The 112,455-nt window shown below is 69.1% G+C and carries 100 protein-coding genes and 1 pseudogene (2 of these 101 running past the window's edge); 53 read left to right on the top strand and 48 right to left on the bottom strand.

The genetic code is table 11. From position 1 onward, the window contains the following. Nucleotides 1–739 carry the 3' portion of an ABC transporter ATP-binding protein gene (locus tag AVME950_RS16595; RefSeq protein WP_284430653.1) on the top strand. The gene continues 32 nt to the left of window position 1, outside the view, so 739 of the gene's 771 nt are visible here — the last part of the coding sequence; its start codon lies off the left edge, out of view; it ends in the stop codon at nt 737–739. Nucleotides 740–1,213: 474 nt separating this feature from the next. Here AVME950_RS16595 and AVME950_RS16590 read toward each other — a convergent pair whose 3' ends face one another. Continuing rightward, entirely contained in the window at nt 1,214–2,203 is a 990-nt protein-coding gene (locus tag AVME950_RS16590) for a tripartite tricarboxylate transporter substrate-binding protein (protein WP_284430652.1), read from the bottom strand. A 37-nt stretch (nt 2,204–2,240) separates the two neighbouring features. Beyond that, the gene (locus AVME950_RS16585; protein WP_284430651.1) at nt 2,241–3,407 is read right to left on the bottom strand and encodes a mandelate racemase/muconate lactonizing enzyme family protein; all 1,167 of its coding nucleotides are present in this window, start codon (nt 3,405–3,407) and stop codon (nt 2,241–2,243) included. Between the two features lie 108 nt (nt 3,408–3,515). Between AVME950_RS16585 and AVME950_RS16580 the strand changes: the two genes are divergently transcribed. Continuing rightward, the gene (locus tag AVME950_RS16580; RefSeq protein ID WP_284430721.1) at nt 3,516–4,439 is read left to right on the top strand and encodes a LysR family transcriptional regulator; all 924 of its coding nucleotides are present in this window, start codon (nt 3,516–3,518) and stop codon (nt 4,437–4,439) included. Nucleotides 4,440–4,651: 212 nt separating this feature from the next. On the opposite strand, the gene AVME950_RS16575 is transcribed toward AVME950_RS16580, so the two are convergent. Continuing rightward, nucleotides 4,652–5,407 (bottom strand): SDR family oxidoreductase, encoded by a 756-nt coding sequence (locus AVME950_RS16575; RefSeq protein WP_284430650.1) that lies wholly within the window; start codon nt 5,405–5,407, stop codon nt 4,652–4,654. Between the two features lie 106 nt (nt 5,408–5,513). On the opposite strand from AVME950_RS16575, the gene AVME950_RS16570 reads away from it, so the two are divergent. Then, the gene (locus tag AVME950_RS16570) at nt 5,514–6,092 is read left to right on the top strand and encodes a TetR/AcrR family transcriptional regulator (RefSeq protein ID WP_284430649.1); all 579 of its coding nucleotides are present in this window, start codon (nt 5,514–5,516) and stop codon (nt 6,090–6,092) included. A 267-nt stretch (nt 6,093–6,359) separates the two neighbouring features. Continuing rightward, a complete protein-coding gene (locus AVME950_RS16565) occupies nt 6,360–7,115 on the top strand; it encodes an NADPH-dependent F420 reductase (protein WP_284430648.1) in 756 nt (251 codons plus the stop codon). A 62-nt stretch (nt 7,116–7,177) separates the two neighbouring features. Here AVME950_RS16565 and AVME950_RS16560 read toward each other — a convergent pair. Then, a pseudogene (locus AVME950_RS16560) lies at nt 7,178–7,941 on the bottom strand (IS5 family transposase). 317 nt (nt 7,942–8,258) lie between these two features. Here AVME950_RS16560 and AVME950_RS16555 point away from each other — a divergent pair. The 9 genes from AVME950_RS16555 to AVME950_RS16515 all read left to right on the top strand — a co-directional run bounded on the left by AVME950_RS16555 (nt 8,259) and on the right by AVME950_RS16515 (nt 17,470). Further along, nucleotides 8,259–9,500 carry an SfnB family sulfur acquisition oxidoreductase gene (locus AVME950_RS16555; protein ID WP_284430647.1) on the top strand — a complete coding sequence of 414 codons (1,242 nt, stop codon included), beginning with the start codon at nt 8,259–8,261 and terminating at the stop codon, nt 9,498–9,500. A gap of 10 nt (nt 9,501–9,510) precedes the next feature. Continuing rightward, nucleotides 9,511–10,776: an SfnB family sulfur acquisition oxidoreductase gene (locus tag AVME950_RS16550; RefSeq protein ID WP_284430646.1), complete on the top strand. Its 1,266-nt coding sequence runs from the start codon at nt 9,511–9,513 to the stop codon at nt 10,774–10,776. A gap of 31 nt (nt 10,777–10,807) precedes the next feature. Beyond that, a complete protein-coding gene (locus AVME950_RS16545; RefSeq protein ID WP_284430645.1) occupies nt 10,808–11,632 on the top strand; it encodes a MetQ/NlpA family ABC transporter substrate-binding protein in 825 nt (274 codons plus the stop codon). A gap of 20 nt (nt 11,633–11,652) precedes the next feature. Further along, nucleotides 11,653–13,074, top strand: a complete 1,422-nt coding sequence (locus tag AVME950_RS16540) for an LLM class flavin-dependent oxidoreductase (RefSeq protein ID WP_284430644.1) — start codon at nt 11,653–11,655, stop codon at nt 13,072–13,074. Next, entirely contained in the window at nt 13,071–13,901 is an 831-nt protein-coding gene (locus AVME950_RS16535) for a MetQ/NlpA family ABC transporter substrate-binding protein (protein WP_284430643.1), read from the top strand. The genes AVME950_RS16540 and AVME950_RS16535 overlap by 4 nt, the downstream gene beginning before the upstream one ends. Nucleotides 13,902–13,982: 81 nt before the next feature. After that, complete coding sequence (locus tag AVME950_RS16530) at nt 13,983–14,798, top strand: MetQ/NlpA family ABC transporter substrate-binding protein (protein ID WP_284424476.1); 816 nt, start codon at nt 13,983–13,985, stop codon at nt 14,796–14,798. Next, on the top strand, nt 14,795–15,625 hold the full coding sequence (locus tag AVME950_RS16525; protein WP_284430642.1) for a MetQ/NlpA family ABC transporter substrate-binding protein: 831 nt from the start codon (nt 14,795–14,797) through the stop codon (nt 15,623–15,625). Before AVME950_RS16530 ends, AVME950_RS16525 begins: the two co-directional genes overlap by 4 nt. Continuing rightward, nucleotides 15,622–16,836 carry a methionine ABC transporter ATP-binding protein gene (locus AVME950_RS16520; RefSeq protein ID WP_284430641.1) on the top strand — a complete coding sequence of 405 codons (1,215 nt, stop codon included), beginning with the start codon at nt 15,622–15,624 and terminating at the stop codon, nt 16,834–16,836. The genes AVME950_RS16525 and AVME950_RS16520 overlap by 4 nt, the downstream gene beginning before the upstream one ends. Continuing rightward, nucleotides 16,808–17,470, top strand: a complete 663-nt coding sequence (locus AVME950_RS16515; protein ID WP_284430640.1) for a methionine ABC transporter permease — start codon at nt 16,808–16,810, stop codon at nt 17,468–17,470. The genes AVME950_RS16520 and AVME950_RS16515 overlap by 29 nt, the downstream gene beginning before the upstream one ends. Nucleotides 17,471–17,655: 185 nt before the next feature. Here the strand turns inward: AVME950_RS16515 and AVME950_RS16510 are convergent, their stop codons facing one another. The 3 genes from AVME950_RS16510 to AVME950_RS16500 are packed head-to-tail and all read right to left on the bottom strand — an operon-like array spanning nt 17,656 to nt 20,324. Then, a complete protein-coding gene (locus AVME950_RS16510; RefSeq protein WP_284430639.1) occupies nt 17,656–18,468 on the bottom strand; it encodes an ABC transporter ATP-binding protein in 813 nt (270 codons plus the stop codon). A gap of 7 nt (nt 18,469–18,475) precedes the next feature. Continuing rightward, nucleotides 18,476–19,318: an ABC transporter permease gene (locus AVME950_RS16505; RefSeq protein WP_284430638.1), complete on the bottom strand. Its 843-nt coding sequence runs from the start codon at nt 19,316–19,318 to the stop codon at nt 18,476–18,478. A gap of 7 nt (nt 19,319–19,325) precedes the next feature. Continuing rightward, on the bottom strand, nt 19,326–20,324 hold the full coding sequence (locus AVME950_RS16500; RefSeq protein ID WP_284430637.1) for an aliphatic sulfonate ABC transporter substrate-binding protein: 999 nt from the start codon (nt 20,322–20,324) through the stop codon (nt 19,326–19,328). Nucleotides 20,325–20,752: 428 nt separating this feature from the next. On the opposite strand from AVME950_RS16500, the gene AVME950_RS16495 reads away from it, so the two are divergent. Genes AVME950_RS16495 through AVME950_RS16480 form a run of 4 tightly spaced genes read left to right on the top strand, consistent with a single transcriptional unit; the run spans nt 20,753 to nt 25,266 of the window. Then, nucleotides 20,753–21,964: an acyl-CoA dehydrogenase family protein gene (locus AVME950_RS16495; RefSeq protein ID WP_284430636.1), complete on the top strand. Its 1,212-nt coding sequence runs from the start codon at nt 20,753–20,755 to the stop codon at nt 21,962–21,964. Between the two features lie 40 nt (nt 21,965–22,004). After that, nucleotides 22,005–23,177: a sigma-54 interaction domain-containing protein gene (locus AVME950_RS16490; RefSeq protein WP_284430635.1), complete on the top strand. Its 1,173-nt coding sequence runs from the start codon at nt 22,005–22,007 to the stop codon at nt 23,175–23,177. Beyond that, nucleotides 23,174–24,373 carry an FMNH2-dependent alkanesulfonate monooxygenase gene (gene ssuD, locus AVME950_RS16485; RefSeq protein WP_284430634.1) on the top strand — a complete coding sequence of 400 codons (1,200 nt, stop codon included), beginning with the start codon at nt 23,174–23,176 and terminating at the stop codon, nt 24,371–24,373. The genes AVME950_RS16490 and ssuD overlap by 4 nt, the downstream gene beginning before the upstream one ends. Next, nucleotides 24,370–25,266, top strand: coding sequence for an amidohydrolase family protein (locus tag AVME950_RS16480; RefSeq protein ID WP_284430633.1), 897 nt, complete (start codon nt 24,370–24,372; stop codon nt 25,264–25,266). Before ssuD ends, AVME950_RS16480 begins: the two co-directional genes overlap by 4 nt. 46 nt (nt 25,267–25,312) lie before the next feature. On the opposite strand, the gene AVME950_RS16475 is transcribed toward AVME950_RS16480, so the two are convergent. Further along, nucleotides 25,313–27,211, bottom strand: a complete 1,899-nt coding sequence (locus tag AVME950_RS16475) for a methyl-accepting chemotaxis protein (protein ID WP_284430632.1) — start codon at nt 27,209–27,211, stop codon at nt 25,313–25,315. 201 nt (nt 27,212–27,412) lie between these two features. Between AVME950_RS16475 and AVME950_RS16470 the strand changes: the two genes are divergently transcribed. The 7 genes from AVME950_RS16470 (at nt 27,413) to AVME950_RS16440 (ending at nt 41,499) form a co-directional block, all read left to right on the top strand. Further along, nucleotides 27,413–28,096, top strand: a complete 684-nt coding sequence (locus tag AVME950_RS16470; protein ID WP_284430631.1) for a CerR family C-terminal domain-containing protein — start codon at nt 27,413–27,415, stop codon at nt 28,094–28,096. A 24-nt stretch (nt 28,097–28,120) separates the two neighbouring features. After that, nucleotides 28,121–29,596, top strand: a complete 1,476-nt coding sequence (locus AVME950_RS16465) for an efflux transporter outer membrane subunit (RefSeq protein WP_284430630.1) — start codon at nt 28,121–28,123, stop codon at nt 29,594–29,596. A gap of 82 nt (nt 29,597–29,678) precedes the next feature. Next, on the top strand, nt 29,679–30,878 hold the full coding sequence (locus AVME950_RS16460) for an efflux RND transporter periplasmic adaptor subunit (protein ID WP_284430629.1): 1,200 nt from the start codon (nt 29,679–29,681) through the stop codon (nt 30,876–30,878). Nucleotides 30,879–30,968: 90 nt separating this feature from the next. Further along, nucleotides 30,969–34,073, top strand: a complete 3,105-nt coding sequence (locus AVME950_RS16455; RefSeq protein ID WP_284430628.1) for an efflux RND transporter permease subunit — start codon at nt 30,969–30,971, stop codon at nt 34,071–34,073. A gap of 182 nt (nt 34,074–34,255) precedes the next feature. Further along, nucleotides 34,256–39,370, top strand: a complete 5,115-nt coding sequence (locus tag AVME950_RS16450; RefSeq protein WP_284430627.1) for a hypothetical protein — start codon at nt 34,256–34,258, stop codon at nt 39,368–39,370. 170 nt (nt 39,371–39,540) lie between these two features. Continuing rightward, nucleotides 39,541–40,743: an HD-GYP domain-containing protein gene (locus AVME950_RS16445; protein ID WP_284430626.1), complete on the top strand. Its 1,203-nt coding sequence runs from the start codon at nt 39,541–39,543 to the stop codon at nt 40,741–40,743. Between the two features lie 150 nt (nt 40,744–40,893). Beyond that, a complete protein-coding gene (locus tag AVME950_RS16440; RefSeq protein WP_284430625.1) occupies nt 40,894–41,499 on the top strand; it encodes a glutathione peroxidase in 606 nt (201 codons plus the stop codon). A 336-nt stretch (nt 41,500–41,835) separates the two neighbouring features. Here AVME950_RS16440 and AVME950_RS16435 read toward each other — a convergent pair whose 3' ends face one another. Continuing rightward, the gene (locus AVME950_RS16435; RefSeq protein WP_284430624.1) at nt 41,836–42,450 is read right to left on the bottom strand and encodes a glutathione S-transferase family protein; all 615 of its coding nucleotides are present in this window, start codon (nt 42,448–42,450) and stop codon (nt 41,836–41,838) included. A gap of 104 nt (nt 42,451–42,554) precedes the next feature. Between AVME950_RS16435 and purB the strand changes: the two genes are divergently transcribed. Both purB and AVME950_RS16425 read left to right on the top strand, forming a co-directional pair. Further along, on the top strand, nt 42,555–43,934 hold the full coding sequence (gene purB, locus AVME950_RS16430; protein ID WP_272566529.1) for an adenylosuccinate lyase: 1,380 nt from the start codon (nt 42,555–42,557) through the stop codon (nt 43,932–43,934). A gap of 86 nt (nt 43,935–44,020) precedes the next feature. Next, nucleotides 44,021–44,581, top strand: a complete 561-nt coding sequence (locus tag AVME950_RS16425) for a YaeQ family protein (RefSeq protein WP_284400640.1) — start codon at nt 44,021–44,023, stop codon at nt 44,579–44,581. Nucleotides 44,582–44,740: 159 nt separating this feature from the next. On the opposite strand, the gene AVME950_RS16420 is transcribed toward AVME950_RS16425, so the two are convergent. Together AVME950_RS16420 and AVME950_RS16415 are read right to left on the bottom strand one after the other, a co-directional pair. Next, nucleotides 44,741–45,049 carry a putative signal transducing protein gene (locus AVME950_RS16420; protein ID WP_284430623.1) on the bottom strand — a complete coding sequence of 103 codons (309 nt, stop codon included), beginning with the start codon at nt 45,047–45,049 and terminating at the stop codon, nt 44,741–44,743. A gap of 100 nt (nt 45,050–45,149) precedes the next feature. Further along, nucleotides 45,150–45,587, bottom strand: a complete 438-nt coding sequence (locus AVME950_RS16415) for a DUF3717 domain-containing protein (RefSeq protein ID WP_284430622.1) — start codon at nt 45,585–45,587, stop codon at nt 45,150–45,152. A 526-nt stretch (nt 45,588–46,113) separates the two neighbouring features. Between AVME950_RS16415 and AVME950_RS16410 the strand changes: the two genes are divergently transcribed. From AVME950_RS16410 to AVME950_RS16395, 4 genes are all read left to right on the top strand, one after another. After that, a complete protein-coding gene (locus AVME950_RS16410; protein ID WP_284406519.1) occupies nt 46,114–46,872 on the top strand; it encodes a TerC family protein in 759 nt (252 codons plus the stop codon). Between the two features lie 122 nt (nt 46,873–46,994). Further along, the gene (locus AVME950_RS16405; protein ID WP_284430621.1) at nt 46,995–47,471 is read left to right on the top strand and encodes a hypothetical protein; all 477 of its coding nucleotides are present in this window, start codon (nt 46,995–46,997) and stop codon (nt 47,469–47,471) included. 253 nt (nt 47,472–47,724) lie between these two features. Further along, nucleotides 47,725–49,503: a hypothetical protein gene (locus tag AVME950_RS16400; RefSeq protein WP_284430620.1), complete on the top strand. Its 1,779-nt coding sequence runs from the start codon at nt 47,725–47,727 to the stop codon at nt 49,501–49,503. A 161-nt stretch (nt 49,504–49,664) separates the two neighbouring features. Further along, nucleotides 49,665–50,021: a phage holin family protein gene (locus AVME950_RS16395; RefSeq protein WP_272569868.1), complete on the top strand. Its 357-nt coding sequence runs from the start codon at nt 49,665–49,667 to the stop codon at nt 50,019–50,021. Here the strand turns inward: AVME950_RS16395 and AVME950_RS16390 are convergent. Beyond that, on the bottom strand, nt 49,989–51,620 hold the full coding sequence (locus AVME950_RS16390; protein ID WP_502869417.1) for a M48 family metalloprotease: 1,632 nt from the start codon (nt 51,618–51,620) through the stop codon (nt 49,989–49,991). The genes AVME950_RS16395 and AVME950_RS16390 overlap by 33 nt on opposite strands. A gap of 84 nt (nt 51,621–51,704) precedes the next feature. On the opposite strand from AVME950_RS16390, the gene moaC reads away from it, so the two are divergent. Next, a complete protein-coding gene (gene moaC, locus AVME950_RS16385; RefSeq protein ID WP_284430619.1) occupies nt 51,705–52,217 on the top strand; it encodes a cyclic pyranopterin monophosphate synthase MoaC in 513 nt (170 codons plus the stop codon). Here moaC and AVME950_RS16380 read toward each other — a convergent pair. The 7 genes from AVME950_RS16380 to sucC all read right to left on the bottom strand — a co-directional run bounded on the left by AVME950_RS16380 (nt 52,195) and on the right by sucC (nt 59,329). Next, nucleotides 52,195–53,862: a PglL family O-oligosaccharyltransferase gene (locus tag AVME950_RS16380; RefSeq protein WP_284430618.1), complete on the bottom strand. Its 1,668-nt coding sequence runs from the start codon at nt 53,860–53,862 to the stop codon at nt 52,195–52,197. The genes moaC and AVME950_RS16380 overlap by 23 nt on opposite strands. 114 nt (nt 53,863–53,976) lie before the next feature. Then, nucleotides 53,977–54,468 carry a pilin gene (locus AVME950_RS16375; RefSeq protein WP_284430617.1) on the bottom strand — a complete coding sequence of 164 codons (492 nt, stop codon included), beginning with the start codon at nt 54,466–54,468 and terminating at the stop codon, nt 53,977–53,979. 253 nt (nt 54,469–54,721) lie between these two features. Continuing rightward, on the bottom strand, nt 54,722–55,384 hold the full coding sequence (locus AVME950_RS16370) for an FHA domain-containing protein (RefSeq protein ID WP_284430616.1): 663 nt from the start codon (nt 55,382–55,384) through the stop codon (nt 54,722–54,724). A gap of 53 nt (nt 55,385–55,437) precedes the next feature. Next, the gene (locus AVME950_RS16365; RefSeq protein WP_284430615.1) at nt 55,438–56,244 is read right to left on the bottom strand and encodes a Stp1/IreP family PP2C-type Ser/Thr phosphatase; all 807 of its coding nucleotides are present in this window, start codon (nt 56,242–56,244) and stop codon (nt 55,438–55,440) included. Nucleotides 56,245–56,436: 192 nt separating this feature from the next. Next, nucleotides 56,437–57,129: a TerC family protein gene (locus tag AVME950_RS16360; protein WP_284430614.1), complete on the bottom strand. Its 693-nt coding sequence runs from the start codon at nt 57,127–57,129 to the stop codon at nt 56,437–56,439. A gap of 127 nt (nt 57,130–57,256) precedes the next feature. Beyond that, nucleotides 57,257–58,153, bottom strand: coding sequence for a succinate--CoA ligase subunit alpha (gene sucD, locus AVME950_RS16355; protein WP_092742583.1), 897 nt, complete (start codon nt 58,151–58,153; stop codon nt 57,257–57,259). 15 nt (nt 58,154–58,168) lie between these two features. Then, the gene (gene sucC / locus AVME950_RS16350; protein WP_272566514.1) at nt 58,169–59,329 is read right to left on the bottom strand and encodes an ADP-forming succinate--CoA ligase subunit beta; all 1,161 of its coding nucleotides are present in this window, start codon (nt 59,327–59,329) and stop codon (nt 58,169–58,171) included. Nucleotides 59,330–59,499: 170 nt separating this feature from the next. Between sucC and argC the strand changes: the two genes are divergently transcribed. Beyond that, nucleotides 59,500–60,432, top strand: a complete 933-nt coding sequence (gene argC, locus AVME950_RS16345) for an N-acetyl-gamma-glutamyl-phosphate reductase (protein ID WP_284430613.1) — start codon at nt 59,500–59,502, stop codon at nt 60,430–60,432. 55 nt (nt 60,433–60,487) lie between these two features. Here argC and dprA read toward each other — a convergent pair whose 3' ends face one another. After that, a complete protein-coding gene (dprA, locus tag AVME950_RS16340) occupies nt 60,488–61,687 on the bottom strand; it encodes a DNA-processing protein DprA (protein WP_284430719.1) in 1,200 nt (399 codons plus the stop codon). A gap of 69 nt (nt 61,688–61,756) precedes the next feature. Beyond that, nucleotides 61,757–62,965, bottom strand: a complete 1,209-nt coding sequence (locus AVME950_RS16335) for a LysM peptidoglycan-binding domain-containing protein (protein WP_272566511.1) — start codon at nt 62,963–62,965, stop codon at nt 61,757–61,759. Nucleotides 62,966–63,166: 201 nt separating this feature from the next. Between AVME950_RS16335 and def the strand changes: the two genes are divergently transcribed. The 6 genes from def (at nt 63,167) to AVME950_RS16305 (ending at nt 67,729) form a co-directional block, all read left to right on the top strand. After that, nucleotides 63,167–63,676, top strand: coding sequence for a peptide deformylase (def, locus tag AVME950_RS16330; RefSeq protein ID WP_284406528.1), 510 nt, complete (start codon nt 63,167–63,169; stop codon nt 63,674–63,676). Then, nucleotides 63,673–64,188 (top strand): hypothetical protein, encoded by a 516-nt coding sequence (locus AVME950_RS16325; protein WP_284430612.1) that lies wholly within the window; start codon nt 63,673–63,675, stop codon nt 64,186–64,188. The genes def and AVME950_RS16325 overlap by 4 nt, the downstream gene beginning before the upstream one ends. Nucleotides 64,189–64,204: 16 nt before the next feature. Continuing rightward, on the top strand, nt 64,205–65,272 hold the full coding sequence (locus AVME950_RS16320) for a methionyl-tRNA formyltransferase (RefSeq protein WP_284430611.1): 1,068 nt from the start codon (nt 64,205–64,207) through the stop codon (nt 65,270–65,272). Continuing rightward, nucleotides 65,269–66,090 carry an AzlC family ABC transporter permease gene (locus AVME950_RS16315; RefSeq protein ID WP_284430610.1) on the top strand — a complete coding sequence of 274 codons (822 nt, stop codon included), beginning with the start codon at nt 65,269–65,271 and terminating at the stop codon, nt 66,088–66,090. Before AVME950_RS16320 ends, AVME950_RS16315 begins: the two co-directional genes overlap by 4 nt. Then, the gene (locus tag AVME950_RS16310; RefSeq protein ID WP_284406531.1) at nt 66,087–66,422 is read left to right on the top strand and encodes an AzlD domain-containing protein; all 336 of its coding nucleotides are present in this window, start codon (nt 66,087–66,089) and stop codon (nt 66,420–66,422) included. Before AVME950_RS16315 ends, AVME950_RS16310 begins: the two co-directional genes overlap by 4 nt. A gap of 101 nt (nt 66,423–66,523) precedes the next feature. Then, nucleotides 66,524–67,729 (top strand): phosphoglycerate kinase, encoded by a 1,206-nt coding sequence (locus AVME950_RS16305; RefSeq protein ID WP_284430609.1) that lies wholly within the window; start codon nt 66,524–66,526, stop codon nt 67,727–67,729. Between the two features lie 85 nt (nt 67,730–67,814). Here the strand turns inward: AVME950_RS16305 and AVME950_RS16300 are convergent, their stop codons facing one another. Further along, nucleotides 67,815–68,714: a DMT family transporter gene (locus AVME950_RS16300; RefSeq protein WP_284430608.1), complete on the bottom strand. Its 900-nt coding sequence runs from the start codon at nt 68,712–68,714 to the stop codon at nt 67,815–67,817. Between the two features lie 76 nt (nt 68,715–68,790). Between AVME950_RS16300 and pyrF the strand changes: the two genes are divergently transcribed. From pyrF to AVME950_RS16280, 4 genes are all read left to right on the top strand, one after another. Beyond that, nucleotides 68,791–69,615, top strand: a complete 825-nt coding sequence (pyrF, locus tag AVME950_RS16295; RefSeq protein ID WP_272566499.1) for an orotidine-5'-phosphate decarboxylase — start codon at nt 68,791–68,793, stop codon at nt 69,613–69,615. Nucleotides 69,616–69,658: 43 nt separating this feature from the next. After that, nucleotides 69,659–70,552 carry a LysR family transcriptional regulator gene (locus AVME950_RS16290; protein WP_272550340.1) on the top strand — a complete coding sequence of 298 codons (894 nt, stop codon included), beginning with the start codon at nt 69,659–69,661 and terminating at the stop codon, nt 70,550–70,552. Nucleotides 70,553–70,683: 131 nt separating this feature from the next. Beyond that, complete coding sequence (locus tag AVME950_RS16285; RefSeq protein WP_284406536.1) at nt 70,684–71,661, top strand: Bug family tripartite tricarboxylate transporter substrate binding protein; 978 nt, start codon at nt 70,684–70,686, stop codon at nt 71,659–71,661. Nucleotides 71,662–71,666: 5 nt separating this feature from the next. Next, a complete protein-coding gene (locus tag AVME950_RS16280) occupies nt 71,667–72,632 on the top strand; it encodes a M14 family metallopeptidase (protein ID WP_284430607.1) in 966 nt (321 codons plus the stop codon). Between the two features lie 36 nt (nt 72,633–72,668). On the opposite strand, the gene AVME950_RS16275 is transcribed toward AVME950_RS16280, so the two are convergent. From AVME950_RS16275 to AVME950_RS16255, 5 genes are all read right to left on the bottom strand, one after another. Continuing rightward, nucleotides 72,669–73,619, bottom strand: coding sequence for an EamA family transporter (locus AVME950_RS16275; RefSeq protein WP_284430606.1), 951 nt, complete (start codon nt 73,617–73,619; stop codon nt 72,669–72,671). Between the two features lie 250 nt (nt 73,620–73,869). Next, the gene (gene arsH, locus AVME950_RS16270; RefSeq protein WP_284430605.1) at nt 73,870–74,583 is read right to left on the bottom strand and encodes an arsenical resistance protein ArsH; all 714 of its coding nucleotides are present in this window, start codon (nt 74,581–74,583) and stop codon (nt 73,870–73,872) included. Next, nucleotides 74,573–75,604 (bottom strand): ACR3 family arsenite efflux transporter, encoded by a 1,032-nt coding sequence (gene arsB / locus AVME950_RS16265; protein ID WP_284430604.1) that lies wholly within the window; start codon nt 75,602–75,604, stop codon nt 74,573–74,575. Before arsB ends, arsH begins: the two co-directional genes overlap by 11 nt. 7 nt (nt 75,605–75,611) lie before the next feature. Next, on the bottom strand, nt 75,612–76,118 hold the full coding sequence (locus AVME950_RS16260; protein ID WP_284430603.1) for an arsenate reductase ArsC: 507 nt from the start codon (nt 76,116–76,118) through the stop codon (nt 75,612–75,614). Between the two features lie 77 nt (nt 76,119–76,195). Beyond that, on the bottom strand, nt 76,196–76,519 hold the full coding sequence (locus AVME950_RS16255; protein WP_284424526.1) for an ArsR/SmtB family transcription factor: 324 nt from the start codon (nt 76,517–76,519) through the stop codon (nt 76,196–76,198). Nucleotides 76,520–76,625: 106 nt separating this feature from the next. Between AVME950_RS16255 and AVME950_RS16250 the strand changes: the two genes are divergently transcribed. Continuing rightward, on the top strand, nt 76,626–78,596 hold the full coding sequence (locus AVME950_RS16250) for a methyl-accepting chemotaxis protein (RefSeq protein ID WP_284430602.1): 1,971 nt from the start codon (nt 76,626–76,628) through the stop codon (nt 78,594–78,596). Nucleotides 78,597–78,684: 88 nt separating this feature from the next. Here the strand turns inward: AVME950_RS16250 and AVME950_RS16245 are convergent, their stop codons facing one another. From AVME950_RS16245 to ompR, 3 genes are all read right to left on the bottom strand, one after another. Beyond that, entirely contained in the window at nt 78,685–79,791 is a 1,107-nt protein-coding gene (locus AVME950_RS16245; protein WP_284430601.1) for a serine hydrolase domain-containing protein, read from the bottom strand. A 175-nt stretch (nt 79,792–79,966) separates the two neighbouring features. After that, nucleotides 79,967–81,355, bottom strand: coding sequence for an ATP-binding protein (locus AVME950_RS16240; RefSeq protein ID WP_284430600.1), 1,389 nt, complete (start codon nt 81,353–81,355; stop codon nt 79,967–79,969). Beyond that, complete coding sequence (gene ompR, locus AVME950_RS16235; protein ID WP_284400551.1) at nt 81,352–82,107, bottom strand: osmolarity response regulator transcription factor OmpR; 756 nt, start codon at nt 82,105–82,107, stop codon at nt 81,352–81,354. Before ompR ends, AVME950_RS16240 begins: the two co-directional genes overlap by 4 nt. 226 nt (nt 82,108–82,333) lie before the next feature. On the opposite strand from ompR, the gene AVME950_RS16230 reads away from it, so the two are divergent. From AVME950_RS16230 to AVME950_RS16220, 3 genes are all read left to right on the top strand, one after another. Continuing rightward, a complete protein-coding gene (locus AVME950_RS16230) occupies nt 82,334–83,368 on the top strand; it encodes an alpha/beta hydrolase (RefSeq protein ID WP_284430599.1) in 1,035 nt (344 codons plus the stop codon). Nucleotides 83,369–83,611: 243 nt separating this feature from the next. Further along, nucleotides 83,612–85,513, top strand: coding sequence for a DUF1800 domain-containing protein (locus AVME950_RS16225; RefSeq protein WP_284430718.1), 1,902 nt, complete (start codon nt 83,612–83,614; stop codon nt 85,511–85,513). 38 nt (nt 85,514–85,551) lie between these two features. Next, nucleotides 85,552–87,015: a DUF1501 domain-containing protein gene (locus AVME950_RS16220; protein ID WP_284430598.1), complete on the top strand. Its 1,464-nt coding sequence runs from the start codon at nt 85,552–85,554 to the stop codon at nt 87,013–87,015. A gap of 26 nt (nt 87,016–87,041) precedes the next feature. Here the strand turns inward: AVME950_RS16220 and AVME950_RS16215 are convergent, their stop codons facing one another. The 6 genes from AVME950_RS16215 to uvrA form a co-directional block, all read right to left on the bottom strand. After that, on the bottom strand, nt 87,042–87,446 hold the full coding sequence (locus AVME950_RS16215) for a hypothetical protein (RefSeq protein WP_502869416.1): 405 nt from the start codon (nt 87,444–87,446) through the stop codon (nt 87,042–87,044). Between the two features lie 16 nt (nt 87,447–87,462). Further along, a complete protein-coding gene (locus AVME950_RS16210; RefSeq protein WP_284430597.1) occupies nt 87,463–87,861 on the bottom strand; it encodes a hypothetical protein in 399 nt (132 codons plus the stop codon). Then, complete coding sequence (locus tag AVME950_RS16205) at nt 87,861–88,283, bottom strand: hypothetical protein (protein ID WP_284430716.1); 423 nt, start codon at nt 88,281–88,283, stop codon at nt 87,861–87,863. Before AVME950_RS16205 ends, AVME950_RS16210 begins: the two co-directional genes overlap by 1 nt. A gap of 20 nt (nt 88,284–88,303) precedes the next feature. Further along, entirely contained in the window at nt 88,304–88,708 is a 405-nt protein-coding gene (locus tag AVME950_RS16200; RefSeq protein ID WP_284406551.1) for a hypothetical protein, read from the bottom strand. Then, entirely contained in the window at nt 88,708–89,601 is an 894-nt protein-coding gene (locus AVME950_RS16195) for a DUF6402 family protein (RefSeq protein WP_284430596.1), read from the bottom strand. Before AVME950_RS16195 ends, AVME950_RS16200 begins: the two co-directional genes overlap by 1 nt. A gap of 117 nt (nt 89,602–89,718) precedes the next feature. Further along, nucleotides 89,719–92,739 (bottom strand): excinuclease ABC subunit UvrA, encoded by a 3,021-nt coding sequence (gene uvrA / locus AVME950_RS16190; RefSeq protein WP_284430715.1) that lies wholly within the window; start codon nt 92,737–92,739, stop codon nt 89,719–89,721. A gap of 444 nt (nt 92,740–93,183) precedes the next feature. Here uvrA and AVME950_RS16185 point away from each other — a divergent pair, with 444 nt between their 5' ends. After that, complete coding sequence (locus tag AVME950_RS16185) at nt 93,184–94,380, top strand: MFS transporter (protein WP_284430714.1); 1,197 nt, start codon at nt 93,184–93,186, stop codon at nt 94,378–94,380. Between the two features lie 40 nt (nt 94,381–94,420). Here the strand turns inward: AVME950_RS16185 and AVME950_RS16180 are convergent, their stop codons facing one another. The 3 genes from AVME950_RS16180 to AVME950_RS16170 all read right to left on the bottom strand — a co-directional run bounded on the left by AVME950_RS16180 (nt 94,421) and on the right by AVME950_RS16170 (nt 97,439). Beyond that, on the bottom strand, nt 94,421–95,101 hold the full coding sequence (locus AVME950_RS16180) for an aspartate/glutamate racemase family protein (protein WP_284430595.1): 681 nt from the start codon (nt 95,099–95,101) through the stop codon (nt 94,421–94,423). 11 nt (nt 95,102–95,112) lie between these two features. Then, nucleotides 95,113–96,039 carry a transporter substrate-binding domain-containing protein gene (locus AVME950_RS16175; RefSeq protein WP_284430594.1) on the bottom strand — a complete coding sequence of 309 codons (927 nt, stop codon included), beginning with the start codon at nt 96,037–96,039 and terminating at the stop codon, nt 95,113–95,115. 68 nt (nt 96,040–96,107) lie between these two features. Beyond that, entirely contained in the window at nt 96,108–97,439 is a 1,332-nt protein-coding gene (locus AVME950_RS16170; RefSeq protein ID WP_284430593.1) for an aspartate aminotransferase family protein, read from the bottom strand. Nucleotides 97,440–97,695: 256 nt separating this feature from the next. Here AVME950_RS16170 and AVME950_RS16165 point away from each other — a divergent pair, with 256 nt between their 5' ends. Further along, nucleotides 97,696–98,568, top strand: a complete 873-nt coding sequence (locus AVME950_RS16165; RefSeq protein ID WP_272566430.1) for a MurR/RpiR family transcriptional regulator — start codon at nt 97,696–97,698, stop codon at nt 98,566–98,568. Nucleotides 98,569–98,581: 13 nt separating this feature from the next. On the opposite strand, the gene leuA is transcribed toward AVME950_RS16165, so the two are convergent. Beyond that, a complete protein-coding gene (leuA, locus tag AVME950_RS16160; RefSeq protein ID WP_284430592.1) occupies nt 98,582–100,279 on the bottom strand; it encodes a 2-isopropylmalate synthase in 1,698 nt (565 codons plus the stop codon). 434 nt (nt 100,280–100,713) lie between these two features. On the opposite strand from leuA, the gene AVME950_RS16155 reads away from it, so the two are divergent. Beyond that, nucleotides 100,714–101,868 (top strand): ABC transporter substrate-binding protein, encoded by a 1,155-nt coding sequence (locus AVME950_RS16155; RefSeq protein WP_284430591.1) that lies wholly within the window; start codon nt 100,714–100,716, stop codon nt 101,866–101,868. Between the two features lie 57 nt (nt 101,869–101,925). Here the strand turns inward: AVME950_RS16155 and AVME950_RS16150 are convergent, their stop codons facing one another. Beyond that, nucleotides 101,926–102,561 (bottom strand): 3'-5' exonuclease, encoded by a 636-nt coding sequence (locus AVME950_RS16150; protein WP_284409848.1) that lies wholly within the window; start codon nt 102,559–102,561, stop codon nt 101,926–101,928. Between the two features lie 100 nt (nt 102,562–102,661). After that, nucleotides 102,662–103,621, bottom strand: a complete 960-nt coding sequence (locus AVME950_RS16145; protein WP_284430590.1) for a LysR family transcriptional regulator — start codon at nt 103,619–103,621, stop codon at nt 102,662–102,664. A 143-nt stretch (nt 103,622–103,764) separates the two neighbouring features. Here AVME950_RS16145 and AVME950_RS16140 point away from each other — a divergent pair, with 143 nt between their 5' ends. Together AVME950_RS16140 and AVME950_RS16135 are read left to right on the top strand one after the other, a co-directional pair. Then, complete coding sequence (locus AVME950_RS16140) at nt 103,765–104,859, top strand: tartrate dehydrogenase (RefSeq protein WP_284430589.1); 1,095 nt, start codon at nt 103,765–103,767, stop codon at nt 104,857–104,859. A gap of 97 nt (nt 104,860–104,956) precedes the next feature. Next, the gene (locus AVME950_RS16135; protein ID WP_284430588.1) at nt 104,957–105,958 is read left to right on the top strand and encodes a Bug family tripartite tricarboxylate transporter substrate binding protein; all 1,002 of its coding nucleotides are present in this window, start codon (nt 104,957–104,959) and stop codon (nt 105,956–105,958) included. Nucleotides 105,959–105,983: 25 nt separating this feature from the next. On the opposite strand, the gene AVME950_RS16130 is transcribed toward AVME950_RS16135, so the two are convergent. The 5 genes from AVME950_RS16130 to dinG form a co-directional block, all read right to left on the bottom strand. Further along, entirely contained in the window at nt 105,984–107,216 is a 1,233-nt protein-coding gene (locus AVME950_RS16130; RefSeq protein WP_284430587.1) for an extracellular catalytic domain type 1 short-chain-length polyhydroxyalkanoate depolymerase, read from the bottom strand. A gap of 215 nt (nt 107,217–107,431) precedes the next feature. After that, nucleotides 107,432–107,851, bottom strand: a complete 420-nt coding sequence (locus AVME950_RS16125) for a ribbon-helix-helix domain-containing protein (RefSeq protein ID WP_284406565.1) — start codon at nt 107,849–107,851, stop codon at nt 107,432–107,434. A 120-nt stretch (nt 107,852–107,971) separates the two neighbouring features. Next, entirely contained in the window at nt 107,972–108,175 is a 204-nt protein-coding gene (locus tag AVME950_RS16120; RefSeq protein ID WP_284430586.1) for a hypothetical protein, read from the bottom strand. A gap of 64 nt (nt 108,176–108,239) precedes the next feature. After that, nucleotides 108,240–108,749, bottom strand: coding sequence for a pyridoxamine 5'-phosphate oxidase family protein (locus AVME950_RS16115; RefSeq protein ID WP_284400527.1), 510 nt, complete (start codon nt 108,747–108,749; stop codon nt 108,240–108,242). A 159-nt stretch (nt 108,750–108,908) separates the two neighbouring features. Further along, on the bottom strand, nt 108,909–111,107 hold the full coding sequence (gene dinG / locus AVME950_RS16110; RefSeq protein WP_284406568.1) for an ATP-dependent DNA helicase DinG: 2,199 nt from the start codon (nt 111,105–111,107) through the stop codon (nt 108,909–108,911). A 130-nt stretch (nt 111,108–111,237) separates the two neighbouring features. Here dinG and AVME950_RS16105 point away from each other — a divergent pair, with 130 nt between their 5' ends. Together AVME950_RS16105 and AVME950_RS16100 are read left to right on the top strand one after the other, a co-directional pair. Next, nucleotides 111,238–111,720, top strand: a complete 483-nt coding sequence (locus tag AVME950_RS16105) for an OsmC family protein (protein WP_272566414.1) — start codon at nt 111,238–111,240, stop codon at nt 111,718–111,720. A gap of 254 nt (nt 111,721–111,974) precedes the next feature. Then, a complete protein-coding gene (locus AVME950_RS16100; protein WP_284400525.1) occupies nt 111,975–112,253 on the top strand; it encodes a hypothetical protein in 279 nt (92 codons plus the stop codon). 74 nt (nt 112,254–112,327) lie between these two features. Here AVME950_RS16100 and AVME950_RS16095 read toward each other — a convergent pair whose 3' ends face one another. Continuing rightward, nucleotides 112,328–112,455, bottom strand: partial view of a homoserine dehydrogenase gene (locus AVME950_RS16095; protein ID WP_284430585.1) — the end only. Its footprint extends 1,297 nt past the window's final position; the window shows 128 of its 1,425 coding nt (coding positions 1,298–1,425); its start codon lies beyond the right edge, outside the window; the stop codon is at nt 112,328–112,330.

Here is a 112,455-nt window from a genome sequence, read left to right as displayed (position 1 = left end):
CGATGCGGTGCAGGCCGTCTACCAGGGCGCCATCGCCGCGCTGCACGGCGTGGGCTTCGAGGTGCGCGCCGGCGAGATCCACGCGCTGCTGGGCGCCAACGGCGCCGGAAAGTCCACCACGCTCAAGGCCGTGTCGCACCTGCTGCCGGCCGAGCGCGGGCAGGTCACCGCCGGATGCATCACCTACGACGGGCGGGACGTGGCACACGCCAGCCCGGCCACCCTGGTGCGCGCCGGGCTGGTGCCGGTGCTGGAAGGCCGGCACTGCTTTCCCAGCCTGTCGGTGGAGGACAACCTGGTCACCGGCGCGCTGGGCCGCAGCGCCCGGCGCAGCGAGATCGCGCACGACCTGGAGCGGGTGTACGCGCTTTTTCCGCGCCTGCGCGAAAAGCGCCGCACGCCCGCGGGCCTGGCATCGGGCGGCGAGCAGCAGATGACCGCCATCGGCCGCGCGCTGATGTCACGCCCGCGCCTGCTGGTGCTGGACGAGCCCTCGATGGGCCTGGCACCGCGTGTGGTGCAGGAGATCTTCGCGCAGTTGAAGCGGCTCAATCGCGAGGAAGGTTTGACGCTGCTGGTGGCGGAGCAGAACTCTGCAGTGGCGCTGCAGTATGCGGACCGGGCTACGGTGCTGGACGCGGGGCGGGCGGTGCTGTCGGGGCCGGCCGATGCGCTGCGGGAACGGGATGACATTCGGCATTTCTACTTTGGACAGGGCGCGCAGGCGATCACAGCGTGAACCGTGAATCAGTCAGATCTCAGCTGCACAGATGGATCAACGGCTGACCCAAGCGAGGGGGTAGCCGATACCGACCTAGGGCTGCATTGGAGGTACGCGGCCGGCCTTGCTTCGGGAGCTCTATGACCGGCGCCTGATGCCAGTGAAGACACCGTGCCCACGCCTTCTACCGGTATGTAGTTGGCCTTGTTTCGTCCCTATCTAATTTTGTATACAAGTGCTTACTTTGTGATGGGGACACAAGTTTTTCGACTTTGCCCGTACATGATTAAGAAGGGCTGTCCCCCCCTCCATCGACAAGCCCCACTGGACTGGCCGCAAGGGCCTTTTTGGCCTCGTTGACGATCGATGTACCCGGAAACGTACCGCGAGCAGTGCTTCCGTCACAGACGGACACCGGTGAACTTTTTGAATTGCTACGGGAAAGCCTTCTCCGACGCGGCGGAGATCAGAGATGAGGGGCCACGTCCCCTATCAATCAGCCGTTTCACCGGAGTCCTTGATGATCTTGCTCCAGCGGCTCATTTCGCTCTCGACATACTTTTTGTGGTCTGCGGGCTCCATCCGAGCATCCGTCACGATGCGCAAACCTAGGGCCTCTTGGCGCTGAATGAATTCGGGGTCCTTGAGGGCTGCGCGGATGGCAGCATTCAACTTGGCGAGCACAGCGGGCGGCGTGCCCTTGGGTGCATATACCCCATGCCATACCGACATATCGAAGCCGGTCAGGCCCGCTTCTGCCAGTGTGGGTACTTGGGCAAGCGCGGGCAACGCCATGCGCTGCTTGCTGGTCACGCCAAAGACCTTGACCTTCTTCGCTTCGATCTGGGGTACGGCGTTGGTAGCCTGCTCGCACATCAGGTCCACCTGTCCACCAATCAGGTCAGTCATGGCGGGCGCCGTCCCCTTGTAGGGAACGAAGGCCATTTTCGATTGTAGGGTGGCCTGCAGCACCAGTCCGCACAGGTGGGACGCCGAGCCCACGCCGGCATTTGCGAGGTTGACCTTGCCGTTGTTGGAATTAATCCATTTGCGAAGGTCGGCAAAGTTGTCGGCCGCCAAGCTTGGCTTGCCGATCAGGGTGGAAGGTGCTTCGTTGATGAGTCCAAGGTACTCGAAATCTTCCAGCGTCTTGTAGGGCAGCTTCTTGTAGAGCGCTGGTGCCGTGGAGATGCCAATGTGGTGCACCAGCAGGGTGTAGCCATCCGGGGACGCACGTGCGACGCGCGCCGCACCGATCGTGCCTCCCGCGCCGGCAGTGTTGTCGACGATCACTGTCTGGGCCAAAGGCTTGCGCAGGGCTTCTGCCAGATCACGAGCAATTTTGTCGCTGGGACCGCCAGCGGAGAAGGGGACAACCAAGGTGATTGGCTTATCCGGAAATTCCGCCCATGCGGTAGTGCTGCTGCTGACCGCAATCAGTCCGATGGCTGCGGCTGCAGCCCCTTGCTTCAAAATCCCCATGGCTTGTCTCCTTCAGGTTCTGTTTATGAGGGGGTGATCAAGCAGACAGCGCCTGCATCTGGGCATACAGGTCGGCTTTGCCTTCGAAGCCGATGCCCGGCAGATCGGGCAGCGTCACGTGGCCGTCGACTACCTTCACGCCGTCGGGGAAGCCGCCGAACGGCTGGAACAGATCCGGATAGGACTCGTTACCGCCCAGGCCCAGGCCGGCCGCGATGTTCAGCGACATCTGGTGCCCGCCGTGCGGGATGCAACGGCTCGCGGACCAGCCGTGTTCCTTGAGCATGTCCAGGGTGCGCAGGTACTCCACCAGGCCGTAACTCAGAGCGCAATCGAACTGCAGCCAGTCGCGGTCGGGGCGCATGCCGCCATAACGAATCAGGTTGCGCGCGTCCTGCATGGAGAACAAGTCCTCGCCCGTGGCCATGGGGTTCTTGTAATAGTTGCGCAAGGCGGCCTGGAGCTCGAAATCAAGCGGGTCACCGGGCTCTTCGTACCAGAACAAGTCGTACTGCGAAAGCGCCTTGGCGTACTGGATGGCCGTGTCCAAGTCGAACCGGCCATTGGCGTCTACGCACAACTTCTGCCCGTCCTGCAGCACTTCCATGATGGAGTCGATGCGGCGCAGATCTTCGTCCAGCGAGGCGCCGCCGATCTTCTTCTTGACCACGGTGTAGCCGCGGTCGATGTAACTCTTCATCTCGTCCTTGAGCTTGCCGTGGTCCTGGCCGGGGTAGTAGTAGCCGCCTGCGGCGTACACAAAGATCTTGCGGTTGGGCCTGCCATTGCCGTAGCGGTCGGCCAGCAGTTGGAACAGCGGCTTGCCTTCAATCTTGCCCACCGCGTCCCATACAGCCATGTCGATGGTGCCGATAGCGACGGAACGTTCACCGTGCCCCCCTGGCTTTTCGTTGGTGAACATAGCGTTCCAGATCTTGTGCGGATCCAGGTTCTTGCCGTTGTCATCAATCAGGGAATCAGGGTTGGCTTCGAGCACACGCGGGATGAAGCGCTCGCGCATCAGCTTGCCTTGACCATAGCGACCGTTGGAGTTGAAGCCGTAGCCCACCACCGGCTTGCCATCACGGATCACGTCGGTTACTACCGCCACCAGGCTCAGCGTCATCTTGCTGAAGTCGATGTAGGCGTTGCGGATAGGCGAACTGATGGGGATGGTCTTCTCTCTGATCTCAACGATTTTCATGCGGTGCTCCGAGTGTGGAAACTTATGTCGGGATCTGTATGATCCGCAGCCGCTCAGCGTTTGACCAATGCCGTTTTTCTTCTTTTCAATGCTTCCAAGGCACCAGCTATGCACATCTCCTGGCTCGAAGATTTTCTGGTGTTGGCGGCGGTCGGAAACTTCTCGCGCGCAGCTGAAGACCGCCACATGACGCAGCCTGCATTCGGTCGCCGTGTGCGGGCATTGGAGGAGTGGCTGGGGACCGAACTGTTCGACAGAAGCACGCAGCCAGTCAGGCTCACGGAGGCAGGCCAGTGGTTTCAGGGCGTTGCGCCCGAGTTGCTCGCCGAGGTGGCGCGCCTGCCCGGCGCGGCCCGAGCGGTGGCCGAGGCGAATTCAAAGAGCCTGCGCTTTGCTGCAACCCATGCCTTGTCGCTGACCTTCATGCCAGGGTGGCTGCGCAGCTTTGGCGCGCATACCATGGCAGGCACCCTGCAGCTGGAATCCGACATGCTGTACCGGTGCGAAGCGCTTCTCGCACAGAGAAAAGTTCAGTTTGTGCTATGCCATGCACATGAACAGGTGCCGACGCAATTGCAAATGCAAGGCTATCCGTCCATTTGCGTGGGTACTGACGTTTTGCGCCCTATGTGCGCGGCCGGCCTGGATGGGCTTGCGACGCATTCACTGCACCGCCGCGCAAGTCCCGCTTTCTTGCTTAACTACAGCTCCGAATCCGGGTTGGGAACGATTCTGGGTAAGACTATTGAAGGCCCCCTCGCCAAGATACCCACACAAACGGTCTTCACGGCGCATCTGGCTTCCGTTCTGCGCACGATGGCACTTGAAGGGCGTGGTGTCGCATGGCTGCCGCAGAGCCTCATCACGGCTGACCTCAGCGAAGGGAAACTTGTGCCCGCTGGCTCAGAAGAATGGGACGTGAAGCTTGAGATCCGGGTGTACAGATCTCATTCTCCGTTGGGAAATGCTGCCGAATCTCTGTGGGAAGCCGTAGGCCACTCTGTCCAGGACTCACCTGACCAAAAGACTTGAAGGCCCAGCCCGTAGACTTGGCCTCTCTGTGGCCCACGCTGTTGCATCGGCCGCGCGCACGCATTGGTATGCGTCGCGACGACAAACATTCAACGTAAAGCCAGTGCTGTGGCTCCATCCCTGCGGGACATAGCAGCCCAGGCCGCTGTTGCAGGAACTGCTTTCCAACGCGCGACAGTTATCGTGGTGCGATAAGCACCCTTTTCGGGGTCTCAGTCTGGAGCCTTCCAAGCGGCAAGCATTCCCAGGGCATTGTCGTAATTTCCAGTCGCTTGGGCAGTGCGGAAGAATTTGGCGCGTTCCACGATGATTTCCTTAGCCGTGGGATCCCCGTGCAAGAGGGCAAGTGTCTCATCAAGGAAGTCTTCCAAGGGCATGGCGTTGTCGTCACTTTCTTGACCGAACAACGTGGTGCGCACGCCAGGGGGTGCCAATTCAACCACGCGCACGGAGGTCTCGGCGAGTTGAATGCGCAAGGCCTCGGTGAATGCATGAACGGCCGCCTTGGTGGCGCTATAGGTCATGGCGATGGGAAAAGGAACAAACGCCAATGAGGAACTGACATTGATAAGGACGCTATCGTTTTTCCGAGCGAGTTGCGGCAAGAACGCGTAGGTCATACGAATGGTGCCCAAGAGGTTGATCGCCACAGATTCTTCCGCACTCTTCAGCGATGTGGGCTCCAAAACATTTTCGCTCAACATGATGCCGGCGTTGTTGATCACGACATTCAAGTCGGGGTAGCGCGCGGCTGCCAGCTCGCTCGCTTGTACGATGGACTTTGCGTCGGCCACATCAAGTTCGATTGACTCGATACCCGGATGATCGGTCGTGATCCGCTCAAGCAACGCTTTGCGACGGCCAGCGACAATGACCTTGTTGCCCGCTTTATGAAAACGTAGTGCTAAGCCCAGTCCAATGCCGGACGTGGAGCCGGTAATGAGAATCGTGTTGCCAGTTGTCTTCATGATTGCCCTAAATGGATAAGAGTAAAATTTAAACGGACAATGATCCGTTTACACAAAGATTAATGGACAACCGTCCGTTTGTCAATTTATTGAAGAAGGAGAAGGTGTGGATAGCCCCAAGCGTGCCGACGCAGTGCAGAACCGTGAACGTATCCTGAGTGTTGCGCTGGATGAGTTGATCCGTGATGCAGGTGTTCCGCTGAGTGCCATTGCCAAGAAGGCTGGCATTGGACAGGGAACTTTCTATCGTCACTTCCCGACGCGCGAGGCACTGGTCATGGAGGTATATCGCTTCGAAATGCTGCAAGTCGCAGAGTTTGCTGAGCACTTGCTTGAGACTCGCGCTCCCGACCAAGCGTTACGAGAGTGGATGAATCGCCTTGCCGAGTACTCCATGACCAAGGCTGGCTTGGCCAACGCGATCCGCGAGGTGTCGTTCATGCGGGACTGTCAGGCGAAGACGGGCTATGCCCCAGTGGTTGCTGCGGCCCAATTGCTGCTCGATGCAAATCAGAAAGCTGGAAACATTCACGCCGGCGTCACCACGGACGACTTCTTCCTGGCCACTGCTGGTATTTGGCAGATCGATTTCACTGGCAAGTGGCAACCGCGACTTGCCTGGCTCATAGACTTCGTTATGGCTGGGTTACGCGAGGGTGTGCCGGTGAGGCGCGCAACTCTGTAGACGCTGGGCGGATGGGACAGGCCGGTGGCCGCAACCTTGCGTCTCACCATACCCATTATGGGCGATCACTCAGCTACAAAAGCTATTTTCCCGCCCTGGCCGATGCTACGGATTTCGACACGTCAACGACCAGAGGCGCAGAATTTTGGCGGCAACAGCCCTGCTGCACGCCCTGCCTACTGCGGTGAACGACGATGGGACGCGTAGCAATAAGGTGCTGATAGCGAGATTTCCCGCGATGGGCGCACTCCCGCGTCCGAGCGATCTTTGAACACCACCGTGTACGGGCGACCTCAAAACAAATGCCATAGTGAAAGGAACAGCTGTATGAACATAGGAATTATTGGATCCGGCAACATTGGTAGCACGCTAGCCCGGAACTTGCGAGCACTGGGTCACGAAGTACTGATTGCCAATTCGCGAGGGCCTTCGACGCTGTCTGCATTTGCTGCTGAGACCGGTGTAGTGGCAGCGACACCCGAACAGGCGGCCAAGGAAAAAGACTTGGTCATCCTAGCCATTCCGCAGCTAGCAGTCACCGACCTGCCGATTAGTGTGCTCCAGGCGAACTCGGCAGTAGTCGTCGATGCCGGGAACTACTATCCCGCGCGCGACGGCACTGTGACGAAGATTGAGGCAGGAGCTACCGATAGCGAATGGATTGCTTCAGTGCTCGGCAGACCAGTCATCAAAGCCTTCAACAACATCCTCGCCGCAAGTCTCGCGAGGCTAGGGACCGCTGATGAAACTAGAGCCCGCATTGCTCTTTCCGTTGCAGGCGATGATCCTACGGCCAAGCAACTTGTGCAAAGCGTGATTCGAGAGATGGGGTTCGACGCTATCGATGGTGGAACCCTTTCTGATTCGTGGAGACAACAGCCTGGAACCCCAGGCTACTGCAAAGATATGAGCGCTCCACAGCTCAAGGCGGCTTTGGCCAGCGCTGACAGAGCCGAGATCCTGCGCTACAGAATGGAAGCCAACGAGGCTGCTGCTCCATACCTCACACCGTTTAAAGGTTGAGCCGAGCCGGTCGAGGCTCCAGGAAAAACTCTTCTCCGCAGTCTGACTTCAGCTAGGGCCTGTTAACACAACCGCAAGCCATCAGCGATGAGAGCAAAGCTGATGAAGGCGGTGAACATGATGTCGAGCTTCTCGAAGCGGGAGAAGATCCGTCGATAACCCTTGAGCCGACGGAACAGGCGCTCGACTTCGTTGCGGCGTTTGTACATGGCGCGGTCGTATTCCCACGGTACGAGGCGAGTGCGCAGTGGCGGCACGACCGGGATAAAGCCCAGGTCGAGCGCAAGCTGGCGAGTCTCGTTGCCTTCGTAGGCGCGGTCCATGAGCAGATGCAGTGGCCGATTCGGCGCACCCAAGCGCCTGAGCAACTCCCGACCTTCGGGTGCATCGTGTGCCTAGCCCGGCGATAACGAGAACGTTACGGCCGTGCGCGCGTCTGCGGCGAGAAGGTGAATCTTGGTATTCCATCCGCCGCGGGACTTGCCGATAGCTTGCGGACCGTTTTTTTTTCGAGCGCCCGTCCCATCGGAGTGCACCTTGACGCTGGTGCTGTCCAGCGACACTGCTTCAATCTTGATCCGCACCACCTGCGCGAGCTGTAGCTGAGCGAAGGCTTTGTCCAAGACGCCAGACTTGGCCAGCGACTCATGCGCGTGTAGATGGTGTGCCAGTTGCCAAATCGCTTGGGCAGCCCTCGCCACTTGCACCCGTGCTCGGCGACGTACAAGATGGCATTGAGTACCTGCAAGTTCGACAAGCTGACATTGCCTCGCTGAGTCGGAAAGCAGTCCTTGATCTGCTCAAACTGGGCTCGTGTGATCTCCATGCCGTCACTATCACTCAAACACTCGCTACGCGCAATTAGTGTTAACAGGCCCTAACCCAAGTAGGCCACGGAGGGTCGCAGACAAATACCGTCCTTCAGCCAATAGGCATGCATGTGCATGGACAGACCGCCAGATCCAGAAGTGGCGCTGGAGCATCCAGCATCTAACTGGCCCGCCGCTATGAACATGGCCCAAAGCCCATCAGCTGCCGCTCGTCCGACGCGCGCGGCAACTGCGAGCTCCCCCAACGAATCCCGCATATCGATGCGCCGATTCCTTCGCACCACGCAGCCGCCTCTCGGCCTCCAATCGGGGCATGACTGCAAGACCGGCACTGCAACAACAATCACCCGAGATTCCCACCGACGTGGCGCGGATCGCCACCGATGCGCAAGCCATCGCCGCCGCCCACCGGCTGGCGGCTGAATTCGAGCCCGGCGCCTCCGAGCGCGACCGCGATCGCCGCCTGCCATGGGACGAGCTCACACGCTGGTCCGCCAGCGGCCTGGGCGGCATTACCGTGCCGCGCGCCTACGGCGGCCCGCAGGTGTCCTACACCACGCTGGCCGAGGTGTTCGTGATCCTGAACGCGGCCGATCCGTCCATCGGGCAGATTCCGCAGAACCATTTCGGCGTGCTGGGTGTGCTGCGCGAGATCGGCACCGAGGCGCAGAAGCAGCGCTTCTACGGCGAGGTGCTGGCCGGCCGGCGGCTGGGCAATGCCGGGCCCGAGCGCAAGGTGGACGGCGCGGCCACCATCCTGCAAAGCGGCACGCGCCTGCGCGCCACGCCCGAAGGCCTGCGCCTGACGGGCAAGCGCTTTTATTCCACGGGCGCGCTCTTCGCGCACCGCATTCCCGTGCGGGCCCTCGACGACGCGGGCCGCGCCGTGCAGGCCTGGGTGCCGCGCGATGCGCCGGGCGTGGCCGTGGTGGACGATTGGGACGCCTTCGGCCAGCGCACCACCGCCAGCGGCACCGTGGTGTTCGACGACGTGCCGGTCGCTGCCGACGATGTGCTGCCCCTGTGGCAGCTGGCCGACCGGCCGGGCCTCTATGGCCCCTCGTCGCAGCTGCTGCAGGCGGCCATCGACCAGGGCATTGCCGAAGCGGCCGTGGCCGATGCGCAGCGCTTCGTGCGTGAGCGCGCCCGGCCCTGGGTGGATTCGGGCGTGCAGCATGCGCACGACGACCCCTACGTGATCGCCGACGTGGGGCGCCTGCAGATCGACCTGCATGCCGCACGCGAGGTGCTGCGCGAGACCGGCGCGTTGTTCGACGCCCTGGCCGCGCAGGCCACCCTCAGCGCGGAGGACAGCGCCCGCGCCTCGGTGGCCGTGGCCGAGGCCAAGGTGCTGACCACGCGCATCGCGCTGGAGGCGAGCGAAAAGCTGTTCGAACTGGCCGGCTCGGCCGCCACGCGCGCCGCGCCCAACCTGGGCCGCCACTGGCGCAACGCCCGCGTGCACACGCTGCACGACCCCGTGCGCTGGAAGCTGCACCTGATCGGCAACCACCGCCTGAATGGCGCCCTGCCCGCGCGGCATTCCTGGAACTGAGAGCGAACCCATGGCCTTGTTGCAATCCATTGAACCGCTCGCAGCCGCGTCAACGCCGGCCGACCCCGCCCCGGCCTCGCCCGCGGCCAGCCCGCCGCATCGCATCGCCACCGACACCGAGGCCCTTGCCGCCGCGCAGCGCTATGCCGCGCGCATCGCCCCCGGCGCGGCCCAGCGCGACCGCGAGCGCCTGCTGCCCTGGGACGCGCTGGACGATTTCGTCGCCACCGGCCTGTGGGCGATCACCGTGCCGCGCGAGTACGGTGGCCCGGGCGTATCGGCCGGCACGCTGGCCGAGGTCACGGCGCTGGTCAGTGCGGCCGATGGCTCCATCGGCCAGATTCCGCAGAACCATTTCTACGCGCTGGAGGTGCTGCGCGTGGGCGGCACCGACGCGCAAAAGCGCTTCTTCTACGGCCGCGTGCTGGCGGGCGATCGCTTCGGCAATGCGCTGGCGGAGATCGGCCAGCAGGACTTTCAGCGCCGCACCCGCCTGGTGCCGGATGGCGAGGGCTTTCGGGTGCAGGGGCGCAAGTTCTATTGCACCGGGGCGCTCTATGCGCACTGGATTCCCACGCTGGTCGTGGCCAGGGAAGACGGGCGCGACGTGACCTACCTCGCCTTCGTTCCACGCACCGCCGAGGGCGTGCACGTCACCGACGACTGGGACGGCTTCGGCCAGCGCGTGACGGGCAGCGGCTCGGTGCAGTTCGACGACGTGCGGGTCGAGGCCGAATGGGTCGTGCCGTTTCTGGCCTCTTTCGAGCGGCCCACCACCATCGGCCCGTTGGCGCAGATTCTTCACGCGGCCATCGACCTGGGGCTGGCCCGGGGGGCCCTCGCGGCCACGCTGCCCTTCGTGCGCGAGCATGCACGGCCGTGGATCGATGCGCGCGTGGAGCGCGCCGCCGACGACCCGCTGCTCATCCAGCAGGTGGGCGAGACCGCCGTGCGGCTGCGCGCGGCCGAGGCCCTGGTGCGCCGCGCCGGCCGCTTCGTGGATGCGGCCCAGGCCGACGCCACCGAGCAGCGCGTGGCCGAGGCCTCCATCGCCGTGGCCGAGGCGCGTGCGCTCACCACCACGGCGTCGCTGGATGCCGGCACGCGCCTTTTCGAGCTGGGCGGCACCTCGGCCACCACGGGCCAGAAGGGCCTGGACCGCTTCTGGCGCAACGCGCGCACCCACACGCTGCACGACCCGGTGCGCTGGAAGTACCACGCCATCGGCAACTTCCATCTCAACGGCCGCATTCCGCCGCGCCACGGCGCGATCTGATTTTTTCCTTTTCAAAGACCCAGCGACGACCATGAAGCCACGCCGTTTTCTGCACGCTCTTTTCACGTTCTCCACGTTCATCGGCGCGGCCCTGTTCGCCGGCAGCGCCTTGGCCGCACCGCTCAAGATCGGCGTGGTGCCGGGCATCTTTGCCGACTCGGTCGAGGTGGCGGCCAAGGAGGCCAAGGCCCAGGGACTGGACATTCAGGTGGTGGAGTTCACCGACTGGACGACCCCCAACGTGGCGCTGGAGTCGGGCGACATCGACCTGAACTACTACCAGAACAGCAACTACCTGGCGAACGCCGTGCGCAGCAAGGGCTTCAACTTCGTCAGCGTGCAGCCCGGCATCCTGTCGTACCTGGGGCTGTATTCCACCAAGCATAGATCGTTGGCCGACGTGCCCAACGGCGCCAAGGTCGCCATCGCCAGCGACCCCGTCAACATCGGCCGTGCCCTGCGCCTGCTGCAGCACGCGGGGCTGATCACGCTGCGCCCGGACACCGGGCTGCTGGGCACGCAGGCCGACATCCGCTCCAACCCCAAGAACCTGCAGTTCATCGAGATCGAAGGCCCGCAACTGGTGCGCGCCACGCAGGACGTGGACCTGGCGCAGGGCTTTCCTTATTTCATCATTCCGTCGAAGGCGTTCGATGCGACCCGGGGGCTGGCCTACACCAGCTATGAGGACGACTCCTGGGCCATCCAGTTCGTGGCGCGCAAGGACAAGGCGGCGGACCCGCGCATCGCACAGTTCCTGACCATCTACCAAAACTCCGACGCGGTGCGCAAGGCGATCCACGCCTTCTACCTGAACGATTCCAAGCTCTACCGCCTGACCTGGCTGACGCGCTGAGCCCGGCACAAGGACCGACCGTGACACAAGCGAAGCGCCACATCCTGCTCAACGCGTTCAACATGAACTGCGTGGGCCACATCAACCACGGCCTGTGGACGCATCCGCGCGACCGCAGCACCGACTACCGCACGCTGGCCTACTGGACCGATCTGGCCCGCACGCTGGAGCGGGGCCTGTTCGACGGCCTGTTCCTGGCCGACATCGTGGGCACCTACGACGTGTACCAGGGCAACGTGGACGTGCCGCTGCGCGAATCCATCCAGCTGCCGGTGAACGACCCACTGCTGCTGGTGCCGGCCATGGCCGCCGCCACGCAGCACCTGGGCTTCGGCGTGACGGTGAACCTGTCGTACGAGGCGCCCTACCTGCTGGCGCGGCGCTTTTCCACGCTGGACCACCTGACCCAAGGCCGCATCGGCTGGAACGTGGTGACCGGCTACCTCGACAGTGCCGCGCGGGCCATGGGCCAGCCGCAGCAGTTGCCGCACGACGAGCGCTACGAGCGCGCCGACGAGTACCTGGAGGTGCTCTACAAGCTCTGGGAAGGCAGCTGGGAAGACGGCGCGGTGCGCCGCGACAAGGCCGCACGCGTGTTCGCCGACCCGGCGCGTGTGCACCCAGTGCAGCACCACGGCCGCTATTTCGATGTGGAGGGCTACCACCTGAGCGAGCCTTCGCCGCAGCGCACGCCGGTGCTGTTCCAGGCCGGCAGCTCGGGCCGGGGCCAGCAGTTCGCGGCGCGCCATGCCGAGTGCGTGTTCATCTCGCCCCCCAACAAAGAGGCCGCGCGCAAGACCGTGCAGGCCCTGCGCGAGCAACTGGTGCGGGCCGGCCGCCGGCCCGATGACGTGAAGGTCTTCGTGGGCGCGGCGGTGGTGGTGGGCCACACCGAGGCCGAGGCGCGCGAGAAGCACGCGGACTATCTGCGCTACGCCAGCCGCGAGGCGGGCCTGGCGCATTTCGCGGCCAGCACCGGCATCGACTTCGCGCAGTACGACCTGGACGCGCCGGTGGACTACTCGCCCGGCAACGCCATCGAATCGGCCAGCCGAACGGCCCAGCAGCACGGCTGGACGCGCCGCAAGCTGCTCGAACTCTTCTCGCTGGGCGGCCGCTACCCGGCCATCGTGGGCGATGCGCAGCAGGTGGCGGACGAACTGCAGTCGTGGGTGGCCGAGACCGGCGTGGACGGCTTCAACCTGAGCCGCACCGTGGTGCCCGAAAGCTACGAGGACTTCATCGACCTCGTGGTGCCCGAGTTGCAGGGCCGGGGCGTCTACAAGACCGCCTACGCCGAAGGCACGCTGCGCAGCCGCCTCTTCGGCGAAGGCGACCGGCTGCCGGCCCGGCATGCGGCGGATGCGTTCCGGCGCCAGGCCCCCAGCGCCGCCACCCACCGGCCGCCCCAACCCCATCCCGCCCTGGAAGCACAGCCATGAAACGCCTGGTCCAACGCCTTTTTTCCTGGCTCGCGGCCTTCGCTGCCGCGACGGCAACCGCGCAAACACCCGCGCCACCGCTGCGCATCGGCGTCACGCCCGGTTCGCTGGCCGATTCCGTGCAGGTCGCCGCGCAGGAGGCGCGCCAGCAGGGGCTGGACGTGAAGGTCATCGAGTTCACCGACTGGACCGCGCCCAACACCGCGCTGGCCGCGGGCGACATCGACCTCAATTACTTCCAGCACCAGGCCTTTCTGGACAACGCCATCCGCGAGCGCGGCTATGCCTTCGTCAGCGTGGCCACGGGGCTGCTGCCCAACATCGGCCTTTATTCGCTCAAGGTGCAGCGCTTCGCCGACCTGAAGGACGGTGCCCGCGTGGGCGTGGCCAACGACCCGGTGAACCAGGGCCGCGGCCTGCTGCTGCTGGAAAAGGCCGGCCTCATCCAGCTCAAACCCGGCGTGGGCGCGCGCGGCAGCGTGAACGACATCGTGGCCAACCCGAAGAAGCTGCGCTTTGCCGAGATCGAAGGCCCGCAACTGGTGCGCGCCCTCGACGATCTGGACCTGGCGCAGGGCTACCCGGCGCACTACGTCAATGCCGGCAAGCCCCAGGTGGCAGGCAGCGCGTTGCTGTATTCGGGCATCGACGATCTGGCCTACGCCATCCGCTTCGTCGCGCGCCAGGACAACGCGCAGGACCCGCGCATCCAGCGCTTCGTGAAGGTCTATCAAGACTCGCCCGCCGTGCGCGCGCAGATCGGCAAATCCTTCGCCGGCAACGACCGCCTTTACAGCCTGCCGTGGCTCGCCAAGGCCGCGCATTGACGCATTCCTGGACTCGCCCCCCGACGCCTTCCTCACCTTCGATTCCTCCCACCCCAACGACCGCCTTTCGCGGCCCCTGACATGCCACTCCATCGCCTCTTTCTCGCACCCCTCCTCGCCCTCTCCGTGCTGGGCGCCCTGCCCGCCCATGCGGCCGACAAGCTGCGCATCGGCGTGCTGCCGGGCGTGTATGCCGACGCCATCGCGGCCGCCGCCAAGGACGCCAAGGCGCAGGGCATCGACGTCACGGTGACCGAGTTCACCGACTGGACCACGCCCAACGTGGCGGTGGACTCGGGCGACCTGGACATCAACTTCTTCCAGCACCAGCCGTTCCTCGATAACGCGATCCAGAAGAACGGTTTCAAGCTGGCCAGCGCCGGCACGAGCTTCCTGGCCAACATCGGCCTGTATTCGCTCAAGCACAAGACCATCAACGAGGTGCCGGTGGGCGGCAAGGTCGGCCTGGCCAACGACCCGGTGAACCAGGGCCGCGGCCTGTTGCTGCTGCAAAAGGCGGGGCTCATCCAGCTCAAGCCCGGCGTGGGCTTCGTCGGCACGGTGGACGACATCGTGCAGAACCCCAGGAAGCTGAAGTTCGTCGAAGTGGAAGGCCCGCAGCTGGTGCGCATCACCGGCGACGTGGACATCGCCCAGGGCTACCCGCACTTCATCGTGGCCTCCAAGGCGTTCGATCCGTCCAGCGGGCTGGCGTATTCGGGCGTGGAAGACGCGCGCTTCGCCATCCAGTTCGTGGTCAAGGCCAACCGCACGCAGGACCCGGTGATCCAGAAGTTCGTGAAGGTGTTCCAGAACTCCGACGCGGTGAAGGCGGCCATCGACCGCGCCTTCGCGGGCGACAAGCGCCTGTACGTGCTGACCTGGACCCAGCAATGATGCGCGCGCCCCGCTTCTTCCACTTCAAGGCCGCCGCCCTGGGCTGGCTGCTGGCCGCCTCCGCCCTCACCGCGCACGCGGCCGACGTGATCCGCATCGGCTCCACGCCCGGCGTCACCTCCGACGCGGTCGAGGCCGTGGTGGCCGAGGCCAAGGCCCAGGGCCTGGAGGTGAAGCTGGTCGAGTTCACCGACTGGACGCTGCCCAACGAGGCGGTGAACAACGGCGACATCGACCTGAACTTCTTCCAGCACCAGGCGTTTTTGAACAACGCCATCAAGGAACGTGGCTACCAGCTGCAGCTGGTGGGCCTGGGCCTGCTGCAGAACATCGGCATCTACTCCAACCGCATCCAGCGGCTGCAGGACGTGCCCGAGGGCGCCAAGGTGTCGGTGGCGAACGACCCGGTGAACCAGGGGCGCGGGCTGCTCCTGCTGCAGAAGGCCGGCCTCATCAAGCTGCGCCAGGGCAATGCCGTGGGCGCCAGCGTGAACGACGTGGTCGAGAACCCCAAGAAGCTGCGCTTCTATGAGATCGAGGGCCCGCAGCTCATCCATTCGCTGCAGGACGTGGACCTGGCCGTGGTGTGGCCCAGCTACTTCGTGAACGCCGGCAAGAAGGAACAGGCCAGCCGCGCGCTGCTGTATTCGGGCATCGACGACTCGTTCTATGCCATGGGCTTCGTCGCGCGCAAGGACAAGGTGCAGGACCCGAAGATCGCCCGCTTCGTGCAGCTGTTCCAGCAGTCGCCCAAGGTGCGCGAGGTGGTGTCCGCGCGCTTCAACAACGATCCCAAGCTGTACACGCTGCCCTGGAAGACGCCATGAGCCTGACCGCTGCCTCCCCTTCCCCCGTCTGGCGCAGCGCTGCCGGCACGGCACCCTCCCCCGCCACGGCCCCTGCCGGGGCACCGCAGCCCCGCGCCGGGGCGGCACCGCCGCCTGCGCCATCGGCGGAGGCCGGCGCTCCATCAGGCTCCGTGGTCTTCGAGCAGCTCGGCAAGGTGTACGCGTCGTCCGCCGGGCCGGTGGCGGCGCTGGAGGACATCAGCCTCCAGATCCCGGCCGGCAGCATCTTCGGCATCATCGGGCGCAGCGGCGCGGGCAAATCGAGCCTGCTGCGCACCATCAACCGGCTGGAGTCGCCCACCTCGGGCCGCGTGCGGGTGGATGGCACCGACATCGCCACGCTGGACGACGACGGCCTGGTGGCCTTGCGCCGGCGCATCGGCATGATCTTCCAGCACTTCAACCTGCTGGCCGCCAAGACGGTGTACGACAACGTGGCCCTGCCGCTGCGCGTGGCCGGCTGGCGGCCCGCCGCCATCCACCAGCGGGTCGAGGAGCTGCTGGCCCTGGTGGGCCTCTCGGACAAGCACCGCACCTACCCCGCGCGCCTGTCGGGTGGGCAAAAGCAGCGCGTGGGCATTGCCCGGGCGCTGGCCACGGCGCCGGAGATCCTCCTGTGCGACGAGGCCACCTCGGCGCTGGACCCGGAAACCACGCATGCCATCCTGCAGCTGCTGCGCGACATCAACCGGCGGCTGGGCATCACGGTCATCCTCATCACGCACGAGATGAGCGTGATCCGCGAGATCGCCGACCAGGTGCTGGTGCTGGAGCAGGGCCGCATCGCCGAGCAGGGCGAGGTGTGGAAGGTGTTCGGCGCGCCGCAGCACGACGCCACGCGCGCGCTGCTGGCGCCGCTGCAGCACGGCCTGCCCGACGATCTGCAGGGGCGGCTGCAGGCCGAGCCACCGGCACACGGCGGCTACCAGCGCATCCTGCGCCTGGGCTACACCGGCGAGGGCGGGCTGGAGCCCGATTTCGCGCGCATCGCCCAGGCCCTGCACAGCCCCGTCAGGCTGGTGCACGGCGGCGTGGACCGCATTCGCGGCCATGCGCAGGGCCGGCTCATCGTGTCGCTGCCCGGCACGGTGACGCTGCCTGATTTCGTCCATCTGGTGCAAGGCCCTGGCGCCATTGCCCATTCCATCGAGGTGATCGGCCATGTCGCTGACGTTGAGCATTCCCTTTGAGCGCTACACCCAGGCGTTTTTCGACACGCTGACCATGGTGGGCACGTCGGCCGCCATCGCCTTCGTGGCGGGCATTCCGCTGGCGGTGCTGCTGATCGTGACGGCGCCCGGGGGCTTCCTCGCGTCGCCGCGCATCCACCGCGGCGTGGGCAGCGTGGTCAACGGCTTTCGGGCCACGCCCTTCATCGTGCTGCTGGTGGCGCTGATTCCGTTCACGCGGCTGGTCACCGGCACCACCATCGGCGTGTGGGCGGCCATCGTGCCGCTGGCCATCAGTGCCACGCCGTTCTTCGCGCGCATCGCCGAGGTGAGCCTGCGCGAGGTGGACCCGGGCCTGATCGAGGCCGCGCAGGCCATGGGCTGCCGCAAGTGGCACATCGTCTGGCACGTGTACCTGCCCGAGGCGCTGCCCGGCATCGTGGGCGGCTTCACCATCACGCTGGTGGCGCTCATCAGCTCGTCCGCCATGGCGGGCGCGGTGGGCGCGGGCGGCCTGGGCGACCTGGCGATCCGCTACGGCTACCAGCGCTTCGACACGCAGGTGATGCTGATCGTCATCGCCGTGCTGATCGCGCTGGTGTCGCTGGTGCAGTTCAGCGGCGACCGGTGGGTGCGCTGGCTGCGCAGCCGATAGCGCGTGGCGGGTGACCGGTGGAGCCGCCGTGGCGCTGGCTGCACGCCTGGGGAAACGGGATGCGCGTCAGCAGCCCGTCTTCCAGGGGTTTACAAGCCAAATCGGCCTCCAGCGCATGATCCACTAGGGCATATTGCTATCAAAAATATAGTACGAGGATGTGCCGCCGCGCTCCGGCCCGCCCGTCAGAACGCATGGGCGTGCCGCAGCGCGTCCAGCACCCGCACGCGCAGGGCGCCCAGCGATTCGTCTTCGCGCCGGCGCGGGCGGGGCAGCGGGTTGTCGATGACCTGCAGCTCGGCGCCGGCGCGCGCCTCCAGCACCACCACGCGGTCGCTCAGGAGGAGCGCCTCGTCCACGTCGTGCGTGACCAGCAGCAGCGCCAGGCCGTGGCGGCGCGCCACCTCGGCCAGCAGCTGCTGCAGGCGGGCGCGGGTGAAGGCATCGACGGCGGAAAAGGGCTCGTCCAGCAGCAGCAGGCGCGGCCGCGTGAACAGGCCCCGGGCGATGGCCACGCGCTGCGCCTGGCCGCCGGACAGCTGCTTCGGCAAGCGGTCTTCGAAGCCCGCCAACCCCACTTCGGCCAGCAGCTCGCGCACCTGTGGGTGACTGCGCCCGGCGCGGCCCAGATCGAACGCCACGTTCTCGGCCACGGTGAGCCAGGGGAACAGGCGCGGCTCCTGGAAGATGAAGCCGATGCCCTGCGTGATGCCCTGCTGCGGCTCGCCGGCCAGGTGCACCTGGCCGTCGTACTGCGTGTCCAGCCCCGCGACGATGCGCAGCAGCGTGCTCTTGCCGCAGCCGCTGGCGCCCACGAGGCTGACCACCTCGCCGGGGGCGATGTCCAACTGCACGTTCTGCAGCACGGGCTTGTCGCCGTAGGCCTTGCGGCGCACGCGGGCCTGCAGCAGCGGGCCGCCCTGCGCGTCCTGGGCCTGCAGCAGCGGGCCGTCCACAGCGAGAGACGCTGGAGCGATGGCGTCTTGCAATGCAGTCATCGTTGGTTCAGTCCCGCGCAGTGTTGTCATAGGTGTCGCGCCAGGCCAGCAGGCGCTTTTCCAGCCAGGCCATGCCCGTGTCGGTGACCTTGCCCAGCAGCGCCAGCAGCACGATGGCGGCCAGCACGATGTCGGCGCGGCCCATCTCGCGGCCGTCGGTCAGCAAATAGCCCAGGCCGCGCGTGGCGGCGATGAGTTCGGCCGCCACCATGAACATCCACGCCAGGCTCAGGCCGTTGCGCAGCCCGGTCAGCACCGCCGGCAGGGCGGCCGGCAGCAGCACGCGGCGCACCATGGCGACGGCGCCCAGCCGGTACATGCGGGCGGCCTCGACCAGCTTGCGGTCCACGTCGCGAAAGCCCGAGGCCACGCCCATGTAGACCGGGAAGAACGCGCCGATGGCAATCAGCGCGATCTTGGACGCCTCGTCGATGCCCAGCCACAGCAGCAGCAGCGGCACCCAGGCCAGCGACGGGATGGCGCGCAGCGCCTGGAAGGTCGGGTCCAGCAGCCCTTCGGCCCGGCGCGACAGACCCACCAGCGCGCCGATGGCGATCGCCAGCACGGTGCCGATGGCAAAACCCGCCGCCACGCGCGCGCTGCTGGCGAGCACATGGCCGGCCAGGCCCTGTCCGCCGAAACTGATGAGGGTCTGGACGATCTCGGTGGGCGCGGGCAGCAGGTGCGGGCTGACCCAGCCGGCGCGCACGGCGCCTTCCCACACGGCCAACACCGTGGCCGGCAAGATCCAGCCCGTGCCCAGCGCGCTCCAGCCCCGGCGGCGCGGCGCGGTGCGGGCGGGCTCCACGGCCGGGCCGATGCCGGACCATTCCTGCGGGTGGGCGGACATGGCGCGGTCAGGCCGGCGAGGCCGCCGGCGCGTTCGTCACGCTGCGCGCGAACTGCGTGTCCACCAGGTCGGTGACCACCTTGTTCAACGCCGTGCCGGGCCGCACCAGGGCTTCGGACAGGAGCAGCGGGGCGGCGCCCTGCAGCGCGGCGATGTGTTCCTGCGACGGCTGCGGGTTGGACAGATCGGTGCGCAGCTTGAGCTGCAGCAGCGCCACCTCCAGGCTGACCTTGGCCTCCTCCGACAGGATCCTGGCCGCCTCGGTGGTGTGGGCCAGGATCCATTGGCGGGCGCGCTCGTAGCCGGCCAGCACGCGGCGCGTCTCGGCGGCGCGCTGGGCCAGGAACTCTTCGCGCACATTCAAAAAACCGTAGGTGTTGAACGCCACGTTGCGGTAGATGAGGCGCGAGCCCGCATCCAGCTCGCTGGCGGCCATCAGCGGATCCAGCCCCGCCCAGGCGTCCACGCGGCCCTGCTCCAGCGCGGTGCGGCCGTCGGCGTGCTGCAGCGCGACGATCTCCACGTCGTTGCGCTTCAAACCGGCCACCTGCAGCGCACGCAGCAAAAAGAGGTACGGGTCGGTGCCTTTGGTGGCGGCGACCTTCTTGCCCTTGAGTTCCTTTACCGACTGGATGGGCGAATCCTTGCGCACCACCAGCGCCGTCCATTCAGGGCGCGAGAAGATGTACGGTGCCCGGATCGGGTTGCCGTTGGCCTTGGACAGCAGCGCGGCCAGCCCGGCCGACGAGCCGATGTCGATGCTGCCCGCATTCAAATACTCCAGCGCGCGGTTGCTGCCCGCGCTGAACACCCACTTCACGGCCGTGCCGTCCTGCTTGAACGACTCTTCCAGCCAGCCGAAGCGGCGCAGCACCAGGCTGGAGGGCGAATAGGTGGCGTAGTCCAGGCGCAGTTCCTTGAGCGGCTGCGCGGCGTGCGCGGTGTGCGAGGCCAGGGGCCCGGCCAGCGCTGCGGCGCCGGCCGACAGCAGGGTGCGTCGTTGCATGGTGGTGGGTTCCCGGTGAATGCGGTGAGGGTGCGGCGCAGTATCGGGCGCGGCTTGCCGCACGGCCAAGAACGTTATTCGTCTATTTTTATGAGAAACCTGCCGCCCCTGGCGTGCCCCTGGCGCGCCCCTGAAAACCGGCCGGTTGGCCTGCACCAGCCGCCGCAGGCCAGCAGCAAATTGCGCACGAATCACGCAGCAGGCCGCTGCGCGCACGGCGCGGCAGGCCGGTGCAGCCCACGGCGACGCGGGTTGCACCGCGCCCCATGCCCGCCCGGCAGGCCGCGGCGCGCGCATCGGCCAAAAACCGCATAAGCACGCGCGAATTCCGCATGTGGCGAGCCCGCTTGCCTGCGCACACTGGGCCCACTCGCGGCGGCGGGCGCCCCTGGCCCGACCGCCCCCACCCCTTTGCCGGCGCTCCACCCATGTCCTCACGCGACCCCCAACTGCACCCGCCCGAAGCCCCGCCCACGGCACCCGCCTCGCCCCTGCCCACCGCCCAGGCGCTGGCCGACCGGTTCGCCGCCACCGCTGCCGAGCGCGATGCCCGCGGCGGCACGCCGAAGGCCGAGCGCGATGCGCTGCGCGCCAGCGGCCTGCTGTCGCTTTCCATCCCCACCGCGCAGGGCGGCCAGGGCGCCGACTGGGCGACCACGCTGCAGACCGTGCGCACCCTCGCGCAGGCCGACAGCTCGCTGGCCCAGGTCTACGGCTTTCACCACCTGCTGCTGGCCACCGTGCGCCTGTTCGCGCGGCCCGAACAGTGGGTGCCATGGCTGGAGCAGACGGCGCGCAAGCAATGGTTCTGGGGCAACGCGCTCAACCCGCTGGACACGCGCACCGCCGTGCGCCGCATCGGCGACTGGTACGACTTCTCGGGCAAGAAGAGCTTTTGCTCGGGTGCGCTGGATTCCGAGATGCTGGTCGCCTCGGGCATCGACGAACACACCGGCCAGTTGCTGATCGCCGCCATTCCCACGGCCCGCGCAGGCATCACCCTGAACGGCGACTGGAACAGCTTCGGCCAGCGCCAGACCGACAGCGGCAGCGCCCTGTTCGAGAACGTGCGCGTGGAGGGCAGCGAGCTGCTGCGCGACCCCGGCCCGCTGACCACGCCGCGCTCGTCGCTGCGGCCGCTGCTGGCGCAGCTGGTGTTCGTGCACCTGTTCCTGGGCCTGGCCGAGGGCGCGTTCGCGCAGGCGCGGCACTACACGCTGAACGAGTCGCGCCCCTGGTTCCGCTCGCCCGCCGAACGCGCCAGCGAAGACCCGTACATCCAGTCGCACTATGGCGAATTCTTCGTCGGGCTGGAGAGCGTGCGCCTGCTGGCCGCGCAGGCCGCCGCCACGTTCGATGCGGCCTGGGCGCAAGGCGACGCGCTGGACGCCGAAGGCCGGGGCCGCGTGGCGGTGGCCGTGGCGACGGCCAAGGTGGCCTCCACCCGCGTGGGTCTGGACGTGACCAGCCGGCTTTTCGAGACCACCGGCGCGCGCGCCACGCACGGCGCGCTGCGGCTGGACCGCTTCTGGCGCAACCTGCGCACGCAGACGCTGCACGACCCGGTGGACTACAAGCTGCAGGAGCTGGGCGACTGGGCGCTGCACGCCAGGGTGCCGGCACCGTCGTTCTATTCGTGATCGCCCGGCACGATCGCTTTCAAACTCCAGGCTGAAGACCATGGCGACCCTCCCCGCATGGCCCGCCGCACCGGCCCGCGCTGCCACCGCCACGCCCGCCGCCCCCGAGGCCGGCCTGGCGTGGATCTTCGAAGACCCGCGCTCCAAGGCGCTGCTGGCCGAGGTGGAGCAGGTGGCGCCCAGCGACGCCGGCGTGCTCATCACCGGCGAGAGCGGCACCGGCAAGGAACTGATCGCGCGCTACCTGCACAGCCGCAGCCCGCGCAGCGCCGCGCCCTTCGTGGCCGTGGGCTGCGGCGCGTTCTCCGAAGCGCTGGTGGACTCGGAGCTGTTCGGCCATGAAAGCGGCGCCTTCCCCGGCGCCTTCGGGGCGCAGCCCGGCTGGTTCGAGGAAGCCCACGGCGGCACCATCTTCCTGGACGAGGTGAACGACCTGCCGCTGGCCGTGCAGAACAAGCTGCTGCGCGTGCTGCAGCAGCGCGAGGTGGTGCGCGTGGGCGGGCGCCAGCCCATTCCCATCGACGTGCGCATCGTGGCCGCCGCGTCGGTGGACCTGCAGGCGCTGGTGCTGCAGCAGCGCTTTCGCAAGGACCTGTACTACCGCCTGAACGTGGTGAGCCTGGAGGTGCACACGCTGCGCGAGCGCCCGGGCGACATCGTGCCGCTGGCGCGCCATTTCATCGACGCCTACAGCCGGCGCCTGGGCTACCCGCGTCCGCAGCTCACACCCGCCGCCGAACGCGCGCTGCAGCAGGCGCCCTGGCCCGGCAACGTGCGCGAGCTGGAAAACACCATCCACCGCACGCTGCTGCTGGGCGAAGGCCGCACGCTGGACGCCGCCGATCTGCGGCTGTCCGGCACCGCGCGGCCGGGCACCGAGCCCGAAGCCCCGGCGCCAGCGGCGCCGCCGCAGGCGCCGAGCCCCTCGCCCCCCGGCCTGCCGCTGCTGCGCCAGGCCGTGCGCCAGCTGTGCGAAGCGCATGTGCCCGCGCTCTACCAGACGGTCGAAGACGCCGTGCTGCTGGAAGTCTTCCGCTGGTGCCACTACAGCCAGAGCGAGGCCGCGCGCGTGCTGGGCCTGAGCCGCAACGTGGTGCGCGCGCGGCTCATCCGCCTGGGCGAGGTCGGCGCGCCGCGCCGCGCCGGCGCCGATGCGGGCGCGCCACCCGCCGAATTCCCATCCGACACCGATTCCGAAAGCCCTTCCCCATGAGTCCGACCCCCGACCTCTTCTGGTTCCTGCCCACCTCGGGCGACACGCGCTACCTGGGCACCTCCGACTTCGGCCGCGCGCCCACCAACGCCTACCTGCGCCAGATCGCGGTGACCTCCGAGCAGCTGGGCTACGACGGCCTGCTCATTCCCACCGGCAGCTCGTGCCTGGACCCGTGGGTGACCGCCGCCAGCCTGGTGCCCGTCACCCAGCGCATCCAACTGCTGGTGGCCCTGCGCACCTCGCTGGGCAACCCCACCGCGTCGGCGCGGCAGGCCGCCTCGCTCGATCAGGCCCTGGGCCCCGGCCGCCTGCTGCTGAACGTGGTGCCCGGCGGCGATGCGACCGAGCTGGCGGCCGACGGCGTGTTCTACAGCCACGACGAGCGCTACGCCGCCAGCGACGAGTTCCTGACCCTTTGGCGCCGGCTGCTGCAGGGCGAGAAGGTCGACTTCGAAGGCCGGTACCTGAAGGTGCAGGGCGCGCAGAACTTCTTCACGCCGGCCACGCAGCCCTACCCGCCGCTGTACTTCGGCGGCTCGTCGCCTGCCGCGCACGCGCTGGCCGCGCGCCATGTCGATGCCTACCTGACCTGGGGCGAGCCACCCGCCGCCGTGGCCGGGAAGATCGCCGACGTGCGCGCCCGCGCCGCCGCCGCAGGCCGCGACCTCGACCGGCACCCGCTGCGCTTCGGCGTGCGCCTGCATGTCATCGTGCGCGAGACCAGCGAAGAGGCCTGGGCCGATGCCGACCGCCTCATCAGCCGCCTGACCGACGACGACATCGCCCGCGCCCAGCAGAACTACGCGCGCATGGATTCGCACGGCCAGCAGCGCATGGCCGCGCTGCACGGCGGCCGGCGCGACCGGCTGGTGGTGGGCCCCAACCTGTGGGCCGGCGTGGGCCTGGTGCGCGGCGGCGCGGGCACCTCGCTGGTGGGCAATGCGCAGGAGGTGGCCGAGCGGCTGCAGGAATACGTGGACGTGGGCGTGGACCGCTTCGTGCTCTCGGGCTACCCGCACCTGGAAGAAGCCATCCGCTTCGCCGAGCTGGTGTTTCCGCTGCTGCCCGGCCGGCAGGCGGTGACGCTGCGCGACCAGTCGCTGACCGGCGGCGCGTTCGACATCCGGGCGAGCCGGCCGGCGGCGGCCGAGCCCGTGGCGGCCACCGCCCCCGTGCCGGAGGCGGTGCGATGAGCGCCGCCACCACGACCCCGCGCGTGATCGACATGCGCTGCCGGCCCGCCTACCTGCACGACTTCTTCGGCCGGACGCCCGGCTCGCCCGGCGAAGACCTGGCGCGCTGGCTGAACCGGCGCGTGGGCACGCGCGGCGACGACGCGCACTTCACCCGCTCGCGCACGCCCGAAGGCTTTCTGGCCGAGGTGCGCGATGCCGGCCTGTCGCACGCCGTGGTGGTGGGCCGTCACACGCCCGGCCAGCACCTGCCCAACGACACCATCCATGCCATCGTGCAGGGCCAGCCGGAGCTGATCGGCATCGGCGCGGTGGACCCGGCACTCCAGGGCGAGGCAGCCGCACTGGCCGAAGTGGAGCGCGCCGTGAAGGTGCTGGGCCTGGCGGGCATCGACATCGAACCGGGCTTCGGCCAGCCGCCGCGCCACCCGGACGACCCGGTGTACTTTCCCATCTACGAGCGGGCGCAGCAGCTGGGCGTGCCCGTGTTCCTGATGACCGGGCCGACCTCGCCCGACCTGCGCTTCAACGACCCGGCCCCGGTCGCGCGCGTGGCACAGGCCTTTCCGCGCCTGCCGATCGTGGCGTACCACGGCTGGTGGCCCAACGTGCAGCAGGCCATCGGCCTGGCCTTTCGCTACGACAACGTGTTCCTGGTGCCCGACATGTATTTGTTCCAGCCCGGCAGCCCGGCCTATGTGGAGGCGGCCAATGGGTTTCTGGGCGACCAGCTGCTGTTCGGCTCGTCGTACCCGTTCCGGCCGATCGGCCAGTCCATCGAAGACGCCCTGGCGCTGGGCCTGCGCGAGAGCGTGATCGACCGCGTGCTGTACGGCAATGCGGCGCGGCTGCTGGGCATCGGCAGCGTGCCGGTGCAGGCCGGGCCCGCCTGACTCCCGTCGGCCTGCAGCGCCCGCCTGGCAAGAGCCGGGATTTTTCTCAGAAGGTTTCCCAGTCGTCGTCCGACCGCGATGACGGCGCGGGCGCCGTGCGCGGCGCAGCGGCCCGGGGGGCCGCCGGTGCCGGCGCGGCAGGCGCCTTGGGCTTGTTGGCAGCCGGGGCGGACAGCGCGGGCGCGCTCGCGGCGGGTTTGGCGGTGGAGGGAGCCGCGGATTTCGCAGCCGGCTTCGGTGCCGGCGATGCGGCCGCAGCGGGCGAAGGCGTGGCCGAGACGGCCGGGCGCGCCGGCACCGGCTGGGCCGCCACACGGGCGGGTGCCGCGACCGGGGCCGCACTGCGCGAAGGCGCGGCCGCCACCACCGCCAGCGGCACCGCCCCGGCGTCCACACGGAACTGCGACACGGCCTCGCGCAGGCGCTTGGCCTGCTCTTCCAGCGACGAGGCCGCCGCCGCCGACTCTTCCACCAGCGCCGCGTTCTGCTGCGTGGCCTGGTCCATCTGCACCACGGCCTGGTTCACCTGGTCGATGCCCGAGGACTGCTCGGTGGACGCGGCCGAGATCTCGCCCATGATGTCCGTCACGCGCTGCACCGAGGCCACGATCTCCTGCATGGTCGCGCCCGCGCGCTCCACCTGGGCCGAGCCCGCGCCCACCTTGCCCACCGACTCGTCGATCAGGCCCTTGATCTCCTTGGCAGCGGTGGCGCTGCGCTGGGCCAGGGCCCGCACCTCGCTGGCCACCACGGCGAAGCCCCGGCCCTGCTCGCCGGCACGCGCCGCTTCCACGGCCGCGTTCAGCGCGAGGATGTTGGTCTGGAAGGCGATGCCGTCGATCACCGCGACGATGTCCGCGATGCGGCGCGAGCTGCCCGCGATCTCCTGCATCGTCGCCACCACCTCGCCGACCGCCGCGCCGCCGCGCTGGGCCACCGCCATGCTGCTGGCGGCCAGCTGGTTGGCCTGGCGCGCGCTGTCGGCGTTCTGCTTCACGGTGGACGACAGCTGCTCCATGCTGGCGGCGGTTTCCTCCAGCGACGCGGCCTGCTGCTCGGTGCGCCCGCTCAGGTCGCCGTTGCCCAGCGCGATCTCGCGCGAGCCGGTGTGGATCTCCTCCACGCCCTGGCGCACCTGCGTGACCATGCGCGCCAGGCCCTCCTGCATCGTGCGCGCGGCGCCCATCAGGCGGCCGATCTCGTTGGACGAGCGCACCTCGATGCGCGTGGTGAGGTCGCCCTGGGCGACCTTTTCCAGCAGCGCGCCGGCGTCGTCCAGCGGCGCCAGCACGTTGCGGCGGATGAACACCCAGCACAGGACCGCCAGCACCACGCCCACCACCACCAGCACGCCGGCCGCGATCTCGGCGATGTACAGCAGCCGCACCGACTGCGCCTGCAGGGCATTGCCGCGCTGGCCTTCAGCATCGAAGAGCTGCTTCATCAGCCCCTCCATGTCCGCCAGCAGCTTGTTGCGCTGGGCGACGATCTCCTTGCCGCTGTATTCAGCCTCGTTGCCGCCGGCCAGGCCCACGGCGCCGCGCTGCACCAGGGCGGCGTAGGCGTCGAAGGCGGTGACCATCGCCGTGGCGAGCTGGCGCTCCTGCGCCCAGTCGGCGGGCAGGCCCTGCGCCACGGACTGCAGGATGGGGCGCGCCTCCTGCATGGATTTCTCGGCACGCGTGGTCTGCGACCGCACGCTGTCGGGCGGGTCGCCGCGCAGCACGTTGCGGTGGCCCACGGCCAGGGCGACGCGGTTGTCCCACATGCGGATCTCGGCCTGCTTGAGCGCGAGCATGTCGCGGGTCGTGCGGTCCTGCACTTCGCCGGCCATCACGCCGGCGCGGGTGCCCACCCAGCCCACCCCCACCGAGACCAGCAGTGCGCCGGTGAAGAACAGCAGCACCAGCAGCAGCGCCACCCGGATGGAAAGATTCCTGAACATGCCAACCCCTTGATCGAACCGGTCCACGGCGGACCACAACCCCACACCGTTTGCAACAAAAAGTTTGCCAGAAAAAGCCGACAAAAAATGTCGGCTACCCGGTTGATTTCGACCGGTGTGTCGGCTCGGCCACGCCCGCCGCCCACGGCGGCCCCGAGATTTAAAACAAACGTTTGATTTATCGTGGTCTAATCCGCCGCGATGTCTCCCCCCCACCCTCCCGCCGCCCCGGCCGACGCCGCCGCCGGCACCCCCACGGCCCGCCTGCGGCTGCTGCATGCGGCGCTGCGGCTGTTCGCCGAGCACGGCTACGCCAAGACGTCGATCCGCGCCATCGCGCAGGCCGCCCAGGCCAACGTGGCGGCCGTGAGCTACTACTTCGGCGACAAGGCAGCGCTGTATGCCGCGCTGTTTTCCGAACCGTTCGGCGACATGCCCTCGCTGGTGGCGGACTTCACCCGCGACGGGCTCGACCTGCGCGAGGCGATGCAGCGCTACTTCCGCGGCGTGCTGGCCCCGCTGCAGCACGGCGAGATGGCGCGCCAGTTCATGCGGCTGCACATCCGCGAGATGCTGGAGCCCACCAGCCAGTGGGAAAAGGAACTGGAGCAGGACGTGCGCCAGCCCCATGACGCCATGGTGCGGCTGCTGGGCCGGCACCTGGGCGTGGCCGGCCCCGACGACGACCTGCACCGGCTGGTGCTGGCCATCACCGGCCTGGCCTTCCAGATCTGGTGCCAGCAGGAGGTGCTGGCCGCGATGGAGCCGCAACTGCTGGCCACCCCCGAAGCCGTGGACGCCTGGACCGGCCGGCTCACCGAATACGCGCTCGCCATGGTGGCGGCCGAGCAGGCGCTGCGCGCGCCGGCCGCGGCCCCCCGCTAGCGCCATGCCTTTTTCTGGTTGCCCATGAAAACACCCCCAATCCACCGCCCCCCCCGCGCCCTGCTGGCCCTCGCCCTGCCCCTGTGGCTGGCCGCCTGCGCCGTTCCCAGCCCCGCCCCGCGCGTGGAGGCCCCCACGCCCGCCGGCTGGCACGCGCCGCTGCCCCACGAGGGCAGCGTGGCCGACCTGGCCCGCTGGTGGAAGCGCGCCGGCGACCCGCTGCTGGCCGAGCTGATCGCCTCGGCGCAGGACATCAGCCCGAGCGTGGCGCAGGCCCGGGCGCGCCTGGCGCAGGCCCGCGCGGCCCGGGTGAGCGCGCGCGCCGCGCTGCTGCCCTCGCTGGACGGGCAGGCCAGCGCCAGCCGCGGCGTGAACGAGCAGGTGGGCGGCCTGGCCAGCACGGCCCAGGCCGCGCTGCAGGCCAGCTGGGAGGTGGACCTGTTCGGCGGCAACGCCGCCGCCAACCAGGCCGCGCTGCAGCGGCTGGCCGGCGCCCAGGCGCAGTGGCACGAGGCCCGCGTTTCCGTCGCGGCCGAGGTCGCCACGCAGTACAGCAGCTGGCGCCAGTGCCTGGCGCTGGCGGAGGTGGCCGCCTCCGATGCCGCCTCGCGCGGGCAGACCGCGCAGCTGTCGCGCCTGAGCGAGCGGGCCGGCTTCACCGCCCCCGCCACGCTCGCCCTGGCGCAGGCCAGCGAGGCCGAGGGCCGCGTGCGCGCCGAGCAGCAGCGCATGGCCTGCGAGATCGATCTCAAGACCCTGGTGGCCCTCACCGGCCGGGACGAATCCGCGCTGCGCGCCCGCGCCGCCGCCGCGCCGCTGGCACCGGCGCCCGACGCGCTCTTCGCCATCGAGGCCCTGCCGGCGCGCGTGCTGGCCCAGCGGCCCGACGTGTACGCGGCCGAGCGCGAGGTGGCGGCCACCAGCGCCGACGTGGGCAGCGCCCGCGCCCAGCAGTTGCCGCGCCTCACGCTCAGCGGCTCGGTGGGCCGCGGCTGGGTGCGCACGGGGGAGGCCAGCATCACCTCCAACACCTGGTCCATCGGGCCGGTGGGGCTGTCGCTGCCAATCTTCGATGCGGGCCGGCGCGCGGCGCAGGTGGATTCCGCCCAGGCGCAGTACGACGCGGCCGTGCAGCAGTACCGCGGCACGGTGCGCCAGGCCGTGAGCGAGGTCGAGCAGGCGCTGGTGCGCCTGGCCAGCACCGCTGCGCGCAGCACCGATGCGCAGCGCGCCGCGGACGGCTACCGCGCCTCGTTCACCGCCACCGAGGCGCGCTGGCGCGGCGGGCTGGCCAGCCTGGTCGAGCTGGAGGATTCGCGCCGCACGGCGCTGGCCTCCGAGACCGCGCTCATCACCCTGCGGCAGGAGCGCATGGCAGCCTGGATCGGCCTGTACCGCGCGGCGGGCGGCGGCTGGGAGGCCGAGGCCACCCCGCAGGCCGCCGCGGCGGCGCCCCTGCCCGCCTCGACCCTGGCCCCTTCCGCCACGCCCGCCCAGTGAGCCGCCATGCACCCGCGCCCGCTCGCCCCCGTCTTCCACTTTGTCTTCAGTCGTCGTCGTTGACCGCATGAATGGAACCCCCATGCAGCGCATGAAATTCACCCCCTCCTCCCTTCCCGCGGCGCTGGCCGTTCTGGCCGTGTGCGTGCTCGCCGCCGCCGGCGCGCTGATGGCCGCCGGCCCCTCGCGCGCGGCGGACGATGCCAAGAGCGCCAAGGCCGGCGAGCCCCGGCCCGCGCTCACCGTCACCACCACGCAGCCCACGCGCACCTCGCTGGCGCAGCGCCTGCCCGCCAACGGCAACGTCGCCGCGTGGCAGGAGGCCAGCATCGGCACCGAAAGCAGCGGCCTGCGCCTGACCGACGTGCGCGTGAACGTGGGCGACACGGTGCGCGTCGGCCAGGTGCTGGCCACCTTCGCGCCCGAGACGCTGCAGGCCGACGTGGCCCAGGCCCGGGCGAGCCTGCTGGAGGCCCGCGCGAGCGCCGCCGAGGCCGCCGCCAACGCCGAGCGCGCCCGCACGCTGCAGGCCAGCGGCGCCCTGAGCCAGCAGCAGATCCAGCAGTACGCGACCGCCGGCGAGACCGCCCAGGCCCGCGTGGAGGCGGCGCAGGCGGCCCTCAACGCGCAGCAGCTGCGGCTCAAGCATGCCCAGGTGCTGGCACCGGACAGCGGCGTCATCTCCTCGCGCACGGCCACCGTGGGCGCGGTGCTGGGCGCGGGCACCGAACTCTTTCGCATGGTGCGCAAGGGCCGCCTGGAATGGCGCGCCGAGGTCACCTCCAACGACCTGCCGCGCATCCGCCCCGGCAGCCAGGTGATCGTGACGGCCGCCAGCGGCGCGCAGGTGCCGGGCACGGTGCGCATGATCGCCCCCACCGTCGATCCGCAGACGCGCAACGGCCTGGTCTATGTGGACCTGCCCATCCACCCCGATGTGCGCGCGGGCATGTTCGCGCGCGGCGATTTTCTGCTGGGGCAGCGCGATGCGCTCAGCGTGCCGCAGTCGTCGGTGGTGGTGCGCGACGGCTTCAGCAGCGTGTTCGAGATCGGCGAGGGCAGCCGCGTGGTGATGCGCCGCGTGCAGACCGGCCAGCGCACGGGCGACCGGGTGGAGATCGTCTCGGGCCTGCAGCCGGGCGTGACGGTGGTCGAGCGCGGCGGCGCGTTCCTGAACGACGGCGACCTGGTGCGCGTGCAGGCCGCAGCGCCCGCAGCAGCGGCGTCCGCGCCGGCGCCCCGGCCCGCGGCATCCACATCAAAAATGCCTGCAGCACAATAAGCACTAGGGCATCATGCTATTAAATAAGGAGCAAAACATGCTTTTGCCCGGTTGCCACCGCGGCCCCGCTGCCGCCCGCAAGGACCTGCCATGAACCTCTCCGCCTGGTCCATCCGAAACCCGATTCCGGCCGCGATGCTGTTCGTGCTGCTCTCCTTCGCGGGGATGCTGTCGTTCCACGCGATGAAGGTGCAGAACTTTCCCGACATGGACCTGCCCGTGGTCATGGTCACCGCGTCGCTGCCGGGCGCGGCGCCGGGGCAGCTGGAAACCGACGTGGCGCGCAAGATCGAGAACGCCATCGCCACCACGCAGGGCCTCAAGCACATCACCTCGACCCTGGTGGACGGCACGGCCACCATCGCGGCCGAGTTCCAGCTCGAAAAGCCGGTGCAGGAAGCGGTGGACGACGTGCGCTCGGCCGTGAGCCGCGTGCGCGCCGACCTGCCGGCCGACCTGCGCGACCCCATCGTCGCCAAGCTCGAACTGTCGTCCCAGCCCATCCTGGCGTTCGCCATCGCGTCCGACCGCCTGGACGACGAGGCGCTGTCGTGGTTCGTGGACGACACCCTCACCCGCCGCCTGCTGGCCGTGCCGGGCGTGGGCGCGGTGAACCGCGTGGGCGGCGTGTCGCGCGAGGTGCGCGTGTCGCTCGACCCGCTGCGCCTGCAGGCCCTGCGGGCCACGGCGGCCGACGTGTCGCGCCAGCTGCGCCAGGTGCAGATCGAGAGCGCGGGCGGCCGCGCCGACCTCGGCGGCGCGGAGCAGCCCGTGCGCACCATCGCCACCGTGCAGACGGCGCAGGAGATCGGCGCCATGGACATCCCGCTCACCGACGGCCGCCACATCCGGCTCGACCAGGTGGCCACCATCAGCGACACCGTGGCCGAGCAGCGCACCGCCGCGCTGCTGGACGGCAAGCCGGTGATCGGCTTCGAGGTCTCGCGCAGCCGCGGCGCCAGCGAGGTCGAGGTGGGCGCGGGCGTGCAGCGGGCGCTGGACAAGCTCCAGGCCGAGCGGCCCGACCTGCACCTCACGCGCACGGTCGATTTCGTGGACATCGCCAGCGACGAGTACGACAGCTCCATGCGCCTGCTGTACGAGGGCGCCATCCTGGCCGTGGTCGTGGTGTGGCTCTTCCTGCGCGACTGGCGCGCGACCATCGTCTCGGCCGTGGCGCTGCCGCTGTCGGTCATCCCGGCCTTCATCGGCATGCACCTGCTGGGCTTTTCCATCAACATCATCACGCTGCTGGCGCTGTCGCTGGTGGTGGGCATCCTGGTGGACGACGCCATCGTGGAGGTGGAGAACATCGTGCGCCACCTGCGCATGGGCAAGTCGCCCTACCAGGCGGCGATGGAGGCGGCCGACGAGATCGGCCTGGCGGTGATCGCCACCACCTTCACGCTGATCGCCGTGTTCCTGCCCACCGCGTTCATGAGCGGCATCGCCGGGCGCTTTTTCAAGCAGTTCGGCTGGACGGCGGCGCTGGCGGTGTTCGCCTCGCTGGTGGTGGCGCGGCTGCTCACGCCCATGATGGCGGCCTACCTCATGAAACCCATGGTGGCGCAGGAGAAGGAGCCGCGCTGGCTGGGCACCTACATGCGCGCCTCGGCCTGGTGCCTGCGCCACCGCGTGATCACGCTGCTGGGCGCGCTGCTGTTCTTCGCCGGCTCGATCGCGCTGATCCCGCTGCTGCCCTCGGGCTTCATCCCGGCCGACGACAACGCGCAGACCCAGGTCAACCTGGAGCTGCCGCCCGGCAGCCTGCTGGCCGATGCCCGCGTGGCGGTGGCGCAGGCCACCGAGCGCGTGCAGCGCGTGGGCCACGTGGCGAGCATCTACACCACCATCGGCGGCGGCTCGGCCGGCGCCGACCCGTTCGCCGGGGCGGGCGTGGGCGACCCGCGCAAGGCCACGCTCACCCTGCGCATGGACCCGCGCGGCGAGCGCCCGCGCAAGCAGGTCATCGAGCAGCAGCTGCGCGCCGCGCTGGAAGACCTGCCCGGCGTTCGCGTGAAGATCGGCCTGGGCGGCTCCAACGACAAGTACGTGCTGGCCCTGGCCAGCGAAGACCCGCAGGCCCTGGCCACGGCCGCGCAGGCGGTCGAGCGCGGCATCCGCACCATCCCGGGCATCGGCGGCGTGAGTTCCACCGCCAGCCTGGTGCGCCCCGAGATCGCCGTGCGCCCGGACTTCGCGCGCGCCGCCGACCTGGGCGTGACCAGCAGCGCCATCGCCGAGACCCTGCGCGTGGCCACGGTGGGCGATTACGACCAGTACCTGCCGAAGCTGAACCTGGCGCAGCGCCAGGTGCCCATCGTCGTGCGCCTGGACAACGCGGCGCGCGAGGACCTGTCGGTGCTGGAGCGCCTCACGGTGCCCGGCGCCCGCGGGCCGGTGCGCCTGGGCGAGGTCGCCACGCTGGAGGTGGCGGGCGGGCCGGCCGTCATCAGCCGCTACGACCGCTCGCGCAACGTCAACTTCGAGATCGAGCTGGGCGCGCGCGGCCTGGGCGAGGTGACCGAGGCCGTCAAGCAGTTGCCCGCCGTCGCCCAGCTGCCCGCGAGCGTGCGCCTGATCGACGTGGGCGATGCCGAGATGATGGGCGAGCTGTTCGCCAGCTTCGGCCTGGCGATGCTCACGGGCGTGATCTGCATCTACCTCGTGCTGGTGCTGCTGTTCAAGGACTTCCTGCAGCCGGTGACGATCCTGGCGGCGCTGCCGCTGTCGCTGGGCGGGGCGTTCGTGGCGCTGCTGGTGGCGGGCAAGAGCTTTTCGATGCCCTCGCTCATCGGGCTCATCATGCTGATGGGCATCGCCACCAAGAACTCCATCCTGCTGGTGGAGTACGCCATCGTGGCGCGCCGCGACCAGGGCATGAGCCGCTGGGACGCGCTGCTGGATGCCTGCCACAAGCGCGCGCGGCCCATCATCATGACCACGCTCGCCATGGGCGCCGGCATGATGCCCATCGCCCTGGCGCTGGGCAGCGCCGACATGAGCTTTCGCTCGCCCATGGCGGTGGCGGTGATCGGCGGGCTCATCACCTCGACCGTGCTCAGCCTGCTGGTGGTGCCGGCGGTGTTCACCTACGTGGACGACTTCGCGCAGTGGTTCCAGCGCCGGGTGATGCGGCGGCCCGCACCAGCCCCCCAGGCACCCCGCGCGCCCGAAGCGCCGCACCCGCTGTGAGTGGCGGCGCGGCGGCGCCCCGCCATCGGTGCCGCCCGCCCCTCTAGCACAGGGTTTGCGCTGCTGCGCCCAAGGCGCGGCGGCCTTTTCGCGTGCAGATGCACGGCTTCGCATCACCGGGAAGGCTGCCAGGACTTGTATACAACCATGGGATTCCAGAAGAATTCCAGGGAGACAAGACCATGCGTGCCACCAGTTCAGGGGAAATCCAGCCGGCCGGACAGCCTCCGTCCACGCCTGCACGGCCTGCGTCCCCGGTCCCGGATGCCCCGGAGCGCAGCGCCAGCCTGAAGGGGCCGGAGGGGCTCGCTGCGCGCGGCAAGAGCGGATCGGCGGCGGTCTACACCACCGCCAACATGGCGCAGCGCTCGGACCGGACCGTCCTGTCCAAGCTCAAAAGCCTCTGGAAGGGCGGCAAGACCACGGCCAACGCCAGCCTGGGCCCGCTGGCGGTGGGCACGCAGACCCAGCACCCGGTGGTGCGGCACAACCAGGTGCAGGCGCCGCGGTTCGAGGCGGACGGACGGGTGCCACTGCCCAACGCCACCAAGACCGGGCTGGCGCAGGCCGTGCAGGAGGCACTGCACCAGGTGGAGACCGGCCAGTCGCCCGGTACCGAAGGATCGGGCCGGGACGGCGGCATCGCGGGCACGGCGGCGTACTGGGCCCAGCAGGCGCTGTCCGTGCTGTCGCTGGGCAAGGGCCCTGCCAGCGTGCCCAGCGACGCGCTGGAGATGTTCTATGAAGCCGGGGGCCTCAAGGCAGGGGGCCAGAGCAGCCAGGGCAGCGCCACGGCGGAGACGAAGTCCATCGTGCTGGGCCATCTGGAAGGCCTGGTCCATGCCGAGAAGGCCAAGGCCACCATCCACCTGGCCACCCAGGCCGCGTTGCCCGGTGGCGCGCGCGTGAACACGGAAGGCGCATTGCAGCAGCTGACCGACGCCGCCAAGGCCGCCGAGCAGCGCTCCAAGGACGCGGCGACCGCCGCCAACGCCAGGATGGTCGCCGAACTGCTCTCGGGCGTGCCCGAGCCCCTGCAGCCCCGGCTGCAGGCAGCCACCGACACGCTGGTCGCGGCCCTGAACCACGGCACCAAGGTGCCCGACGTGCTGGCCGTCGAGCTGCTGATCAACACCGCTCGCGACACCTTTGCCGGGGATCCCGAGGGGCTGGCGACGGCCATGGAAAACCTGTCGCACAGCTCGCCGGCCCGGCTGGTCGGCCTGGTGCACGACGCCCTGCAGCCTTCCCCACCGGACCGCGAAACCCGCGCCGACCTGCAGCCGCTGTCGCGCCTGGCGTGCGCCATCGCCAGGCCGGCAGGCGGCATGCGCCTGCTGGCCAGGATGACGGACCCTCCCGCCGCCGGGACCCGGCAGGATGCCTTGCAGGTGGCCATGTCGGCGATGCTGCATCTGCAGTCGTCCCGGCAGCAGGAGGGCCCCGGGTCGGCCGAGGCCCCGGCGGACATGGCGTTGCTGCGCGACGCAGTGGCGCATGCGGTCGAGCTGGCCCAGCCACGGCACCACCCGGTGCCCGAATCCGAGCGCACGGTGGCGCAGCGCACCGCGTTCCATTGCCTGCAGAACGGGTTCACGACCAAGGCGCCGGGATCCAGCTACGACCGCGTGCGCCAGCGGCTGCTGCAGTTCAGCGACGGCGCGCTCGACCAGACCAGCCAGCGCAACGCGCGCGCGGCGTCCGGGCGGATGGGGCGGTTCCAGAACTGGCTGACGGGCGGGCTGCCCAAGGCCATCGTCAAGAATTCGGCGGGCATGGAAGGGCTGCTGGCGCCTGCGCTGCCCGCCATCGCGTCCTGGCTGCCTGGCGCGCAGCCGACGATGTGGCGCAAATCGGTCATGCGCAAGATGACCGCCGCCGCCAGCGAGAACGGCATGCTGCCGCGCCGCGACGAGGCCGTGGCATCGCTGCACCGCACCGCCACCGACCTGCGCATCGATCTCCAAGCGCGCGCAGGGGCCGGCGCGCTGCCGGCCGAAACCCTGATGCTCGGGGTGCTGAAGGAGCTGGGGCTGGGCGGGAGCGCGCCGGCCCCTTCGCAGAACACGCTCAAGCACCTGGGCAAGGGCTTTTTCCAGAAAGTGGAGGCCCACCTGGGGGCCGAGGGCCTGGCCGGGCTGCCCCCGGGCCTGGCCGCCGCCTGGCAATCGCTGCGCGGCAGCCGCCCCAATGTCGGGCACATCCTGAGGGTGCTGGGAGAGCACACCGACCTGCGCGCGCTGGCCGATGGCACGCTGTCGCCCACGGTGGGCCCCAGCCAGGTCGCCCGGGGCCTGCGCACCGATGCCATCGCCCACGAAGCCATCGGCGGCTTCCACGAGATTGCCGAAGCGGCCAGGGCCGCGGCCGGCGTGGAAGCGCCGCAGACCCGGGCACTGGCCGACCTCATGGTGGTATCGGCCGACCTGCTGGCCAAGGTGAAGCCCGCGGCCGCCTTGCGGTCCCTGCGCATCGACACCTTCGAGGCCATCGAAAGCAAGCTCACCCAGGACTGGCTCAAGACCCTGCCCGAGGGCGAGCGGCCGTCCCGGGAAGAGGCCCTGGACCAGGTGCAGGACGCCTGGCCCGCTTCGGTGCGCAGCGCCTGGTCCCAGATGAAGGAATCGGGCGACGATGCGGGCCGGCTGATGCGCACCCTGGTCGATGCGGCCCTGGCCGTGCCATGGAGCCCGCCCGCGGCCACCACCGGCGCGGCCTCCGGCAGCACCGCGCCCCGCACGGTGGCCGATGCCGTGAAAACGGCGGCGCCCGCGCTGCAGGCCCTGCAGCGGGACGTGCACGTGAACCGCTTCGAGCTGTGCGTGTCCGACACCATCACGCTGTTCAACGACCTGCGCGGCCCGGCCGACGCGGCCGAAGTGATGAAATCGCTGTCGCAGCGCATCAGCCTGGGCGAGAAGATCAAGAGCAGCGATGCGCGGCTGGCCCGGCTGGAACTGGGCAAGGCCGTGTCGGTGACCACCGCCACGCCGGAACTCGTCACGCCGATCGCGGGCATCGGCCTGGGGCACGAGCGCTCGATGGACCTGAACATGGTCGGTGCGGCCATGCAGATGCAGATCGCCACGGCGGACTCCAAGAACGCCAACGTCGGGCTCAGCGTGGGCCTGCGGCGCGAGCTGGGGAACCAGGACCACGAGTTCAACCTGGGCGATGACGAAGCGGGCATCGCGCTGCGCTTCGACATGCGCCTGGAGGCCGGCGGCGAAACCTCGCGCACCGAGGGCGTGAGCCTGCGCATGCAGCGCACCGCCTCCCATGAGGACACCTTGCGGCGGCACTTCGCCGATGCGCTCATTGCCATGGCCCACGGGGGCGCCACATCGTCGGAGGGCGGCCCGGACATGGATCCTCTGGCCCACCTGCTGGAGCACTTTCCTGCCCTGGCCGTGGCGGAGCTGTCCAACACCAAACGCAGCCGCACGTCCGAGATGGCCATCGGCGCCAACGCCATGGTCCGCGCGCGCGGGCCGCGGGACCGCGACGAGCATGACCGCAAGGCCACGCGGCGCGCCATCGGCGTCGGCGTGCAGGCGGGAGTCGCCAGCAGCAACCAGCGTTCGCGCTCGGTGCAGACGGAAAGCCGTTCGGGGCTGAACGTGGAGGAATACAAGCTGTCGGCGCAGCACCGGGCCGATGTCCGTGCGAGCGCCAACGCCAGCCTGGGGCTGGTGCCGGCATCCAGGCACGATCCGGAAAGGGCCGCCCAGGCGCGCGGGGCCGGACTGGACTTTCGCAAGCAGCTGGCCAACAGCGGCGTCGATACCACGCTGCGCATGACGACCCGCCATGGCGAGACCTGGGCCGACCAGACCCAGATGATCCGCGAGTTCGAAGACCTGGATGATTTTCTGGCCGAGCTCGAACCCCGGATGCACGAGTTCGTTTCGGTCATGGCCGCACGCGACGGCGTGCCGCATGCCTCGGCGGAAGAAAAGACCGGCCGCGCCTGGCTGCGCCTGCAGGACACCCTGGTCCAGGCCGCACAGGCCAGCGCGCCTGGCATGACGTTTTCCGTGGTGACCAAGCTGCGCCCCCAGGCGGCTGAGGCCTACGACAAGCTGCAGGGCCTGGCACAGCAAGCCACCGAGACGGGCCAGAAAGCCGCCGCCGCAGTGCAGCAGGCGACCGAAGCCGCCCGGCGAGCCACCATGGAAAGCCAGCAGGCCCAGGCCGCCATCCGGCGGGCTGCTGCCGCGGGCCAGCCCGCCGAGGCACTGGCCCAGCAAGAGGCCGCGGCACGATTGCGGGACCTGGCGGCCACCCAGCAGGCCGAGGCCGCGCGCCAGCAGGCGATTGCGCAGGGACAGCAGGCCAAGGCCGACGGCTACCGGGCCAAGGTGCGCACCTTGCTGGACAGCCACGACGCCTGGACCGCCAACAACCTGCAATTCAAGACGAAGGCCAAGGACGAGGCATCGCAGAGCGCCGCACTCGGCATGCTGCAGGGCAAGGCGGCATCGGAGTCCACCCGGCTGCACGAATTCCTGCCGGCAGGCTCCCAGCAGGTGGGCCGCACCCCGCAGCAGCACGCCGCGGCCCCGGATGACCACTCGGCCCGATGGGCGCCGAAATTCGCCCCGGTGGCGCAGAACCCCGAGCCCAGGCCCGATCCTGAAACGGAAGTCGAAATCGAACGGGAGCCGGCGGCCGCCGCCGATCCCCAGGCGGTCTGGCGCGCCCGCGCCGAAGCCCAGGCCACCAAGCTCGCGGCCCAGGCACAACAGCAAGCGCAAGGCCTCTTCACCCGGGCCAACGACGGCGTGAACAAGGCGCAGGAGCCCGAGGAGCCGGACCTGCAGACGCCCCAAGCCCCGGACGTCGAACCCCCACCAACGCGGCAACGGCGCCCGACGCTGGGCCAGTTGTTCAAGGAGCCGTTCAACGACCAGCACCCCCTTCACCCGCTCCCCAGGCCGCCGGTCATCGCCAGCCCCTCCTTGCGCGACTGGGTGCCCGAAGACGATGACGTGGACAGCGAGCCGTCCGAGAGCAATCCCCTTCCGCTGCCACCCGAGGGGGCTACTCCGCCCACGAGCGCAGCGGGACGCCGGGCCACGCCTGCGGGCCCCCGGTGGTCCCCCACGACCCCGCAGCCCATGCCCCTGCCCACGCCGGAGTCCGTCGGGGCTACGGGCCGCGCAGTACCGCGACCCGTGCCCCCCAACTTCGACCCACGGCGGCCCCCCGTGACCCCGCAGCCCCTTCCGCTGCCCACGCCGCCGGCCGGCCGCAGCGCCGGATCCGGCGTGGACGCGTCCCGGCCCACGCCCTGACGGCGGGCCGTGCGCGGCGCCGGCGGACCCGCGCGGGCGCTGCTGAATGAACGGGGCGGCCACACGCCACCGCCCTGGGCCACCACCAGGAACCGGCGAACAACGGTGGGTTCCCGCCATTGCGCCGGCTTTCAAGGCGCACCCGTGCGCCCATAATGCGGCGACTCACCATGAACCTCGTTGCGCTGAACATCGAATCGATCCAGCTCGGCTCCCCGCTTCCCTTCATCCTGCGCGGGGCCGATGGCGTGCTGCTGGCGCAAAAAGGCTACGTGATCCGCACGCGCAACGAACTGGATGTTCTCCTGTCGCGCGGCCTGCAGCTGTGCGTGGACACCGACGAATCGGGCGACAGCCACCGCGCCTATCTGGCGCAGCTGCAGCAGATGCTGATGTCCGACACCTCGCTCGGCCAGATCGCCTCCATGAAGATCAGCGCTGGCGCCCAGGCCTCGCGCGACCGCGTCGAAGGCGGCCCGCCCGATTGGCCAGGGCTGCAGCTGCGGGCCACGCAGCTGCTGCGCGCGCCGCAGGCGCATGACTTTCCCGACCGTTTCGATGCGCTGCACCGCGAACTCGCCCTGCACTGCCGCCAGAGCCCCGACGCGGTCCTGCTGGCCCTCATCTACCTGTCCGGCCACGAAACCCGGCAGTACAGCGGCACCCACGCCATGCTCGTGGCCTGCGTGTGCATGCTGGTCGCCGTCGAGCAGCTGCGCTGGCCGGTGGAGCGCGTGATGCAGACCGGGCGCGCGGCGCTGTCCATGAACATCGCCATGACCGCGCTGCAGGACCAGTTGGCCGTGCAGGCCCAGCCGCTCACCTCGGAGCAGATCGCCGCGGTGGAAAGCCATGCCACCCGATCTGAAACCCTGCTGCGCCATCTGGGCGTGCACGACCCGGTATGGCTGGAAGCCGTGCGCTGCCACCACCACCGCTCGCCGGGCCCGCTGGCCGACAAAAGCGAAGGCCAGCAGATCGCCCGGCTGATCCAGCGGGCGGACGTGTTCGGCGCCCGCCTGGCCCCGCGCGCCTCGCGCGCGCCGATGCCCGTCACCGCGGCGATGCAGGCGAGCTACTACGACGAATCGCACCAGGTGGATGAAGCCGGTTCGGCCCTGGTGAAAACCCTGGGCGTGTACCCTCCGGGCGCGTTCGTGCGGCTGGTGAGCCAGGAGATCGCCGTCACCCTGCGCCGCGGCGGCAGCGCCACCACGCCGCGCGTGGCCGTGGTGCTCAACCGCAACGGCATGCCCACCGGAGAGCTCATTCCGCGCGACACCGCCCAGCCCGCCTGGAAGGTGACCGGCGCCATCGCCCAGCGCGATGTGCGCGTGCAACTGCAATTGAACCGCTTGCTCAGCCTCGTCTGAGAACGTTTCCCAGGGCCGCTCCTGTCAGCGGCGGCCTCCTGGCGCGCGCGGGGGCGGGACTTTTCCGCCGATTTGCGCCAAACTCGTTCGTGGGCCGCCCCCCATTGCGTGATCCACTGCCTGTGGCGCCCCATCGACAAGGAGACCTTCATGCTGCGCCGAGTCCTTTGCCTTGCCCTGGCGGCTGCGCCGCTCGCCCTGTCCGGCCTTCCCGCGCGGGCCGCGGGCCCGGCGGCCGCGACGGAAGACGGCACCTGCCCTCCCCTGCTGCGCCACACCCCCCTGCGCCTGCAGGACGAACTGCCTCAGCCACTGTGCCAGTACCGCAACAAGGTGCTGCTGGTCGTCAACACGGCCAGCTACTGCGGCTTCACGGGGCAGTACCAGGGGCTGGAGGCCCTGCACGCGCGCTACAAGGACCGGGGGCTGGTGGTGCTGGGGTTCCCCTCCAACGATTTCTCCCAGGAGGGCGGCAGCAATGCGCAGATCGCCGACTTCTGCGAGAACACCTTCGGCGTCAAGTTTCCGATGTTCGCCAAGAGCCGGGTCGTCGGGGCCGACGCCTCGCCGCTGTACCGGGAATTGAAAGCCCAGGCCGGCGAGGCGCCCCGCTGGAACTTCCACAAGTACCTGGTGGGCCGGGACGGCAAGGTGGTCGGCAGTTTCGCCAGCGTGGTGGAGCCGGGCGACCCCCGGCTGGTGCGCGCGATCGAGCAGCAACTGGACGCGGGGCGCCCGAAGACGTCACCGTTCTGAAGCAGTTCCGTGATATGGAAATAGTTACATTTTCTGATGGTTTTAACCACCTTCCCTCTGGAACTTCCCGGGATCGTCACTACTCTAGTAACCAGTGCAGGCGGCGACGCTTGCCCCCCGATCAACCCTTTACTGTTGCGAAGCCTTTTGAACCCTGGTGGTTCAACTGAAACCCTGAAGCGCTTCTCCTCCCTCCCTCTCTAAATTCGTTTCGGGACGCTTCGCAACTTTTTTATTCCGCCAAAAACAAAGCGCGCAACCTTCGCAGGTTGCGCGCTTTTGGCTTTGTGGGCGCTGCTTTTTGGTCAGTCAGCGCCCCGGGGCCGGGGCGATCGATCAGGCAGGCCGTGTGTCGGCGAAGCTCACGCGCTGCTCCAGCTTGTCCAGCAGCCGGGCGAGGTTGGCATGCTCGGCACGCCATTCGATTTCGGGAAAGCGAAAGCCGATCCAGCCCAGCGCGCAGCCCACGGCGATGTCGGACAGGCTCATGTGGATGCCGCTGCAGTAGGGCTTCTCGCCCAGGCCCTGGGCCATGGCCTTGATGCCCGCCTCGACCTTGCCGAGTTGGCGGTCGATCCACGCCTGGCTGCGTTCGCCCTCCTGGCGGCCGGTCCAGCGCGACTCGAGCCGGGCGAGCACGCCCGCGTCCATCACGCCGTCGGCCAGGGCCTCCCAGGTCTTGACCTCGGCGCGCTCCCTGCCTTGCGTGGGAATCAGCCGGCCCACGGGCGAGAGGGTGTCCAGGTATTCGACGATGACGCGTGAATCGAACACGGCCTCTCCGCCTTCCATCACCAGGCACGGCACCTTGCCCAGCGGGTTGGAGGTGGCGATGGTCGTGTCCTCGGCCCAGACGTCTTCCTCGATGAAGCGGTAGTCCAGCTTCTTCTCGGCCATCACGATACGCACCTTGCGCACATAGGGGCTGGCTGAGGATCCGATCAATTTCATGGTGTTCTTCCGGGCACGGCAGGGGACGGGGACAAGGCCGCTTGATTTTATGGGCAGTCTTGCCTTGGATAGCTTACAGGCAGCGCCACCTACAATCCCCGCCCATGAGCCTGTCCACCATCACCGCCCTCTCGCCCCTCGACGGCCGCTACGCCGCCAAACTCTCCGCCCTGCGCCCGATCATGAGCGAGCACGGCTACATGCACCGCCGGGTGCAGGTGGAAGTGGCCTGGTTCATCGCGCTGTCGGATGCGGGCTTCGCCGAGTTCAAGCCCCTGACCACCGGCGCACGCGCCTACCTGCTGGGGCTGGTGAAGAATTTTTCCGAAACCGATTCGGCCGCCATCAAGGACATCGAGAAGACCACCAACCACGACGTGAAGGCCGTGGAATATTGGCTCAAGGGCAAGTTCGAGGCCCGCCCCGAGCTGGAGAAGGCGGCCGAGTTCGTGCACTTCGCCTGCACCAGCGAGGACATCAACAACACCAGCCATGCCCTGCAGCTGCGCTCCGGCCGCGACCAAGTCGTGCTGCCGGGCCTGGACCGCATCGTGCTCAAGCTGCGCGAGATGGCTCACATGTACGCCGCCGTGCCCATGCTGAGCCGCACGCACGGCCAGACCGCCAGTCCCACCACGGTGGGCAAGGAACTGGCCAACGTGGTCGTGCGGCTGCAGACCGCCTGCGAGCGCGTGGCCTCGGTCAAGATGCTGGGCAAGATGAACGGCGCCGTGGGCAACTACAACGCCCACCTGTCCGCCTGGCCCGACTTCGACTGGGAAGCCTTCAGCAAGCGCGTGGTGGAAACGCCCGAGCCCCTGGGCCTGGGCCTGACCTTCCAGCCCTACAGCATCCAGATCGAGCCGCACGACTACATGGCCGAACTGTTCGACGCTGTGGCGCGCGCCAACACCATCCTCATCGACCTGTCGCGCGACATCTGGGGCTATGTGAGCCTGGGCTACTTCAAGCAAAAGCTCAAGGCCGGCGAGATCGGCTCCTCGACCATGCCGCACAAAGTCAACCCGATCGACTTCGAGAACGCCGAAGGCAACCTGGGCCTGGCCAACGCGCTGCTCAAGCACCTGTCCGAGAAGCTGCCCGTGAGCCGCTGGCAGCGCGACCTGACCGACAGCACCGTGCTGCGCAACATCGGCGTGGCACTGGGCTACGCGGCCCTGGCGTACACCTCGCTCATGACCGGCCTGAACAAGCTGGAACTGAACGAAGAGGCGCTGTCGGACGACCTGAACGCCTCCTGGGAAGTGCTGGCCGAGCCGATCCAGACGGTGATGCGCCGCTTCGGCGTGCCGGGCGCCTACGAAAAGCTCAAGGAAGTCACCCGCGGCAAGACCGTGACGGCCGAGGCCCTGCACGGGCTGATCCGCAGCCTGGAGATTCCCGAGGCCGAAAAAGAGCGCCTGCTCGCCATGACGCCCGGCAGCTACATCGGCAAGGCCGCCGAACTGGCGCGCCGCGTCTGACCGACCACCGCCGGGGTTGAAGCCCTTTTGCCGGTCCGCGCCCCACCATCGGGCGTGGACTGCTATATTTTTGTGAGCACCAGCCCATGGCCATCAAATCCACCATCTTCAAGGCGAACCTGCAGATCGCCGACATCGACAACAGCTACTACGCCGACCATTCGCTCACGCTGGCCCGCCACCCGAGCGAAACCGACGAACGCATGATGGTGCGGCTGGCGGCGCTGGCCCTCCACGCCCACCAGCTGCAGGCCGTGTGCCAGGGCGACGGCACCCTGGCCTTCGGCGCGGGGCTGTCCGACCCGGACGACCCGGACGTCTCCCTGACCGACTTCACCGGCCGCAAGCGCCTGTGGATCGAGGTCGGCCAGCCCGAGGACAAGCCGCTCACCAAGGCCTGCAGCAAGTCGGACGCCGTGATCGTGTATTGCTTCCACCATGCCGCCGAGGTGTGGTGGAAAGGCATCCAGACCAAGCTGTCGCGCCTGGACAAGCTGCAGGTGTGGCGCCTGCCCGCCGAGGCCTCGCAGGCCCTGGCCGCGCTCGCGGAGCGCAGCATGCAGCTGCAGGCCACGGTGCAGGAGGGCGCGCTCACCCTGAGCAGCAACCTGGGCAGCGTGCACGTGGAGCCCCAGCGCTGGAAGTGACGCGGCCACGGGGGCTGCCGGGTCGGCAGGGTTGGAAGCCTGATGGGCCTCCAGGGCATGATCGACTAGGGCATATTGCTATCAATAAGTGAGCATCACAGCGTGCGGCCAGCCACACGCCGCGCCGGCCCGCCCGATGGCATGCGGCGCTCTCTGAGCTCAAACCGGCTGCGGCATCAGCGCGCCGCACTGCCAGCACTGCTCGAACCCGCCCTCCACCATTTCGCCGCACCCGCACAGCCAGCGGCGCTGGGGCAGGTTCTGCAACGCCTGCAGCAGTTGCCGCGCGCGGGCCGCGTGCTCGTCGTGCTCCAGCCAGATCTCGGGCAGGCACTGGTCTGGCGGCAGGTGCCCGGCGGCGGCCCCCAGGTACTGCCGCTGCACCGACGCCGGCATGCCGCCCTCGCGCAGCAGGTCGGCCCACAGGGTGGCGATCGCGATGTTGGGGGCCTGGGTCAGACGGAGCATGAACCCACCATAGCCGCTGTCCCGCAGCCCGTAAAGGGCGGGAAAGCCATGGCGCCGCTCATCCCCCCGCACCGGGGGCCGCAACGCCCACCGACGCCGTTCAGGCAGGCGCCTTGGCCTCGGCCGGGGCGCTGCCTTCCGCCGCGCGTTCGGCGTAGCGGTTGAAACGCCATGCCGAGCTCTCCAGCGTGATGCGCCGCCACACGGTGCGCTTTTCGACCGGCGTCATCGCCAGCCAGTGCTGTACCTCGGCGAAGCTGCGGCCGCAGCCCTTGCATTGCTCGTCGCCCTGGCTGGTGGAGCAGATGGCGATGCACGGGGTGTCGGGCGTGGTCTCGTACCAGGCGCGCCAGGCTGCCATGGCCGCCGGGGGAAAGCCCGCCTCGTCGGCTTCGTCCTCGTGCCAGTACACCATCATCGCGTAGACCTCGGCCAGCGCCACCAGCTCGGGCGCCAGCGTCACGCCGTCGGGCGACGGCGACCGGGCGCGCCAATGGTTGATGGCGGCTTCGATGTCGGTGATGTGCAGGACGGCCATGGGTGTGCGAAAGGGGGCCGCGATCATACCGCTGCCCGGGTGCGCTCCCGCGGCGCCCGACGGCCTCTGAGCCGCCCCGCAGAACACTCACGAATTGATAGCAGCAAAGGCAATCAAAACGCCGGCGTGGGGCCTGTTTGGCTCAAAACCGTCCCGGCGCGCGGGACACGTTCGCTTGCACGGCCGCTCGCCCCTGTGTTCCAATGCCGGCTTCGAAGGGGAGTAGCTCCCAACCCAGCAGACATCCGGCAGGCACACCGCCCGGGGCGGCTGGGCTTGTCGGTCCTGTCGTCAGTACGAAGCGCAAGCTTCCGGCAGGCCGGGTCCATCCATGCACGGCATGGCGGACCGAGCGAGACCTTTGATGGGCCCTGCGCGGGCTGATCAAGGCCGTCCCTATCGAACAACGCTCCGCGCAACGCGGGCGTGCCTCAGGTCACCTCCGCAGTCAGCCCCCGTTCCCGGAGGGGCCCGGCGCTACAGGGGTAGCGGGTTCCTCCTCCCGGCCATTGCTTTTGAGGAATTTATGGACTTCTTGACTTCACCCGAGTTCTGGGTCGCGTTGGGGCAGATCATCATCATCGACATCCTGCTGGGTGGCGACAATGCGGTCGTCATCGCGCTGGCTTGCCGCAAGCTGCCACCCGCCCAGCGAACCAAGGGCATCATCTGGGGCACCGCGGGCGCCATCATCCTGCGCGTCATCCTGATCGCGTTCGCCATGACGCTGCTGGCGCTGCCGTTCCTCAAGTTCGTGGGCGCGCTGCTGCTGGTGTGGATCGGTATCAAACTGCTGGCACCCGACGAAGACGGCCACGGCGACGTGGCAGGCAGCGACAAGCTGTTCGCGGCCATCAAGACCATCATCGTGGCCGACTTGGTGATGAGCGTGGACAACGTGATCGCCATCGCCGGCGCCGCCCAGAATGCCGGCGAGCACTCGATGCTGCTCGTGGTCCTGGGCCTGCTGATCTCGATCCCGATCATCGTCTGGGGCAGCCAGCTGGTCATCAAGCTCATGGAGCGCTTCCCCATCATCATCACCATCGGCGGCATGCTGCTGGGCTGGATCGCCGGCGGCATGCTGGTCACCGACCCGATCTTCGTCAACACCGAGCGCTGGAGCTGGGCACCGAAGCTGGGCACGCTCGACGCGCAAGGCCTGGCCGTGATCTCCGACACCCTGTACTGGGCCGCGCACATCGCCGGCGCCCTGCTGGTGCTGGTGGTCGGCAAGGCCATCGCCTCGCGCCGCGCCGCAGCGGCTCCGGCCGCCCACGGCTGAGCGGGCAGGCCTTGACGACGAACGTTGGGCGAAACGGCACGGGCGCCGCCAGGCGTCCGGCCATTTCGCCCGGCCCTCTCCCCATTGCTAACGGCACCCCTGCCAGGTCACAAGGAAGCCTCATGAACAAAGTCATCGTTTACGTGGACGACGCCGAGCAGGCCCGGCAGGTCCTGGCGCCCCTGTCTCACCGCGCCTCGGCCGAGAAAACGGAATGGGTGCTGGTGGCCTGCGCGCCGCGCATGACCCACCGCATCAGCAAGTGGGTCAGCCACAGCGCCCGCGAGAACTGGCGCACCAAGTGGGCCGACAAGCTGTTCGGCCAGATCGTTCCCTGGCTGCAGGCCGAGGGGGTGCAGGCCAGCACCGTGCTGGCCAAGGGCCCGCTGGCCGATCTGCTCACCCAGCTGCAGGCCGAACACGGCGCCGTGCCCGTGATCGACGCACGCCGCCCCAAGCAGGACGAAGTGGCCGCGCCGGCGCCCGTCCAGGCGGTGGCCGCCCCCGTCAACATCACGCGCAAGCCATCGCCGCGCCGCTGGTCCCTGCCGGGCACGCTGGCCGGCTTGGGCGCGATGTTCATGTTCGTGGCGGAGTGATCCTCCCCCACGGCCTTGCTGCCCAGCAGTTACGCGCAAGGGCCTGTCCTGCACACATGACGTAGTTGTGCTGGCTGACGACCTGTTGCGTCCGGTGCGTCGCGGAGGTTCCGGGTACCCGCGACAACGGGGGATCTTGCTGCAGCGAGGCACTTCGTGAAAGGAGACTGGACTTCGCGATCCCTGGGTTATTTTTGGCACGGCTACGCGATGGTGGAGGTTTTTTCACTCACCTCCAGCCTCAAGATTACCCATGCAGATTGCTCCCTTGGTCTCCACCTCCGTCGCCTCTACCTCTTCCGTGCCCGAGCAGCCGGCGAGTCAGCCTTCATCGCGTCCCGGCTCGCCCCGTCCGTCCACCATGGAGTCCGGACCTCCGATTCGGCCCAAAGGTCAGTCGCTGACCTCCACGAGCAGCCTGGGCCCTCGCATTGAAGCGGATCGGCTTGCCGATCTGCAATCCGACAGCCGTCCCGGCCCGTCTTATCAGGGCACTGTTCGCGTGGAGGGGAATCAACTCACGTCCAAAAACCCGGTGACCCAGAAGCTGCTGGAGTCCCTGGCGATCGATCCTGCCGAAGTGCCCGGTCTGAAATTCATGGCCCTGGCTGGCAAGGAGCCGACGCTATCGCTTCGCCTGGGCGCCAACGGTGGAAACACATTGGACAGCCTCAAGGCGGCGCTTGGCGAAGACCTCAGCGCCCCGATGGAGCACGCCACCATCCCGCTGCTACTCGGCGTGATTGCTCGCGGTGAGCAGGCGATCGGCGATGACCTTCGCGGCCGGATCATCCCGCTGCTGCGGGAGGCACGTCCGAGGATGGAATCGTCTTTGCCCGCACTGAAATCCTTGATCGAGGAACGGCTTGCCGCACGGCCGGACCTGTCGCTGAAGATGGCTGCCACAGGACTGCTGCAGCTTGCTACGGCCAAGAGCATCGACCTCAAGCTGCTTGGCTCGAGCCTGGCCGTCAGCTCGGGGCTGGGCTCGCTGTGGGAGCTCGTGGCGGCACCAAAGGCCAAGCTCGCGCTGCTGGGTTCCGGCTTCGCATCCGTGGCGTGGGGCCTGCCGGCGTCCGTGATCGACGCGGCGCCCATGGTCGCGATCGAGGCGGCGGACACGATGACGGTCAAGAAGCGCATGGCCAATGACCGTGGCGATCCCTTCCCATTCATGCAAAAGCTCGGCGAGGCGCTCACTGCCGGGGTCGTGTCGGCCATCGGCGCGTTGCCGAACAACTTGCTCGAGTACAACGCCGCTCGTCTACCGAGAGCTGTCGCTGCGCTGATCGGCGTGGGGACAACCGAGGTCGCCATCCTCTCGGCGGCGGCGGGCGTGCCTGGAGAGATTGCTGAGATCCGTGAGTCGGTCAAGGAGGCCGTCGAGCACGCGGTCCACAGCGGCGTGATGAAGCTGCCCGAGGGCGTCGCACAAGACGAAGCCATCCATCTGGCCACCGAGCTGGCACTCAAGATGGAGCCCAGTACGGTGATCGGCAAGAAGTCGATGGGCGTCGCACTCGCGGTGGGGCTCGTGCCCTTCCTCCTCGGTGGCATGGTCACCGGTGCGCTTCCAGAAGCGGCGCTGCGCATCCTGCGCAGCACCGCTTTTGCACCGATCGAGATGATTGGCATGAATGTCATTGCCGCCATCTCTCAGACCGGCGTCCCGGGTATCGTGTCCAGCGATCACCAGCGCTTCGCGAATGTGATCGGGGACTTGCTCCAACACTCTGCTGCAAACATCGGTGACCTCGAGAGCGGAGCGGGTGAGACGAGCGGCCTGCAACCGACCATCGACGAGGAGGCCATCGTCGCGAGGCTCGCGCCTCACAACGAATTGCTGCGTCACGTCGGAGGCGCGGCCCTCACCGCCATGGCGGGGGTGCTCGACAGCGTGGGCTTCGTCGGACAGGTCGCTGCCTCAAGCGCCTCGTCTGCCATGAGTTCGCTGACGCGTCCATTCCGGGCGGTCGCCCAGGAAAGCCAGGCCAGGGAACCGTTGCTAACGTCATCCGCAACGCATGGCTGAAGCGGGGGTCAGGCTGACGGACAGCAAGCCTCGCCCGAAGAACCCACGAAGCCATCGCTTCGCTGGCGCCTGAACGCAGCGGTTGAGCGCATTCGCGGGCCGGGGACAGGCCAGCGAATCCGCCGAGCCATGGCATGCGGGTGCTATGCTCCCGCGCCATGATGAAACTCATCCTCAAGTGGTTGCTCAGCGCTGCGGCGCTGCTGTTCGTGGCCTACGTGTACAGCGGCGTGGAGGTGAAAAGCTTCACCAGCGCGCTCATTGCCGCCTTCGTCATCGGCCTGTTCAATGTCGTGCTGCGGCCCGTGCTGGTGGTGCTGACGCTGCCGGTCACCGTCCTCACGATCGGGCTGTTTCTCTTCGTCATCAACGCGCTCATGTTCTGGGCCGCCGCCACGGTGCTGGGCGACGGCTTCCAGGTACGAGGCTTCGCGGCGGCGCTGATCGGCTCGCTGATCTATTCGGTGCTGGGCGTGCTCATCGAATCAGCGCTCGGCGGCCTGTTCCTTAAGAAGTGAATCGACGGCCCGCAGACGCGTCTCGATGATCGACGCGTCGATGTAGTCGGCCGCATCGCCCCCCCGGCTGCCGCTCTTGCGCGCCAGATCCTGGCCCGCCTTGAACCGGTCCACCGCGGCCTGGTAGTCGTAGCGTGCCGCATGCGCCTCGGCCTCGGCCCGCACCGCGCGCAGCGGGTGGTTCTGCTGCTGCCACACCGCCGCCAGCAAATGCCATGCGGTGGCATCGTGCGGATGCGTCGCCACCCGCGTCTGCAGCGGGCCAGTCATTTCCTGGGCATTGCCCGTGCGCAGCAGGGCCTGCGTGCGCAGCAGCATCTCCGGCCGCCCCGTCGGCGCAGCGGACTGGACTGCAGGGCTCGCTGAAGAAGCCAGGGTCGTCTGCGCTGGCAACTGCAGCAATGCGGCCTGGAAGTCCCCGGCCGCGAATTCGATTTCCGCACTGAGCAATTTCGCCTGCCGCAGCGCCGGCGCATCGCCGCGCACCGCCTCCATCAAGCCCCGCAGTGCGGTGCGCGCCGCCGGCACGTCCTGCAGCTGGCTGGCGCTCAGCGCCGCCGCATACCAGGCTGCCACCCGGCGGGGCAACGGCTGGGCGGCGAAACCGGTGCCCAGCGGCTCGGTCGTCCACTGCCGCCAGACATCCACGCCCGGACGGGACAGCACGCGGGCGCGCGCGGCCATCATCGCGTGTTCCAGCGTGGGCGTGGCCGGTGCGGCGGCGGCGCCCCCTGGAGGCAACCGCGAATGCATGTCGGCAATGCGCTGCGTGGTCAGCGGGTGGCTGCGCAAATAGGGCCAACTGCCGTTGTCGTTGATGCGGTTGGCCTGCTGCAGCTTGTCGAACATGGCCACGAACCCCTGCGGCGCAAAGCCGGCCGGCGCCATCAGCCCATAGCCGATGCGGTCGGCCTCGCGCTCCATGTCGCGCGAGAAGTTCAGTTGGTTCTGCACCGCCACCGCCTGCCCGCCGATCATCAGCGCCTGGGCCGCATTCGGGCTCTTGCTGGCGGCCAGCGCGCCCAGCACCAGAGCCCCGAGCATCAGCGGCGTCTGCCGGTTCTGCTGCGTGATCAGGCGCGAGATGTGGCGCTGCGTGACGTGGCTCAGCTCGTGCGCCAGCACCGACGCCAGCTCGTCGCGCGTGGACACCACGCCGATCAATCCCAGGTGCACGCCGAAATAGCCGCCCGGCAGCGCGAAGGCATTCACCGTGCGGTCCCGGCCCAGCAGGATTTCCCACGCGAAGCGCTCGTCCAGTTCGGGGGAGAGCTCCCCGCGCTCGCGCGCCGCTTTTACCAGGGGTTGGAAGATGCTGTCCACGTACTCGTTGAGCACCGCGTCGTCGATGTAATCCGGATCGCGGTACAGCTCGCGGATGATGCGGTCGCCGAGCTGGCGCTCCTGGGCGGTGGTGAGGTCGGAGCTGTCGCCCAGCGTGGGCAGGCCCGCTTGCGCATGCACGGCGGTCGTGCCGCACACAGCGCTCAGGATGAAAAGGGAAGCGGCCACCGCCTGACGCACAAGCACCAGAGGCCGTTTTCGATCAAATGACACGCAAAGTCTCCTGCACTGATTCAGCCACGCCACCCCGGCCATGGCCGCTACACATGACCGTATGATGCCCTGGCCCCCGAATGTTCCCTGCCGGCGAATGACCCGCGTGCAATCCCCAGTACTTGTATGAGCGATACCCCCACTCCCTCCAGCCTGACCCACTTCGACGCCCTGGGCCAAGCCCACATGGTCGATGTGGGCGCCAAGCAGGCCACGCACCGCGTTGCCGTCGCCACCGGCCGCATCGAGATGCAGGCGGAAACGCTGGCCATCATCCAGTCCGGCACCGCTGCGAAGGGTGACGTACTGGGCATCGCCCGCATCGCGGGTATTCAGGCGGCGAAAAAGACCAGCGATCTGATTCCGCTGTGCCATCCCTTGGCGCTGACGCGCATCGCCGTGACGTTTGCGACCGCATCCGAGGGGGTCGGCATCGAATGCACGGCGACCGTGGAAACCGTGGGGCCGACGGGCGTGGAGATGGAGGCGTTGATGGCCACCCAGGTCGCCTTGCTCACGGTGTACGACATGTGCAAGGCAGTGGACAAGCACATGGAGATCAGCGGCGTGAGGGTGGCGAAAAAACTCGGCGGCAAATCCGACTGGAAAACACCCCCTACTTCGGCCACGCCACCTTAGCCATCTCCGGATAGACCGCGGCCTGTTCATCCCATTGGCGGCGCAACTCGGCGACCAGATTCTGGCTGGGCTGGTTCAAGCGCGTCATCACCACGACCCAATATTCCGCCTCCTGGGTTTTGCCGGCCGCACCATACATTGCGGCAAGCTTGTAGAGGGTGATGGTGCTGGGCAATAGTTTCGTGGTCCGTGAAGCGCGGACCAGATCCTGCTCGGAGTGCGCCTTGCCGGGGCTGACCCGGATAAGCCACATCAAGTCCTGCAACTGGGTCAGAGATACCACTTCCGGGGCCAGGCGATCAGAGGGCGCGGCCAATTGCTGGCGCTCGAAGCGGAGAGAGAAGAAATCGTCTTCGATTCGCAGGTAGTCATGGATCGTGATGGCCAATCCCACGCCAGCCACTCCCATCATGATGGCGATCGGCCAACGCCCCGTCTGCCCGACGGGCTTGAACCGCAGAGCCTCGTTCAACGCGCCCAGCATGAGGCCGCATGGCAGCAAGAAGTAGGCGTAGTAGAGGGGATATTCCAGCATGGCGTGCACACCCAGCGCGGCCACGAACAGGAACATCCAGAGGTGCTCTGGCTGGGCCATGCGACGGATCGCAAGAACGGTCCACAAGACCAGCACTGTGCAAAAAGCCAAACCCAGCGGAATCCCTGTGAAAACCAGCAGATCCATCAGCAGGTTGTGGGCATGCCGGTGCGTTCCCGCCGTGACCATGTCGTAGGGGTTCGGAGCGAACTGCGCAAAACTGGTTTGCATCCAGCCAAAACCGAACCAGGGGCGGCTCCACACGGCTTCCCAAAGATGCATCCAGACGTCCAGGCGCAGTTCCAGGTTCGAGATGCTCCGCACGGGTCGCAGCTGGGACGCCCGTCCCAACCACACATCGACATGGGGAAGCGCAACGAGGAAAACCGCGAACATGCCGGTCCAGGTGAACGCGCCCACCATGACGCCCCGCGTGATGGCCAGGCGTTTGCGGAACAGGGCCAGCATCGCCAAGGACAACAACACGACCAGCCAGGTCGTGCGCGACTCCGCCAGCGCCAGTCCGACCGCCAGCAAAACGGCCAGGAACCAGGCCACAAGGCCAGGCAATCGGCTGCGCTGATGCAGCCACGCGCACGCCAGCACGCCGAGGCAGAGCAAACTGGCCAATTGGTTCGGTTGCCCCAGGTTGGCATGAAAGCGCTCGGGAGGGGCAGGAAGGAAGAGCCAGAACGCGCTGCCGGGGTCGATTTGCAGCCATTGCTGGAACTGGATCAGCAGCGATCCCAACGCCCCCACCAGCGCCGCCATGAACAGAAAATCGGCACCGTGCGAAGGCCGCCACCGCTCCAGCGCAGCCCCCACCAGCATGGTCAGGGCCAACCCTATCAAATACAGGGAACTGGTCCACGCCACCCCTCTAGCTTCCACCAGACCCGCCGCGTATTGCGCCCATACGATCACGCAGCACGCCAAAACCGCTAGAGGAAGGACGTGCCAAGCCACCGGCTGCGTTTTGTTGATCCGCCAGAGCACCATAGCGCCGAGGCCCCACATCGCACAGGCCGCCCAAGCATCGGCGTAGAAGTCAACCCAAGGCTCGTGGTGGTTGGGCAATAGCCAGCACAAGGCGTAGATCAACGCACCCAATGCAGGAAGCGATATAGAACGGGAGGACGAGGTCGGAGCCATAAAATCTTCAAGACCATGAAAAAAGGGGGCTGAAGCCCCCTTTTTCTAGTAAAAACGCCAAGCGTTCGTTGATTACTTGCAAGAACCAGGGGCGTACTTCAAAGCCACGCCCGTGCTCTTGCAGATCCACTCATAAACTTGCAAGCCTTGACCGCCAGTGGTGGCCGTGCCCAGTGCAAAGTTGTTACCGCCGCTGTCCTTCTTAGGCGTGAGCGTGATGGTGTCGGTGCTTGCCATCGTCACACCCAGGTTGGATGCATGCGGCACGACAGTGATGATGCCAGTGGTTGCATCGGTAGTGATCGAAGCCACCATCTTGGTGGGGCCAGTGGCATCACAACCGAAGGCATTCGTGCCCGACAGCGTCGCGTCGGTGCGCATGCTCTGGATGGTTTCGCTGATGGTCGTGCGGCACTGGGAAGCGGCCAGAACCACTTCGGCCATGCGCGCCTTGATGGTGTAGTCCTTGTAAGCTGGCAGGGCCACAGCAGCCAGAATACCGATAATCGCCACCACGATCATCAATTCAATCAGGGTGAAACCCTTTTGCAGATTGCGCTTCATACATCTCTCCTAGGAGGTCGATTGCAAATAAAAACCTGCAGAAGAATTCTCCAGGTCCGCCATCAACTCAGCAGGTTCCATGCCAACGCGGCCTATCCGTCAAAACAGAGAAACCCCAGGGGAACAGGCCAGGGAACCCCATCTGAATCGCTCCATCCCTGGCACTTGTGACAAATTTGTCCACCACCCCTGTCACAAGCAGATGCGTGAGTTACGAATCCCGCTGCATCTCTAGCCGACTGATACCAACCCATCAGCCCTGAACAAACTCCATCTCCGTCCCTGCCAGCGCCAAGCGGTCCCCGCTCTTCAACAGCACCGGTTCATCCGCCATCACGGCGCCATTCAACTGAGGCCGCTGCGCGCCTTCCACGTGCGACAGCACAAATCCATGGTGCCGCTTGGTGATCGACGCAACCGCCACACCCGGCTTGCCGATGGTGGTCACCACCTTGACCAGCGCCACCTCGCGCCCTGCAGCCGCCCCTGAGCAGACCCGGATGGACGCACTCAATACCGGGGCGGGCGTAGCACCGGCGGCGGACAGCGGGGCGGAACGGGAGGTCAATGGCCGCGGCGGCACCATGCCGGGCTTGAACACCATGGTCTTTTCGAAGTTTTCGCCCTCGTTTTCCTGCAGGAAGCGGATCTTGTACTTGCCCACTTCAACCGTGTCCCCGTTGCGCAGCGGCTGGCGCTTGACGGGTTGCCCATTCACGTAGGTGCCGTTGGTGCTGCCGAGGTCCTCGATCTCCACCTCGTCGGGCGACACATGGAGCACGGCGTGTTCGCCACTGACGGCCAGGTTGTCGATGACGATGTCGTTGTAGGGGCGGCGGCCGAGGGTCGTACGCTCCTTCGTCAATTGGACTTCCTTGATGACGACTCCGTCGATCGACACGATCATTTTCGGCATGATCAATTCCTCATTCTTTCATTGCGATGGTCGGCCAGGTGGCTGATTCAACTTCAATCGGCACGCAAAAATCGCGACATCAAGCCGCGCTTCCTCTCAATGGATCCCGCCTGCACCAGCAGCACGCTGATGTTGTCGCGGCCGCCCCGGGCATTGGCGGCTTCGATCAGATGGGCGGCTTTGTCCTCCAGGGGTTCCTGTACCAGGGCCAGCGCTTGAATCTGATCGTCGTCCACCATGTCGGTCAAGCCATCCGAGCACATCACGAACAGATCCTGTGGCTCCACGGGAAACTCATTGATTTCGACAAGTACAGCACTTTCCACGCCAAGGGCCCGAGTGACCAAGTTGCGCTGCCCTGATATCGCCGCCTCTTGCGGCGTGAGGATGCCGGCATCCACCTGTTCCTGCAGCCAGGAGTGGTCGCGCGTGATCTGCCTCAGCACACCGCCGCGCAGGCAGTAGCACCGTGAATCGCCGATGTGCCCGAGGATCAGGCGATCGCCCAGAAAAACGCCGACCACCACCGTGGTGCCCATGCCCGAATACTGCGGATGGGAGAGCGACGCATCGAAGATGGCGTGGTTGGCCCGCTCCACGCAGTCTTCCAGCGCCCGGCGCACTTCCGTCGACGCGGCACGGGGGCCGGCTTGCGCCAGCCACTGGGTCATTTCGTCGTGAATGAGGCTGGTGGCCATGCCGCTTGCGATTTCGCCCGCGTTGTACCCGCCCATGCCATCGGCGAGCACCGCCAGCTGCGCGCTGGCGTCCGCGATCACGGCGTCTTCATTGTTCGAGCGCACCCGGCCTTGGTCGGTGCGGGCGCAAAACTGATAGTTCAGCTTGATTCCCAAGGTCATGCTTCACCCGGCGCAGGGAGAAGCAAAGCTGCGCCAGCGGTGTGCGCAGTCCCTGTTGCAGTTTTTTGAAAATCCCCCATGTCGTGCCCTGTTGCGTCGCGTTCCGCATCATAGACGACGGACCCGCCGCCGAGAGGGCCTCGGGGTCGGCCGACCCCAAGTTTTCATCGGGCTACCGGAGGCACAACCGCATCAACTGGCCGCCGCCGAGTTTTGCTGCGCCCGCGCCTGCAGGAATTTTCCGGCGCCCACCACGAACAGGGCGCCCAAAGCGGCCGCCACATAGTGCAAGGAAGGATGGGCCAGGACAACATCGTGCAGCGATGCATCGCTGGCGATGGTCTCGCCCCCCACCCAGCCGATCAGGCCGGCTCCGAACAGAACGATGATGGGAAAGCGCTCCATGAGCTTGATCATGAGCGTGCTGCCAAAAATGACGAGCGGAATGCTGATGGCCAGGCCGAGGATCAACAGGACCATGTTGCCGTGGGCCGCGGCGGCCACGGCGATCACGTTGTCCAGGCTCATCACCAGGTCGGCGATCAGGATGGTGCGGACGGCCGCCATGAGCCCGCCACCGGACTGGGAGCCTTCGCCGTCTTCGTCGCTGTCGGTCATCAGCTGCAGGCCGATCCACAGCAGCAGGCAGCCGCCGATGATCTGCAGGAACGACAGCTCCAGCAGCTTGGCGGCCACCACGGTCAGCACGATGCGCAGCACCACGGCGGCGCCGGAGCCCCAGAAAATGGCTTTCTTCTGCTGATGCGGGGGGAGCGAGCGCGCGGCCAGTGCGATGACCACGGCGTTGTCGCCGGACAGGATGATGTTGATCCAGACGATCTTGACGAGGCCGATCCAGAAGTCGGCCGTGTGCAGGAATTCCATGCGAGGTATCTCCGTGTTATGAATGAAAGAGGCGCCCGAAACCAGGGTTTCGGGCGCCTCTTCTTTTATGGGAGAGCGCAGTTTATCGGGGCTGCAAACCCCTTTCGTCCGTAGTTTTGCTTACGGATTACTTCAGCTGCGCCTTGAGCAGCTTGCCGAGCTCGGAAGGATTGCGGGTGATGATGAAGCCCGACTCTTCCATGATGGCGAGCTTGGCATCGGCCGTGTCGGCACCGCCGGAGATCAGCGCGCCTGCGTGGCCCATGCGCTTGCCGGGAGGGGCGGTCACGCCGGCGATGAAGCCCACGATCGGCTTCTTCATGTTGGCCTTGCACCATTGGGCGGCTTCCGCTTCGTCCGGGCCACCGATTTCGCCGATCATGATGACGGCATCGGTATCGGGATCGTCGTTGAAGGCCTTCATCACGTCGATGTGCTTGAGGCCGTTGATGGGGTCGCCACCAATGCCCACGGCGCTCGACTGGCCCAGGCCCACTTCCGTCAGCATGGCCACGGCTTCGTACGTCAGCGTGCCGGAACGGCTCACCACGCCGATGCGGCCCTTGCGGTGGATGTGGCCGGGCATGATGCCGATCTTGATTTCGTCGGGCGTGATCAGGCCGGGGCAGTTGGGGCCCAGCAGCAGCGTCTTCTTGCCGCCGGCGGCTTCCTTGGCCTTCATCTTGTTGCGCACTTCAAGCATGTCGCGCACCGGAATGCCTTCGGTGATGCAGATGGCCAGGTCCAGATCGGCTTCCACGGCTTCCCAGATGGCAGCGGCGGCGCCTGCGGGCGGCACGTAGATCACCGACACGGTGGCGCCGGTCTGCGATGCGGCTTCCTTGACGGAGGCGTAGATCGGAATGTTGAAGATCGACTCGCCGGCCTTCTTCGGGTTCACGCCCGCCACGAAGGCGTTCTTGCCGTTCGCGTATTCCTGGCACTTTTCCGTGTGGAACTGGCCGGTCTTGCCCGTGATGCCCTGGGTGATGACCTTGGTGTCTTTGTTGATGTAGATCGACATGTGTGTTCTCCGGGCTTACTTGACGGCAGCAACGATCTTGGTCGCAGCTTCGGCCATGGTGTCTGCGGCGATGATGGGCAGGCCGGATTCGGCCAGCATCTTCTTGCCCAGCTCTTCGTTGGTGCCCTTCATGCGCACGACCAGCGGCACGTTCAGGTTCACGGCCTTGCAGGCGGTGATGACGCCGGTGGCGATGGTGTCGCACTTCATGATGCCGCCGAAGATGTTGACCAGGATGCCTTCGACCTTGGGGTTCTTCAGCATGATCTTGAAGGCTTCGGTGACCTTCTCGGGGGTGGCACCGCCGCCCACGTCCAGGAAGTTGGCCGGCTCGCCGCCGAACAGCTTGATGGTGTCCATGGTGGCCATGGCCAGGCCGGCGCCGTTCACCAGGCAGCCGATGTTGCCGTCCAGGCTGATGTAGGCCAGGTCGAACTTGGAGGCTTCCACTTCGGCCGGATCTTCTTCGTCCAGGTCGCGGTAGGCCACGATTTCAGGATGGCGGAACAGCGCGTTGGCGTCGAAGTTGAACTTGGCGTCCAGCGCCATCAGGTTGCCCTTGGAGTCGCAGTTCAGCGGGTTGATTTCCACCAGCGAAGCGTCCGTCTCCATGTAGCACTTGTAGATCTTGGCGAAGATGTCCACGGCCTGATCGATGGAAGCGCCGGTCAGGCCGATGGCTGCAGCCACCTTCTTGCTCTGCTCGGCGGTGATACCGGTCAGGGGATCGATCATCTCGGTGATGATCTTCTCGGGCGTGGAGTGCGCCACTTCCTCGATGTCCATGCCGCCTTCGCTGGAAGCGATCAAGGCCACCTTCTGCGTGCCACGGTCGGTCACCAGCGAGACATACAGTTCGTTCTTGATGTCGGCGCCGTCTTCGATGTACAGGCGGCGGACCTTCTGGCCTTCGGGGCCGGTCTGGTGCGTCTTGAGCTGCATGCCCAGGATTTCGCCCGAGATGCGCTTGACGTCGTCGATGGTCTTGGCGACCTTCACGCCGCCGCCCTTGCCACGGCCACCGGCGTGGATCTGGGCCTTGACCACCCACACGGGGCCGCCGAGCTTCTGGGCAGCCTCCACGGCTTCCTGCACCGTGAAAGCAGGGATGCCGCGCGGAACGGGCACACCAAAATTGCGCAAGATTTCCTTGCCTTGGTATTCGTGAATCTTCATGAGGTCTCTCTCAGGGAAGGATGTTGGTAACCCGTTTGCCATGAGCAGATGTCTGGCCGCGGGCGGGTGACATGGCAACCGGCGACTGTATCATGCTGCGATGCACCATCCCCTTGCGGATGTCACGTACCACGGCGGGCCGCCACGGCCATCTTTTGCAGGAGCATTCCATGTCCAAAGTCTTCATCGACGGCGAAGCCGGCACCACGGGCCTGCAGATCCGCGAGCGCCTGCAGGCGATGCCGCAGGTGCAGGTGGTCAGCATCGCGCCCGAGCGGCGCAAGGACCCGGCCGCCAAGCGCGAACTGATCGCCGGCGTGGACCTGGTGATCCTGTGCCTGCACGACGATGCCGCCCGCGAGACCGTGGCCATGGTGGACGAGATCGAAAAGGCCAGTGGCCGCCGCATCAAGGTGATCGACGCCAGCACGGCGCACCGCACGGTGGCGGGCTGGGTGTTCGGCTTTCCCGAACTGGCCGCGGGCCAGAGCGATGCCGTGGCATCGGCCACGCGGGTGGCCAACCCCGGTTGCTATGCCACCGGGGCGATCGCGCTGCTGCGCCCGCTGGTGGAGGCCGGCCTGGTGCCGGTCGATTTCCCGCTGGCCCTGCCTTCGGTGAGCGGTTACTCGGGCGGCGGCCGCACGATGATCGAGGCCTACGAGCAAAACGCCGCCCCGGCCTTCGAACTGTATGCCCTGGGCCTGTCGCACAAGCACCTGCCCGAGATCATGAAGTACACCGGCCTGACCCGCCGGCCGATCTTCGTGCCGGCCGTGGGCAACTTTCAGCAGGGCATGCTGGTGCAACTGCCGCTGCACCTGGACCTGCTGCCCGGCGCGCCCAAGGCGGCCGACCTGCACGACGCCCTGGTCGCGCACTACGCCAAGAGCAACACGCCGGACCAGTGGGTCAAGGTGCTGCCGCCGACGGACGACGGCAAGCTCGACGCCCTGGCGCTCAACGACACCAACCAGCTCGAACTGCGCGTGTTCGCCAATGAAAACTACCGCCACGCGGTGCTGGTGGCCCGCCTGGACAATCTCGGCAAGGGCGCCAGCGGCGCGGCGGTGCAGAACCTGAAGCTGATGCTGGGCCTGTGATGGGCCGTGGCGTGATGGGCGGAGGCGCCGCCACCGCAATGCCGTGCGCCCGGCCTCAGGCCCGCCCCATGCGCTGAAAGAGCCCGCCGGGCAGGCGGGCGACCTGCCCTTCCAGTTCCAGTTCGAGCAACGCGACCTGCAGCGACGCGGCATCCATGCCGGTGCGCGCCACCAGGGCATCGAGGCCCGTCGGGTCGAACCCCAGCGCCTGCAGCAGTGGCGCGTGCCCTCCCGCCGGCAACGCCTCGCTGCTGTCGCCATCTCCCTCGCTGCGCGGCAAGGGCGCCTGCGATGCGGGCGCGGCCCGCGGTGCCTCGGAGGGCGCCAAGCGCAACTCTTCCAGCACGTCCTGTGCGGACTCGACCAGTTTGGCCCCTTGCCGGATCAGCGCATGGCAGCCCCGGGACTGCGGCGCGTGGATGGAGCCGGGAATGGCGAACACCTCCCGCCCCTGCTCGGCGGCCAGTCGGGCGGTGATCAGCGAGCCCGAGGCCAGCGCCGCCTCCACCACCAGCGTGCCTTGCGACAGCCCGGCGATGATGCGGTTGCGCTTGGGGAAATTGCCCGCCAGCGGCGGCGTGCCCAGCGGGTATTCGCTCACCAGCACGCCGTTTTGCGCGATGCGGTGGGCAAGGTCCAGGTTCTTGCGCGGGTAGACGCGGTCCAGCCCGGTGCCCACCACGGCGAGGGTCGCGGGCAGGTCGTCGGCACCGTCCACGCCTCCATCCAGCGCCCCTTCGTGCGCCGCGGCATCCACGCCCAGCGCCAGGCCGGAGACGATGCACAGACGGGCGCTGCGCAGCGCCCGCGCGAACTGCCGTGCATGGTCGGCGCCCTGCGCCGTGGGATTGCGGCTGCCCACGATGGCGATGCAACGCTCGGTCGTCCAGGGTGTCGTCTGCGCCAGGAACCGGGGTGCCCCCATGAGGTAGAGCATGAGGGGCGGGTCTTCGGTGGCCAGCAGGCCCGGCGGATAGGCCGGATCGCCCAGCGTGACGATCTGGCGGGCGGGCTGGCCCGGCGCCGCACCGTTCAGCCACTGCCAGGTGGTCTCGACCAGCGCCTCCAGCGTGGGCGGCACGGTGCCCAGGGCCCGCGCCTGGGCGGGCGTGGCACAGGCCTGCAGCGCCGCTGGCGATGCGGTGAACAGGTTCTGCGGCAGCCCGAACGCGGCCAGCAGCCGGCGCGCGGCCCCATTGCCGACGCCGGGTGTGAGCGCCAGCCGCAGCCAGGCGGCCAATTCGTCCCGATCCATGGAGGTCAAAGCAGGCATCCCGAGGCCAAGGGGCGCCCGCCAAGGCGCCCCTGGAGAGGGCCGCAGGGCTTACTGCGGATTGACGAGGCGGTCGCCTACCCGCACGCCCTGCTGCACCTGCAGCAGCAGCACGTAGGAGACGCGATCGAACGTGCGGAACACCATGCCCACGCCGTTGGCCTCGCTCGGCAGCTTGATCATGGCCTTGTTCTCGTCGGTTTTGTCCTTGATGCGCTCGCCCTTGGTGAGCAGCGTGAGGACATGGCCGGCCTCGATCCCGTCGCGGGTGCCGCGGTTGATGGCGATCACCTGGTTCTGCGCAGCATAGGCCACGGCCGAGCTGCCATACAGCGACACGACGCGCGCATCCACCGGGGCCTGCGGCGCGCGCGGCGTGTAGCTGGCGTAACCGCGCGCGGGGGCGGGCAGCAGGCGGTCGCCGGCGCGCATTTCTTCCTTGGCGCTGCTCAGGTCCACGGTGGCGGGCACCACGTCGAGCGTGACTTCGCCCTTGGGATCGCGCGTTTCCTCGGTGGTCTCGCCGCGCACCAGTTCGGCCTTGCCGACGTACTGGGCTTCGTAGCCCAGGATCTCGCCGGACTCGGGGTCCTTCATGGGGATGGCATTGCGGAACACGCGGTACTGGCGCGGCACGCCGGGCCCCAGGCGCAGCGGATTGCCGGTGGCGCCGCGCACGTAGGCCCGGTCGCCGCTGGCCATGAGCACGCGTTCATCGACGGTGGCGACGATGCGCGGGGCCTGCTGCAGCGTGAGCTCGTCCACCACCAGCGGCTCGACGAGGAACGGCTCGATCAGGTGGGGCTGCAGGGTGGGCAGCGCGGTGCCGGCCAGGCTGTCGGTGCGGGTGCGGGGCGAGACGCGCACCGTGTCATTGGGCACCTGGCCCGACGGGCTGGTGCGCAGGCGGGCATAGCCGTCCACCTTTTCCAGGTACAGCGTCTGGCCGGGGAAGATGAGGTGCGGATTGGGGATGGCCTGCAGGTTCATGCCCCAGAGTTCGGGCCAGCGCCAGGCGCGCTGCAGGTACATGCCCGAGATGCCCCAGAGGGTGTCGCCGCGCTTGACCACATAGGTGTCCGGCGCGTTGGCGGCCAGTTCCGACATCGGCACGCCCCGGGAGGCCACCTGCTGGGCGGTGGCCCGCTGATCGGTGGTGACAGGGTAGTTCTGGGCATGCGCGGGGCCGGTCAGCAGGGCTGCGGCCAGAAAAGCCAGCGCTCCCAGCGCCGTGGGCCGCAAGCCTGTGGATGCCGTCATGTTGTTCCTCTTGTCATGCATTGCGAAACGCCCCTCGCTGGCGCCAGCGCGTGTTTGTCGGTTACAAAACCCGCCGGTTGATACGTTACAAATCTTCTCGGATTCTCAGCCCAAGCCCTTGATTGGGCAACGATTATTGCGGCGGCCGGCGGCTGCCCTCATCAAAAGTGGCGAAAATAGCGACATCTTTCCGGGTTCGCCATGGCCATTCTTCCTATTCTCTGTTACCCCGATCCCCGCCTGCACACGGTGGCCAAGCCGGTCCAGGCCGTGGACGACCGCGTGCGCGCCCTGCTGGACGACATGGCGGCCACGATGTACGACGCCAACGGCATCGGCCTGGCGGCCACGCAGGTGGACGTGCACGAGCGCATCGTGGTCATCGACGTCTCCGAGGACCACGACCAGCCCCAGGTCTTCATCAATCCCGAGATCATCTGGGCCAGCGAGGAAAAGACCGTGGGCGAGGAAGGCTGCCTGTCGGTCCCCGGCATCTACGACGGCGTGGCGCGCTCCACCGCGGTCCACGTGCGGGCGCTGGACGCCCAGGGGCAGTCCCGCGTGGTCGAGGCCGAGGGCCTGCTGGCGGTGTGCATCCAGCACGAGATGGACCACCTGCTGGGCAAGGTGTTCGTCGAGTACCTCTCGCCCCTCAAACGCAACCGCATCAAGACCAAGATGCTCAAGCAGCAACGTGAGGCACGATCATGATCGCCTGGCGCTCCCTTTCCTTTTCCTCCCTGGCGCGCGGCATGGCCGCCATCGGCTTGGCGGCCGCGCTCACCGCGTGCGCGTCGCCCGACTTCGTCAAGCCCGGCGCCTCGCGCGCCGAAGTGCTGCAGAACCTGGGCCCGCCGGTGTCCGTCACGCCGTTGCCCGCTGGCGGCGAGCGGCTGCTGTACACCACCCAGCCCGCGGGCCGGCAGGTGTACCACATGGACTTCGATGCCGGCGGCCGCCTCGTGCGCACCGACCAGGTGCTCACCTTCAACAACCTGGCCGGCATTCCGGCCGGCTGGACGGTGGACGACGTGCGCCGCACCTTCGGCCCGCCGATGCGCGTGGAACAGGTGGCGCGCTTCGACGGCGACATCTGGACCTACCGCTTCCGCGACGACCTGGGCACCCGGCGCTTCGGCCATGTGCACATCGACCCGCGCGGCGTGGTGGTGAAGGTGATGTTCACGGACGAGCCCGATCCCCGCGATCTGCTGGGATTCTGACGCCGCGACCGCCTTCATGAAGATCGTCTTTGCCGGCACGCCCGACTTCGCCCGCGTCGCCCTCCAGCGCCTGCTGGACGCCGGCTTCACCGTCCCCCTCGTCCTGACCCAGCCCGACCGCCCCGCCGGCCGGGGCATGAAGCTGCAGGCCTCGCCCGTCAAGCAGTGCGCGCTGGAGCACGGCATCGCCGTGGCGCAGCCGCGCAGCCTGCGCCTGGACGGCAAGTACCCCGAGGACGCGGCCGCAGCGCGCGATGCGCTGGTCGCCGCCGGGGCCGATGCCATGGTGGTGGCCGCCTACGGGCTGATCCTGCCGCAGTGGGTGCTGGACGGGATGAGCGCCGCCCGGCCGCCCGAAGGCGCGAAGGCCCCCTCGGGGGGCAGCGAACCACGCGCAGCGGGAAGCGTGGGGGTCCGCGGACTGGGTTGCCTGAACATCCACGCCAGCCTGCTGCCGCGCTGGCGCGGCGCCGCGCCCATCCACCGAGCGATCGAGGCGGGCGATGCCGAGACGGGCGTGACCATCATGCAGATGGATGCCGGCCTGGACACGGGCGACATGCTGCTCATCGAAAAGACCGCCATCGGCCCGCACGACACGACGGCCACGCTGCACGACCGGCTGGCCGACCTGGGCGGCCGCATGGTCGTCCAGGCGCTGCAGCGCGCCTCCCGCGGCGGCCTGGCCGCCACGCCCCAGCCCGCCGAGGGCGTGACCTATGCGCACAAGATCGAGAAGGCCGAGAGCGCCATCGACTGGGCCCTGCCCGCCGAGGCGATCGGCCGGCGCATCCGCGCCTTCGACCCGTTTCCCGGCGCATCGACCACGCTGGACGGCGAGGCGATCAAGGTGTGGAGCTACGAAATTGATAGCACGATGCCGGCGGATTCCATGCCTTGCGGGCAGATTCTGTCCGTGAACGATGCCGGCGTGACGGTGGCCTGCGGCCACGGCGCGCTGCGCCTGACCACGCTGCAGCGCGCGGGCGGCAAGCGCCTGCCGGTGGCCGACTTCCTGCGCGGCTTCGCGCTCGCGCCCGGCATGGTGCTGGGGGGCGGCGCGCCGGCCGGGGCGCGGGAATGAGCGCCCGGGGACTGGGCGCGCTCGTCCGGGATCCCGCCTACCGCCAGGGCGTGCTGGACATGTTCGGCACCAGCGTGGGCGTGGGCGCCTGGGGGCTGGTGACCGGCGTGGCCATGGTCAAGAGCGGCATGTCGGTGCCGATGGCGATCTTCATGTCGCTCGCGGTGTACGCGGGCAGCGCGCAGCTCACGGTGATCCCGCTGATGGCCGTCGGCGCGCCGCTGTGGGTGGTGTGGCTCACGGCCTCGTGCGTGAACCTGCGCTTCGTCATCTTCAGCAGCCTATGGCGCAGCTACTTCGCGCACCTGCCGCTGCGCCGGCGCCTGGCGGTGGGGTATTTCAGCGGCGACGTGATCTTCGTCGCCTTCATGAAGCGCTACCCCCAGCCCACGCCACAGCCCGAGCAGGTGCCGTACTTCTGGGGCGCCGCGTCGATCAACTGGCTGTCCTGGCAGGTGCCGTCGATCACAGGCATTTTGCTGGCCAACGTGGTGCCGCTGTCGTGGGGCCTGGGCTTTGCGGGCGTGCTGGCGCTGCTGGGCGTGATGCTGTCCATGCTGTTCGACCGCGCCACCTGGCTGGCCACGGGCGTGGCCATGACGGCGGCCATCGCGGCGTTCGCGCTGCCGCTCAAGCTGAACATCCTGGTGGCGATCGCGGCGGCCGTGGCCGTGGGCCTCATCATCGAGACGGTGGACCGGCACCTTCGAAAGCCCGAGGTGCTGCTGGTGCCGGCCGAGAGCGTGCTGCCCCCCGAGGAGAAAAAGCACGTGCAGGACGGCGACGTGGTGCCGCTGCGCGAGGAGCGCCACCCATGAACTGGTCCTGGGTCGAACCCACCATCGCCATCCTGGGCCTGGCCGCCATCACGGTGGTGTCGCGCGCATTCTTCATGATTCCCGAGCGCGAACTGCCCCTGCCCGACTGGCTCAAGCGCGGCCTCAAGTACGCGCCGCTGGCCGCGCTGGCCTCGGTGATCGCGCCGGAGATCTTCATGGCGCAGGGCGAGCTGATCGGCACGCTGCAGGACGCGCGCCTGCCGTCCGTGCTGTGCGCCGCCGGCTACTACTTCTGGCGCCGCGGCATCCTGGGCACCATCGTCGTGGGCATGGTGGTGTACCTGCCGCTGCACATCGGCCTGGGCTGGTAGCCCACGGGCGGCGCCGGCCGACACGGCCGGGCACGGGGCCGCACCTACAATGCGGCTCAGTTTTCCACCCTCCCCGCGCCGCCCGCCGGCCCCATCGATCCATGCACATCCTTCGCTTTTCCGACCTCTGCGCCCAAGGCCAGGCCCGTGGCCAGCGCGTGTTCATCCGCGCCGACCTGAACGTGCCGCAGGACGACGCCGGCCACATCACCGAGGACACGCGCATCCGCGCCTCGGTGCCCTGCATCCAGATGGCGCTGGACGCCGGCGCCGCCGTCATGGTGACCAGCCACCTGGGCCGCCCGACCGAAGGCACGCTGCAGCCCGCCGACTCGCTCGCCCCCATTGCGAAGCGCCTGGGCGAACTGCTGGGCCACCCTTATGAAAACGGGGTGCCGCTGGTGGCCGACTGGGTGGACGGCGTGCAGGTGCAGCCCGGCCAGGTCGTGCTGCTGGAGAACTGCCGCGTGAACCCCGGCGAGAAGAAGAACGACCCCGCGCTGGCCAGGAAGATGGCCGCGCTCTGCGACATCTACGTGAACGACGCCTTCGGCACCGCGCACCGCGCCGAGGGCACGACCTACGGCATCGCCGAATACGCCAAGACCGCCTGCGCCGGCCCGCTGCTGTCGGCCGAGATCGACGCCATCACCAAGGCCCTGGCGCACCCCGCACGGCCGCTGGCGGCCATCGTGGCGGGCAGCAAGGTCTCGACCAAGCTCACCATCTTGAAGAGCCTGGCCGACAAGGTGGACCAGCTCATCGTGGGCGGCGGCATCGCCAACACCTTCATGCTGGCCGCCGGCCTTCCGATCGGCAAGAGCCTGGCCGAGCCCGACCTGCTGGACCAGGCCCGCGCCGTGATCGACGCCATGAAGGCGCGCGGCGCCGAGGTGCCGATCCCCACCGACGTGGTGGTGGCCAAGACCTTCTCGGCCGACGCACCCGCCACGGTGAAGGCGGCCGCCGACGTGGCCGACGACGACCTGATCCTGGACATCGGCCCCGAGACCGCGAAGAAGCTGGCCGCGCAGCTCAAGCAGGCCGGCACCATCGTGTGGAACGGGCCCGTGGGCGTGTTCGAGTTCGCCGCGTTCGAGAACGGCACCCGGGCCATCGCCCAGGCGATCGCCGAATCGAGCGCGTTCAGCATCGCGGGCGGCGGCGACACGCTGGCGGCGATCGCCAAGTACGGCATCGAGAAGGACGTGGGCTACATCTCCACCGGCGGCGGCGCCTTCCTGGAAGTGCTGGAGGGCAAGACGCTGCCGGCCTTCGAGATCCTGCAAAAGCGCGCCCAGGGCTGAGCCGGCGGCGGGTTCACGCCCGCCGCTCTTTTGCTATTTAATTAATAGCAATATGCCCTAGTGATGATTGTGCTGGAGGCACTTTTCATGCCACACCCGCTGTGGCCGCGGGGCGCTGCGGCCACAGCACCGAGGCGATCGCCAGCACCATCAGCGCCACGGCCGCCCAGTCCTGCCAGTGCAGGCGCTCGCCCAGCCAGACCGCGCCGCTGAACACGCCCAGCACCGGGATCATCATCACGCTCAAGGTGGACGCCACGGGCGGCAGGCCGCGCACCAGGAAGAACCACGCCGGCTGCGCGAAGCCGAGCACCAGCACCGCGTTGAAGGCGATGGCGCCCCAGCCCACGGCGGACGGGGCGTGCCAGCGGTCGTGCTCCAGCAGCAGCGCCAGCAGGCTCAGCACCACGGTGCTCTGCACCGTCATCCAGAACGACAGGGTCAGCACCGGCAGCGGCAGGGTGCTGCGCCGCAGCAGCTGCGTGCCCAGCGCCCAGCAGGCGGCGGCGGTGAGCATCAGCCCGACGCCGACGGGCCGGCCGCCGAGCTGGCTGAGTTCGTGCCACAGCAGCAGGAGCACGCCCCCGGCCGCCGCCGCCACGCCCGCCCAGGCGCGCGGCGCCAGGCGGTGGCCGAAGCACAGCGCGCCCAGCACGGCCGAGAAGATCGGCATGGTGTAGCCCAGGATGGCCGCGCGCCCGCTGGACAGCGACGGAATGGCCGTGATGCTGAAGGCGTGCCACAGCACCATGTTGACAAGCCCCAGGCCCGCCAGCGGCAGCCAGTACCTGCGCGGCACGGCGAACGGGGCCTTGAGCAGCACCAGGGCCAGGGCCAGCACCGGCAGGCCGAGCCACAGCGAGATCGCGCGGAAGGCCAGCGGCGGAAAGCCCGCCACGCCGAGCTTCATGACCGGCCAGTTGAAGCCCCAGATGAGGGTGACGAGGATCAGGGCGACGAGCTGGCGGGGGGACAGGACAGGCATGCGCGGCATTGTGCCGGGACGGACGCGGCGGCGCTCGCGGCGCCACCGGCGGCCCCGCCCCCTAAAATCGCGCCCCATGACCTTCATCGACATGCTGCAGGGCGCGGCCGCGCAGAACGACTCCATGCTGTGCGTGGGCCTGGACCCCGAACCCGACCGGTTTCCCGCAGCGATGCGCGGCGACGCCCGCAAGATCTACGACTTCTGCGCCGCCATCGTCGATGCCACCGCCGACCTGGCCTGCGCCTTCAAGCCGCAGATCGCCTATTTCGCCGCGCACCGCGCCGAAGACCAGCTCGAACGCCTCATGGCCCACATGCGCGCCACCGCGCCGCACGTGCCGGTGGTGCTGGACGCCAAGCGCGGCGACATCGGCTCCACCGCCGGGCAGTACGCCCGCGAGGCCTTCGAGCGCTACGGCGCCGATGCGGTGACGCTCTCGCCCTTCATGGGCTTCGATTCCATCGAGCCCTACCTGGCCTACCACGGCAAGGGCGCCTTCCTGCTGTGCCGCACCTCCAACCCGGGCGGCGACGACCTGCAGAACCAGCGACTGGCCAGCGTGGACGGGCAGCCGCTGCTGTACGAGCACGTCGCGCGCCTCGCCCAGGGCCCGTGGAACACCAACGGCCAGCTGGGCCTGGTGGTGGGCGCCACCTACCCCGCCGAGATCGAGCGCGTGCGCGCCCTGGCGCCCACGTTGCCGCTCTTGATTCCCGGCGTGGGCGCGCAGGGCGGCGATGCGGCGGCCACGGTGCGGGCCGGGCGGCGAGAGGGCGGCCCGATCCTCGTGAACTCGTCCCGCGCGATCCTGTACGCGGCCGATGGCGAGGGCTTCGCCACAGCCGCGCGCGCCGTGGCCCTGGCCACGCGGGACACGTTGAACGCCGCCCGCGCCTGAGCGCCGCGCGCCCCGCCGCCCCTTCGCTCAACCACCGCCGGCCATGCAGCTCAAGTGGCTGGAAGACTTCATCGTGCTGGCGCAGGAGCGCAGCTACACCCGCGCGGCCGAGCTGCGCCACGTGACGCACCCGGCCTTCGGGCGCCGCATCCGCGCGCTGGAGGCCTGGGCCGGCACGCCGCTGGTCGAGCCCGGCAGCGGCCCCGTGCGGCTGACGGCGGCGGGCCAGGTCTTTCTGGACACGGCCGAGCAGATGGCGCGCAACCTCGCGCAGTCGCACGAGGAACTGCGCGCGGTGGCCGGGCGCCAGGCGCGCACCGTCACGCTCACCACGGGCCGCACGCTGGCCCGCACCGTGGTGGCCGACCTGCTGGTGCGGCTGCGCCCGGTGATGAAGGACTGCGAGCTGTGCATCCTCACCCGCGCGCTGGCCGACACCGTGGCCCTGCTGGAGCGCGGCGAGGCGGATTTTTCCATCGCCTACCACCACCCGGCGCTGGCCATCCGGCTGGATGCGCGCCAGTTCTCGCACATCACGCTGGCCTCGGACCGGCTGGTGCCGGTGTCGCGCGCCACGGCACAGGGCGCGGCGCTGCACCCGCTGGCGGGCGCGGGCCCCATTCCCTACCTGGCCTACGCGCGCACGCTGGCGCTGGGCCGGCTGGTGGAGGACCAGCTGGCGCACCACCCGGTCACGCAGCGCCTGCAGCGCACGGTGGAGTGCGACTCGGCCGATGCGCAATACGAATACGTGCACAAGGGCCTGGGCGTGGCCTGGCTGCCGTGGTCCATGGTGCATGCCGACTGCAAGGCCGGCCGGCTGGCCAAGGCGGGCGACCGCAGCATGGAGGCGAAGTTCGACGTGCGGCTGTACCGGCCCAAGCGCCGGCTGAGCACGCAGGCCGAGGCGATCTGGCACGCCATCGCCACGCGGTGACGGCCCGCGCCGTCATCGGGTTCGCCCCCTTGGCGCCCGCGTGCCGAAACAGCACCATGGCGTGCCGACTCGGCACCCCCGCGCCCTGCCTGCCTTCGCACAATCGGCCCACACCCCACCAGGAGACTCCGATGCATGCCCACCCCGCCTTCCGCCGCACGCTTTTGCTGTGCGGCCTCGCCCTGCTGGCCGCCGGCCCCGCCGCCGCGCAGGACAGCTACCCGAGCAAGCCCATCACCATCGTCGTCGGCTACCCGCCCGGCGGCAGCACCGACCTCACCGGGCGCACGGTGGCGCAGGAACTGGGCGCGCGCCTGGGCGTACCGGTCGTGATCGAGAACGTGGGCGGCGCCGGCGGCGCCATCGGCGCGCAGAAGGTGGCCAGCGCCGCGCCGGACGGCTACACGCTGCTCGTGGGCGCGAGCAACGAGATCGCCATCAACAAGCTGGTGACCAAGAAGGTCAAGTACGACGTGAAGGACTTCACCGCCATCGGCGTAATCGCTTCGCAGCCCCTGGTGCTGGTGGCCTCCACCGGCTCGGGCGTGAAGAACGCGGCCGAATTCACGCAGCGCGTGTCCAGGAACCCCGGCAAGTACAGCTACGGCAGCTCGGGCGTGGGCACTTCGCTGCACCTGGCGGGCGAGATGGTCAAGGAGCAGGGCAAGCTGTTCATGACGCACATCCCCTACCGCGGCGTGGCCCCGCTCACCAACGACCTGCTGGGCAACAACCTGGAGTTCGGCGTGTTCGTGCTCTCCAGCGGCCTGCCCCACATCAAGAGCGGCAAGGTCGTCGCGCTGGGCACGACCGAGGCCAAGCGCTCGGCCATCACGCCCGACATTCCCGCGCTGGCCGAGCTGCCGCAGTACAAGAACGTGGACATCGGCGTGTGGTTCGCCCTGATGGGCCCGGCCAAGCTGCCCAAGCCCGTGCACGACAAGCTCAAGAAGGCGCTGAACGAGGCGCTGCAGTCGCCCGACTTCCGCAAGAAAATGGAAGCCTCCGGCTCGACCGTGGCCTCCACCAGCCTGAACGCCGACCAGTTCATCGCCTCGGAAGTGGCCAAATACCAGAAGATCGTCGAATTCGCCAAGATCGAGGAGTGACCTTGATGCCCCGGACCTTCGCACTCACCGCCCCCGACCTCACGCCCTGGCGCGCCGGCAACACCGGCACCGAAGGCGTGTGGCACTTCGATTCCGGCCTGCCCGGCCGCCATGTCCTCATCAGCGCCCTGGTGCACGGCAACGAGCTGTGCGGCGCCTGGGCGCTGCAGGGCCTGCTGGCGGCGGGGCTGCGCCCGCAGCAGGGCGCGCTCACGCTGGCGTTCTGCAACCTGGAGGCCTTCGACCGCTTCGATCCGGCCGACCACGACGCCTCGCGCTTCACCGACCAGGACATGAACCGCCAGTGGACCGACGAGCGCATGGAGGCGGGCGACACGCGCGAGCGCCGCCGCGCCGCCGCGCTGCGGCCCTTCGTGGCGCGCGCCGACTGGCTGCTCGACCTGCATTCGATGCACGAGCCGGGGGCGCCGCTCCTGCTGACCGGCCTGCACCCGCGCAACCTGGAGCTGGCCCGCCGCATGGGCGCGCCCGAGCACATCGTGGCCGATGCGGGCCACCAGGACGGCGTGCGCATGCGCGACTACGGGCACTTCGGCCTGCCCGACGCGCAGGCGGGCGACCGCCGCTCGCTGCTGGTGGAATGCGGCTTCCATGGCGCGCTGTCCAGCCGCACCGTGGCCTACGACCAGTGCGTGCGCTTCCTGGCGGCGGCGCAGGTGCTCCACCCCGAGGCGCTGGCCGCGCTGCTGCCCGGCTGGCGCCAGCCCGATGCGCCGCGCCAGTGGGTGCTGGAGGTGACCGGCCCGGTGGTCGCCAAGAGCAGCGCCTTCCGCTTCACGCAGCCGTTCACCGGCCTGGAGGTGATCCCCAAGGCCGGCACGGTGATCGGCGACAACGACGGCGAACCCGTCACCACGCCGTACGACGACTGCGTGCTCGTCATGCCCTCCACGCGCCAGGCGCGGGCGGGGGTGACGGTGGTGCGCTACGCCCGCCGCCGGCCGCTGTAGCGCGCTGAACCGGCGCTGACCCGACACCAGGCCCGGTCAGCGCCGCGCCCAGCGCGGCCCGAGCACCACGCACCCCAGCGCCAGCACCACGCAGGCCACGCCGGCCCACTGCCAGGCGGTGACGACCTCGCCCAGCACCAGCAGCCCGGCGGCCAGCCCCACCACGGGCACGCCCAGGCTGAAGGGCGCCACGCGGTTGGCCGGGTAGCGGGTGAGCAGCCCCGTCCACAGGCCGTAGCCGACGATGGTGGCCACCCAGCCCAGGTAGGCGACCGCGCCCCAGGCCACCGGCGGCAGCGCGGCCCAGGCCTCCCAGTGCAGCCAGCGCCCTGCGTCCGCATCGGTCAGGGCCGACAGCGCCGCGAACGGCAGCACCGGCACCAGGCTGCTCCACACCACGAACGACAGCGGCTTGTAGCCCGGCGATGCCCGCTGCGCCATGCGCGAGACGATGTTGGACACCGCCCAGGACGCGGCCGCGCACAGCGTGAGGCAGATGCCCACCATCGTCGCCCCGCCCACGCCCGTGCCGGTGGCCCCCGGCCCGATGAAGTTCATGGCGAAGCATCCGAGGCCCACCGCCGCGATCGCCATGCCCACCACCAGCGGCCGCCCGGGCCGCTCGCGCAGGATGCCGAACGCGAACAGCGCGGTGAAGAACACCTGCGTCTGCATGAGCACGCTGGCCAGCGCCGCCGTCATGCCCAGCTTCAGGGCGAAAAAGCCGAAGCCGAACTGCCCCACGCCCTGGAACAGCCCGAACAGCAGCACCCAGCGCCAGTGCATGCGCGGCGGCTTGAGGAAGAACACCAGCGGCAGCGCGGCGAACAGGTAGCGCACGGCCCCGAGCTGGAACGGCGTGAAGTAGCGCAGGCCCCACTTCATCGCCACGAAATTGATCCCCCAGATGACCACCACGGCCATCGCGGCCAGCACGTCGCGCGTGGCCATGGCATCGCCGACCGGCGCCCGGGCCACCGCGCTCATGCGGCCCCCCTGCGGCCCGGCTGGCGGGTGGGGCGGTGCCGCCCAGGGCGCCGCGGCGCGGCGAAGGTGGAGAAAAACGCGGGGCTGGGCATGCGGCGGTTCGCCGGCAGGCCGGCGCAGAAAAAGGGGGCGGGGGAAGGGGGAGGGGGCGAAGCGGTCGATTATTCCGCACGGCCCCGATTGGCGTGTGGCCGCACGGGACAGCGTGGCCTGCGCGGCACCGCCTGCGGCACTCGCTCCCGCTGGCCGCTCAGAGGCTGCGCTGGTTCACGCGCTGAGACAGGGCCTGCGCGCTTTCCCGGCGCTCGCTGTAGCGGTCCACCAGGTAGGCCGCGCCGCCGCGCGTGAGCAGGGTGAACTTCACCAGCTCTTCCATCACATCCACCACGCGTTCGTAGTAGCTCGACGGCTTCATGCGGCCGGCCTCGTCGAATTCGAGGAACGCCTTCGCCACGGAGGACTGGTTGGGGATGGTGACCATGCGCATCCAGCGGCCCAGCACCCGCATCTGGTTGACGGCATTGAAGGACTGCGAGCCGCCCGAGACCTCCATCACCGCCAGCGTCTTGCCCTGAGTGGGGCGCACCGCGCCGACCGACAGCGGAATCCAGTCGATCTGCATCTTGAGGATGCCGGTCATCGCGCCATGGCGCTCGGGGGACGTCCAGACCATGCCTTCCGCCCATTGGGCGAGCGTGCGCAGCTCGGCCACCTTGGGGTGATCGTCGGGCGCCGCGTCCGGCATCGGCAGGCCGCGCGGATCGAAGATGCGCGCCTCGGCGCCCAGGGCCCGCAGCAGCCGCGCCGCCTCTTCGGTCAGCAGCCGGCTGTAGGACCGCTCGCGCACCGAGCCGTACAGCAGCAGGATGCGTGGGGCATGGGTGGCGCGCTGCGCGGGGAACAGCCGCTCGGGATCGACCGGGTGCAGCAGCGCGGCGTCAACGTTCGGAAGATCAGGACTCATACCACCCTCTGGACGCGTTCACGGCCCGAACCACCAGCAGCATCACCGGCACCTCGATGAGCACCCCCACCACGGTGGCGAGCGCCGCCCCCGAGTGAAAGCCGAACAGGCCGATGGCAGTGGCCACGGCCAGCTCGAAGAAGTTGGACGCGCCGATCAAGGCCGACGGGCCGGCGATGGCGTGCGTTTCGCCGGCCGCCCGGTTGAGCCCGTAGGCCAGCGCCGAGTTGAACAGCACCTGGATCAGGATCGGCACGGCCAGCAGCGCGATCACGAGCGGCTGCGCCAGGATCGCCTCGCCCTGGAAGGCGAACAGCAGCACCAGCGTGAGCAGCAGGGCCGCGATGGACCACGGCCCGATGCGCTGCAGCGCCGCCTCGAACACGGCCGGCCCGCGCGCCAGCAAGGCCCGGCGCCCCCACTGGGCCAGCGCCACCGGAATGATGATGTACAGGACCACCGAGGCCAGCAAGGTGTCCCACGGCACGGCGATGGCCGACAGCCCCACCAGGAAGGCCACCAGCGGCGCGAAGGCCACGACCATGATGCTGTCGTTCAGCGCGACCTGCGACAGCGTGAACAGCGGATCGCCGCCGGCCAGGCGGCTCCACACGAACACCATGGCCGTGCAGGGCGCCGCGGCCAGCAGGATCAGCCCCGCGATGTAGCTGTCGATCTGGTCCGCCGGCAGGTGGGGCGCAAACCACTGTCGAATGAACAGCCACCCCAGGAAGGCCATGGAAAACGGCTTGACCAGCCAGTTCACGAACAGGGTGATGCCCATGCCGCGCAGGTGGCGGCGCACCTCGCCCAGGGCCGCGAAGTCCACCTTGAGCAGCATTGGAACGACCATCACCCAGATCAGCAGCCCGACCGGCAGGTTCACCTGGGCGACTTCCCAGCCGCCCAGGGTGCGGGCCGCACCGGGAAAGGCCTGGCCCAGGCCGATGCCCGCCACGATGCACAGGGCCACCCAGACCGTGAGGTAGCGCTCGAACGCGCCCATGCCGGATTTCTGCATGGCGTCCTCAATCGGTGGCCAGCTGCCGGACGCTGGCTTGCAGCACGGCGCGGTCCAGCCGGTCCGGCGGCAGGGCGACCAGCCGCTCCAGCTGCCGCTTCATGGCGTGCAGCGTGTTGCGGAACGCGCCCAGCTTCTCGGCATCGGTGCCGCCACCTTCACTGGGATCGGCATGGCACCAGTGGGCCGTGGCCGGGTGCCCCGGCCAGATCGGGCACACCTCGCCGGCCGCGCTGTCGCAGACGGTGATGGCCAGGTCCATGGCAGGCGCCCCCGGCGCGGCGAATTCATCCCAGCTTTTGCTGCGCAGGCCGTCGGTCGCAATGCCTGCGCTGCGCAGCACCTGGATACCCAGCGGATTGGGCCGCTGGTGGGAGCGCGGGTGGCTGCCGGCTGAATAGGCATGGAAGCGGCCCTGGCCCAGGTCGTTGAGCAGGGCCTCGGCCAGGATGCTGCGGGCCGCGTTGTGGGTGCAGAGAAAGAGGACGTTGAGGGCGCGTGGGGTGTGGCTCATGGAGGGCTCCGGATGGCCGGCAGTGCGATGGGGCGAAAGGGCTCGAAGTGGCTGAAGGCCGCGCGTGGCCGGCATGGCTAGCACGGGCATGCGTTGGCGCCGGTGGGAAGGCACGGCGCGCCCTGGCAGCAGTTTTCGGTGAGATAGGCCAGCAGCGCGTTCATGGCGGGGTAGGCGGCGCGGTAGATCAGGTTGCGGCCCTGGCGCTCCTGGCTGATAAGGCCTGCATGCGTCAGCTCCTTGAGGTGGAACGACAGGGTGTTGGGCGCGATCTCCAGGCGCTCGGCCAGGGCGCCGGGCGTGAGGCCGTCCTCGCCCGCCACCACCAGCGCCCGAAAGACACGCAGGCGCACGGCCTGCGCCAGGGCAGCCAGGGCTTGGACCACATCGGATTCATTCATGATTCGACTATACAACAATCATTGAATTATCAAAACGGAAGTCCTCCGAGAAGAGCAAAGGCACATGTCTTGCTAAGCCCCAAAAGCAAACATTTGTTTACACAAAATGCCCCTCCTCCACCGCCTCACCCTGCTTCAGAAATTCCTGATCCTCGGCGTGATCGCCGTGCTGATGTCCGCGCTGCCCACCGGGCTGTACGTGCGCGGCGCGCTGCAGGAGATCGGCGATGCGCGCCATGAGAGCGTGGGCGCGCCGGCCATCATCGCGGTCAACCAGGCCGCGCAGTGGCTGCAGGTGCACCGGGGCCTGTCGGCCGCCATGCTCAACGGGGACGAGGTGCTGGGCGCGCGCCGGCCCGCCGTGCGCGATGCGATGAACCAGGCCCTGGCCGAGGCCGACCGGCAGATGGCGGCCGCCGCGGCCCCCGCGGCGCAGGTCAAGGCCTGGGCCGACGCAGCGCAGGCCTGGCGCGCGCTGGAGCAGGCCGTGGCGGCCCGTGCGCTGCCCGCCGCGCAGGCCCTGGCGCGGCACACGCAGTTGGTGGCCGACCTGCTGCGGGTGAGCGAGGAGCTGCTGCACGCCTACGGCTTCCAGACCGATCCCGACACCGCCACGCAGGACCTGATCCAGGCCTCGCTGGTCTACGCCCCGCTGCTCGGCGAAAAAATCGGCCTGCTGCGCGGCCAGGGTGCCGGTTATCTGGCGCGCGCCAGCCTGCCGCCCGAAGGCAAGGGCTCGCTGCAGGCGCTGCAGCAGCGCGTGGGCGAGCTGGAGGAAAGCACCTTCCGCAATTTCGACCGCGCCATGGCCGGCGATGCCGGCCTGCGGCAGGCGCTGGGCGCCCAGGTGCCGGCCGTGCGCCAGCGCGTGGCCGCATCGCGCGGCCTGGCCGACCGGGGGCTGCTCCAGGCCACCGAGATCACCCTGCCCGCCAAGGACTACTTTGACGACCTCTCGGCCACCATCGAGGCGCTGAGTGCCCTGAACGCCACCGCCATGGCCAGCCTGGAGGCCGCGCTGCAGCAGCGCGTGGCCCACCACCAGCGCGCACTGGGTGTCGCCGCGCTGGCCATGGCGCTGGCGCTAACCCTCGCGGGCGGGCTGGCGGCGGTCTTCGTGCGCTCCATCACCCGGCCGCTGGCGCAGGCCGTGGACCTGGCCAGCGCCGTGGCCGCGGGCGACCTGAGCGGCGAGGACACCACCCACGGCAGCAACGAGGTGGGCCGGCTCATCGCCGCGCAGCAGCAGATGCGCGCGCGCCTCAAGCCCATGGTGGCGCAGGTGCGCAGCGGCTCCGAGGGCGTGGCCACCGCCAGCGCCCAGATCGCCCAGGGCAACATGGACCTGTCGGCCCGCACCGAGGCCCAGGCCAGCGCGCTGGAGGAAACCGCCGCCTCCATGGAGGAGATGACCGCCACCGTGCGCCAGAACGCCGACAGCGCGCGGCAGGCCAACCAGCTCGCCGAACACGCCAGCACCGTGGCCGTGCAGGGCGGCGCCGTGGTCACGCGCGTGGTGGAGACCATGCAGGGCATCCACGCCGCCTCGCGCAAGATCGGCGACATCATCGGCGTGATCGACGGCATCGCCTTCCAGACCAACATCCTGGCGCTGAACGCGGCGGTGGAAGCCGCCCGCGCGGGCGAGCAGGGCCGGGGCTTCGCCGTCGTGGCCGGCGAGGTGCGCAGCCTGGCCGGCCGCAGCGCCGAGGCGGCCAAGGAGATCAAGGCGCTGATCGGCGCCAGCGTGGAACGGGCGGCGCAGGGCAGCGCCCTGGCCGACCAGGCGGGCAGCACCATGACCGACGTGGTCACCGCCATCCGCCGCGTGACGGACATCATGGGCGAGATCAGCGCGGCCAGCCACGAGCAGTCGCTGGGCGTCTCCCAGGTGGGCGAGGCCGTCACCGAGATGGACCAGGCCACCCAGCAGAACGCCGCGCTGGTCGAGGAGATGGCCGCCGCGGCGAACAGCCTGCGGGCGCAGGCGGAGGAACTGGTGCGGGCGGCGGGAGTGTTCCGGCTGGGGGCTGGGGATGCGGTGGTGCAGCCGGGCGATACGCTACAAATTCAATAGCAATATGCCCTAGTACTGATTGCGCTGGTGGCATTTTTCGCGGCCCTTTCCGGCCCTCCCTGCCGACCCCGTCGGCAGCGCGGACCGGTCAGGGCGCCTCGCCGGCCCGGCAGGGCGCGGCCGCCAGCAGGCGGGCAGCGTGCAGGAACGCCTTCGGACCGACCCAGCTGACGTTCCAGTCGCCCGCCACCGGCACCTGGCGCTTGTGCGCGATCACCATCTGCCGTTTCGGCACCACCAGGATGTACTGGCCGTGCACGCCCCAGGCCATGTAGGCGCCTGCCAGGGGCGAGTCCGGCGGCTCCTGCAGCAGCCACCACAAATAGCCGTACCCGAAGCCGCGCCGCGCGGTGTGCGCCGGGTGCATCTGCGAGGCCGGCGTCGTCTGCTGCGTGATCCGCGCCACCCAGTCCGCGGGAATGATCTGCCGCCCGCGCCAGCGGCCCTGCTGCAGCATCAGGTGGCCCAGCCGCGCCATATCGCGCGTGGACAGGAAGAAGGGATAGGCCAGGTGCTCCGACCGCCGGGCATCGCCGCTGCGCACATGCCGCGCCGGGTCGAAGTCCTGCAGCTGCAGCGGCGCGGCCAGATCGTCCGCGAAGGCCTGGTAGATGCTGCGCCCCGTCATGCGCTCGAAGGCGGTGCCGGCCGCGTTGAAGTCCCAGTTGTTGTAGAGGAAATAGTGGCCCGGCACCTGAGAGCCGCGCGCCGGCGCAGCCGCCGCGTCGTCGCCCCCATTGGCGGCCGCATGGTAGACGCCCGAACGCGCCGTGAGCAGGTCACGCAATGTCGCCTGCCGCTCGACCGGCAGCAGCCCGCCCGTGTCGTCGATGCCCAGGTCCGCCAGCGTGCGGTCGAGGTCGATGGTGCCGTCCGCCACGGGCGGGCCGTACAGCATCGACAGCACGCTCTTGCGCACCGAAAACACGATGCTGACCGCCTCCACCGGGCCGTACCCGAACAGCACCCGGCCGTCCTGCACCGCCATCAGGGCGGTCGTGTCCAGGGTGCGAAGGTAGTCGCCGGTGGCTGCGAGACCGCGGCGGCAGGCCGGCCCCTGCTCCGCGACGGGCTGGGGCTCCCACGATGCGCCGGGAAAGGCGGCGGGCGCGGGCGCCGTCGAAGCCGGTGGGACGGACGTGCACGCGCTGGCGAGCAGCAGCAGGGCCGCGCCGCACAGGGTTCGCAAAGGCATCGGCATGGAATGGAATGGGCAGCGTGGTGGGGCGTGGAATGGGTTCAGCGGTCCGGCCCCCTGCTGCCGGCGCCAGGAACCGAAACCGCCGGGCCGGTGCAGATCGGCCCGGGAAATGCTATCAATTAAATAGCGATATGCCCTAGTACTGATTGCACTGGCGCCCTATTTTGCGCTAATCCTTTTCCAGTCCGCCAGCGCCGTTCTCCCGCGGCAGCACGATGCGCGCCCGCAGCCCCTGCCCGGGCGCGGCATGCAGTTCCAGCGTACCCCCGTGCGCCCGCGCCACGCGCTCCACGATCGCCAGGCCCAGCCCCGCCCCCGGCGACCCCGAGCGCGCCGCGCCGCCGCGCGCGAACGGCTCGCGCACGCGGGCCAGGTCCTGCGGCGCGATGCCCGGGCCGCCGTCCTGCACCTCGATCCACGCGGCCGACCCCTGCGCGGCCCCGCCCGTGCGCAGCACCACGGGGGCGGCGCCGTGGCGCCAGGCGTTCTCCACCAGGTTGTCCACGGCGCGGCGCAGGGCCTGGGGGCGCAGGGGCAGCGGCGGGGCGCCGCCCGGCTCCACGCGCACCGTGCGGCCGTGGTCCGCCTGGGCCTGGGCGACGGCGTCGGCCAGGGCGTCGAGCGATTCGCGCACCGGGGCCTCGGCCTCGCCCACCCAGGCGAAATCGAGGAACTGGCCGACGATGGCATCCATCTCGTCGATGCTGCGCGCCATGCTGGCGGCCAGGTCGCCGTCCAGCCGGGGCTGCGCGATCTCCACGCCCAGGCGCAGCTTGGTGAGCGGCGTGCGCAGGTCGTGCGACACGCCGGCCAGCATCAGTGCGCGGTCGTGGTCGGCGCGGGCCAGGGCGAGCGCCATGGCGTTGATGCTGCGGCTGACGGTGGCGAGTTCCTCGGGCCCCTCCTCGGGCAGGAGCGGCGGCGGCTGGCCGCGCGCGATGCGCCGGGCCGCCGCCACCACGCGCGCCAGCGGCCGGTGCAGGTGCCGCTGCAGCCACCAGGCCGCGGCCAGCGCCAGCAGCATGCCGGCCACCGTGGCCATCAGCCAGGCACCCGTGGCCTCCCGCGTGGGGAACAGGCCGGGCAGGCCGAGCCAGTGGTCCACGCCGTCGAAGGACACGCGCAGCACGAGCCCGCCGGCCTCGTCGCGCCGCCAGAGGGGGGCGGTGGCGGCGCCAGCGCGGTCAGGATCGGCCGCCAGGCGGCGCTCCACGGCCTGCATGAAGGTGCGCTCCACGGGCGAGGGCCGCGCGCCGGGCGCGGCGCCAGCGGCCGTGCCGGCCAACTGCCGGGCGCGGCGGTTGAAGGCGTCGGTGAAGGCCGCCCGCTGCGCAGGGGGCAGCGCGGCCAGCCCGGCGCGCAGCGCATCGACATGGCGGGCCACGCCCTCGGCCACCTGCTCGGCGCGGGGGCGCAGGACCATCTGCCGCGCCACCCAGGCCGCGCACAGCTGGCCCAGCACCACCAGGGCCGCCACCAGCAGCCACTGCCGCCCGAGCAGGCTGCGCGGCCAGCGCGCGCGGCGCGCCCCGGTCGCGGACCCGGCCGGGGCGCTCATGGGGCGGCCTCCGCGCCATCGGCGGGCGGCGGCGCCGTGGCATCCGGCACGAACACGTAGCCCACGCCCCACACGGTGCGGATGTGGCGCGGCCGGGCCGGGTCCGCCTCGATCAGCTTGCGCAGGCGCATGACCTGCACGTCGATGCTGCGGTCGGTGGCGGCATGCGCCGGCCCGTGGGCGAGCGCGATGAGCCGGTCGCGCCCCAGCGGGCGGTGCGGGTGGCCGGCCAGCACGCGCAGCAGCGCGAATTCGGCGGTGGTGATGGGCAGGTCCTGCCCCGCGCGCTCGAGCCGGCGCTCGTCCAGCCACAGCGTGAAATCGCCGAACGCCACGCGCCCGGCCGAGGGCGCGGGGCCGGCGTGCGCACCCAGCATGCGCTGGCGCCGCACCATGGCCTGGATGCGCGCGAGCAGTTCGCGCGGCTGAAAGGGCTTGGGCAGGTAGTCGTCGGCGCCCATCTCCAGGCCGACGATGCGATCCACCGGGTCGCCGCGTGCGGTCAGCATGAGGATGGGAATGGTCTCGCCCTGCGCGCGCAGGCGGCGGCAGATGGCCAGGCCGTCCTCGCCCGGCATCATCACGTCCAGCACCAGCACGTCGAAGCGCTCGCGCGCCAGCAGCCGGTCGAGCGGGCCGGCGCCGTCGACCGTGCGCACGGCGTAGCCGTGGTCGCCCAGGTAGCGCTCCAGCAGCGCCCGCAGGTCGGGTTCGTCATCGGCCACCAGAATCCGGGCCAGCGCATCGGTCATGGAAAAACCCCTGTGATTGACCGCGATGGTAGGGCCGGCCCGCGGCGCCATCGGCATGCCCGTGTCAGGCCATGACAGGGCTGGCGCAGCGGTCATGGTTTGTCATCACTTGGAATGCGCGGGCCATCGTTTTGGAACGGTGGCGCGGCACAGTGGCGGCGAGGGCGCAGCGATCCGCGCACGGCGCCCCACCCAACCGCCACTGTCCTCCCAGGAGTCCGATGCCATGACCGCCCACGCCCCCGCCCATACCGCCGCCCACTCGCCGTCCCACCGCCTTGCGCCCCTTGGGCTGCGCCACCCGCTCGTGGCCGCGCTGCTGCTGGCCGGCGCCGCATGGGCCTTGCAGGCGCAGGCCCAGGGGCCCTGGCAGGGGCGCTGGGCCGGGGGCGGGGGCCTGAAGACCGTCGGGTGGCTGGGAGAGCAGAGCCCCCGCAGCATTTCGCGGCTGCCCGAAGGCGTGCAGCGCCTCTTCGACGTGCCCTACGGCAACGACCCGCTGCAACGCATGGACGTGTACCTGCCGCCCGCCTCCGCGCGGCCGGCCGCCGGGCCACGGGCGCCGATCCTCTTCATGGTCCACGGCGGCGCGTGGCGCACGGGCGACAAGGCCATGGAGCGCGTGGTGCAGGAGAAGGTGGCGCGCTGGGTGCCGCTCGGTTTCGTGCTGGTGTCGGTCAACTACCGGCTGCTGCCGGACACGGGCGTGGCGCTGCAGGCGCACGACGTGGCCACGGCCCTCACCACGGTCCAGCAGCGGGCGGCGCAGTGGGGGGCCGACGGCACCCGGACCGTGCTCATGGGCCATTCGGCGGGCGCGCACCTGGTGACGCTGCTGAACGCCCAGCCGGCGCTGGCGCAGCGCGCGGGCGCGGCGCCCTGGCTGGGCGCGGTGTCGCTGGACAGCGCGGTGCTGGACCTGCCCGCCCTCATGGGGGCGCCCCACGCCGCGCTCTACGACGAGGCCTTCGGCGACGACCCGGCCTATTGGGCGGCACTGTCGCCCTACGACCAGCTGGTGCCGGGCACGGCGCCGTTCCAGTTCGTGTGCTCGACCGTGCGCCCGGACCACCCGTGCCAGCAGGCCGTGCACATGGCCCGCCGCGTGCGCGAGGCCGGCAGCCGCGCCGAGGTGCTGCCGCAGGCGCTCTCGCATGGCGACATCAACGGCACCCTGGGCCTGGACAGCGACTACACGCGCGCCGTGGAAGCGTTCATGGCCTCGCTCGACGGCGAAGTGGCGCGGCGGCTGGGGCGCTGACGGCGCGGCCGGGCGCCGGCCGGGCATGGCGGCCGAGGAAGCAGACTGGCGCGCCCCGCTGCGGGCGGTAACAACCGGACACAGACCGGATGTAACAGCTGCATCGGCCTGTCATCGGAATGGGCGGGCGCGCCGTTCCCAAAAATTCCTGCCCCTCCTCGCGCGCCGCCGTCGCCCCGACGCCCCGGCGATGCCCGTGTCCCCATCCGCCACGCTCCCGTTCGCCCGGGACAGACGCCCATGATGCTGACCCCCGCGGCACCCGCCCTCGGCGCCGACCACCCTGCGCCCCACCCATCAGGCCCATCGCCGGCCCCGCAGCCCACCCCGTCCCCCGCCCCCTCGCTGCCTTCCAGCACCCCGGCCGCCGGCGCCGCCGCGCTGTCGGCCGCCCTGCTGGCCGCCTGCGGTGGCGGTGGAGGCGGCAGCGAAGACAGCGGCACCAGCGCGCCGCCTGCGACAGGCACCCCCGCCCCCAGCCCGGCGCCCTCGGGCGGCGGCACGGGGGCCGTGAACGCCCCGGCCACCGACGAGGAGGCCGCGCGGTTTCTGCTGCAGGCGCAGTTCTCGGCCACCGACGAATCCATCGCCGAGGTGCGCGGCCAGGGCTACGCCGCCTGGCTGGCCAACCAGTTCGCCCAGCCCATCGGCACGACGGGCACCGACTGGCTCACCCAGCGCGGCTACGGCGTGGCCAATGCCGACACGCGCTTCTACAACGCGGCCTACCCGGCCGACTTCATGCTGTGGAACCAGCTGTTCACCGCGGGCGACGCGGTGCGCAAGCGCGTGGCGCTGGCCCTGTCGGAGATCATGGTGGTCTCGGTCAACGGCCTGGACCAGACCTGGAACGCCTTCCTGGCCGCCGGCTACTGGGACGTGCTGAACACGCACGCGCTCGGCAACTTCCGCGCGCTGCTGGAGGCCGTGACGCTGAACCCGGCCATGGGCGTGTACCTGAACACGCGCGGCAACCAGAAGGAAGACGCCCGCACCGGCCGCCAGCCCGACGAGAACTACGCCCGCGAAGTGATGCAGCTGTTCACGCTGGGCCTGTACCAGCTCAACGCCGACGGCACCGAGCAGCGCGATGGCAGCGGCAACCGGCTGGAGAGCTACACCGCCGCCGACGTGAGCAACCTGGCGCGCGTGTTCACCGGCTACGACTACGACCGCAGCCAGAACCAGCCCACCACCGTGGGCACCAGCACCGTGCCCAGCCCGCAGCAGGCCCGGCTGCCGATGGTGCTGACCGCCAGCCGGCATTCCACGCTGGCCGCCACGTTCCTGGGCACCACCGTCGGGGCCGGCACGCCCGGCGAGGCGGCGCTCAAGACGGCGCTGGACACCCTCTTCAACCACCCCAACGTCGGCCCCTTCATCGGCCGCCAGCTCATCCAGCGCCTGGTGACCAGCAACCCCAGCCCCGCCTACGTAGCGCGCGTGGCGGCGGCGTTCGCCAACAACGGCAGCGGCACCCGGGGCGACCTGCGCGCGGTGGTGGCCGCCGTGCTGCTCGACACCGAAGCACGCAGCGCCACGGGGCTGGCGAACCCGCAGTTCGGCCGCCTGCGCGAGCCCATGGTGCGCTTCGTGCAATGGGGCCGCACCTTCGGGCTGCGCTCCGCGCAGGGCAGCTGGAAGATCGGCGACCTGAGCGACCCCGCCACGCGCCTGGGGCAAAGCCCGATGCGCGCGGGGTCGGTGTTCAACTTCTTTCGCCCCGGCTACGTGCCGCCCTCCACCGCCATGGCCGCCAACGGCCAGGTCGCGCCGGAGTTCCAGATCGTCAACGAAACCAGCGTGAGCGGCTACCTGAACTTCATGCAGAACGCCATCCGCAACGGCATCTTCGTGAACGCGCCCGACCTGCCGCAAAACGCCAGCAACGCGAGCAACGGCTTCGACATCGCCTGCACCTACGCCAACCTGCTGCCGTTGGTGGCCGACGCCACGGCCCTGGTGCGCAAGGCAGCGCTGCTGCTGTCGGCGGGCCAGGTGTCCGCCGCCACGCAGGGCCGCATCGTGGCCGCGCTGAACACCACGCCCGTCACGGCGAGCAGCACCGCCGCCGTGCAGCTCAACCGCGTCGCCGCGGCCGTGCTGCTGGTGATGGCCAGCCCCGAATACCTCGTGCAGAAGTGACCGCCCCTGCCCCACGGACACGCCCACGGAACACGCCCATGCCCACGAACCCGTCCACCCCCTTCATCGACCCGGCCCGCCACACGCGCCGCGCCTTCCTGCGGCGCTCGGCCCAGCTGGCCGCCACCGGCACCGCGCTGCCGTTCGCCCTCAACCTCGCCGCTTTAGGCGAGGCCGCGGCGTTCGAAGCCAACGACTACAAGGCGCTGGTGTGTGTCTTCCTGTACGGTGGCAACGACTACGCCAACACCGTCGTGCCCTACGACAGCGCGCGCTACGCCCAGTACGCCACCATCCGCGGCGGCGGCGCGGACGGTGCCGCAGGCGGCATCGCGCTCGGGCGCAGTGCGCTGGGCGGCACCGTGCTGCAGCCGGCCAGCGCCCTCGCGGGCGGCCTGCAGTACGCGCTGCACCCCGCCATGACCGGCATGGCCGGCCTCTTCAACAGCGGGCGCGCGGCGGTGCAGCTCAACGTGGGGCCGCTGGTGGTGCCGCTCACGCGGGCGCAGTACGCCAGCGCCGACCGCCGCACCTACCCGCTGCCCCCGAAGCTCTTTTCGCACAACGACCAGCAGTCGGTGTGGCAATCGCAGGGCGCCGAAGGCTCCACCGTGGGCTGGGGCGGCAACCTGGGCGATCTGGCGCTGTCGGCCAACACCAACTCGCTGTTCACCTGCATCTCGGCCAGCGGCAACGCGGTGTTCCTCTCGGGCGACCAGGCGCTGCAATACCAGATCAGCACCAGCGGCGCCGTGCCCATCAACGGGGTCAAGAACAACGTCTATGGATCGAGCGCCGTGCGCGGCGTGCTGAGCGAGCTGGTGCAGGCCGCCAGCGCCCACGCGATGGAGGCCGAATACGCGCGCGTGACGCAGCGCTCCATCGGCTCGGAAGGGCAGATCTCCGCCGCGCTCGCGGGCGCGGGCGTGTCCACCGCGTTCCCGACGGGCAACCCCCTGGCCGACCAGCTCAAGGTGGTGGCGCGGCTGATCGCGGCGCGCGGCGCGCTGGGCACGCGGCGGCAGGTGTTCTTCGTGTCAATGGGCGGGTTCGACCTGCACGACAACCTGGTCTCGGGCCAGGCCGTGCTGATGGACCGCGTGAGCAGCGCCATGACCGCGTTCTACAACGCCACCGTGGAGCTGGGCGTGGCCGACAAGGTGACCGCCTTCACCGCATCGGACTTCGGGCGCACGCTCACCTCCAACGGCGACGGCTCCGACCACGGCTGGGGCAGCCACCACTTCGTGGTCGGCGGCGCCGTGCGCGGCGCGGCCTTCTACGGCACGCCGCCACCCATCAGCGTGGGCAACGGCAGCGGCAGCGAAGACCAGTGGCACGTGGGCCAGGGCCGCCTGCTGCCCAGCACCGCCGTGGACCAGTACGCGGCCACGATGGCGCGGTGGTTCGGGGTGGCGAACACCGAGATGACCGGTGTGCTGCCGAGGCTGGGGAATTTCGGGGGAGCCGCGTATCCGGTGAATCTGGGATTCTTGGGGTGATGGGTGGCGCGGTGGGTTAGCAAGCGTCAGTTGTGGGGGCCGCAATCCGGTGGCCGTGTCGGGTCCGTGCATTCGGAGGGGATGTTTTCGAAAAGCACATCGCGCCCCACACGCACTCTCTTCATGTCCATCGGCGGGTCCAGATACCAGTAGGTCTCTCCATTCAGCCATAGATCGACCACGCTGTTTTCACCCAGCAAAGTTCTGGAATCCACGCGGTACAACCGCACCACGTAAGGCATCTTGTAGTCGTGGTGAAAGACGCGCTGGAGGATCGATGCTTTGTAGAACTCCAGTCGGTAAACCCGATGCGGACTGTTCTCGCTGTCGAAAAAAATCGGTGTTGAGGCATACCAAGCGAAAGCAGCGAGGGCTACCAGGGCCGTACCCCATCCGAGGGTGGTTTTCCTGATTTGCACAGTTTCGCTCACGGCCGGCGCGCTTTCATCAAGGCTTGGCGGGACACCCACTGGCAAGCGGTGGGTCGCCACATTCCGAGGGGATGCCCTCAAACACCACTTCATTGCCTACATACACCTTGTTGGTAGCGACTGGTGGATCAAGGTGCCAGTCGAACTGCCCACCACCTTGAAGGTCCACGACTTCACTTTCTCGCAACAGCGTTTTGGGCGAAACACGATATAGCCGGACGACGAAAGGCATCCTGAAATCGTGGTGGACGATGCGCTGCAGGATCGATGCCCGATGGAACTCAAGGCGATAGATTTCATGAGGACTGTTGTAGCTGTACAGGAAGGTAGGGGAAGTGGCGCGCCACCCCAAAACAACACAACCACCCAGCGTCAGGCACCACACGACACACGGGATTTTTTTCAAAGGGCGCATCAAGGCTTGGGACAACTGACCAACGGTGACGCAGGTGTGCATTCCGCTGGGATTTTTTCAAACAAGACATCCCTGCCGACGCGCACTTCGTTCCGGTCCACCGAAGAATTCAGATACCACGTGATTTCGCCGTTCAGCCAGAGATCGACCACCTCGCTTTCACCCAGCAGCGTCTTGGGCTCGATTTTGTACAAGCGCACGACATAGGGCATCTTGAAATCGAGATGGGCGATTCTTTGCAAGGGAGATGCTTTATGGAACTCCAGGCGGTAAACGCGATATGGGCTGTTTTCGCTGTCGAAAAATGTGGGCGTCATGGCGTACCAAGCCATGACAAAGAGGGCCGTCACCGCCAAGCACCGGACGAAGCACGAGCCTCTATTGAAAACAGGTTTTTCACCATCTCTACAAGAGAAAATCATGGGTCCGGCATTGATCTGCTTCACTTCTTGGCAGGGCAATCTGGTGGCAAAGTAGGGTCCGTGCATTCGGAAGGAATGTTGTTGAAGAACACATCCCGCCCTACGTAAACTTTGTTAGTGGCTACCGGCGCATCCAAATGCCAACTGGTCTCGCCATTCATCCAGAGATCGACCACTTCGCTTTCACCGAGCAATGTCCTGGAATTAACCCGGTAAAGACGCACCACATAAGGCATCTTGTAGTCGTAATGGATGACACGCTGAACGATTGATGCCTTGTAGAACTCAAGGCGGTAAACGCGGTGAGGACTGTTCTCACTATCGAAAAAAGTGGGGGTCGCCGCGTACCAGACCAAAAAAATAATCGCATTCAGTGCAAGGCACCAAACGATACAAGGGACTTTACGAAGATCTGACAGTTTCATCACCATTCCAGCTTGATCGGAAAAGGAAGGCGCACACGGTGCACATCGGACAGGACGATGAAGTCGCCGCCGCGCCCATGCTTTGCTCGCCATTTGCGAAAGTCTTCGTTCTGCACAAGGTAAGTGTGACCACGCGCTTTGGCCTCGCTCTCATGTGACCATTGCTCAGAAATTGAAACCTGCCCGCCCGGTGGATGCACGCGGCTGACACCGCCGTATCCCCAGAAGCCCAATGGCTGGGATAGGAAAGCCTGGTCTCCGTCGCTGAAGTCGTAAGAGTCGCGCAAATAAAAGCCCAGTTCGTCGATTGCGACTGCGGTTCTACCCGTCCCTTGTCGGGTGACCCATCCTGAAACGGCCACCTTGAGGGTAGCCTCGCCCATGGCTCCGTATAAATCATCCAGAGGATCGCTCATCCGGCCAAAGGTGAGGAAATTCACTTGGCAAGTCTCATCCAGCATTTTTGCGGATTGCGCAAGATTGCCCAGTCTCCAACCTTGCGGGCTTCGAATTCCAATCCAATCGTCCGCACGCTTTTGCAACTGACGAAGGCCAGCGGGAGTGGCCCAATTCACTTGCAGCTTGGCCAACGCAGCACGCACGCGAGCAAAGCCCAGCGCCCACCCCATGGTCACGACACCTTCTTCCAATTGCATGCTGCCAAGCGTCGTCGCCTTGTAAGGGGCGCGCCCTTGTTTCATGTACTCAGGCATCTCATACCCTGCCCCCCGAAACCACCGCTCCATCAACGCCGCCGCCACTGGCCACCCCATGCGCGAGCGCATCACCCCCGGGATGTCATCCAGTTGAAAAAGCCGCACCTTGGGCGGCAGTTTTTTCTCCAGTTGCGCGCGCAGGCGCTCCTGGTCCACTTGGACCATGCCCTTGTTCATGGGACCTCCCCGTTCCGTCTTCGGTTGTTTTTAGAACCGCGGATTCTGGGGGTAAAAACCGGCGCACGGCGCGGTTCGGGGCAACGGATTTGCCACCGAAAGTAACGTAACTATCGATCAGCCCTGCGCTGTGGACGGCAGGTAGCGCGCCAGGTACCGCCCGGTGTGGCTGGCCGGGTTGGCGGCCAGGTCTTCGGGCGTTCCCTCACCCACCACGGTGCCGCCACCGGCGCCGCCTTCGGGGCCCATGTCGATGATCCAGTCGGCCGTCTTGATGACGTCCAGGTTGTGCTCGATCACGACGATGGTGTTGCCCGCGTCGCGCAGCTGGTGCAGCACCTTGAGCAGCAGGTCGATGTCAGCGAAGTGCAGGCCGGTGGTGGGCTCGTCCAGGATGTAGAGCGTGCGGCCGGTGTCGCGCTTGCTCAATTCCTGCGCGAGCTTCACGCGCTGGGCCTCGCCGCCCGAGAGCGTGGTGGCGGCCTGGCCCAGGCGGATGTACGACAGGCCCACGTCCAGCAGCGTCTGCAGCTTGCGCGCGATGGTCGGCACGTCCTTGAAGAAGGCGAAGGCGTCTTCCACCGTGAGGTCGAGGATCTGCGCGATGTTCTTGCCCTTCCACAGGACTTCGAGCGTCTCGCGGTTGTAGCGCTGGCCGTGGCAGATGTCGCAGGGCACGTACACGTCGGGCAGAAAGTGCATCTCCACCTTCACCACGCCGTCGCCCTGGCAGGCCTCGCAGCGGCCGCCGGCCACGTTGAAGGAAAAGCGCCCGGGCCCGTAGCCGCGTTCCTTGGCGGTGTTCACCTCGGCCATCAGTTCGCGGATGGGCGTGAACAGGCCGGTGTAGGTGGCGGGGTTGCTGCGCGGCGTGCGGCCGATGGGGCTTTGGTCGACGTTGATGACCTTGTCGAAATACTCCATGCCCTCGATGGCCTCGTGCGGCGCGGGCTCGTCGTGCGCGCGGTAGAGCTGGCGCGCCACGGCGGCATACAGCGTGTCGTTGACGAGCGTGCTCTTGCCGGAGCCGGAGACGCCGGTCACGCAGGTGAGCAGGCCCACGGGGAACTCCACGCTCACGTTCTTCAGGCTGTGGCCCGTGGCGCCAACCACGCGCAGGGCCTGCAGCCGGCCCTGGGTGGCGCGGTGCTCGGCCTGGCGCTCGGCGCGCTGCTCCGCGCGGCGCTTGCTGGCCTCGGTTTCAGGGAAGCGCGATTTGCCCTTCTTCGCCGCTTCGGGGGCCGTGGGGGTGCCCTCCATCACGGGCAGCCACGGCGTGCGGCGCGGGGGAACGGGGATGGACAGCGTGCCCGACAGGTACTGGCCGGTGAGCGAATCGGGATGGCCGCGCACCGCGTCGTAGGTGCCCTGCGCCATCACGCGGCCGCCATGCACGCCGGCGCCGGGGCCCATGTCGATCACGTGGTCGGCGGCGCGCATCATGTCCTCGTCGTGCTCGACCACGATCACGCTGTTGCCGATGTCGCGCAGGTGCTGCAAGGTGGCGATCAGGCGGTCGTTGTCGCGCTGGTGCAGGCCGATGCTGGGCTCGTCGAGCACGTACATGACGCCGGTCAGGCCCGAGCCGATCTGGCTGGCCAGGCGGATGCGCTGGGCCTCGCCGCCCGAGAGCGTCTCGGCGCTGCGGTCCAGGCTCAGGTAGTTCAGCCCCACGTCGTTCAGGAACGTGAGGCGCGTGCCGATCTCGCGCACGACCTTGTCGGCGATCTCGGCCTTGGCGCCGGTGAGCTTGAGCTGCGAGAACCAGGCGTGCGCGTCGGCCAGCGTGGCGTGGCTCACCTCGTAGATGGCACGGGCCTGTTCGCCCTCGCCCACCTTCACGTGGCGCGCCTCCAGCCGCAGCCGCGCGCCGTGGCATTCGGGGCAGGGCTGGGTGCTGCGGTAGCGCGCGAGTTCTTCGCGCACGACCACCGAATCGGTCTCGCGGTAGCGCCGCGCCATGTTGGGCAGGATGCCTTCGAAGGGGTGCTTCTTGACGATGGCCTTGCCCTTGTTGGCGCCGCTGTCCAGCACGTAGTTGAAGGCGATCTCCTCCTCGCCCGATCCGTACAGCACGGCCTGCTGCACCGGCAGGGGCAGCGATTCGTAGGGTGCCTCCACATCGAAGCGGTAGTGCCTGGCGAGGCTCTCCAGCATGGCGAAGTAGTAGCCATTGCGCCGGTCCCAGCCCTTGATGGCGCCGCTGGCCAGGCTCAAGGACGGAAAGGCCACCACGCGCGCGGGATCGAACACCTCCTGCTGCCCGATGCCGTCGCAGGCCGGGCAGGCGCCCATGGGCGAGTTGAACGAGAACAGGCGCGGCTCCAGCTCGGCCAGCGAATAGCTGCACACGGGGCAGGCGAACTTGCTGGAGAACAGGTGCTCCTGGCCGCCATCCATCTCCAGCGCCAGCACGCGGCCGTTGCCCTCCACGCCGCCCACGCGCAGGGCCGCCTCGAAGCTTTCGGCCAGGCGCTGCTGCATCTCGGCGCGCACTTTCAGGCGGTCGATCACCACGTCCACGTCGTGCTTTTCGGTCTTCTTGAGCTGCGGCAGGCTTTCGTATTCGTAGATGGTGCCGTCCACCCGAAAGCGCACATAGCCCAGCGCCTGCATCTGCGCGAAGAGTTCGGTGAATTCGCCCTTCTTGTCGCGCGCGACCGGGGCCAGCACCATGAGGCGGGTGTCCTCGGGCAGGGCCAGCACGGCATCCACCATCTGGCTCACCGTCTGGGCAGCCAGCGGCAGGCCGTGGTAGGGGCAGTACGGCGTACCGGCGCGCGCGTACAGCAGGCGAAGGTAGTCGTGAATCTCGGTCACCGTGCCCACGGTGGAGCGCGGGTTGTGGCTGGTGGCCTTCTGCTCGATCGAGATGGCCGGCGACAGGCCCTCGATCAGGTCCACGTCGGGCTTGTCCAGCCGGCCCAGGAACTGCCGCGCATAGGCCGACAGGCTCTCCACATAGCGGCGCTGGCCCTCGGCATAGAGCGTGTCGAACGCCAGGCTGGACTTGCCCGAGCCCGACAGCCCGGTGATCACCACCAGCTGGTTGCGCGGGATGTCCAGGTCGATGTTCTTGAGATTGTGCGTGCGCGCCCCGCGGATGCTGATGCGCGCCTGCTGCAGGGCGGCGCCCAGGTAGCGGCCGGCGGCCGGCGCCGCAGGGGCGTCGCCATCGTCGGCGGGCCGGGAGAAGGGGGAGTGGTTCACGGTGGGCGCGGCTCTGGGCGGGGAAACCCACCATGATAGGCCACGCCCCCGGCGCCGGCCGTCCGCAGGGCCACCCGGCCCCTGCTGCCGGGCGGGGGGCGGTCCGGCGGCGGGCCTGAAAACCATTTGCTCCTTATTTAATAGCAATCAGGGCAATGAATCCGCCGGCATGGTGGCCTTTTTGCCCGCAGCGGCGAAAACGGGTTCGCCAAGCCGTCAATGCCTGCGCGGTGGCGCCGGTTCCGGCCTGCGGGCGATGGGCGAGAATCGCGGCTTTGGCTTCAGGCCCTCAGCGCACCCACCGTGCCGGATTCCTCCACCCACCTTCCAGGTCCAGGCGCCACCGCCTCGCCCCCGTCCAACGCCACCGCCATGACGCCGCTGGAGCGCCGCTCCAGCCTCGCGCTGGCGCTGATCTTCGCGCTGCGCATGCTGGGGCTGTTCCTCGTGCTGCCCGTGTTCGCGCTCGAAGCGCGCAAATACCCGGGCGGCGACGATCCCGCGCTCGTCGGCCTGGCCATGGGCATCTACGGCCTCACGCAGGCGGTGCTGCAGCTGCCTCTGGGCATGGCGTCCGACCGCTTCGGGCGCAAGCGCGTGATCGTGCTGGGCCTGGCCGTGTTCGCCGCCGGCAGCCTGCTGGCGGCGCTGGCCGACTCGCTCACCGGGCTGCTGGCCGGCCGGGCGCTGCAGGGCGCGGGCGCAGTGTCGGCCGCCGTGACGGCGCTGCTGGCCGACCAGACGCGCGATGCCGTGCGCACCAAGGCCATGGCGCTGGTGGGCGGCAGCATCGGGCTGATGTTCGCCGTGGCGCTCGTCGCCGCCCCCGTGCTGGCCGCGCACATCGGCCTGGCGGGCCTGTTCGGGCTGACCTGCGCGCTGGCGCTGGGCGGCATCGCCGTGGTGCTGTGGGTGGTGCCGCCCGAGCCCGCGCGCCATGCCGACGCCCCGCGCGGGCGCCTGGCCGAGGTGTGGCGCCATGCCGACCTGCTGCGGCTGAACCTGGGCGTTTTCGTTCTCCACACGGTGCAGATGGCCATGTGGGTCGCCGTGCCCGCGCTGCTGGTGCAGGCGGGGCTTCCCAAGGCCGCGCATTGGCAGGTGTACCTGCCCGCCGTGGTGCTGTCGTTCGCCGCGATGGGCGGGCTGTTCGCGCTGGAGCGGCGCGGCCGCCTGCGCGAATCGCTGCTGGCCGCCATCGGCCTGGTGCTGCTGGTGCAGCTGGGCCTGGGCGGCGTGGCCGCGGCCGGCGCCGTGCCCGCGCTGTGGGCGCTGGGGCTGCTGCTGTTCGTGTTCTTTTGCGGCTTCAACGCGCTGGAGGCCAGCCAGCCCAGCCTGGTCTCGCGCATGGCGCCGCCGCGCCTGCGCGGCGCGGCCCTGGGCACCTACAACACGCTGCAGTCGCTGGGCCTGTTCGCCGGGGGGGCCCTGGGCGGCGCGCTGGCCAAGTGGGCCGGCACGCCGCAGCTCTTTGCCGTGACGGCGCTGCTGTGCGCGGTGTGGCTGGCCGCCAGCTGGGGCCTGCGGCCGGTGGGCCGGCAGGCGGGCGGCGCACCGGCGGGGCACTGAGCGCGCCTGCGCCGCCCGGCCTTTCCACTTTTTTCTCTTTTCAGCCCAGCCGCTGGCGCAGCCGCGCGACGGCGCTGTGCACGGTGGTGAACACCGGCAGCCCCGTGGCCGCCTCGCATGCGCCCCGGGCGCGCGCCATGCTGAATTGCGCGAGCGCGATGCGGCGGCAGCCCTGCGCCTGCAGCGCAAGTGCCTGCTGGGCGATGAGCCGGTCGTGCAGCGCCGCATCGCCCCGGTTCAGCGCGTCGAGCGCGCCGTCGGCCAGGGCCGTGTGCAGCGCCACGTGCGCAGGAAACTCCGGCGGCATGGAGGCCAGCGTGGGCGCGAAGGTGGCGATCAGGCCCACGGCCCCTTCGCCGGCGGCCTGCGCGATGTCGTCCACCATGGCCTCGTTGGGCTTGAGCACCGGCAGCCCCGCATGCCGGCGCGCCACCGCCTCGATGCACGGCCCGAAGGCCGAGCAGGTGAACAGCAGCGCATGGGCGCCCGTGCCCACAGCGTAGTCCGCCAGCCGCAGGAACCGGTCGTGCATGGCCGCATCCAGCCCCGCACCCGAGCGCGCCAGGTCGGCCGAGAGGCTGTCGTCCAGCAGGTTCATGCGCAGCGCCTCGGACCACTGCTGCGCGAAGGCGGCGTTGATGGGCTCGACGGAATGCGGCAGGGCATGGATCAGCGCGATGCGCGGCGGTGCGGATGCGGATACGAGGCTGGGTGCGGTCATGGGAAGGGGGCTCAGATGCCCTTGGAGCTGGGGTTCTGGAACGCGTCGCGCGTTTCGGCATTCAGCGGGTAGCGGATGTTGATGTTCTTGGGCGGAATGGGCGACATGAACCAGCGCTGGTACAGCGCCTCCATTTCGCCGGACCGCATCATGGCACCGACCACCCGGTCCACCAGCGCCTTGAACGGCGGATCGTCCTTGCGGAACATGAGCGACTGGTTCTCGGTGCGCAGGCTCTCGCCCACGATGGCGAAATCCTGCGGCTGGCGCGCATTGGCGATCTGCCCTGCGAGCAGGATGTCGTCCAGCACGAAGGCGGCGGCGCGGCCACTCTCCACCAGCAGGAAGGAGTCGGTGTGGTCCTTGCCCGACAGGTGCGTGATCTGCAGGGCCTGGCCCTTGTCGGCCTCGCGCAGCAGCCGCAGCGAGGTCGTGCCCGCCGTGGTCACCACGGATTTGCCCTGCAGGTCCGCGATGCCGCGGATGCCGGAATCGGCCTTGACCAGCAGGCGCACGTTGTAGCGGAAGATGTCGGGCGAGAAAGCCACCAGCTTTTGCCGCTCCACCAGGTTGGTGGTGGAGCCGCACTCGATGTCCACCGTGCCGTTCTGCACTAGCGGAATGCGGTTGGCCGAGGTGACGGCCTGGTACCTCACCTCGATGGCGGGCATCTTCAGTTCGGCCTTGACCGCCTCCACGATGCGGTGGCAGATGTCGATGCTGTAGCCCACGGGCCGCAGGTTGCCATCCAGGTACGAAAAGCCGAACGACGACTCGCGGTAGCCGAAGGTGATGGCACCGCTTTGCTGGATTTTGCCCAGGGTGCCGCCGGCCGCAGGCGCCTCCTGGGCGAAGGCCGCCGGGGCGGCCAGGGCCGCGCACGACAGAAAGGCGGCCAGGAGGCGGCGCGGGAACGAAAGGGACGGTGCGACGGGCATGGCAAAGGCTCCTTCAGGAACGAGGGATGGAATGGGAGGGAGAACGGAACGACGGGGAAGGGTGACGCTCAGGCCAGCCCGGCCGTGGCCTGCCCGATGGCGTGCGCCAGCAGGTCGGCGATGGCCTGCAGGTCCTCGCGCGTGGCGATGTACGGCGGCGCGAGCAGCACGTGGTCGCCGCGCAGGCCATCCACCGTGCCGCCGAACGGATAGCACAGCAGGCCCGCATCCATCGCGGCCTTCTTGACGCGCGCATGCAGCCGGAGCGCGGGGTCGAACGGGGCCTTCGTTGCGCGATCGGCCACCAGCTCGATGCCCCAGAAGTAGCCCCGCCCACGGATGTCGCCCACGTGGGGGTGGTCACCCAGCGCGCCGCGCAGCATGCGCTCGAACACCGGCGCATCGCCCTGCACTTTCTGCAGCAGGCCGTCGCGCGCGATCACCTGCTGCACCGCCAGCGCGGCGGCGCAGGCCACCGGGTGGCCCAGGTAGGTGTGGCCGTGCTGGAAGAAGCCGCTGCCGCGCGACATGGCCTCGACCACGCGCCCCTGCGCCAGCACCGCGCCGATGGGCTGGTAGCCCCCCCCCAGGCCCTTGGCCACGGTGATGAGGTCGGGCACCACGCCCTCCTGCTCGCAGGCGTGCAGGGTGCCGGTGCGGCCCATGCCGCACATCACTTCGTCCAGGATCAGCAGCACCCCGTAGCGGTCGCACACCGCGCGCACCGCCTGGAAGTAGCCCGGCACCGGCGTGAGCACGCCCGCCGTGGCGCCGCCCACCGTCTCGGCCACGAAAGCGATCACGCGGTCCGCGCCCTGCGCGAGGATGGCGGCCTCCAGTTCCGCCGCCAGCCGCTGGCCGTAGGCCTGCGGAGACTCGCCGTCGCGCATCTCGCGGTACGGGTAGCAGGGCGACACGTGCGTGGCCGGCACGAGCAGCGGCGCGAACGGCGCGCGCCGCCAGGCGTTGCCGCCCACCGCGAGCGCGCCCAGCGTGTTGCCGTGGTAGCTCTGCCGCCGCGCGATGAAGTGCGTGCGCTGGGGCTCGCCCCGCTCCACGAAATACTGCCGCGCCATCTTGAGCGCGGCCTCCACGGCCTCCGAGCCCCCGCTCACGAAATAGGCATGGCTGGTGCCGGCCGGCGCGCCGCGCACCAGCGTCTGCGCCAGCTCCTCCGCCACGTCGGTGGTGAAGAAGCTGGTGTGGGCGTACGCGATGCGGTCGATCTGCCGGTGCATGGCGGCGATCACGTCGGCATGGCCATGGCCGAGCGAGGACACGGCGGCGCCGCCGCTGGCATCCAGGTAGGTGCGGCCGCTGGCGTCGCGGACCACCATGCCCTGCGCGCCCGCGGCGACAGGGGGGGTCTGGTGGAGATGGCGGTGCAGGACGTGGGTCATGGCGGGGCGTGCAAGGTTCGGTGGCGGCGGGGCGGTCGACGGATCAAAAAATCCATGCTCCATTAATTTGGAACAAATATACCAATGCCAGCGAAAATTGCAACACGCGTTTTTCTTATCGACCGAATGGAACATATGTTCCACACCCCATCCCGCCATTCCTTTCATGCCTGCCCGTGCGCGCTTGCCCTACAGTCGTGCGGTGGCGCCGCACGCTGCGCCGCCCTTTGTTCAGCCCTTGTCCAGGTCCGTTTCCATGAGTCTCAGAGACACCATTCGCCAGCGCCATGCCGGGCTGTCCCCCTCGCTGCAGCAGGCGGCCAAGTTCGTCATCGACCGTCCGAACGAGGTCGTGACCACCTCGATGCGCACCGTCGCCGCGCGCTCGGGCGTGCCCCCGGCCACCCTGGTGCGGTTCGCGCAGCAGCTGGGGTTCGAGGGCTGGCCTGCGCTCAAGGAGGCCTTGGCGCAGGACATGGGCCTGGGCAGCGAGCAATACGCCCCGCGGGCACGCCAGCTGGCCGGGCGTGCCAAGGACCAGTCCCTGGTGGGCGAGATGTTCGACGTGCACCGCCACAACCTGGAACAGACCGAGCGGCAGAGCGCCGTCTCGCTGCCGCGTGCCGCGCGGCTGCTGGAGCAGGCCCGCCATGTGCACGTGGCGGGCTTTCGCGCCTGCTTTCCCGTGGCGTTTTCTTTCGTCTATGTGTACCGGCTGTTTCGCCCCTCGGTCCATCTGGTGGACGGCCAGGGCGGCTCGCTGGAGATGCAGCTGCGCGCGCTGGCCAAGGGCGACGCGCTGGTGGTGGCCAGCTTCGCGCCGTACTCGCGCGAAGCGCTGCAAGCCGCCGAAGCGGCGCGCAGCGTGGGCGCGAAGGTGGTGGCGCTGACCGACAGCGAAGCCTCGCCGCTGTCGCTGCTGGCCCATGAGACGGTGCTGTTCGCCACCCAGAGCCCGTCGTTCTTTCCGTCGATCGCCGCCGCCACGGCGGTGGCGGAATCGCTGCTGGAACTGCTGGCCAGCCGCGCGGGTGCGCCGGGCATCGAGCGCATCGAGGCGGCCGAGCAGCACCTGGTGCGCTCGGGCGCCTACCTGCAGCCGGTCACCCTGCGCAAGCCAGGGGGCTGACGCCCCTGGTGATTCAGGCCACGGTCGAGGCGCTGGCCGCAGCCGGCACCGCCTGCCGGCGCTGCGCCAGCCGGTTGGCCGCGCTCACCACCGCATGCACCGACGCCGTGACGATGTTGTGGTGCAGGCCCACGCCGAAGGTCGCGCCGGGCACGCCGTCGAGGGCCGCCTCCACGATGGCCAGGGCCTGCGCATCGGCGCCGGAGCCGGTCGCGCGCTCCTCGTAGCCGTGCACGCGCAGCGGCAGGCCCAGGGCGTCCACCGTGGCGTCGATCGGGCCGTTGCCCTGGCCCTGCAGGGTCTGGCGCGCGCCGTCGATGGTCACGTCCAGCTCGATGCCGCGGCCGTCGTCGGCCAGCCGGTGGGCATGGCAGACGATGGCGCCGGGCACGCCCGCAGGGGTTTCGAGGTAGGTGGACTGGAACAGCGACCACAGCGTGGCGCCGGTCATCTCGGTCTCGCTGGCATCGGTCTGGCGCTGCACTACCGCGCTGAACTCCACCTGCATGCGGCGCGGCATGACCACGCCGCGCTCGCGCTCCAGCAGGAAGGCGATGCCGCCCTTGCCCGACTGGCTGTTGACGCGGATCACGCTGTCGTAGGTGCGGCCGAGGTCCGCCGGGTCGATGGGCAGGTAGGGGACCTGCCACAGGCCCTCGGGGTCGTGGGCGGCGAAGCCCTTCTTGATCGCGTCCTGGTGCGAGCCCGAGAACGAGGTGAACACCAGATCGCCCACGTACGGGTGGCGCGGGTGCACGGGCAGCGCGGTGCATTCCTCGGCCACACGCGCCACGGCATTGATGTCGGAGAAGTCGAGCCCCGGATGCACGCCCTGCGTGTAGAGGTTGAGCGCCACCGTCACCACGTCGAGGTTGCCGCTGCGCTCGCCATTGCCGAAGAGGCAGCCTTCCACGCGCTGGGCGCCGGCCATCATGGCCAGCTCGGCCGCCGCCACGCCGGTGCCGCGGTCGTTGTGCGGGTGCACCGAGAGCACGATGTGCTCGCGGGGGCTCAGGCGCCGGTGCATCCACTCGATCTGGTCGGCGAACACGTTGGGGGTGGCGTTTTCCACCGTGGTGGGCAGGTTGATGATGATCTCGCGACCCGGGCCCACGCCCCAGGCGGCGATGGCGGTCTGGCAGGCTTCGAGCGAGACTTCCAGCTCGGTCGCGCTGAAGGTTTCGGGCGAATACTGCAGCGTCCAGCGGGTTTCGGGCTGGGCATCGGTCAGGCGCTTCAGGTGCGAGACGTGCTGGTCGATGAACGCCATCACCTGCGTCACGTTCATGCCGAACACCACGCGCCGCCACACGGGCGCGGTGGCGTTGTACAGGTGCACGATGGCGCGCGGCGCGCCGCGCACGGCCTCGACGGTGCGTTCGATGAGGTCGGCGCGCGACTGCGTCATGACCATCAGGGTCACGTCGTCGGGCACCAGGTTCTCGTCGATGAGGCGGCGCACGAAGTCGTAGTCGGTCTGCGATGCGGCAGGAAAGCCCACCTCGATTTCCTTGAAGCCGATGCGCACGAGCTCGTGGAACAGCTTCATCTTGCGCTCGCCGTTCATGGGCTCGAACAGCGCCTGGTTGCCGTCGCGCAGGTCAGTGGACAACCAGATGGGGGCGCGGGTGATGGTCTTGGAAGGCCAGGTGCGGTCGGCCAGCGCGATGGGGGCGATGGGCTGGTACTTGGTAGCGGGCTTGGAAATCATGAGAGGCTCCACGAACGGTGTGTGCCGTGCTGCAAGGCAGCACTGGGGCACGGGTCGAATCAACGGTGAACGGTGAACGACATCCCCTGCAGCCCTCCACCATGGGTGGAGGCTGGTTCGCGGGCCGGGGTCAGGGGGAAATCGGTGTTGCGCTTTTAGGCAACGGTGATGGCGAACGCAGGCAGACCCCGGCCAGGCACTAGGCCTAGCGATAGTGGGGATAGCAGCAGATTGCGTTGCATAGCGGCAAATCCTAGCACAGGACGATCAAATCCCGTCCACAGGGGCCAAAACGCCACAAAAACTGATTAACAATGGGTCATACATTTCGCACGTTCTTGCATTTGCAAAGGGCGTGCCGGTTCTTCTGCATCGGTTCGTCCGGGCGCGTTGGCGCCCTTGTCTGCTGTCTGCCCTCCACAGGAGCACGTTCCATGAAACGCCGTGTATTCACCACCCGCCTGGGCGCCTCGCTGGCCCTTCCCTGGATCGGCTCGGCCGCCCGCGCGGCTCCTCCGGTCGTCGTCGGCATGGTGGCGCCGCTGACCGGAGGCAATGCCGCCGAAGTGGGCAAGCAGGTGGTGCTGGGGGTGGAAACCTATTTTGCCGAGGCGCAAAAGAGCCAGGCATTTCCCGGCCTGGAGGTGCGGCTCGTCGTGGAAGACGATGAATTCAAACCCGAGAAGACGCTGGCCGGCGCCCGCAAGCTGCTGGCCATGAAGCCCGCCGCGCTGATCTCTTTCGCCACCAGCAACACCCAGGCGCTGATCGAGGCGAAGCTGCCGCAGGACAGCGGCGTGCCGCTGTTTCCCACGCGCTCGGGCTCGCAGGTCATCCGCGAGCCGGTGAACCCCTACGTCTTTCACGTGCGCGCCGGCTACAGCACGGAGCTGACCAAGCTGGTCGCGCAGATGGGCGACGCCATCGGCATGACCAAGTTCGCGGCGCTCTACCAGAACGACGCCTATGGCGAAAAGGGCCTGGAGGCGCTCACGGCGGCCCTGTCGAAGCGCAAGCTGGCACTGGTCGCCAAGGAGCCCTACGAGCGCACCTCGTCGGACATCCAGCCCGCGCTGGCCAAGCTGCTCAAGGCCGATGCGCAGGTGATCGTGATGGTGGCGGGCCAAGCCGCGGGCAGCGCCTTCGTGAAGGCCTACCGCGCGGCAGGCGGGCATGCGCAGGTGGTCGGCATCTCCGACCTCGACCCCGTGAAACTGGTGGACGCCGTGGGTGCGGAAAACGCCCGCGGCGTGGGCATGACGCAGGTGTTCCCGGCGCTCACCAACCAGTCGATCCCGGTGGTGCGCGAATTCCGCCAGGCCATGCAGGCAGCGCAGCAGAGCGCCAGCATCGCCTCGCTGGCGGCGTTCGAAGGCTTCCTCGTGGCAAAGACCATCGGCCAGGGAATCAAGGCCGTGCCGCGCAGCGGCAGCGGGGGCGTGGATGGCCGGGCGCTGGCCGAGACGCTGTCGCGCCTGCCGCGCATCGATCTGGGCGGCTACGAGGTGTCGTTCCTGAACAACCGGCGCGAAGGCAGCCTGTTCACGGAAATCGCCATCCTCGACAGCTTCGGGCGCGCGCGCTACTGACCAAAGCCGGGGCCCCTGAGCCCAGGGCATCCCCGCGAAACGAGGCCCGGAGCGGTGCTAAACGCCCGCAGTGGCCTTCGCCACCGCCGCGCCGTGCTGCGCGAACCACTTGCCCAACGCGGGCCGCGCGCAGCGCTGCAGGCCCATGAGCAGGGCATGCGCGGGGTCGGCCACCCCCCAGCGGGTGCGCAGGTCGTGCTGGATGCGGCCCAGCAGCGCCGCGGCCATCTCCGCATCGGCCAGGGCTCGGTGGGCGCGTTCCGCCAGCGGCAGATCCAGGTGGCCGACGATGCTGCCGAGCTTGTGGCTGGGCGCCTCCGGGTACAGGCGACGCGACAGGAGCACGGTGCACGCGAAGGCGTGGGGCGCCGGAAGGTCCGCACACTGCAACTCGGCCGCCCAGAACTTGCTGTCGAACGATGCGTTGTGCGCCACCATGGGCGTGTCGCCCACGAAGCGCGCCGCCTCGCGCATGACCTGCGCCGCATCGGGTGCGGCGGCCACCATGGCGTTGGTGATGCCCGTCAGCTGCGTGATGAACGGCGGAATCCACGCGCCGGCGTTCATCAGGCTCTGAAAGCGGTCCACCACCTGGCCGTTGTCCAGCAGCACGATGGCCACTTCGGTCGCCCGCGCGCCCTGGCCGGGTGAGATGCCCGTGGTTTCGAAATCGATGACGGCGATGAGGGACATGGCGGGGCGGCAAAGGGTCGGCGTGCGGAATGCCCGCATTTTCGGCGAAGTGCCCGGACCGGCCGGCGCGAAGGCGCCGCCAAGGCCGCGCGGCAGGGGCTCACTCTGCGTCGCCGTCCCCACCGCCAGCCCTGCCCCGGTCCGACAGCGCCTGCGCCACGAAATCGACGAAGGCCCGCACCCGCGCCGCGGACTGGTGGCGCTGCGGGTACACCGCGTGGATGTCGGCATCGGGCGTGCTGTAGGCGGGCAGCACCGGCACCAGCTGCCCGCTTCGCAGGTGGCGCTCGATGTCCCACTCGGCCCGCATCAGGATGCCGTGCCCTTCCAGGGCCCAGCGCACGGCGATCTCGCCGTCGTTGGTGGTGAGGCTGCCGCGCGTCTTCACCGACTCGGTGACCGCACGGCGCCCGCGGCCGCGCGTGAGCCGCCACACGCCGTAGGCCTCCTCGCCCTGGCGGATGCCCAGGCAGTTGTGGTGCACCAGGTCGTTGGGCACCTTCGGCGTGCCGTGGCGCGCCAGGTAGTCGGGCGATGCGCACAGCAGCCGCCGGTTGTGCGCCAGGTGCCTGGCGATCACGCGCGCCTCGGGCGGCGCGCCGAATCGGATGCACACGTCGAACGCATCGTCGGTGAGCGCAGGCGGGTTCACGGACAGCTGCAGTTGCACCTGCACCTGCGGGTGCAGGCGCGCGAAGCGCGAGATGAGCGGCGCGATGTGGCGGCGCCCGAACCCCAGCGTGGCATTCACCCGCAGCAGGCCCTTCGGCGTCGCGCGCGACAGGCCCAGCAGCTCTTCCAGGTCGTGGATCTCGCCCAGGATGCGGCGCGCGTGCGCCAGATACAGCTCGCCCTCGGGCGTGAGGCCCATGCGGCGCGTCGTGCGGTTGACCAGCGGCACGCCCACGCGCGCCTCCATCAGCGCCAGGTGCTTGCTGACGGCCGGCGTGGTGATGCCCAGCTCGCGCGCGGCGGCGCTCAGGCTGCCGCAACTGGCCAGCACCGAGAAGAATCCCAGGTCGGCCGGCTGGATGGCGGGAAGGGCGTGGGCGGCAGGCATGGGCAGGCGGCAGGAAAAAACCGGGTGGGCGGGCGGCTGGATTGTTGAATCCAGGTGAACAATGGTTTCACTATAGCCCCGCGCCGAAAGGCCGGCGGTGCCTAGAGTGGCGCGGTCCCCAACGCTTTTCGACCGAACCACCCATGACCACCTACGCCATCGCCACCATTCCCGGAGACGGGATCGGCAAGGAAGTGATTCCCGCCGGCCGCCAGGTCCTGCAGGCCCTGGCCGCCACCGACGAGACGCTGCGCTTCGAGTTCGAAGACTTCGACTGGGGCGGCGACCACTACCGCGCGCACGGCGCCATGATGCCGGCCGACGGGCTGGACGCGCTGCGCGGCAAGGACGCGATCCTGTTCGGCTCGGCGGGCGATCCGCACATTCCCGACCACATCACCCTGTGGGGCCTGCGCCTGAAGATCTGCCAGGGCTTCGACCAGTACGCCAACGTGCGGCCCACGCGCATCCTGCCGGGCATCGACGGACCGCTCAAGCGCTGCACGCCCGAGCAGCTGGACTGGGTGATCGTGCGCGAGAACTCGGAGGGCGAATACTCCGGCGTGGGCGGCCGGGTGCACCAGGGCCACCCGATCGAGGCCGCCACCGACGTGTCGATCATGACCCGCGTGGGCGTGGAGCGCATCCTGCGCTACGCCTTCCAGCTCGCCCGGTCGCGCCCGAGACGGCAGCTCACCGTGATCACCAAGAGCAACGCCCAGCGCCACGCGATGGTGATGTGGGACGAGATCGCGCTGGAGGTCTCGCGCGACTTTCCCGACGTGGCCTGGGACAAGGAGCTGGTGGACGCCGCCACGGCCCGCATGGTGAACCGCCCGGCCACGCTGGACACCATCGTCGCCACCAACCTGCATGCCGACATCCTGAGCGACCTGGCCGCCGCGCTGGCGGGCAGCCTGGGCATCGCACCGACCGGCAACATCGACCCCGAGCGGCGCTATCCCTCGATGTTCGAGCCCATCCACGGGTCGGCCTTCGACATCATGGGCCAGGGCCTGGCGAACCCGGTGGGCACGTTCTGGTCGGCCGTGATGCTGCTCGAACACCTGGGCGAGGCGGACGCCGCCCGGCGCCTGATGCGGGCCATCGAACACGTCACCGCGGACCCGGCCCTGCACACGCGGGACCTGGGTGGCCAGGCCACCACGGCCCAGGTCACGCAGGCGGTGTGCGACCACCTGGCCGGCACCCGCCAGGCGCAGCGGCGGGCCGCCTGAAATCCTTTTCTTTCATTCATCCGTTCCTTCCTTCGCCCGACCGCGTAGCGGCGGGCCATCCCCCAGGCGCCGCAGAGCGCTCTCCCAGGAGACCAGCATGGCCCCGAAACTTTTCCCCGCGCGCCGGCGGCGGCAGGTGCTGCTGCACGCTTTCGCGGCCGCCCTCCCGGTGCTGGCCAGCAGCAGCGCCCTCGCCCAGGCCGCCTGGCCCACCAAGACCATCAGCCTGACGGTGCCCTTTCCCGCAGGCGGCACCACCGACGTGCTGGCGCGGGCGCTGGCCGACCGGCTGACGGTGTCGCTCGGCCAGCCCGTCATCGTGGAAAGCCGCCCGGGGGCCGGCGCCACCATCGGCGCCGACTACGTGGCCCGGTCCAGGCCCGACGGCTACACCCTGCTGATGGGCGCGGTGCACCACACCATCGCCACCAGCGTGTACAAGAAACTGCCCTACGACTTCCAGAAGGACCTGGCCCCCATCACCACGGTGGCGCTGGTGCCCAACGTGCTGGTCGTGCACGCCGACAACCCGGCCAGGACCGTGGCCGACCTGGTGGCCCAGGCCAGGGCGCAGCCGGGCAAGCTGACCTTCGGCTCCAACGGCAACGGGACCGCGCAGCACCTGATCGGCACGCAGTTCCAGGGCCTCACCGGCACGTCGCTCGGCCACATTCCCTACAAGGGCAGCGGCCCGCTGGCCACCGACCTGCTGGGCGGCCAGATCACCATGTCGTTCGACACCATCACGCCCGTGCTGCCGCACATCAAGGCCGGCAAGCTGCGGGCGCTGGCGGTGTCCACGCTCCAGCGGTCCTCCGCCCTGCCCGACGTGCCGACGCTGGACGAGGCGGGCCTGAAAGGCTTCGACCTGGGCACGTGGTTCGGCGTGCTCGCCCCAGCGGCCACGCCAAGGGACATCCTGGACCGGCTGAACGCCGAGATGGTGAAGGTGATCCAGTCGCCGGAGTTCCGCAAGCGCATGGCCGACATCGGCGCCGAGCCGGTGGGCAACACCCGCGAGCAGATGGCCCAGCAGATCCGCAGCGAAACCGAACGCTTCGCCCGGCTGGTGGCGGACGCGAAGGTGGTGATCGACTGACGCCGCCGCCGCGCCTCGCGCCCGATCAACCGGCGGCGCGGGGGTGCTCCAGGAAGAACCGCAGCATCTGCGCCGTCGCGTCCACCCCGCGCGGATCGGTGTAGCTGCCCCGCGCGTGGCCCCCGGCCCAGGCATGGCCCGCGCCGTTGAGTTGCCAGTGCTCGGCCACCACCGCGCCCGGGCCGCTGCCCGGTGCGGCGCGGTACACGGTGCGCGTGTAGCGCTGGCCACCGGGGCTCTGGCCGGTTTCGGCCTCGGGCCGGGCACCGGGCGCGGACCTCAGCGCCGCAGCCAGCAGCTGCTCGCCATTGCGGGCGTGCACGGTCTCGTCGGCATCGCCGTGGAACACGATGAGCGGCGGGGCACCGGCCCCGTCCTCGTGGGCGGGGGACGCCGGGCCGGGCGTGCCCTTGGCGCCGCTCTTCATGGCCGACAGCGCGCCCATCACGTTGTGCGCGGCGCCGGCCTGCAGGCCCGAATGCACGCCCACGGCCGCGAACACATCGGGGTATTCGCGCGCCAGCAGCGCGGCCATCGCACCGCCGGCGGACAGGCCCGCCACGTACACGCGGCGGGCATCCACGGGGTGGCGCGCCATCGCATCGCGGACCATGGCGACCAGCGTGGCGGGCTCGCCGTGGCCGCGCTGCTGGTCCTGCGGACGGAACCAGTTCCAGCAGCCGTGGGCGTTGGCGCCCTGGGCCTGCGCGGGGTACAGCACGAGCGCATTCGCGGGCGCGGCGGCCTCGTTCATGCCGGTGCCGAGGGCGAAGTCCTGCGGGTTCTGCGTGCAGCCGTGCAGCATGAGCACCAGCGGCATCGGCGTGCCCGCGGCCGCGCCGGGGGGCACGCTGAGGTAGTAGTGGTCCTGCGGCGCGCCGGCCGGGCCGGCGAAGGCCACCCGTGTGAAACTGCCAGGGGATTCGGCTCTCGCGTTGCGAGGCGACGGTGACGGCGATGGCCGGTGCGCGTCCGGCGCCGGGGCGGCCGGCCGGTCGACGACCACCGCGTCTTCCACGTCGGGCGCGCCGAAGGGGGCCTTCCATGCCGCCGCGGCGGGGCTGCTGGGCGCCGCGCCGAAGCGCTCGCGCCAGGCCGCCACACGGCCGGCGGCAGCGCTTCCCGCCGCGGTGGCTGCGGCCGTGCCTTGGCCGGCCAGGGCCTGCTGGATGGCGCGGGTGGCATCGGCGAGCTGGCCGGTGCGCATCAACGGGGTGACCTCGTTCAGAAGCTGCTTGACCTTCTTGTTCCAGTCCATGGGGAATCCTTTCGAAAAGCGGGCCGCGGGGGCCCTGGCGTGCGGGGGCGGCACCGGGGCCCCCAGGGGCGCTGCGTGCCTCGTTCGTCTCGTCGTGTCTCTTGTCTCGCCGCCGCCTTCGAATCGGGCCGGTCTGCCATGGTGGTCCGGTCGCCAGCGCCGAAGGCGCGGGTCCGTCCCTTGTCGTCGTGTCCACCGGCGCGTGCCGGTGGATGTCAGCCGATGCGGCCGGCCAGCGCGGCCTTGACCGCCGCGCTGGCGTGCAGCGCCCCCAGCACATGGACCGAGGCGATGGTCGCCTGGGCCAATGCAGGGGGCACGTCGTCGTCGATGGTGCACAGGCCCAGCACGCGGATCTCCAGCGTCTGCCCTGCGGCCTGGACGGCCTCCAGTTCGGCCCGGCCGAACCGCTGCAGCCCCAGCACCAGCGTCTTGCGGGCCACCACCTGCCGCACCGCATCGGCCTGCGCAACCAGCTGGTTGCGGATCGCGGTGCGGATGAAGTCCGTGCGGTTCGAATAGAACCCCTCGGACACCAGCAGGTCGATATGGCCCAGGTCCACATACCCCAGGTTGATCGTCACCTTCTCCGAATCGGGAACCTTGTTGCTGCGCTCGAGTGCCGTCGTTGCCATAAAAACCTCGTTTTTCCATCCCATTGGATGGTAAATGGATGGTCTATGGAATCTTTCAAGGGCATCCGACCAAAATAAAGGGGCCCGAAGGCCCCTGTCATTGCCAGGGTGCAGCGGGCTTCAGCCGGCGCCGCGCCCGCCCCCGCTGCCTGCCGCGCCCTGGCGCGACTGCACCTGGTTGCCGCTGCCGATGTGCGCATCACGGTCGTGCCGGCTTTCCGGCGTGCGCTGGGCTTCGTTCTTTTGGGTGGGCTCCTGGTTGCCTTGGCGGTTGTGGTCGTTTTCCACTTTGCCCTTGCCGGGCTCCTGCTTGTCGTTGGCCATGGTGTGTCTCCTTGCGAACGGGGGAATGAAACGATGGGATCGATGGGGGGCGAAAAAGCCGCGCTCAGGACAGCGACAGTTCCTTGTGCTCGCCCATGTCCTTGGGCGGGTTGCCCGTGACGGCCGCCTTGGCCATCTTGAACAGCTGGGTCATCTTGCTTTCCTTGACGTCCCAGTACTCGGCGTGGCTGATGTGGATGGCCAGCAGCACGAGGTTGGGGTCGTTCACGCCGTCCGGAAACCAGGCCTTCGCCATGGGCGACCACAGCGCCTCTTTCTTGGCGATGTCTTCGATGAAGCCGGCCGCGCCGGACAGCGAAACGTAGCTGTCCTTCTCGGGGTTGGAGTAGGTCACGTTGACCTGGCTGTCCGAGCGCAGGCGTTCGAACAGCTCGCCGTCGCGCGGGATGAAGAAGAACAGTTGCGACTGTTCATCGATGTCCTTGTTCTGAGTCGTCAGGGGGTGGGCATGCAGCATGCCGCTGGCGGCGCGGTGCGTGAGCATGCCGAAGCGGATGTCCTTGATCAGCCGCCACAGCGTGGCATGGGGGGAAGTGGTGTCGTCGTTGCTCATGGGTGTCTCCGGCAAGCAGGGAAGGAGGCCGAACGCCGCGCGCACAGGGCGCTCGGCGCGGGAGGGAGGTCCCAATGTAGAGGGGCCCTGCTGCGCCCACGGTCGGCTCGCGGCCCGGGGCCCTGTGGGGCATGTCCGACATCTCCGCGCGGGCCGGGCTCAGGCCGCTGGGCGCCGCTCCAGCGCAAACGGCGGCAACCCCTTCAGCAGCCGCTGCCCATACGACGTGCGCACCAGCCGCTTGTCGTAGCAGTACACGTGGGCGCGGTCTTCCTCCGTGCGGATCGCGCGGCCCACCCACTGCGCCAGGCGGATGGCCGTGGCCGGCACCACCAGTTCGCTGAACGGGTCGCGCCCCGCCGCCCGCAGCCATTCGGCGCGCGACTCGCCCACCGGGTCGTCGGGCGGCGCGAACGGCAGCTTGGTGATGAACAGCGATTCGCACAGCGCGCCCGGCAGGTCCAACCCCTCGCCGAACGACTGCATGCCGAAGATGATGGACGGCTCGCCGCTTGCCACGCGCTCGCGGTGGCGCGCCAGCAGCTGGGTGCGGGGCAGCGCGGTCTGCACCAGCACGCTGCCGCGCATGGCGGTGGGCAGCGCATCGACGGCCTGGCGCATCTGGTCGCGCGAGGTGAAGAGCACCAGCGCGCCGGACTCGACCATGGCCAGGTCGGTCAGCAGCGCATCCACCATCTCGGCGGTGAAGGCCTGGGCCTCGCGCGGGTCGGCCACGGTCTCGGTGGCGATCAGCGTGCCCTGCAGCGCGTAGTCGAAGGGGCTGGGCACCTCCAGGGTGGTGACGGTCTCGTCGCCGAACAGCCCCGCCTCGCGCAGGAAGAAGTCGAACTGCCCGCAGCTCGTCAGCGTGGCCGAGGTGAGCACCGCCCCGCGCACGGCCGACCACAGGTGGTGGCGCAGCGTGTTGCCCGGCAGGATGGGGCTGGCGTGCGCCTTCACGACGATGAAGTCGCCCTCCACCTCCAGCGTGAACCATTTGGCGGCGGGCACGGCGCCCTCGGGCGCGTCCTGCAGCAGCAGTTGCGCGGTGGCGTGCACGCCCTCCAGCCGGGGCGCGAGCGCGCCGACCTGGGCATAGAGCGTGGACAGGCGCCGCGCCTCGTCGGGCTTGTCGCGGATCTCGGCGCGCAGGGCCTTGGCGATGGCGCGCAGCGCGTTCAGAAAGCCCTCGGCGTGGTGCGCCATCTGGCCCAGCGGCTCCACCAGCGCCTCGGGCAGCACGCCGCCGGCCACGCGGGCCCGGGTGGGCATGCCGGGCGCCTGCGGGCGGGCACGGCCGCCCCAGGCCGGCCTGGGGGCGCGCAGCTGCTCGCCGTACACGTCCATCACCAGCCGGGCCACGTCCTGCAGCGCGGCGCGCAGGCGCGCGGAATGGTTGGGGATGTCGGCGATCTCCTCCACCTCGACCAGCGCGCCAATGCGCAGCGCGCGGCTGGCCAGGCGGTCGATCCAGGTCAGGCGGGACAGGTCGGCCTCGCACGCGAACTGGTCGAGCGCGGTCGCGGGCAGATGGTGCGCCTCGTCCAGCACCAGCAGGCAGTTGTCCAGCTCGGGCAGCAGCCGCGCGCCCAGCGAGGACAGCAGCAGGTCGTGGTTGGCCACGATGACCTGCGCGGCCACCAGCGCCTTGCGCCGGTCGTAGTAGGTGCACTGGCTGAAGGCCGGGCAGTGCTTGCCGGTGCAGGAACTGGCCTCGGCCGCCACGGGGCTCCACACCTCGGACTCGGGCGGCACCTCCAGGCTGTCGCGGTCGCCGTCCCAGGCGCCCTTGGCGAGCACGTCGGCCATGGTGGCGTAGAACTTCATGCGCGCCTCGGTCTCCTGGCGTGGTCGGGCGGCGCGGGTGGCGGCCTCTTCCTCGGCGAAGAGGTCCTCCTCCTCCGGCGAATGGGCCTCGCCCGTGCCGGCGAGCCGCTCCAGCTTGAGCTTGCACACATAGCGCCCGCGGCCCTTGGCCAGGGCGAACTTGAAGGGCTGCTCCATGCGCGCGGCCAGGGCCGGGAGGTCCTTGTTGACGAGCTGCTCCTGCAGCGCCACCGTGGCCGTGGAAATCAGCACCCGCGTGCCGCGCGAGATCGCCATGGCGATGGCCGGCACGCTGTAGGCCAGCGACTTGCCGACCCCCGTGCCCGCCTGCACGACGGCGATGGAGCGCGTGGGCGGCGGCGCCTCGCCGTCGGGCCCCTCCTCCACCTTGCCCAGCTGCGCCACGCTGAAGGTGTGCGCCACCTGCTCGGCCATGCGCCGCTGGCCGGCGCGGCTGCGGAACCCCTCGGTGGCGCCCACCACCGCATCGAAAGACTGCAGGGCCTGCGCGGCCCATTCCTGTTGAGACATACAGTAGTGTGGCATGCCCGGGCCGGCCCCGGAAACGGTTCGGGTTCTCGGCAGGGCACGGCGCGCGGTCGCTAAACTCCCGGGGCGTCCCTTCGTTCCCCACCCCTCCAACCGACCGAACGAGACCCCCATGGCAGAACACCTGGCCTCCATCACCTGGCAGCGCGGCAGCGACGCCTTCCTGGACCGGCGCTACCACCGCGCCCACCAATGGCAGTTCGACGGCGGGGCCACCGTCGCCGCGTCGTCCTCGCCGCACGTCGTGCCCCTGCCCTACTCCGACGCAGCCGCGGTGGACCCGGAGGAGGCCTTCGTCGCGGCGCTGTCGAGCTGCCACATGCTGTGGTTCCTGGACCTGGCCTGCCGCGACGGCTGGCGCGTGGACCACTACCGCGACGACGCCGTGGGCACGATGGCGCCGGACGACCAGGGCCGCCCCGTGGTCGCCCACGTGCAGCTGCGCCCCGTCACCCGCTTCGACCCGGCCCACGCGCCCAGCCAGGAGGCGCTGGAGGCGCTGCACCACCGGGCGCACGCGGCGTGCTTTCTCGCCAACTCGGTCCGCACGCGCATCGACTGCGCGCCTGTGCTGGAAACGGCGGACGCGGCCTGAGGGGCTTCGATCCCGCCGTGGATTGCGCGCGGGGCCGGCACCGCCGCGGCGGGCGGCCGCGTGCCGAAGCACCACCCGGTTGCTATTCAATTAATAGCAATACGCCTTAGTATTGATTGCGCCAGCGGCCTGAAAGGCTTCAAATCGCCCCCGCCGTCGCCGGCTGTGCGCACCCGCCTACAGACGCCGCCGGAGGGCTTTCCTAGCATCGAGGCCATGCCTTTCCGGCACAGCCACACGACAGGAGCCCCGCAATGTCCACCCCCCGCGATTCCCTTTCAGAGACCCCGGTGCCCGAACGCAAGGAGCGCCGCGTCGACACCACGCAGTCGCACCCCGCCCCCGACGCCGACAGCAAGAACCCCGACGGCCCCGAGCCCCGCCTGCCGCACGAGCGCGATCAGGCGGTGGAGATGACCGGCGGCGAGCCATCCGAAGAGATGCAGCAGGCCTACAAGGACGTGCAGCGCGGCCTGCAGGACACCGACCGCGGCAAGCCGGCCCACGAGGCCTACCAGAAGCAAAAGCGCTGAGCGGACGGCGGGGCCACGCAAGCGCGCCGGCGCAGCAGCAGCAGCAGCAGCAGACCCCTCGCCCGCCCCCGTCGTCACTCCAGCATTTCCACCCGCAGCCGCACCGGCGCCTGCACGCACAGGCCCGGCACCTCGCGCAGTTGCTCCAGCACCGCCTGCACCTGCGCATCGGCGGCCTCGTGCGTGAGCGCCAGCACCTGGT

The organism is Acidovorax sp. SUPP950, from assembly GCF_030158935.1.
Classification (GTDB): Bacteria; Pseudomonadota; Gammaproteobacteria; order Burkholderiales; family Burkholderiaceae_C; genus Paracidovorax.
The sequence above is the reverse complement of the archived record's forward strand: the minus strand, read 5'-3'. Positions and strand labels throughout refer to the sequence as shown.

What these genes read in the sequence shown, in the direction of transcription:
- AVME950_RS16590 (WP_284430652.1), bottom strand. Translation starts at nt 2,203, where the DNA reads ATGGGGATTTTGAAGCAAGGGGCTGCAGCCGCAGCCATCGGACTGATT.
- AVME950_RS16585 (WP_284430651.1), bottom strand. Translation starts at nt 3,407, where the DNA reads ATGAAAATCGTTGAGATCAGAGAGAAGACCATCCCCATCAGTTCGCCT.
- AVME950_RS16580 (WP_284430721.1), top strand. Translation starts at nt 3,516, where the DNA reads ATGCACATCTCCTGGCTCGAAGATTTTCTGGTGTTGGCGGCGGTCGGA.
- AVME950_RS16575 (WP_284430650.1), bottom strand. Translation starts at nt 5,407, where the DNA reads ATGAAGACAACTGGCAACACGATTCTCATTACCGGCTCCACGTCCGGC.
- AVME950_RS16555 (WP_284430647.1), top strand. Translation starts at nt 8,259, where the DNA reads ATGACTGCAAGACCGGCACTGCAACAACAATCACCCGAGATTCCCACC.
- AVME950_RS16550 (WP_284430646.1), top strand. Translation starts at nt 9,511, where the DNA reads ATGGCCTTGTTGCAATCCATTGAACCGCTCGCAGCCGCGTCAACGCCG.
- AVME950_RS16545 (WP_284430645.1), top strand. Translation starts at nt 10,808, where the DNA reads ATGAAGCCACGCCGTTTTCTGCACGCTCTTTTCACGTTCTCCACGTTC.
- AVME950_RS16535 (WP_284430643.1), top strand. Translation starts at nt 13,071, where the DNA reads ATGAAACGCCTGGTCCAACGCCTTTTTTCCTGGCTCGCGGCCTTCGCT.
- AVME950_RS16530 (WP_284424476.1), top strand. Translation starts at nt 13,983, where the DNA reads ATGCCACTCCATCGCCTCTTTCTCGCACCCCTCCTCGCCCTCTCCGTG.
- AVME950_RS16525 (WP_284430642.1), top strand. Translation starts at nt 14,795, where the DNA reads ATGATGCGCGCGCCCCGCTTCTTCCACTTCAAGGCCGCCGCCCTGGGC.
- AVME950_RS16520 (WP_284430641.1), top strand. Translation starts at nt 15,622, where the DNA reads ATGAGCCTGACCGCTGCCTCCCCTTCCCCCGTCTGGCGCAGCGCTGCC.
- AVME950_RS16515 (WP_284430640.1), top strand. Translation starts at nt 16,808, where the DNA reads ATGTCGCTGACGTTGAGCATTCCCTTTGAGCGCTACACCCAGGCGTTT.
- AVME950_RS16510 (WP_284430639.1), bottom strand. Translation starts at nt 18,468, where the DNA reads ATGACTGCATTGCAAGACGCCATCGCTCCAGCGTCTCTCGCTGTGGAC.
- AVME950_RS16505 (WP_284430638.1), bottom strand. Translation starts at nt 19,318, where the DNA reads ATGTCCGCCCACCCGCAGGAATGGTCCGGCATCGGCCCGGCCGTGGAG.
- AVME950_RS16500 (WP_284430637.1), bottom strand. Translation starts at nt 20,324, where the DNA reads ATGCAACGACGCACCCTGCTGTCGGCCGGCGCCGCAGCGCTGGCCGGG.
- AVME950_RS16495 (WP_284430636.1), top strand. Translation starts at nt 20,753, where the DNA reads ATGTCCTCACGCGACCCCCAACTGCACCCGCCCGAAGCCCCGCCCACG.
- AVME950_RS16490 (WP_284430635.1), top strand. Translation starts at nt 22,005, where the DNA reads ATGGCGACCCTCCCCGCATGGCCCGCCGCACCGGCCCGCGCTGCCACC.
- ssuD (WP_284430634.1), top strand. Translation starts at nt 23,174, where the DNA reads ATGAGTCCGACCCCCGACCTCTTCTGGTTCCTGCCCACCTCGGGCGAC.
- AVME950_RS16480 (WP_284430633.1), top strand. Translation starts at nt 24,370, where the DNA reads ATGAGCGCCGCCACCACGACCCCGCGCGTGATCGACATGCGCTGCCGG.
- AVME950_RS16475 (WP_284430632.1), bottom strand. Translation starts at nt 27,211, where the DNA reads ATGTTCAGGAATCTTTCCATCCGGGTGGCGCTGCTGCTGGTGCTGCTG.
- AVME950_RS16470 (WP_284430631.1), top strand. Translation starts at nt 27,413, where the DNA reads ATGTCTCCCCCCCACCCTCCCGCCGCCCCGGCCGACGCCGCCGCCGGC.
- AVME950_RS16465 (WP_284430630.1), top strand. Translation starts at nt 28,121, where the DNA reads ATGAAAACACCCCCAATCCACCGCCCCCCCCGCGCCCTGCTGGCCCTC.
- AVME950_RS16460 (WP_284430629.1), top strand. Translation starts at nt 29,679, where the DNA reads ATGCAGCGCATGAAATTCACCCCCTCCTCCCTTCCCGCGGCGCTGGCC.
- AVME950_RS16455 (WP_284430628.1), top strand. Translation starts at nt 30,969, where the DNA reads ATGAACCTCTCCGCCTGGTCCATCCGAAACCCGATTCCGGCCGCGATG.
- AVME950_RS16450 (WP_284430627.1), top strand. Translation starts at nt 34,256, where the DNA reads ATGCGTGCCACCAGTTCAGGGGAAATCCAGCCGGCCGGACAGCCTCCG.
- AVME950_RS16445 (WP_284430626.1), top strand. Translation starts at nt 39,541, where the DNA reads ATGAACCTCGTTGCGCTGAACATCGAATCGATCCAGCTCGGCTCCCCG.
- AVME950_RS16440 (WP_284430625.1), top strand. Translation starts at nt 40,894, where the DNA reads ATGCTGCGCCGAGTCCTTTGCCTTGCCCTGGCGGCTGCGCCGCTCGCC.
- AVME950_RS16435 (WP_284430624.1), bottom strand. Translation starts at nt 42,450, where the DNA reads ATGAAATTGATCGGATCCTCAGCCAGCCCCTATGTGCGCAAGGTGCGT.
- purB (WP_272566529.1), top strand. Translation starts at nt 42,555, where the DNA reads ATGAGCCTGTCCACCATCACCGCCCTCTCGCCCCTCGACGGCCGCTAC.
- AVME950_RS16425 (WP_284400640.1), top strand. Translation starts at nt 44,021, where the DNA reads ATGGCCATCAAATCCACCATCTTCAAGGCGAACCTGCAGATCGCCGAC.
- AVME950_RS16420 (WP_284430623.1), bottom strand. Translation starts at nt 45,049, where the DNA reads ATGCTCCGTCTGACCCAGGCCCCCAACATCGCGATCGCCACCCTGTGG.
- AVME950_RS16415 (WP_284430622.1), bottom strand. Translation starts at nt 45,587, where the DNA reads ATGGCCGTCCTGCACATCACCGACATCGAAGCCGCCATCAACCATTGG.
- AVME950_RS16410 (WP_284406519.1), top strand. Translation starts at nt 46,114, where the DNA reads ATGGACTTCTTGACTTCACCCGAGTTCTGGGTCGCGTTGGGGCAGATC.
- AVME950_RS16405 (WP_284430621.1), top strand. Translation starts at nt 46,995, where the DNA reads ATGAACAAAGTCATCGTTTACGTGGACGACGCCGAGCAGGCCCGGCAG.
- AVME950_RS16400 (WP_284430620.1), top strand. Translation starts at nt 47,725, where the DNA reads ATGCAGATTGCTCCCTTGGTCTCCACCTCCGTCGCCTCTACCTCTTCC.
- AVME950_RS16395 (WP_272569868.1), top strand. Translation starts at nt 49,665, where the DNA reads ATGAAACTCATCCTCAAGTGGTTGCTCAGCGCTGCGGCGCTGCTGTTC.
- AVME950_RS16390 (WP_502869417.1), bottom strand. Translation starts at nt 51,620, where the DNA reads ATGGCCGGGGTGGCGTGGCTGAATCAGTGCAGGAGACTTTGCGTGTCA.
- moaC (WP_284430619.1), top strand. Translation starts at nt 51,705, where the DNA reads ATGAGCGATACCCCCACTCCCTCCAGCCTGACCCACTTCGACGCCCTG.
- AVME950_RS16375 (WP_284430617.1), bottom strand. Translation starts at nt 54,468, where the DNA reads ATGAAGCGCAATCTGCAAAAGGGTTTCACCCTGATTGAATTGATGATC.
- AVME950_RS16370 (WP_284430616.1), bottom strand. Translation starts at nt 55,384, where the DNA reads ATGCCGAAAATGATCGTGTCGATCGACGGAGTCGTCATCAAGGAAGTC.
- AVME950_RS16365 (WP_284430615.1), bottom strand. Translation starts at nt 56,244, where the DNA reads ATGACCTTGGGAATCAAGCTGAACTATCAGTTTTGCGCCCGCACCGAC.
- AVME950_RS16360 (WP_284430614.1), bottom strand. Translation starts at nt 57,129, where the DNA reads ATGGAATTCCTGCACACGGCCGACTTCTGGATCGGCCTCGTCAAGATC.
- sucD (WP_092742583.1), bottom strand. Translation starts at nt 58,153, where the DNA reads ATGTCGATCTACATCAACAAAGACACCAAGGTCATCACCCAGGGCATC.
- sucC (WP_272566514.1), bottom strand. Translation starts at nt 59,329, where the DNA reads ATGAAGATTCACGAATACCAAGGCAAGGAAATCTTGCGCAATTTTGGT.
- argC (WP_284430613.1), top strand. Translation starts at nt 59,500, where the DNA reads ATGTCCAAAGTCTTCATCGACGGCGAAGCCGGCACCACGGGCCTGCAG.
- dprA (WP_284430719.1), bottom strand. Translation starts at nt 61,687, where the DNA reads ATGGATCGGGACGAATTGGCCGCCTGGCTGCGGCTGGCGCTCACACCC.
- AVME950_RS16335 (WP_272566511.1), bottom strand. Translation starts at nt 62,965, where the DNA reads ATGACGGCATCCACAGGCTTGCGGCCCACGGCGCTGGGAGCGCTGGCT.
- def (WP_284406528.1), top strand. Translation starts at nt 63,167, where the DNA reads ATGGCCATTCTTCCTATTCTCTGTTACCCCGATCCCCGCCTGCACACG.
- AVME950_RS16325 (WP_284430612.1), top strand. Translation starts at nt 63,673, where the DNA reads ATGATCGCCTGGCGCTCCCTTTCCTTTTCCTCCCTGGCGCGCGGCATG.
- AVME950_RS16320 (WP_284430611.1), top strand. Translation starts at nt 64,205, where the DNA reads ATGAAGATCGTCTTTGCCGGCACGCCCGACTTCGCCCGCGTCGCCCTC.
- AVME950_RS16315 (WP_284430610.1), top strand. Translation starts at nt 65,269, where the DNA reads ATGAGCGCCCGGGGACTGGGCGCGCTCGTCCGGGATCCCGCCTACCGC.
- AVME950_RS16310 (WP_284406531.1), top strand. Translation starts at nt 66,087, where the DNA reads ATGAACTGGTCCTGGGTCGAACCCACCATCGCCATCCTGGGCCTGGCC.
- AVME950_RS16305 (WP_284430609.1), top strand. Translation starts at nt 66,524, where the DNA reads ATGCACATCCTTCGCTTTTCCGACCTCTGCGCCCAAGGCCAGGCCCGT.
- AVME950_RS16300 (WP_284430608.1), bottom strand. Translation starts at nt 68,714, where the DNA reads ATGCCTGTCCTGTCCCCCCGCCAGCTCGTCGCCCTGATCCTCGTCACC.
- pyrF (WP_272566499.1), top strand. Translation starts at nt 68,791, where the DNA reads ATGACCTTCATCGACATGCTGCAGGGCGCGGCCGCGCAGAACGACTCC.
- AVME950_RS16290 (WP_272550340.1), top strand. Translation starts at nt 69,659, where the DNA reads ATGCAGCTCAAGTGGCTGGAAGACTTCATCGTGCTGGCGCAGGAGCGC.
- AVME950_RS16285 (WP_284406536.1), top strand. Translation starts at nt 70,684, where the DNA reads ATGCATGCCCACCCCGCCTTCCGCCGCACGCTTTTGCTGTGCGGCCTC.
- AVME950_RS16280 (WP_284430607.1), top strand. Translation starts at nt 71,667, where the DNA reads ATGCCCCGGACCTTCGCACTCACCGCCCCCGACCTCACGCCCTGGCGC.
- AVME950_RS16275 (WP_284430606.1), bottom strand. Translation starts at nt 73,619, where the DNA reads ATGAGCGCGGTGGCCCGGGCGCCGGTCGGCGATGCCATGGCCACGCGC.
- arsH (WP_284430605.1), bottom strand. Translation starts at nt 74,583, where the DNA reads ATGAGTCCTGATCTTCCGAACGTTGACGCCGCGCTGCTGCACCCGGTC.
- arsB (WP_284430604.1), bottom strand. Translation starts at nt 75,604, where the DNA reads ATGCAGAAATCCGGCATGGGCGCGTTCGAGCGCTACCTCACGGTCTGG.
- AVME950_RS16260 (WP_284430603.1), bottom strand. Translation starts at nt 76,118, where the DNA reads ATGAGCCACACCCCACGCGCCCTCAACGTCCTCTTTCTCTGCACCCAC.
- AVME950_RS16255 (WP_284424526.1), bottom strand. Translation starts at nt 76,519, where the DNA reads ATGAATGAATCCGATGTGGTCCAAGCCCTGGCTGCCCTGGCGCAGGCC.
- AVME950_RS16250 (WP_284430602.1), top strand. Translation starts at nt 76,626, where the DNA reads ATGCCCCTCCTCCACCGCCTCACCCTGCTTCAGAAATTCCTGATCCTC.
- AVME950_RS16245 (WP_284430601.1), bottom strand. Translation starts at nt 79,791, where the DNA reads ATGCCTTTGCGAACCCTGTGCGGCGCGGCCCTGCTGCTGCTCGCCAGC.
- AVME950_RS16240 (WP_284430600.1), bottom strand. Translation starts at nt 81,355, where the DNA reads ATGAGCGCCCCGGCCGGGTCCGCGACCGGGGCGCGCCGCGCGCGCTGG.
- ompR (WP_284400551.1), bottom strand. Translation starts at nt 82,107, where the DNA reads ATGACCGATGCGCTGGCCCGGATTCTGGTGGCCGATGACGAACCCGAC.
- AVME950_RS16230 (WP_284430599.1), top strand. Translation starts at nt 82,334, where the DNA reads ATGACCGCCCACGCCCCCGCCCATACCGCCGCCCACTCGCCGTCCCAC.
- AVME950_RS16225 (WP_284430718.1), top strand. Translation starts at nt 83,612, where the DNA reads ATGCTGACCCCCGCGGCACCCGCCCTCGGCGCCGACCACCCTGCGCCC.
- AVME950_RS16220 (WP_284430598.1), top strand. Translation starts at nt 85,552, where the DNA reads ATGCCCACGAACCCGTCCACCCCCTTCATCGACCCGGCCCGCCACACG.
- AVME950_RS16210 (WP_284430597.1), bottom strand. Translation starts at nt 87,861, where the DNA reads ATGCGCCCTTTGAAAAAAATCCCGTGTGTCGTGTGGTGCCTGACGCTG.
- AVME950_RS16205 (WP_284430716.1), bottom strand. Translation starts at nt 88,283, where the DNA reads ATGATTTTCTCTTGTAGAGATGGTGAAAAACCTGTTTTCAATAGAGGC.
- AVME950_RS16200 (WP_284406551.1), bottom strand. Translation starts at nt 88,708, where the DNA reads ATGAAACTGTCAGATCTTCGTAAAGTCCCTTGTATCGTTTGGTGCCTT.
- AVME950_RS16195 (WP_284430596.1), bottom strand. Translation starts at nt 89,601, where the DNA reads ATGAACAAGGGCATGGTCCAAGTGGACCAGGAGCGCCTGCGCGCGCAA.
- AVME950_RS16185 (WP_284430714.1), top strand. Translation starts at nt 93,184, where the DNA reads ATGACGCCGCTGGAGCGCCGCTCCAGCCTCGCGCTGGCGCTGATCTTC.
- AVME950_RS16180 (WP_284430595.1), bottom strand. Translation starts at nt 95,101, where the DNA reads ATGACCGCACCCAGCCTCGTATCCGCATCCGCACCGCCGCGCATCGCG.
- AVME950_RS16175 (WP_284430594.1), bottom strand. Translation starts at nt 96,039, where the DNA reads ATGCCCGTCGCACCGTCCCTTTCGTTCCCGCGCCGCCTCCTGGCCGCC.
- AVME950_RS16170 (WP_284430593.1), bottom strand. Translation starts at nt 97,439, where the DNA reads ATGACCCACGTCCTGCACCGCCATCTCCACCAGACCCCCCCTGTCGCC.
- AVME950_RS16165 (WP_272566430.1), top strand. Translation starts at nt 97,696, where the DNA reads ATGAGTCTCAGAGACACCATTCGCCAGCGCCATGCCGGGCTGTCCCCC.
- leuA (WP_284430592.1), bottom strand. Translation starts at nt 100,279, where the DNA reads ATGATTTCCAAGCCCGCTACCAAGTACCAGCCCATCGCCCCCATCGCG.
- AVME950_RS16155 (WP_284430591.1), top strand. Translation starts at nt 100,714, where the DNA reads ATGAAACGCCGTGTATTCACCACCCGCCTGGGCGCCTCGCTGGCCCTT.
- AVME950_RS16150 (WP_284409848.1), bottom strand. Translation starts at nt 102,561, where the DNA reads ATGTCCCTCATCGCCGTCATCGATTTCGAAACCACGGGCATCTCACCC.
- AVME950_RS16145 (WP_284430590.1), bottom strand. Translation starts at nt 103,621, where the DNA reads ATGCCTGCCGCCCACGCCCTTCCCGCCATCCAGCCGGCCGACCTGGGA.
- AVME950_RS16140 (WP_284430589.1), top strand. Translation starts at nt 103,765, where the DNA reads ATGACCACCTACGCCATCGCCACCATTCCCGGAGACGGGATCGGCAAG.
- AVME950_RS16135 (WP_284430588.1), top strand. Translation starts at nt 104,957, where the DNA reads ATGGCCCCGAAACTTTTCCCCGCGCGCCGGCGGCGGCAGGTGCTGCTG.
- AVME950_RS16130 (WP_284430587.1), bottom strand. Translation starts at nt 107,216, where the DNA reads ATGGACTGGAACAAGAAGGTCAAGCAGCTTCTGAACGAGGTCACCCCG.
- AVME950_RS16125 (WP_284406565.1), bottom strand. Translation starts at nt 107,851, where the DNA reads ATGGCAACGACGGCACTCGAGCGCAGCAACAAGGTTCCCGATTCGGAG.
- AVME950_RS16120 (WP_284430586.1), bottom strand. Translation starts at nt 108,175, where the DNA reads ATGGCCAACGACAAGCAGGAGCCCGGCAAGGGCAAAGTGGAAAACGAC.
- AVME950_RS16115 (WP_284400527.1), bottom strand. Translation starts at nt 108,749, where the DNA reads ATGAGCAACGACGACACCACTTCCCCCCATGCCACGCTGTGGCGGCTG.
- dinG (WP_284406568.1), bottom strand. Translation starts at nt 111,107, where the DNA reads ATGTCTCAACAGGAATGGGCCGCGCAGGCCCTGCAGTCTTTCGATGCG.
- AVME950_RS16105 (WP_272566414.1), top strand. Translation starts at nt 111,238, where the DNA reads ATGGCAGAACACCTGGCCTCCATCACCTGGCAGCGCGGCAGCGACGCC.
- AVME950_RS16100 (WP_284400525.1), top strand. Translation starts at nt 111,975, where the DNA reads ATGTCCACCCCCCGCGATTCCCTTTCAGAGACCCCGGTGCCCGAACGC.